The following is a 115,343-nucleotide window of genomic DNA, read 5'->3' as shown; positions in this document are numbered from 1 at the left end:
ATTCGTTCACCTCGCAACGTCTTACACCACAGCTCATCACGCTCCTCACACTTCACCTGGTCTTTCCCCATACTGACTAGGGGTTATGACGCTGTTCCACGCGATATGTGGCACACGGGGTAGACTAGAAATTATGAATTTTAATCCCGGTGACTCAGTAGGTTTTGTAGGTTGGCGCGGCATGGTTGGTTCCGTGTTGATGAAGCGCATGCTTGAAGAGAGCGATTTCAACGATATTCCTCCCGTTTTTTTCACAACCTCCAATGTGGGCGGTGAAGCCCCCACCTTCGACGGCACGCTTGAACCTTCTACGCTGAAGGATGCGTACGATCTGAATGAGCTTCGCCAGCATAAGATTATTGTGACCGCACAGGGCGGTGACTACACGAAAGAGGTTCACCCGAAGCTGCGCGAGTCCGGCTGGGAGGGCCTGTGGATTGATGCCGCTTCTGCCCTGCGCATGAACGATGATGCCATTATCGTGCTTGACCCAATTAACCGTGATGTGATTGACCGCGGGCTCGAATCCGGTGTGAAAGATTTTATTGGTGGCAACTGCACCGTCTCATGCCTCCTCATGGGGCTGGGCGGCCTCTTCAAACAGGGTCTGGTGGAATGGACCACCTCGATGACCTATCAGGCGGCTTCGGGAGGCGGCGCCCGTCATATGCGCGAGGTTCTGGGGCAGTTCCGCGACCTCGGTAATGAGGTGTCTGCCGAGCTTAACGATCCGGCAGCGGCGATCCTGGAGATTGACCGTAAGGTGCTCGCTAAGCAGCGTTCGGGTGAGCTGGATACCGCGCAGTTCGGGGTTCCGCTTTCCGGCTCGCTGATCCCGTGGATTGACTCTGACCTGGGCAATGGGCAGTCCCGCGAGGAATGGAAGTCTGATGCCGAGACCAATAAAATTTTGGGTCTTGAGGGCGATAACCGTGTGATAATGGACGGCTTGTGTGTGCGTATCGCGGCCATGCGTTCGCATTCTCAGGCGCTCACCATGAAGCTGACCGAAGACCTGCCGGTTGCCGAGATTGAGCGCATTATCGCTGAAGATAACCAGTGGGCCCAGGTGGTGCCGAATACTAAGGATGCCACGATGGAGGGGCTGACTCCGGTCGCCGCTTCCGGCTCGCTGAATATTCCGGTGGGGCGCATCCGCAAGTTGGCGATGGGTCCGCAGTACATTAGTGCTTTCACGGTGGGCGACCAGCTGCTGTGGGGTGCCGCCGAGCCGGTGCGCCGCATGCTCAAGATCGCGGTTGGAAAGCTCTAAAGTAGCCTTCTCAAAGTATTCGTGGGCGCGGTGCCGTGTAAACGGTACCGCGCCCACTCATATTGAGTTTGCCCCCCAGATCGCAGGCAATGAAACGTTATGTACTGTGCCGCGCACACCAGCTGCGCTCTTCCCTACCGGGTACAAGAGCATGCTCACTAGTTTTCCCGCCACACAGCAAAGGCACGTTAGTGGTTAGGTAACGTGCCTTCGGGTTGGTTAGGGTTATGCTTGCCTGCGGGCCTCTGTTTTGCGGGCTTTACGTTCGGCGTGCCGTTCTTTGAACCAGTGCCAGATACGCAGCACCAGCCGTTTAAGCCGTTGGTTCAGGTGATGCGCCCACGCGAACTCGGTTCCCCAGATTCCCAGGCCAATAAAGATAAACAGCCAGCCGGGGCCGGGGGTCACCAGCATGATCAGCCCTGCGATGAGGCAGAAGCCGCCCACGCCGATCACAAGCGGCTTGTACAGGTGGCGCATTACCGGGTGGGCGTGCATGCGGGCTTTTTTCTTCTCTAACCAGCGGTGGAACCGGCTGGTTTCGCTTTCTTTGACTTCGTCCTCGATGGTTTTCACGGTGCGTCACCTTCTTTCCAGCAGTGAGGGAGTATGCCGGGCGGCGCACACGGCATTGAAGTAAGACTATCATCGGCGCCTGTGAGTACGCTAGGAAAGGGGCGCAGCAGCCGTGCTCCAGGATAGACGACGAGCGGTGCCCGGAATAGGGGTGTTGTTTCTTCACTCGCTTTTTTACGGCCTGGTTTCCTTTTCGCTGTCTGAGAGTGTGCGGGCTGCTAAACCTATGAACAAATGGTGATATGCAATACAAGTTACCCTTTCTGGGCGCACCAACACCCGCAAGGTAGTAGTATACAAACCATCTAAAATAAGGCGCATCCGCTGGTTTTACCACTTCCGGGGTAAAAACTGCCCCGTTACGCGCCGCGCATCTTCCGGGAAGGAACCACGCAATGAGCGTCTACAGATCCGTGAGTATCACCCTCGCTGATGATATAAACCGCACGGGCGTGTTCCGCCCATATCCTGCCGTGTTCAGCACCCGGTAAAACCCGACCCCGTTATCAGCATATTCAGCGCAGAAAACCAAAAATCACGCAGCGCACAGGCACGCAGCTAGAAGGAAAACTATGGACACAGCCGATTACGACACCGGTTTCACCACAGAATTCACCGCGTGGACGGTACCCCCTGAACTGGCCGTATACCCGTGGGATGATGCGCATCCTGCAGACCGGCTTAAGCCCGGGGTGATCAGTGTTCATACGCCCGGGCGGGGCTGTTATGAGCTGTACCTTGACCCCATGCCCCGCCCCGACAGGCCGGGAGTGTGCCGTACCCATGCCAGAAGTGGGAAGCTGTACCCGTTGGGCGAAGGCGAACGGTGGGCGCATGATGTGAGTATCGAATGGCACAGCCCCACCGACGACGATATGGCCATCATAGCGTTAGGTGACACCGTTTTCTGGGACGAGCACCGCAACGGGGTGTACACCATCGCCTATATTGGGCGGGATATGAACCTGTGGTGGGACGTGCGTGACGAAAACCCGCGCAGGATGGCGTTTATACAAGCCATAGTGGAGGCGCTACACCGCAGCATGCAAGCCAGCCCCACACTGAGTGTCCCACCTAAGAGCAAAAGCTAGCTGCCAGCCGTGCCGAAGGTGCTCCGCCCGGGGTAATCTACCGCTCCTATCTTTACTGAGCACGCCTTACTGCTGATTGCGTTGCGTGCGGAGCACCCAAGGGTTTTCCCAGTCGCAAAGGGTATCCTAAGAGGCGTGGGACGCCAGGGTGGCACGCCCCGCAATAATGCGTTTTCTTCCACTGCCGGGCGAGAGCACAAACCCCTAAGCCCCCTAACCAACCGCACAGCCCCACGAATCTTTCGCGGGCACAGCACGACCCGAGGGAACTATGACCGACCGCACCTATACTGTGACTTTTACGCCTTGGCCTATCACGGTGTATCACGCCGAACGGATCCGCGCCTCTCAGAGGCCGTGGGAACGCATCATACCGGGCGAATTCCACATTAGCTGTTCCAATGGTGAACAGTCATGGCTTTTTCTGAACTGGGATAACCAAGTTGAGCCGACCCAATACAGCGACTATCGAGTGGATTTCACCACCGATCCCACCACGGCCCGTATCACCAGCAGCTTCACTATCATGTTCGATATGCGCCGTGAGGGGATGCGCCTTCAGGCGGTGAGTAACCTCATGTGGGAGCCATATGCTTACGATGAGGAGGGCGTGATCGCTGAGGCCGCTATCGGCCCCGACCTTGAGTTCACCTGGACGGTACGTGATAGGCTGCCCGAACGCGCCCGACTGATTGAGGCAATTTTCGAGAGCGTGTATTCCAGCTTCCACGTGACCCCGGTGGTGCTCGCCGAAGGCCACCATTTCTATAAGGAGCAGACCCTCAGCACGGGTGAGCAAGCGCTGGAAGAGATCCACCTGTGTGTGAACAGCAGCATTACGCGCCTGTTCATTACCGACAGCTGGGATGTTGAAGAACCCGAGGGCAAACGCGTCACCGGCGGGTACGCAGCCACCATTATGAACCACGGCGGGTATGACGGTGTGCTCACCTGGAGCACCCCCGAGGATGCACGCTACACGTTCGCACCCGATATTGTGCCGTATGAAGCTCCGCTCAGCGGCGATGCGCTGCCCCAGAAGATACAGGCGATTCTGCCGTACCTGCCAGCCGCCCCGGGTGCGTCCCTCACCGAGCATGGAACGGGTGAACAGTAACCGTGGCCTCTTCTCCTTCCGTGCACTTCATCCCTTGGCCTGTGGCTGGCCCGCAAAGAATTAGTGAGGGCACGCCGTTGGGGGCGCATCCAGCTCTGCACCTGAAGCCCGGGCTACTCACCCTCACAGCAGGCGGCAGCGCGCACAGTTTATTCCTGGTGCCGCCCGCGTTTACCCCGGAGCACCCGTATGGTTTCAGCGCTGAGGCCACACCAATCATCCTGCCGGATGAGCCCGAGCCGCAGGGCATGTGCTTCCATTTCACGGCCGATGAGAGCCAGCTGCTGGTTCGTGTGTGTGGTTCCTCCCTGTGGGAGCAAGAAACGCATTATGCAACCGCCGCCATAGACCGCGCCCTGAAGCTCATATGGGCTAAACGCGACACGAATACAGAGCGCATGGCCTGTATTGAGGCAGCCGTGACAGCGATACATCAGGGGATGCTCACCGACCCGCACCTTCTTGGCCCCGGTGAGTACGCTAGGGTGGGCTCCCCCGACGGGTTCATTTCATACCACTTGCATTCGGCTGCTGCGCCCGGGCGGATTACCCGTGTTCTTGAGGTGGACCAGCGCTACGGCAACCCCGAGCGTCGCACGGTGACGGAGTACTGCGCGCACGTACTGCCCGATCATGGGTGCCTGGTGTGGCAGGTGGCGGCTGAGGATGCCCGCTACTGGTCAGATGCCATGAGCCCTCTCTTTGATGCTCCGCTGACTGGGGAGCAGATTCCCGAGTTTGTGCGGGAAATCCTGCCGTATCTGCCGTCTGCACCGATCGCTTGCGAATATCCGCAGCCGCCGCAGGTCACCGACTACAGGGTGACGTTCACGCCGTGGCCGGTGGCTGCTGCGCAGGCGGAGCGCATGAGCGCGGCACCGGATCTGTGGGGACACCTGGTGCCGGGCGAGCTGAGCGTGGAACGTGCAGACGGTAAACCTGAAAACCTGAGCCTGTATATGGCCGTTGATGATGCCCACACCCTGGTGCCTGGCTGTTTCTTCCAGGTCCCGCCCGAGCTTCCTGAGGACCCCGCAGGAGGTCTCGCCTTCTCTTTTCGCCGTACCGCGCAGCATGGGGAACTATTACTGGTGGCAAGCGCCGCTGAGACCGTATGGTCCCCCAACGGGGTGGGAGAGATCGCGGTGGCACGCCTTGATTCGTCACTGAACCTCACCTGGGAGGTGCGGGATACGGTTCCGGGCCGAGCCGAACTGATTGAGGCCGTGTTTGAGGTGATGCACACCATCCCCGGCACGGTGCCGCCAATAGTCCCTGAGGGAGAGTGCCTGCACCTGCCTCATAGGTTCGATGTGGCTGAGGAGTTCGGCACCTACCATTATTGCCATGACGGGGTGATGGTGCGCGCATTTATGGTGGGGGCTGGCTGGGTGGACGGTGATGTGCAGCTATACCAGGCGCAGGTACAAACCACCGACGGGACGGGTGTGCTCGTGTGGGGCACCGGTTCCTATGGTGCCCGGTACTGGAAGGCGCCGGGGCATCAGGCGTATTTCCCGCCGCTGACCGGCGATGAGATTCCTGCCCCCGTGCGGGCACTGAGTGCGCACCTACCGCCAGCGGGCAGCGAGTAGCCGCCTAAGGATTCTGCGCATTAGCGGAATTCTGCACCCTGAGAACATATACAATACAGCCAGCTAATCATGCGTTATAACGCTATATGAAAGGAATAAGCAGAGCATGACCGACGACCTTTTTCTGACCGAGTTCATCCCCTGGCCCGTGCCCGCCGGGTGGGTTCAGCGGCAGCAGCAGTTTAAGCATCCGGCGGCGCGCCTTATCCCCGGGGAGCTGCACATTCCCTTTGCCTGGGAGGAAGGGGTGGAAAGCGGCGAGAAGGGTTGCATCTTGCGGTACCAGGTGGTTTGGGAAGGGCTCACCCCGGACATGTTTGAGAATGGCAACCGGTGGGGCTTCCCGTACCGTGCGGGGTACCTGTCGGTATTTCCGTTCTCACAGGCCGCCGACGATGGGCTCATTTTCGGGATGGATATTACCGAAACTGAGCTGCATCTGACCGCTGAACAGGATAATTATTTCTGGTCCCCGCAAGAGGGCCCCGACTATGAAGAATGGGCTAAAACCAGCCTTCTTGCCCGGGTGCGTATCGGTGAGGATATGACCCCGGTGTGGGAGGTGCATGATACGAACCCGTATCGCCGCCGCTACCTTGAGAACGTGCTGGGTGCACTGGTGGAGAGCCTGTCGCTGACCCCGGTTGAGCTTGCTGAGGGTGAGGCACACCTGGTGGAGGATTCTGAGTACGACTGGGGTGGTCCCGTAGGCTCTCTGCATTACGCCACTACCCTGGTGGCCGATAGGTTCAGCGAAGGCGGCTGCACGCGTGTTGAGAAGCCGCAGATGCTTCGGCTTGTGGCCTGTATGCACCCGATTGGTATTGGTGCACCGGACCCAGTGTATGTGGCACAGTTTTTTAACACTGCGGAACCGGAGTATCTGGCGTGGAGCACTGGCGAGGATGCCCGCTACTGGCCGAAGGAATTGAGCCCGGCGGCTTTTCCTCCGCTGACGGGTGAGGACCTTCCGGAGCATATTCGGCAGCTCATTGCGCATCTGCCGCTAGTACAAGACGCATAAACCACTGCGTTGAGCCGTGTGCTGCGGGCCGTAATGCACGGCCAGCAACACACATTCCTATACACAATTTGTATTTTTATACTTTAAGGGAGCGATATATACCGTAGAGGATTAATGATTACTCTCAAATAATTCGACAGGTTTAAAGATATATACGTAAAAATACTCTAAAATTATTCAGGAATATGGCAGAAAAACGGGCCGCTCTAAGCTATCATATATGCATAACTATTTAGGGCATGACACCAATCACCACACCGATAAATAACCCGTTATAGGAACACATGTGAATAGCTTCCCGTACACCATACAATTCACACCCTGGCCAGTCACCGACGAATATAAAGTCTTCTACACCGCCCCCGAACCCGGGGCGCATCCGGCGGAGTACCTGCAGCCTGGCGTGCTGCGCATCGCACACACAAGAATCAGCGACCCCACCCACGAACTGTACCTGGTGCCGCCCATATTCACGCCCAATCACGATGCTGACTTCGTGGGGTACCTGCACAGCCCCGACGCTGACCAGTGGGCACCCGACATTGAGTTCAAATACTTTGCAAGAGGCGGCGAACTGATGATTCGTGCCCGAAGCCGCCTGCACTGGGACGACCCGGCCGTGAGCCGCTTCGCCCTAGCCAGTATTGATGCGCAGCTTAACCTGCATTGGGAGCAGCGGGATGAGAACCCGCGCCGCCGGGACTACACCGAGGCCGTCATCGGCGCCCTGCATAAGAGTATGCGCCACCCCGCCCGCACCATAGCCGACGGGCAGTGCGTGGCTGTGCGCTCCCCCGACGGTGAGGCGTCCTCGTATCATCTGCGGGAAGGTAACGATATTATTCGGGTCATTAACATTACCGAATACTCCAACAGCCAGACCCGCAACGCGAAAGCCGGGTACTATGGGCGGGTGCTGAGCTACTTTGAGGAGGACACGGCCCTGGCATGGCACGCCGCCGAGCAGGATGCACGGTGCTGGCCGTACGGCATGAACCCGCTGTTTGATACTCCGCTCACCGGCAGCGATATTCCGGAGTGGCATGTGCAGCCCATTCTGCGGCATCTGCCTGATTCGTCGATCCGCAGGCAGCGCGTGGGGTAGCTGCGCCTATAGCGCCAGCAGAGGGTATCGGTTCGGGCAGAGGATATTTTCTCCTCCGGTGAGACAAATATCCTCTGCTCGCGTATATAGTATAGGGTTACTATAGATGCTAAAGTCAGCGGCACAGGGTGCCGCGGCACACCAACCACCTGCCCAAGACGCCAGTTACAAATACAGTGTCTGTCACCTCGTAAAGGATCACCCGTGAGCGAGTATTCCTACACCATAACGTACGTTCCGTGGCCCCTAGCCGCTTCCTCAAACGCCGGTGTACATCCGGCCTCGCGACTGTTCCCCGGAATTTTCACGATTGACCGGGCGCTAACCGATGAAGGCCCCCATAAGGGCGGCGGCACCGTCGAGGTGGATTATGAATTCGTAGACTATTTCTTCTTTAACCCTCCCGCGTATAACCCGCTGAACCCCAAGAATTTTCGGGGGTTCTCAAATGAGGGCGCCTACGATTTTGAGGACCAGGAACTATTCTTTGAGTACTCTGCCGACTCCGAGAACCTGTATATTGCGGCTGTCAGCGACACCGGCGACGACCGGGTGTGCTACGTGCGGGGCCGAATCGAGCCCACCCTCAAAGTGGTGTGGGAAATCCGCAGCGACGACCCGGAGTTTATGGAATTCATGGCCGCCATACTGGATGCGGTGCGCACCAGCCTGGGGGTGACCCCGCCGCATCTGAGCGAGGGCGAAATGATGGAGGTGACGGGCACCATTGAGCGCGTTGAACCTATTGTTGGAGCCTCATACCATACGGTAGCCGGGGGCGTGGTGGTGCGTTTTGTGAATGTGGAATTCGTGCCGCACCACCCCCTCACGCAGGCCGCATCGTATTTTGCCAAGGTGGTGGGGCGCGGGGTGCCCAGTGGGAGCGTAGTGTGGAGCGGCCCACGTCGTGTAGTGTTCTGGGAAGGTGCCGACGATGACGGTGATAACCCTCTGCACGGCAAGAGTATTCCTGCCCCGGTGAATTATGCGGTAAAACGCCTGCCCGTTGTGGAGGGCGCTTAAACGCGCGGTTTTCCAGTCTGGGCTGGGCGTAATATTTCTTCACTATTGACGGTTTTTACCCGCAAATTGGGAGGGTGCTTACCTTCACACACTATGTTTGAGTCATAAACACCCTAACCTGGTGTATGCTGAGATACGAAGAAAATATCGCACCAAAGGTATCCACCATGAAAACCGCTGCAACAGCAGAATCCCCCGCCACACGTAACCTCTCACAACGTCTCGAATCCCTGCCCTTCACCCGCAAACATACCAAGCTCCTGGGCGTCACCGGTATCGGCTGGGCGCTCGACGCCATGGATGTTGGGCTGATCTCCTTCATCATGGCGGCACTGACCAAACAGTGGTCGCTCTCCCCCACCGAAACAAGCTGGTTAGGCTCCATTGGCTTTTTGGGTATGGCTCTGGGCGCCACCGTCGGCGGGCTTCTCGCCGACCGTTTTGGACGACGCTACATTTTCGCCGCAACGCTGCTCATCTACGGTTTGGCGACGGGCGCATCCGCACTCGCCGGTTCACTGGCCGTTTTGATGGTTTTCCGGTTTATTGTGGGGCTGGGGCTCGGGGCTGAGCTGCCGGTCGCATCCACGTTGATGTCGGAATTTTCGCCGCGCGCTATTCGTGGGCGTGTGGTCGTTATTTTGGAGGCGTTTTGGGCGCTCGGATGGATTCTTGCGGCGCTTATCGGCACCTTTGTTGTGCCGAACCCAAACGGCTGGCGGTGGGCGCTTGCCATCGGCGTGATCCCGGCACTGTATTCGCTGATTATTCGCTGGGGAACACCCGAATCCGTGCGGTTCTTAGAGTCGAAAGGGCGCACTGACGAGGCAGAACGAGTGGTTGCCGAGTTTGAGAGCTCTGCGGCCCTCAGCACATGTGCTCACGCGGATGAAACCAACCGTGACAATGCACCTGAGACCCCTGCCAACGATGCCCAGGAGGCAACCTCCATCTGGTCGGCTCCGCTGCGTAAACGCACGCTGGCGCTGTGTACCGTATGGTTCTGCATTAACCTCTCGTACTACGGGGCGTTTATCTGGATACCCTCGCTGCTGAGCGCACAGGGTTTCAGCCTAGTGAAGTCCTTCGCGTTTACCCTGATTATGACCTTGGCGCAGCTGCCCGGCTATGCAGTGGCCGCCTACCTGATTGAGAAGTGGGGGCGCCGAGCCACCCTCGCCGTATTTTTAGCTGGTTCAGCAGGCGCGGCGGTATGCTACGGCCTCTCACATTCGGATTTCTACATTATCCTCAGCGGGTGCTTCCTCTCGTTCTTCAACCTGGGCGCATGGGGCGCACTCTACGCCATCAGCCCGGAAGTATTCCCCACCCGACTGCGCGGCACCGGCACCGGCACGGCGGCCGGACTGGGGCGCATCGCCTCGATTCTGGCGCCGCTTATCGTTCCGCCGCTCATCTCTTTCGGCGGCACCGGAGTACTGTTCGCTGTTTTCGCGGCGGCATTCCTTCTGGCGGCGGTTACTACCTTCGCGCTGCCCGAAAAGCGCGGGAAATCGCTCTAGCTGCTAAAACCTTCAACACAGGAATGATGTGAAGCATAGTGTGCCGAGAAGGTGGGAATCTCTCACCTTCTCGGCTTTTTTCTTTGTTTATCAGGTGCTCGTGGAGTCGCAGAAGACATAGGGTGCATAATCTGCGGGGCACGCCGCAGGCACACACTATGAGGTGCTGACGTATTTCCAGGTGCCGATACGTTATGATGGCTAAACATCGCGTGTTACCGCCTCATTAATGTGTACAGGGTGGGGCTCAGTGCGTATCTCAGGTGAGATAGAACGGTCTAGACATCAACCTCAAGGAGCGCGGCATGGCAGAAACCCCCGCAGTCACCTATATTCCCTGGCCAATTGCCCACACGCCCGCGCCGCTTGAGAACGGTGAACCGGTCGCAGGCAGGCATCCTGCTGAGTATCTGGGACCCGGGGTGCTGCACTATATCGGTTCGGAATTTCACCTGATGGCGGAGCTGAACCCCCAACCTTTCGACCCCGAAAACCCGCATCGGTTTAGGGGTGAACTGGTGCATCGGTACACGTATTTCTCAGGCAATATCACGTTTAGTTTCAAAGCTGATGAGGATTATCTTTACTTCACGGCGCACGTTTTTCTGGCCTGGCAAGAGCCCTCTGACCGCACGTACGCGCGCGCCCGGGTGGATCGTAATTTCGCTTTTCACTGGGAGCAGCACGATGATGACCCGCAGCGTTCGGTCTATATTGAGGCGGTCTTCATGGCACTGTACCGCAGCCTCAGCGTTGAGCATACGGCGCTTGAGGACGGTGAGTTCCTAGACCTGAACGAAGACACGTGTTACTCATACCATATGCGCCAGGGTGACAATATTACTCGGCTGGCGTACGTTACCGACTACAGTTCTCGAACATACCTTGACGTGACGACCGACTACCGGGCAACGGTTTTGAGCTACTGCCACCCTCCGGCTCAGCTGGCGTGGAGCGTTCCAACCGAAGATGCGCGCTACACATTCGAACATACCGATCCCCTCATCTATCCTCCGGACACGGGCGAGGATATTCCCGAGTATGTGCGCCGCATACTCCCCCATCTGCCGACAGCGCCCTACCGGCAAGCCGCCCGTTCCTACCCGCCCGCCTCAGAGTATGGTGCGGTCTTTACGCACTGGCCTATGACGGTTCAGCAGGGTGAGGGTATTCGTGGCACCCAGTATCCGTGGCAGAAGCTCGTTTCCGGGGAGTTTTTAATTCAAAGCCCGCAAAGCGTCCCCTTCAGAATGTATCTGGACGCCTGCGAACCCGATTGGGATTCCATGAAGGGCGACCGCCAAGTCTACGCCGAGCTAATGCCCATCTCGGGGATTATGCCTAACTTGAATCATGCGCGGCCCTGGTTTGGCGTAGATTTTACGCTCGTCATGCGCCGCTGGAATAACCGTTTGGTGTTTGTGGCGGAGCATCTGACCCCGTGGCGTGCCACCGATTGGGAGGTGTGCGCCGTCGCGATCCTAGATGCGGAAGGAAACCTGGTCTGGGAGCTTCGCGATGATGTTGCTGGGCGCGGCTCCTATATCGAGGCACTGGTGGGGCATATTGTGGATTCTCTGGGAACCGAGCCGCCCGTGCTCGCCCCGGGCGAAGGCAAGGTTCTCTACGACCAGGACGGCCAGGTCTCTTCCGTGCACGTCAATACGGGTGAAGCCATGCTGCGGGCGCTCATCACGCGTATCTGGTACGGGGTAAACCCGACGACCGGTGAGAGGGCACCGTACCTGTATGAGGCGCGGGTCAAAGATCAGTTTGATGAGGATTCCAGGGGCGGGTTCAGCACGATCGCCTGGAGCTCACCCGAGAAGTTCTACTACTGGAGCTGGGATCGGGTGCCCGGGTTCGTGCCTGCGGTAACCGACCCCGAGATTCTGCGCCGCGACGAGGTGGATCTGCTGATTCCGCATCTTCCGGGTGCCCCCGGCGTACCCTCACAGGAGAATGAAGGCGATGCAGCGGTGCCGTGGTTTTACGAGGCTTCAGGTGCTGTTTCTGACAATCCTGAGCCGTAAACGCGGGCAACAAAAGCTACGCCGAGAACTCGACCCAGATTTTTACCATTCATCGTTAGAAAGGGTTTAAGCCTATGCAGTACATTCTTTTGCTCAGGAGCGTTAACCTGGGGAAGCTGCGCAAGGTGTCGATGCCTGAGCTGAAGAAGCGGCTGGCTGCACTGGGGTACGAGAACGTCACAAGCTATATCAACTCGGGGAACCTGCTATTTGTGAGTTCGCGGGATAAAACCACCGTGGCGCAGGAGATCACCGAGCTGCTGGCGGAGCATTACGATTTTGAGATTCCATTCTCGCTTCTCACCGCTGACGAATACCGCAAGGATGCGCACAACCTGCCCGAGTGGTGGAACGAGGACATGCCACGCCTAGACGCCATGTTTTTCACCATTGATGCTGATCGCGATGCGCTCGCCGCTGAGCTCGAAACGTTGGATGTTCCCGACGAGGTGCTTCACGTAGGAACCTGCGCCGTCTACTTCGGCAACTACAGCACGCCCGACTACAAGAAAGCGCAGTACGGCAAGTTTATGTCGAAGAAAGCCTTCGCAAACCAGTTGACCCTGCGTAACGCCAAAACCTGCAACAAGATTCTAGACCTGTTGGATTAACAACGCCACCCCACCCACATCACAGTTTGAGTTTCGTATGGGGTGGGTGATCCGTTTAATCCGCCAACTAATCCTCAAAATCCACAGGACGGCGTTGGGCACGGCTGCGCGGCTGTAGTTCTAATTCAATATCGGCGGCGTCGAGTGGCATCAAAGCGTCTAAACCACTCCGAACGGATTTAGACTGCAAAGTCTTCTCATACTCGGTATAGGTCATGAGCACGTATGCGGGTTCGCCCCGATTGGTAATAATGACTGGTTCGGTTTGTGCCGTTTTCTGTGCTTGGCTGACGTTCTGCTTGAACTCTTGATTGGTCATCACGGTCATTACGATAGCTCCTTACACAGCGATATATCTGCAAGAATAGGATGCGCCCCTGAGAATGGCAAGAAAACTCCTAAACTTACAGACCCCACAAACCGCGAGCAGATAGTATTTTGACGAGCAGATAACAATCCGCTATCTGCTCGTCAAAATACTTATCTGTCCGCGGAAATCGCAGGGAATAAGAAGCTGAAGAGTCCTAAATCTTCCCGTTCACCACAACCGGCTCGGGCACCAGCTCAACCCCGAATTTCTCGGCAACACCGGCACGCACGGCACGGGCGATCGCGAAAATATCCTCAGCGGTGGCATCCCCACGGTTCGTAATCGCCAGCGTATGCTTAGTCGAGAGCGAGGCGCGGCCGCCCGCGATCTCGCGCGCATCGCCTTCGAGCCCGAAGCCTTTCTCGAACCCGGCGTGCTGAATCAGCCAGGCGGCGGAGAGCTTCACGTACTCCTCGTTCTCCTGCTGCTCGGTTCCGAACACTCCGGTGCGCGTTACCACCGGGAAATGCGGCGCATCCTCAGGCAAAGAGTCCAGTGCAGACACCGGCACAATCGGGTTCGTGAAGAACGAACCGGTCGAGAAGGTATCGCGGTCGGAGGCATCCAGCACCATCCCCTTGGAGGCACGCAGCGCCAGCACCTTATCCCGCACCAGCGCGGATTCGGCGCGCTCCCCCACCTGCACACCCAGGCTCTTCGCCAGTTCCCCATACTTGATGGGTGAAGACAGGCTGCCGAGCGTGAACTGGAAATCCACGGTCAGCACTACGTAGCGCGGCGAGCCGTTCACCATGTTTTGCTTCAGGATTGAATCGCGGTAGCCGAAACGCAGATCGGCGTTTGCGAAGGTCTTAAACTGGTTAATCTGGCGGTCCCAGGTGCGTACGGACGCGATGAACTCGCCGACCTCCACCCCGTAGGCGCCCACATTCTGCACGGGGGTTGCGCCCACAGTCCCGGGAATGCCCGACAGCGCCGCCGGGCCGGACCATTCTTTTTCAATGCTCAGCTGCACGAAATCATCCCACACGGTACCCGCCTGCACGCGCACATTCGCGCCACCACATGCGGGAATGGGCAGCTCCTCAACCCCGGTGGATGCAATATGCACAACGGTACCGTCAAACCCAGCATCGGAAACCAGCAGGTTTGAGCCGCCGCCCACAATCAGCACGGGTTCGTTGGCGGCATCGGCGGAGGAAACGGCCTCGACGATCTCGGTTTCAGTCGTGGCGCGGATGTATGTGCGGGCAGGGCCGCCAACTTGGGCGGTGGTGATCTCACTCAGCAGCTTTTCAGTCATGTCTTTAAGAATACCGGTCTGTCACGTTTTATTCCGTTAGGGTCAGCTAAACCTTATGGCAGGCCCGCCCCATATTCGGAGCGGGCCTGCCATAACTCAACAACGCACAATCACACAGAGTATCGACTGCAAGCGCGGGCTATGCAAATTTCACCACGGCCTGAGTCTTCATCAGAACCTTCTGCTGGGTGCCTTCACCGTCGTCAGCGGTAACGGTGAGGTCGATGCGAGCCGTGCGCGCATCCTCATCCACGGCGCCTACCTTGCCGGTGATAGTCAGCGCATTCGTGGGGGTGTCCGGGTTGTCGCCACCGGGCGCATCCGGCACCGGCACAGGTTTGGTGAAGCGGGTCTGGTAGTCCACGATTGCACCCGGATCGCCCGCCCAGTCGCTCACCAGCTGCACGGCGGTGCCCATCGTGAGCATGCCGTGCGCAATCACGCCGGAAAGCCCCACGGACTGGGCAAAACGCTCGTTCCAGTGAATTGGGTTGAGGTCGCCGGATGCGCCCGCATACCGCACCAGCGATGCACGCGAAATATCGACGGTTCGGGAGCCGATCTCCTGCCCTTTTTCGAGTTCTGCAAAGTTTACGGACATTATTCGCCCTCCTCGTCGGCACGTACCAGCAGGGATGAGATACAGGTGGTGACGGGTTTACCGTCAGCATCAGTAATTTCCTCGCGGGTGGTGAGCATGGCGCCCGCACCCATCACACGCACGGAATCCACATGAACTTCAGTGCGCAGTTCGTCCCCCGCCACGATGGGACGGTGATGCGTAAAGCGCTGATCGGCATGCACCACGCGAGAGAAATCGATGCCCGCAGATTTATCACCAATCAGAGCGGCATCGGCTGCTTGGGACAGGATGATAGCGAAGGTGGGCGGGGCGATCAGGTCTGCGTATCCTGCGGCGCGTGCCGCCTCAACGTCATGATGCAGAGGGTTTTCGGCGTGTACGGCGCGGGCGAATTCGCGGATCTTCTCGCGGCCAACGGCGTAGGTGCCCTCGGCGGGGTACACGCGACCCACAATGTCAGGGTTAATACTCATACCCACCAGTCTATCGGGTTGGCCGCAACGTGGGGGCGCAAGTGCGGCGGGGGCACCCGTCATTTTCACGGCCGTAGAAACCGCCCACGGCGAACCTCCTGTTGCCGCGCGCGAAGCGGGAGTAGCCTAAGAAGGTACATTAACCGTCACAGTGAAGGAGTGACACAATGACTAACCAGCAGATTCCGTTCTCGGTGCTGGATCTTATGCCCACCCGCAAAGACCGCACCCACCACCAGACCATGCGCTACACTCTTGAGGCGGCGCAGGCGGTGGAACGGTTCGGGTTCAACCGGTACTGGGTGGCCGAGCACCATAATGCTGGTTCGCTGCTTTCTTCGGCGACGGTGGTGGTGATGGCTGAGATTGCCGCCGCAACCGAGCGTATCCGGGTGGGGTCGGGCGGTATTATGCTCCCCAACCACGCCCCGTATGTGGTAGCAGAACAGTTTGGTACCCTTGAGGCGTTCCACCCCGGGCGCATTGATTTGGGGTTGGGCCGCGCACCCGGCACCGACCCAATGACCGCCCAGGCGCTGCGGCGGGATGATTCAGCGGCCATGAATTTCCCCGCCGAGGTAGAAGAGATTCAGCGCTATCTGGGTGAGCCCTCCCCCATGCGGCGGGTGCACGCTATCCCCGGGCAGGGCTCGAACGTGCCCCTGTATATTCTGGGCTCGTCCACGTTTGGGGCGTCGTTGGCGGCGCAGCTGGGGCTGCCGTTTGCGTTTGCCTCCCATTTTGCGCCCGCAGCGCTGACTGAGGCTATTAACCTGTACCGCACCAATTTCACGCCGTCGCGTGTGCTGTCTGAACCGTATGTGATAGTGGGTGCGGCCGCGATGCTCGCCGATACCGATGAGCAGGCCCGGCGGCTTTTCACCACCATGCAGCAGCATTTTTTGGGTGTTATTCGCGGCCGCACGCTCTACGCCCCGCCGGTTGAGACTATGGATAAGCTGTGGAGCCCTATTGAGAAGCAGCGCGTCGATTCTATGCTCGCCGAGGCGATCGTTGGGTCCGCTGATACTGCGCAGCGGCAGCTCACTAACTTGGTGGAGCGCACCGGCGCGAATGAGGCGATCGTGATGAGCGCACCGTGGGAGTTTGAGGACCGTATCCGAAACTACGAGCTGCTTTCACAGCTGCCGATTTTCCAGAAAACCAACTAGATTAACGAGGATTTATCTACCTATTCTGAGCGATTTACCCCGTACTTCTGGTATGTCTTGGCATAAGGTCTATGAGGCTTTACCCTAGATATATAAAATAACTTTTATATATTATTGGTAAGCCCCTTCCCCACGCCAAGACATGCCAGAACAACAAAAGGTACGCTCATGAGCTCGGAAGATCAGTATTCTTCTGCCCGCACCCGTTCCCAGAACCCAGACCTGCGTCCGCGAATTGCACTCGCCTTTGGGCTTGCTGCAGCGATTGTCGTAATCCAGTTCGTCGGATCTCTTATGACGGGCAGTCTCGCCCTTCTTACCGATACGGCGCACGCGCTCACCGATGCCTCCGGACTGCTAGTCGCTTTGATAGCGGCGACTCTCGCACTGAAGCCCGCCACGGCACAACGAACCTGGGGATTCCGACGCATCGAAGTTCTTGCGGCACTCGCCCAAGCCACCTTACTGATGGCGGTCGGTCTTTATGCGGCCTTTGAAGGGATTCATCGTCTCTTCGTGCCTCCAGAGGTACCGGCTTCCGAACTTTTACTCTTCGGTGTCATCGGTTTGGCGGCAAATATTGCCGGAATCATGGTGCTTTCTGGGCGCCGTGATGCGAACTTTAATATGCGCGCCGCGTTCCTTGAAGTCCTCAACGATGCACTTGGTTCCGTGGGCGTCATCGTCTCTTCACTCGTTATAGTCTTCACCGGCTTCATGCAGGCCGATGCCATTGCGGGCTTATTCATTGCGGCGCTAATTGTTCCTCGCGCGGCAAAGCTCATGCGTGAGACCACCGGTGTACTGATGGAGTTCTCTCCCCAAGGGCTGGATCTTGAAGAAGTGCGTCGCCATATATTGACCGTGCCGGGTGTACATGAGGTTCACGATATACATGCCTCAACCATAGCAACGGGTCTGCCCGTACTGACCGCTCATATCGTTATCGCCGATAAATGCTTCACGAATGGTGAGGCCCTGGAAATCTTACGGCAAGCCCGAACCTGCGTATCCGAGCATTTCGAGGTATCTATTAGCCACTCGACCTTCCAGCTTGAGAATGCGCTTTTCGGGCAGACAGAACCCGAAGAGACCCAACACCCTTAGATACGTGTGACCCATTTAGCCACCCAAAAGGCACAAACAAAAAAGCCTGCCTCCGAAGAGACAGGCTTAGCTGAGCCCCGACCGGGAATCGATCCCGGGACCTCCATCTTACCAAGATGGCGCTCTACCACTGAGCTATCGGGGCGTAGCGGTGGACGGGCTCGATCCGTCGACCTCACGATTATGAGTCGTGCGCTCTAACCAGCTGAGCTACACCGCCAGAACATTAACCTTGCAGGTCAATGCGAGAGCCCCGACCGGGAATCGATCCCGGGACCTCCATCTTACCAAGATGGCGCTCTACCACTGAGCTATCGGGGCAACAGATAAAAGTTTACGGCACGGTTCATCTTTTTGACAAATGCAGGGTGAGTGTTCTGCACCACGTATGCGGGGGTTCGGATACCCCACCCCGGCGCGTGCTCCCGCCTCCCCGCTGAAGGAGGCGGGCCGCCGCCGAGCCGCTGCACTGAGCCGCTACGCCGGGTGGGGCATCAGCAGCAGGCTAGTAGCGTTTACCGCCGTGCCCACCGCCCTTGTACCCGCCGCGGCCGCCACGACGGTCATCCCGGCTGTTGCGGCCCTCACGGTAACCACCGCCGCGGCGCTCATACCCGCCACGGTCATTGCGGAAACCGCCGCGCCCGCCACGGGAGCCGCCTCCCCTGGGGCCGTTATCCTTGCGGATATTAATGAACTCACCGGCGATTTTGGTGTCGCGCAGACGCTCAAAGAAATCACGCGGCAGATCCTGCGGCAGCCCCACAATTGTGAAGTGCTGGCGAATATCAATCGAACCGATCTGTGAGCCCTTAATGCCGCCCTCGTTTGCGAGCGCACCCACAATCGCGGAGGCGCTCACCCGTGCGGAGCGGCCCACATTCAGCTTGTAGTCGACCATGCCCTCGTTATTGAACTGTTTCTTGCCCTTGTTCTTGCGGGGGCGGTCTCCGTCGTCGGCGAAGGGGCGGGAGGCGTGCGCAATATCCTCGTCTTCGTCGAGGAAGAAGGCCCGCCCCTGCTGTGCGATAACAGCCAGTGCCGCCGCAATGTCTTCGGCGGTAATGTCGTGCTCGTTCTCGTAGTCTTGAATGATCTGGCGGAAGAAGTCCAAATCTTCGGTTTCGATGGTGGTGGTGATCTGCTCGGCGAAGCGCTGTTTGCGGTTCGCGTTCACGTCTTGGGCGGTGGGCATGCGCATCGGCTCAACCTTTTGGCGGGTTGCTTTTTCAATCTGCCGCAGCATGTACCTCTCGCGCGGGGTGACGAAGAGGATCGCTTCGCCGTCACGCCCGGCGCGGCCGGTACGCCCGATGCGGTGCACGTAGGATTCGGTGTCGTGCGGAATATCGTAGTTCACCACGAGGGAGATACGTTCAACATCCAGCCCGCGGGCGGCAACGTCGGTCGCTACGAGAATGTCGATGCGCCCGTCGCGCAGCGCATCAACGGTGCGTTCACGCAGCTGCTGGGGGATGTCGCCGTTAATGGCTGCGGCTTGGAAGCCGCGTGCCTTGAGCTTGTCGGCGACTTCTTCGGTTTCTTTTTTGGTGCGTACGAAGACGATAATGCCGTCGTAGTTTTCGACTTCGAGCACGCGGGTCATGGCGTCAAGTTTGTGGGAGTGGGTGACCTGCATGTAGCGCTGGCGGATGTTCGCCCCGGTGGTGGTCTTGGTTTTGACGCGCACCTCGGTGGGGTCGTTGAGGTATTGCTGGGCGATTTTGCGGATCGAGGTGGGCATGGTGGCTGAGAAGAGCGCCACCTGTTTGGCGTCCGGGGTGCCTTCGAGAATGGTTTCTACGTCTTCGGCGAAGCCCATGCGCAGCATTTCGTCGGCCTCATCCAGTACCAGGTACTGCAGGTTTGAGAGGTCGAGCGAGCCTTTGTTGAGGTGGTCGATCACGCGCCCTGGGGTGCCGACGACTACCTGTGCGCCGCGGCGCAGCCCGGCAAGCTGGGGCCCGTAGGGTGAGCCGCCGTAGATGGGAAGCACGGTGAAGTCTTCCATGTGGGTTGCGTAGGAGGAGAAGGCCTCAGCAACCTGCAGAGCGAGCTCGCGGGTGGGGGCGAGTACGAGCACCTGGGTGTCTCGGGAGACGCCGTTAATGTCGGCGAGTTCTGCCATGCGGGAGAGCGCGGGCAGTGCGAAGGCTGCGGTTTTGCCGGTACCGGTCTGTGCCAGACCCACCACATCGTTGCCGTCCAGCAGCAGCGGGATGGTCTGTTCCTGGATGGGGGAAGGTTTCTCGTAGCCGACTTCTTCGAGTGCAGAGAGCACTCGGGGGTCTAGCCCCAGGTCGGTGAATTTAATGCCGTTCTCCTCGCCTTTTTCTGCGGCGGTTTCGGGGGCTGTAGCTGCCGCGGCGACGTGGGTTTCTTCAACGGTTCCCTGTTCGGGGTGCGCGGCGTCGTTCTGCTTTGTGGCGGCCTGTGTAGTCTCAGTATGCGCCGCAGTTTCCTGTTCAGCGGCGGAGGTATTGGCAGTATACGTTGCGTTGTCTGCCTGATCGGCAGAGATATTCTCAGTCAATTTTTCCTCAATTGTTTTAGGGGTTCGTACGGTGCGCGCTTTTCGGCACCGGGCGGGGTTCCCCTGTTCCACGTGTCCCTGCGGAAAACGTACTCCCATCTTGCACAGCCCGACGGGGCCGTGGCGCGCAGAGCGGATTGCCTATGCGGTGGTGCGATGGGATGGTTGCTGCTGGGATTTTCAGGCCTTGAATTTCTCGTAAACACGCAACATCGCCACGCACGGTGAAAACGTGGCGTCCGCCGGTGGGCGGTGAAGAATTGATTCGGAGTGCGGCGCCCTCCCGTGCGAGCTGGCGAACCGGCTCTTTTTGGGCGCACAAGACCTCTTGGGGTACCCGTACGTCATCTAGTGTACCGCACCCGGGAACCGGTTGGGGTTAGCCTGCACATTACTTTCGCTTACTCCGCCTCATGCCGCCTCACGCTGGCCCGCACCGCAGCGGCAGGCATGGGGGGCAAGTGTTAGCTGATACAGGTGCACCCCACCAGCTGCCGAAGCAGGCGGTGGGGCGCATCAGAGGCAGGGCTCATGGATTTTACGGAGGCTATTTGTCGGTGCGGCGCACAATATCGATGGTGCCCACACGTTCAGCTACCTCATAGGGGTGCCCGTACCGGTCGGCGGCGTACTGCGCCGCATTGGTCGGGGGCTTACCGCCCCAGGCGGTACCGGCGCGGTCAATCACCACATAGTCGGGGGCCGGTTCGCCGTGATGCCCAATCCAGTAGACAGTGCGTCCGGGAATCAGCTCGGTAATAATCGACAGGTCGGTGGCCACGCTCGCACCGATGGGCACCGCATCAACGGCACGGCGCTTGTTCACCTCGGTACTGGTTTGATCGGTGGTGGTGAACACCGGGTCGGTCAGCTGCGCCAGCGGCTGGGTGGGCTGGGCGGTAAGAATCGGTGCGACAGTGAACACCAGAGCCAGAAGAGGCACCAGCCACAGCGGGGTTTTGAGGATAATTGCCTGCGTGGCGTTTCGGTATGGTTTCGCCCAGTCGCTCCCCGCCGTGTTCTGCTGCTCAGGCTTCTGGTAGGCGGTGTTCTGATCCGCAGCGGCTTTATCGTGTGCTGAGGCGGCAACCCGGCGACGGTGCTCGTGCACCCGCACCAGCACGTCCAGTAGCGCCATGAACACGATCGGCATGAGTACCAGCGAGTAGTGCCAGGTGCTCAGCCAGTACGACGAGTTACTTGAAAGCATCCGCCAGGCGATGGTGGGCAGCGCCACGGCCGCCAGGGGGCTGACCACCCACAGGAAGGCGCCCACCATGAGCAGAAGCCAGAGGCTTTGGGCTTTTTCATCGGGGGTGAACAGCAGTTGAAGCGCGTTCAGCGGGTTCTTGAGGGCACCGAAAAGGTCCACTTTGTCGGCGTAGTCGAACTGGTGGTTGACGTTAAAAATCGGCAGTATCAGGTTCATTGAGGTGTACGACCAGAAAAGGCCCCACACCATCAGCAAGGTGGCTTCGGCTGCCCCACGCGATTTTGTCCACCCGGAAAAAACCTCACGCAGGCGCGGCCAAAATGCGGGTACATCCTTGCTGGCGTGCGGGAACAGTGTGTTCGCCGCTTCACGCAGCCAGCCGGAGCGGATGAGCGCGATTGCACCGATCATGGCTGCGGTAACGCCCATATCTTCTTTAACGAACGCCAACGGGGCCGCCCACCAGCAGGCGTGTGTAATATGTGATGCGCGCTGCGGGTTCTGCTGCGTGCCAGCAAGTACCAGGTGTCCCAGCGAGAGGCTTAGGAACGGCAGGGCGAACGCCACCTCGTGAAACTGGGCGGCGACCGCCTGCTGCACCCCGTAGCTCAGCCCGAATGCTGCGCCCAGGAGCACTCCCACAACGTGCCCGTTGAGCCCGCCAAGCGCGCGCTGAGCAAACCGCACCGTCAGGTACACGCTAAGGGCCACCATACCGTTCTGCACCACCAGCAGGGTCATGGGTGAGGGGAAGAAGGCGTACACCGGCCCCAGGAGCATGAGAATGGGGTGAAAATGGTCACCCCACAGGTTAAAGTCGGGGCCTTTAATGGGCACGATCGGCATTTCAAACCGCGAGTACGCCTGGGCCATTTGGGTAAAAATCGCTAAATCCCAGGAGGGGGTGATCCAGTGCAGCAGCTGCTGTGAGGAGTAGTAGTTGTACAGCATGAAAATGCACACCGCAAGCAGCCCCGCCAGCAGGGTACCCTGTTTTTCACGCAGGCGCGTACCGATGTTTTTTCTTGGTTCTGTCTCGGCGGAGTGTGCGGGCGCGCCGGTTTCGGGCGCAGTATTTTCGGTGGTGGTGTCGGGTGCTTTACCAGTATTGGATTGAGTGTTCGGCGTATCCTCTGTACCGGATGCCCCTGCGGCCATGTTGTTCCCCTGTCAGCCTGTTTGTCTACGGTGTCCTGTAGCGGCGCATTGATAAGGATGCACCCGCACCGTGCACGGGGCATCCGCATCATGAATATCTACCTCATAAGGGTATCTTATCCCCCGGTGTAACAGCTGATACGGTGGTGCACATTTCCTATGGTCAGCACCACGGCGACAAGCTCAGGCGGCGGTATGTGGGGCACGAGGCTGCGGTAGCATGTGTGTATGCCCCCGAATCTTCCGACACCGCTCATGGCGCTACCAGAGGTTGAGCTGACGCCGCTGCCCACTCGCACCAGCGCAATCACGCAGGAGGCGACGATCGGGGTGCAGGCGATGATCCGCCCGCAGGTTCCGGTGCATATGGGCCAGACACTGGGGGTATTGCAGCGGGGTGCCGCAGATGCCGCATATCGGATAACCGCCCGGGAGCCGGGGGCCGAAATGGTGTGGGTTACCGCCCGCACCCCGCAGCTGATGCTCCCGGTCACCCTACGTTTTTCTCGGGCGGCAGATGACACCCCCGAGCCCGCCCTGCCAGCCCTTCACCGCCTGCTGATGCGTCCCATCCTAGTGCGGGCGTGGGCGCGGCTATCGCCCGAAATGTTTCTTGAAGAGCCGCAGGCGCGGGCCGATGTGGAGGCGCTGGTGCGAAGCTGCCCAGCGTGGCTGGGTTTGGGTGATTCTTGGGAGTCGTTTACCGCTTCGGCAGGGTACGCGAGCCTGCCGCGCAGCTTACGCAGGGCGCATCGGGAACATCCGGGGCTGCGGCTTAGCGCCTCGGACCAGCTGGACCGTCACGTTTTTGCAGCCATTATTGAGCAGCGCGTCACCCTGAAGGAGGCGTTCCAGACGCAGCGTGACGTGCTCATACGCTATGGGGAACCCGCCGTGGAGTCGGGGTACCGTGATCAGCCTGCGGGGATGCGTGTGCACCCAACGGCCCGCACACTTGGGGCGATCCCGGATTGGGGGTGGCACCGGGTGGGGGTTGATGCGGCACGTTATAACGCGGTGCGCGCCTACGCCCGCGCCGCCGATTCTCTGCACCGTCTTGCCGCTGCGGGCCCGGTGGCTCATTTTGCCTCCGCCTTGGGGTCGCTGCACGGGGTGGGCCCGTGGACCGTAACCCAGGTGCTTCAGATTCAGGTGGGCCACCCGGATGCGGTGAGCGTAGGCGACTACCATTTGGCGCACCATGTGGGGTATGCCCTGCGTGGGAAGCGGGGTGATGATGCTGATATGCTCAGGCTTTTAGCCCCGTACGCGGGGCACCGCCAGCGGGTGGTGCGGCTGATTCTGGCTGCGGGCGCTACCGAGCCGAGACACGGCCCGCGCACGCCGGTGCGGGATTACCGCGACCTATAAGACCGTATACGTACCGGGTTCGGCGGGGTTCCTCAGGGCGGAGGTGCACGTATAGGGCCGGCACCTGTACGGTACCGGCCCCTGCATCATATGCGCACGTTTGCGCTAAGCTTAGGATTCTGCCTTTTCTGCGGCGGCTACCTCTGCGTGAACCTTATCCATGTCGAGCTCTCGGATGGATGAGATCACCTGCTCGAACTGTGACTCGTTGAGCGCACCCGGCTGTGAGTATACGAGGATGCCCTCACGGAACCCCATAATAGTGGGGATGGAGGTAATACCAGCGTCCTGCGCGAGCTGACCCTGGTCTTCGGTGTCTACCTTACCGAAGGTAATGTCGCTGTATTTCTCGGAGGCAGCCTCGTAGACAGGCGAGAACTGCTTGCAAGGACCGCACCAGTCAGCCCAGAAGTCGAGGAAGACGATGTCGTTCTCCTGGACGGTGGGCAGGAGGTTCTGCTGGGTAATTTCGATAGTTGCCATGCAGATAACGCTACACCTTACGGGCGCTTAGCGCGAATATTTCACTCACAGACTAAAGAATGTGTTGGTTTCATGTCGTATTGTCGTCATATTTTATGCGGTTAACAACATGAAAACGGGTTTGGGGGTGCTGAACGCAACCCGCACCATGCTTATTGGCGGTATCGCCCTGCTGTTTCGGGCAGGTAGTGAACGGGTACAAAAAAACCCGGCTACCGCAGTAACCGGGTTATTTGTGGCAGATGAGGGATTCGAACCCCCGTAGGCTGTGCCAGCTGATTTACAGTCAGCCCCCTTTGGCCGCTCGGGTAATCTGCCAAGCTAACCATCATATTTATGATTGTTAGACGTTCGTCAGGCGAACAGATAAAAGTCTACAGCATGTATAGCAACTGTGTGAAATCAACACCCTTATTTGTGAGGAACGCTACTTTTTCTATTCGCCGTCTTGTTCAAGCAGCAGCGTGATTTCGAGGTGCTCAAGGTACCGCTGAGCCTGTTCGACGGTGCACATCCCGCCCCGAATCTCCCGCAGCAGATCGCGGCGGACGCCGTTGAACCGAGCCACAATGTTCGGGTCAGTGAGCGTCACCCCAATGCCCTCAAATGGGGAGAAGTCCTCATCGGTTTCCTGCTCGTCACCAGCTTCAACAGCCGTTGTGGCCTCGACCTTCTCGGCATCGGGAATATCGGCCGGGTCAAGGTCAAGAGAACTATAAATGTCCAAGAAAAGCAGGGTTTCCAGGTCATTTGGATTGTTATTAGTAATATCGTGTGTCTGGTAGTAGTTAGTCGTCATATCTCCATTCTGAGCGGCCAATGTTGGAACAAGCTGAGAAATATTCGAGCGAACCTGATAGTTCGCTGTGAACGGCGCCTCAGAGCGGGTAGGCTAGATGTGTACCAGGTGCGCGCTGGCGCGCCGCACCCCGTTACCAACCGAAAGGAACAGAAAACCAATGGCAAGCGAGTCTTCATTCGACATCGTCTCAAAGGTTGATAAGCAGGAGGTTGCTAACGCCCTGCACCAGGCGCAGAAAGAGGTCTCACAGCGCTACGATTTTCGCAATGTGGGCGCAGAGATCGACTTTTCGGGCGAGAAAATCCTGATTAAAGCCAATACCGAGGAGCGGGCACTGGCAGTTCTAGACGTCTTCCAGTCGAAGCTCGTCAAGCGCGGCATCTCGCTCAAGTCTTTGGACGATGGCAAGCCTTATGCTTCGGGTAAGGAGACCCGCATTGAGTGCGCCATTAAGGAAGGTATTGCCCAGGATCAGGCAAAGAAGATTTCCAAGCTTATCCGCGACGAAGGCCCCAAGGGTGTTAAAGCAACGATTCAGGGGGACGAACTGCGTGTTTCGTCCAAATCACGTGATGATCTGCAGGATGTTATTGCGATGCTCAAGGCGGCAGACCTTGAGGTGGATCTGCAGTTCGTAAACTACCGCTAAGACACGCACACACAACACACGCACGGCGGGGTGGGTACCGGAACATTTCGGTACCCACCCCGCCGCGTATACTGCCCTAAACCTGAGCCAGTTGGTCACTCCAACCGGGCACTGGGGCGGCAGGTCTAGTTGTACTGCCCGTTATCGCGCGCCATCTGCTGCAAACGAGCGATACGCTGATCCATCGGCGGGTGGGTTGAGAAGAACTTCCCAATATTTAGGTTGCCGAAGGGGTTGGCGATCATCATGGAGGAGGTGGTGGCGGTACGCGGGTTATCGGGATCCATAGGGTACAGCGACACCCCGGATTCAAGCTTATTGAGCGCCGAGGCGAGCGCCAGCGGGTCGTTGGTGAGCGCGGCGCCGTCTTCATCAGCGTCATACTCGCGGGTGCGGCTAATAGCCATTTGAATAACGGCGGAGGCCAGCGGCGCGAGCACAGCGATCGCAAGAGCCCCGAGCGGGTTACCGCGTTCGTGACGGTTACCGCCGCCAAACATAGCCCCGAAACTTACCACGTTAGCGATGGTGCCGATAATAGTAGAAATACCCGCGGCGATAGAGCTGGTGAGGATGTCCCGGTTATACACGTGCATCAGCTCATGTCCCAAAACCCCGCGCATCTCTCGCTCATCAAGCAGCTGCAGGATACCTTCGGTGCAGCATACGGCGGCGTTTTGCGGGTTACGGCCGGTAGCAAACGCATTAGGGGTTTGGGTGGGTGCCACGTACAGGCGGGGCATAGGCTGGTTCGCGCGGGAGGAGAGCTCTTCCACAATGTCGTAGAGTACAGGCACTTCCTCTCGACTGACCGGGTAGGCGTTCATGGAACGCAGGGCAAGTTTATCGGAGTTCCAGTAGGTGTAGGCTACCGAGCCGAGCCCGATGAGCCCGAAAAGCCAGATGAAGAGCATGCTGCGGGTGTACGCCGAGATAACCGCGCCAATAAGCATAAGGAGCCCCACCATAGTCCCCATGAGCAGGGCGGTTTTGAGGCCGTTGTAGTGTTTGTGCATTTTTCCTTCCCCGTTTCAACTTCCCATGCTGGTGTGTGCAGCGGGGTGTTAGGGTGAACGTGTTTTTTCTTAGGATACGGGGTGCGCGGCTGGCGCGTGGGAGACTTCGCCCAGAGCGGGGTGTTTTGCATGCACACATCCACCGCTGCATGAGAGATAAATCACCGGTCATGGAACTACATACCCCTCTTAAGGCGCCATGACACGGTTTTTAGCGACAGCGCATTACGCATTTTCATCAATTTATTATGAAAAATTCAGATTACCAATTGTGAAATACTCAGATTAAATGTAAAGTGGTGGTCATGACCGAAACCGTAGCCACGAACGGGGCCCCTAGAGCCGAGCGTGCACCCCGAGGATGCGCCCACACCGGCCCGCTCCCGGCAGACGCAGATACTACGCCGCAGCTTCTAGAGGAAGTCTGGTCGGCTAGTCTGCGTTCCAAAGGACGTAGGGTGACTAAGCAGCGCCTCGCTGTACTCCGCGCGGTTCAGTCACATCCGCACTCCAACGCGGAAGAAATTGTCACCGCTGTACGGCAGGAGCTCCCCTCCATTACCGTACAGTCGGTGTACGTCATCCTCACAGACCTCACTGACATAGACCTGCTGCGCAAGTTCGAACCGCCCGGGACCCCCGGACTGTACGAAACCCGCACGGGTGATAACCACCATCACGCTTTCTGCATTCGCTGCGGAAAAGTTCAGGACGTAGACTGCGCCATCGGCTCAGCACCTTGCCTGACACCCAGCGACTTCCACGGCATGGCGCTCATTAGCGCAGATGTGCTCTACCAGGGCATCTGCGCCGACTGCCAAACCGAAGAAGAAACATACCTTGCTGCGGCACAGAAACAAGCAGCAGAGAGCATCAGCCGCTAAAGGTGCCGTGGCGGCCCACCCGCTCAGTCCTCACACGGCTGCAGCGGCGCACCGGCAACACCTTCTAAAGTGCCGATACCCACTGGCTCATGCGGCACCGCATCACCAAACAGCGCACGGTTGCGTGCACCACACCGCGCGATACGTCAGAGTTAGGGAAGAGACATGACGAATAACCCCATTCACCCCGGATCTTTTACGACCACAAGCACCGGCACGCCGGTGGCTTCAGATGACCATTCCCTCACCATTGGGGCTGATGGTCCCATCGTTCTGCACGATGCTTATGCCGTTGAAAAGCTCGCCCAGTTCAACCGTGAGCGTGTGCCCGAGCGTGTGGTGCACGCGAAGGGAACCGGCGCATACGGCTACTTTGAAACCACTGAAGACGTTTCGCAGTACACCCGTGCGGCACTCTTTCAGCCGGGCGTTAAAACCGAGCTGCTGATTCGTTTCTCGACCGTGGCGGGCGAGTCCGGCTCCCCCGATACTTGGCGTGACCCCCGCGGTTTCGCGGTGAAATTCTACACCACCGAAGGCAACTACGACCTGGTAGGCAACAACACCCCTATCTTCTTCATTCGTGATGCCATTAAGTTCCCCGACTTTATCCACTCGCAGAAACGTATGCCCGGTTCGGGTCTGCGCGATCACGATATGCAGTGGGATTTCTGGAGCCTGAACCCCGCAACGGCGCACCAGGTCACCTGGCTGATGGGCGACCGCGGCCTGCCCCGCACCCTGCGCCACATGGACGGCTTCGGCTCTCACACCTACCAGTGGATTAACGCCGAAGGCGAACGCTTCTGGGTCAAGTACCATTTCAAGACCGAGCAGGGCAACGAGTTCTTCACTCAGGCTCAGGCCGATGAGATGGCGGGTAAGGATGCTGACTTCCACCGCCGCGACCTGCGCGAGGCTATCGAGCGTGGCGACTACCCCGCCTGGACGCTCTATGTGCAGATTATGCCCTACGAGGAGGCGAAGACCTACCGTATTAACCCCTTCGATCTGACGAAGGTGTGGCCGCACTCGGATTACCCGCTGATCAAGGTGGGCCGCATGGTGCTGGATCGTAACCCGCAGAATTTCTTCGCCGAAATCGAGCAGGCAGCCTTCTCCCCCTCGAATTTTGTGCCCGGTATCGCGGCTTCGCCCGATAAGATGCTGCTCGGACGTATCTTCTCCTACCCGGATGCGCATCGCTACCGCATCGGCACTAACTTCGCGCAGCTGCCGGTGAACGCACCCCACGCAGCGCCGGTGAACAACTACTCACACGACGGGTCGATGCGCTATAACTTTAACGACCCGTCCGTTCCGACTTACGCACCGAACAGCCTGGGCGGCCCGCATGCCGATGCGGCGCGCGCTGGCGAAGGTAACTGGGAGTCTGATGGCTCCCTGGTGCGCACTGCTTACACCCTGCGGGCTGAAGATGATGACTTCAGCCAGGCACGCACCCTGTACGAGGTGACCATGGATGATGCTCAGCGTGAGCGTCTGGTCAGCAATATCGCTGGCCATGTGGGCGCCGTTCGCTCCGATGAGATTCGTGAGCGCGCCTTCACGTACTGGGATAACGTGCACCCTGAACTCGGTTCTCGCGTACGCGAGGCCGTGGCGGCCGCCGCTGCGCCTAGTTCGTGCGGCGCGGCAGCGTAACCTCCTGTAGGTTACGTGTGGCCGTAGCTCGGGGCCGGTGACTTTCTGTGAGGTGGGGTCACCGGCCCTGAGCCTTTTAAAACCAGCAAAACCTACATATGAAAAAGTTCTGAACTTTTCATGAAAAGATTCTGTTGTTCTGCTACGGTTGGTATATGACGACGAAGAACCACATCCACTCTCTGATGTCTTATCAGGAAGTTACCTCCTCTGACTTGAGCCGTAATTCCAAAGCTGCATTTATGTTGGCGTCGCAGCATCCGGTTCGTGTCGTGCGTCGTGATGGGGAGAATTATGTACTCATGACGGAGCAAGAAGAGCATAAACGGCACATACTTTCCGAGTACGCCGCGCAAATTCTTGCTGCCACTACCCGTTCTGCGGGGTCGCTGGAAGATAATTTGGTTGATGTTTTTCCGTGGATATATTTTCTTGCCGCTGAAGACAAGGCCCAGTGCGCCCAAGACATCGTTAATAGCGCACGAGACGCGCTAACCGGCGGGTCTATCGATTTCTTCCTGACTGAAATTGAGAGCTGGAAAGAAAGTGCCTACGCACGCAAACATGGCTTGTTCCAGGACCCCATTGACTGGCTTAATGAGCCTATCCGGGTGGAGCGCCCCTAATGGCTAAGAAATCCAGAGTCCCACGGCCTACAAAGAAATATGAGTATGAGCTCTTTTTCGGGACTCATGATGCCTCCAAAAAATGGCGTGACCTCGTTGCCACCTTGCGAAACCCTATGGTTGATGCGTGGGATTTTCTCACTCAAACGCCACTGAAACATACTCAACGAAGCTACCCTTTGAAAGGTAAGGAAGCCACTATTGTGCATCAAGGTGCTGCTCACACCTTATGGCAATATAAGCCAACCTTGGGCGGCAGCGCCAGAATATGGTACTACGTTGAGGATCAATCGGTCTATATAGTCGCGGTACACACGCACCATCCCAACGAAACCAAATAGGAGTAAAGATTCGTGCCCGCCACCGGAGTTCGGTAGCGGGCACGCTTATATTTTGCAGAGGCAAATATTTGGCTATATGTTTACCGCTGCCTCGCTCATTGCCTCTTTCTGCATGTTCTCCTGTTCCTGGGTGATGTCCAGGAGCTCACGGATCTGTTTCAGGCTCAGCGTGGTGCTGGGGTTAAACAGGTTGATCTGCACGCTCTTCGCACCGTCCGAGATGGCGAACTTGAGCACTTCCAGGGCGTGGGCTGCGCGCACCGTAATCTTCGGGTCGATTGCGGCCACCTCAATGGGCGAGGTGAACACCAGCATACTCTTTGGTTTGCCGTTCTCGTCCGGGGCGTAGAAGGGCCGGCTCATCGGGTCGTTCGGGTCAACAGCCACCAGAAGCATTGAGTTCGGGGCCACCAGGGAGCCGAGAAGCTGCTGCATATTATCGTTCATCAGCGCCATCTTCGCCCCGTCGTTACGGGGAGCGCCCACAACCCACTCCACCTGGGCGCGCTCAATGTAGCACTCGTGGTCGCTGCCGGGGTCGATCACGATCAGGTCCAGGTCCTCGTTACTGAGGAAGTCCATGAGGATCTTCATTGCGGGCTCACGCAGGATCAGCTCATCGCCTTCACGGGATTTATCGTAGCCGGGGCTGCCCAGAATGTACTCCGAGGATGAGAAGACGCTCAGCGCCTGAGTATTCTGGTCGTGGCGAATCACCTGGTAACGCAGCTGGGATTCGGGGCCGATTTCAAGCTGCCCCTGGGGCACAACGGTGGAGCCGGTAGCATCGACCAGCACGTCCCCGCCCACAAGGGTTCGCACCACGTTAATGAGTGTCTCTTCGCGAACATCATTCTTGAAAACGTCAAGGGCGTGCACAAGGTAACTGTTTGGCACCTCGTGCTCTTCTTTGCCTTCCCGCGTGAACTCTTCAAGGTCTTTGCGGTCGGCGCGGCCACCCAGACGCTCGTAGGCCCATTCGGGCACGAACTTGCGGGCGCGCGGGAATTGGCGCAGGTGCTCACGCACGTCTACCGCCGTCAGCCCGCCTTCACCTTTCCAGCTTTCGGGCTCAATATCGCGTTTGTAGGATGCCCCAACGCTGAACTGCGGGTTGGGCCAGTTCATGGCGGCAACCACGATTGAGGCGGTGAAGAAAGTACCGCGCACATCGTCGTAGGCTGCCTGCTGCAGCTTACGGATCTCCTCAATGACGGGAGAGTCTTCCTTAAGAGGCCCGATCGTTCCGATGAACTCTTGGTCGTCACGGAACTCGCGCACACGCACGAACGTCTGTTCGGCGAGCGGTTTAATGTCCAGAATCAGCTCGTTCCAGCCGGGTTCTGCACGCACCACATCAAGCAGCCAGCTGCCGATGTTGTTCAGGGCCTCCTGCACTCTGACTGCTCGGCGTGCAGGTTGAGTTGATTGAATCTGTAGCATACGTTCGTTTTCTTTGTTCCTCTTAGGCGGTGGTGAGCTAGTGCCGAGTGTATGAGTTGAGCGCGGCGTCCTATCTCCACCCATTTTAGCGAAAATAACAACCGGATATGCGACGATTTCGCTCTCAAGGTGCACAGATGCGGGTAAAAACGCTGGGTTATCAAGAATATTTCTAAATTCACGAAGCGAAATAACGGTTTTGAGGTGCTTATTTAGTGCGAAAGGTTGCTAACCTTAAGTACATGACAAATTCTCTGCAGGAACTGATCGACGCGTCAATCTTTATCTCGACCGAGTACCAGGCTCGTGTGGCCGAACTGGTGGGAGCGGCGCAATGGGATGTTGATTTTACGGCTCAGTCGTTAAGTTTTGAGACCACTCCCCCGGTCTCACTTCGACCTTACCTGCTGGGTACCGAATCTGAAAACCGGGGAACCTGGGTGTGGTCGTGGCAGCAGTTGGGGTATTTCCCGGACGCTGTGGTCTCTGCTGCGGTGCAGGCACGAGAAGCCGGCGAGAAAAAGTCCCTGACAGAGCTAAGCACCGACGAAATTCCGCTTTCTGATTCGCTGGCGCGACGCCTGACCCTAGCGTCAAAGACTGTGACCGGCCTCTACGCGCACTACCCCCTACCCGCTGGTGCCGGGGTGCGCGCCTGGACCCTGCTTGACGGGGATGAGCTGGTGCTGCCGGAGCCAACCATGAAACGTGTGGGCCGCGTTATCGCTCAAACCCTGCAGGGTGAGAATATTGTTAATCAGGTTCTTGCAGTCGATTCATACGCGAAACAGCGCGGTTTCCACATCGCTTGGGATACCGAGGCAACCGCTGTACTGACTCTCACCGACGGGGCATTGCGCCTATGGTTTGATGAGGGCCGCATGAGCGGCATTGAAGAAGCCAAACCCCAGGTGGGCCCGGAGGTGCTGGCGAAATGTTTGTCCCAGGCGGCTGAGCATCGCGCTGCGCTGGCACAAGCACGCGAAAGCCTTGAGAAAGTGGCTGCCGCCGAGGCCCAGCAGCAAAACGCTGAACGTGAGCAGCAGGCCGCGCAGAAGGCTGCTGCCCGTGCTGAGGCTGAACGGGCCGAACAGCAGGAGCGGGCCGAAGCTGAACGCGCGGCAGAACGCGCCAAGGTAGAACGTGAACAGGCTGAACGCGCAGAACGCGAGAAGATGGCAGCCCAGAAAGCCGAACGTGAAGCGGCTCAGAAAGCCAAGGCTGAGCGGGAGAAAGCTGAGCGTGAACAGGCCAAGGCTGAGCGTGAGAAGGTTACGGGCGTCTCGACCACCGAGCACCTGTACCCGGATACCGAGGCACCCTTCGATCAGGACCCGCGCGAAGATTCCGAGCACGGCACCGTGACCACCTCCACCCTACCCGCAGGGGCGTACCGCGATGGGGAGGCCGAGGATGCTTACGAGGCTGAGACCGTGGATCTTCAGGTGCACGAAGACGAGGTTCACACCGGCGTCACCGAGGTTGTTGAGGTGCAAGAGGAGCATACCGAAATCAGCATTGATGAAGAGCTGATCCACGTACCGGAGGAAGAGCTGGAGCACCCCGAGCAGGAGCCGGAGGAGCTGCCCGAGCCTCTAGAACCTGAACATACCGAGCCTGAACACGTCGAGCCGGAGGAGCACGAACCGGAGTACCCCGAGCCGGTACAGCAGGAGCACAAAACCGACGAAGAGGGCAAGAAGAAGGGCTTCTTCTCGCGGTTCTTCGGGCTCTAAATTCCGTAACCGCCGGTTATTGCGGCGCGGAAACAATACGCGGTACGCCGCCTTGCACACCCGCAAGGCGGCGTATTTTTTGCTGCGAACCCGCTGGCGTCTATCCCCCTGCCACCTTGACGCCGCCAGCGGACCCGCAGTTTACGGCCCAGCGGCTGCCACATATCTGGGGAGGGGCGCTCACGATACAGAGCCACGCCGCATAATATGCTCACAGCAGGCGTGGTACGGGTACCCGGTGATAGGTATAGTGGAAAACGTGTCCCGCGGGCCGCATCATGCTTCACCGCAGGGCTGTAACCGCACAACCACCCCACTGTCCCACTGTAGATAAGGAGCCGCATTGGCAGCAGATAACCGCGCCCCATCACATATGCGCACCGGACTTTTCTACGCGATCATTACCTACCTGATGTGGGGTATGCTGCCGCTGTATTTCAATCTCATGGCGGATGCCTCCCCCGTTGAAATTGTGGCCTCACGCGTGGTTTTCTCCCTGATTTTCTGCGCGGCACTGCTACCGATGCTGAAGCTGACCGGCGGGTTCGTTGAGGTGCTGAGGAATAGGCGGGCCACGCTCGTGCTGTTTGCAGCGTCCCTGCTGATTGGGGTGAACTGGTTTATTTACGTGCTTGCCACCACCACGGGGCGCACGATTGATGCCTCCCTGGGGTATTTCATTAACCCGCTGGTGTCGGTGAGTTTGGGCGTGATTTTCCTGAAGGAGCGGCTGCGGGTGGCGCAGTGGGTGGCTGTGGGACTCTCGGCGGTGGCCGTGCTGATCATGAGCGTCGTGTATGGGCAGGTGCCGTTCATCGGGTTGGGCCTGGCGTTTAGTTTCGGCATTTATGGGCTTCTTAAAAGCCGGGTTGGCGGCACGGTTGCGCCGGTGGTTTCGTTGTCCCTGGAGACGCTGCTGCTCATTCCTGTTGCCCTGCTGGCGCTGGTGTGGGTGCAGGGTACGGGGCAGTCCACAATGTTCACCACGCCGGGGCGGTTTTTGCTGTTGGCCTCCACGGGGGTGGTGACGGCGGTGCCGCTCATAGCGTTTGCGGCGGCGGCTAAACGCTTGCCGCTGACGGTGATCGGGATGGTGCAGTATGTGGGGCCGAGCATCCAGTTTTTCTTGGCGGTGTTCGTGCTGAAAGACCATATTGGCGCCGAGAAATGGCTGGGGCTGAGCATCATTTGGGTGGCGCTGGTGATTTTCACGGCCGATGCGGTGCGGGCTTCACGTACCTCGCGTCTTTCGCGCACGGCAGACCCCGAGACCGGTATGGTACCTATTGTGCAGCGCGAGGAATAAAAGCTCACCGAACTATTGCATCAATGAATAAATCCTGGGCGCACCGAATATGGTGAAAAATTATTGGTAAATTTATTGATTAGCGCATAAATGACGACAGAAGATTATGGCCTGTGAATGTAGTTTATAATGCCCATTTTATGCGAAGCTTTCAATATTTTACGGACTATAAAATTATGCACGCCACCCATTGTTTTATGAGTGGCGTGCACAATTTATGTATTTATATTCTTTTAGTTTTACATCCTAGCAAGGTGCGGAGCACCCGTTACGATGCGGCGGATGTTCCCTCGGTACCCGAACGTGCGGGGACCTCATCAGAGTCGCCGGTATCGGTTTCGGGGTGCTTGTACAGGTTCAGCAGCGCGAACCCCAGACCGCCCCAGATAATGAGGATTGCCACGATCATCATAGCGATAGCTGCACCGCTCATTATGCCTCCTCGCCCTGTGCTTTTGCGTGTGCTTTCCGCGCGGCGTCGTCCACATGCGTGTGGGCGAGTTTACCGCCGATAATGGGCGGTGCCGGGGGTTCTTCGGCGGCGCGTGACTTATGCGACCATGGCAGGAATGAAATCACGACGGAGCCGATGAGGAGGAATGCCACCATGCCCCAGCCGAAGATCAGAAGCAGTTCCGCCGGGTACCCCTCATAAGGTTTAAAAAGGGACGTGAAGAACGTGGATATTAGGCTGTAACCCAGGATCAGCGGGGTAACTACCGCCAGAAGAATCATCCAGAGCCATCCCACCTTGAAGGAGGAGACGGAGTTCAGGTGATCCCGCAGGGTCGGCAGGGCCCGCACACAGTAGACGACCACAACAATGGAGGTCAGACCGGCAGCCAGAATACCGAAGTTATTCACGAAGTTATCGAGAATATCCAGCACGTACAGGCCGGATGAGGTGGGCATCAGCAGGGTCGAGATAATCGCCAACGGGATAATCACGATCATGGTCGAGATCAGGCGTGACGTACCGGCTTTATCCTGCACACCGGCGATAATGACCTCAAGAATCGAGATGAACGAGGTGAACCCGGCGAACAGCAGGGAGCCGAAGAACAGGAACCCGATGAGCGCCCCCGCCGGCGCCTGGGAAATAATGGTGGGGAAGGCGATGAAAGCCAAGCCGGTGCCTTCTTCGACAACTTTGCCTACGGCGACGCCCTGTGCCTGTGCCATGAAGCCCAGCGCAGCGAACACACCGATACCCGCCAGCAGCTCAAACCCGGAGTTGGCGAAGCCCACGACGGTGCCCGAGCCGGTTAGGTCGGTCTTGGGCTTCAGGTAGGAGGCGTAGGTGACCATAATGCCGAAGCCGATGGAGAGCGAGAAGAAGATCTGCCCGTAGGCTGCAACCCAGACCTGGCCGTTAGCCAGTGCTCCCCAGTCGGGGCTGAACAGGGTGTTCAGACCGGTCATCGCCCCGGGCAGGGTGAGTGAGTACGCCACCAGCCCCACGAACATCAGGATCAGCAGGGGCATAAACACCACGTTGGCGGCGCCCACACCTTTTTGCACGCCCAGCGCCATAATGACGATCAGGGAAAGCCACACCAACACGAGCGGAATGAGAATGCCGGGGTTAAAGTCGAGCGAAAGCTGCGGCTTCCCCACTTTCAGGAAGTCCTTCATGAAGAAGGTTTTCGCGTCGTCGCCCCATTCTTGGTTGAACGAGAAAATCATGTACCGCACCGACCAGGCGATAATCGCGGCATAGTAGATGGCGATCACCGAGTTAATGCCCATATGCCACCAGCCGATGAACTCGGTTTTGCGGTTGAGACGGCGGAACGCCAGCGGGGACGATGCGCGCCCGCGGTGGCCGATTGCGTAGTCGAAGAAGAGGAAGGTGACCCCGGCCGTCAGCAGCGCCACAATGTAGGGGATCATAAAGGCGCCACCGCCGTTTTTATAGGCTGCAGCAGGGAAACGCCAGATATTGCCCAGCCCCACAGCTGAGCCGATGGCGGCGAACAGGAAGACTCTGCGGCTTGAGAATCCTTCACGTTTCGCCGGGGTTTTAGCAGGAGTTGCTCCCATGGTTTGGTATACCTCGGTCTAGATGTTCACGTGTGCACATTTGCACGGCAAAAGGCGCCCCTCGCGCCGGTAAGGTGCGGGGTGCGGTGCCGATATCGGGATGCACGCTGGTTGCGGCGTGTCTCCTTCGTCGATGCCGCCGGTACCGGGTATGACCGGGAGCATAACTCTAAAAGGTTTACAGTATTTAATGCGTGCGGTCAATGTGCTTGGGCCTGCATGCCTCGCTTTAAGGTTGTGAGCTTAACCCTATAGTTACCCTTCACGATGCACCACGGCGTGGGCGAATGAGGTGAGGGCAGCTTTCGCGGTGCTTTCAGGCAGGGGCGCGAGCGCCGCAATCGCACGGTCAGCCCATTCGTAGGCGATCCGCCACGCTTGCTCTGTGACCGGGTGCGCGGCGAGCGCGGACACGGCGGCCCCCAACGCCTCATCAGTACTGAGGTCGGTGTCAATGAGGGCACGCACTTCACGGGCGGATTCGTCCCCGGCTGCGGCGGCCCGGTCAAGCAGGATGGTGGGCAGGGTGGGCACGCCTTCGCGCAGGTCGGTGCCGCGTGTTTTGCCGGAGGAGGCGCCGTCGCTGACAATATCGATCACATCATCGGCGAGCTGGAAGGCCACGCCCACGAGTTCACCGTAGCGGGCCATGATCTGCACGGTCTCTTCGCTTGCCCCCGACAGCAGGGAGCCGTACTCCCCCGCCGCGGCGATGAGCGAGCCTGTTTTGCCTTCAATGACGGCAATGTAGTGGTCAAGAATGTCTTGGTGTTCGCGTGGGCCGGTTGTTTCGTACAGCTGCCCCAGCACGAGGCGTTCAAAGGTTTGCGCCTGAATTTTCATGGGGCGGGTGCCCAGCTCTGAGACGAGCAGTGAGGCGCGGGAGAAGATAAGATCGCCGGTGAGGATGGCGACGGAGTTGCCCCAGATGGTTTGTGCGGTGTCTACTCCGCGGCGTTTGGGGGCTTCGTCCATCACGTCGTCATGGTAGAGGGTTGCCAGATGGGTGAGCTCGACAACCACCGCAGCCTCAGTCACCTCGTCGTTAATCTGTCCGTCCACGGCGGCAGCGAGCAGGGTCAGCAGCGGGCGCACGCGTTTACCTCCGGCGAGTAACAGGTGGCGTGAGGCAACATCCGCAAGCTTATCGGTTTGGGCGATGGCTTCTCCCAGGCGCTCTTCGATACGCGCTAAGGAGGTGAGAATACGCGGCCCAAGCTCGGGGTCTGCCGCGATGAGTTCGAACCCGGCGGGCAGAGTAAAGTCATCTGCCGCCATGAATTCGGTTGCCGCGATGGGCTGTTCTGTGTTGCTTGCGCTCACTGTGCCTTCTCTTATTGATGCTGTGCGTTTGGTGCCGGGTGAGTGGGTGCGCCAAGGTGCAGTGGTCTGCTGACTTGGCCGTAGTATACATTTTGGACTATTTAGTTAGGCTCTGCGAGTTTGAAGCCGCGGTGGATGGCAACGATTCCGCCGGAGAGGTTGCGGTATTTGACGTCTCGCCAGCCTGCGCGCGCGAATTCTTGGGCAAGGTCACGCTGGTTAGGCCAGGCGATAATCGACTCCGCAAGGTATTCGTAGGATTCAGGGTTTGAGGAGATAGCGCGCGCTACTGGCGGTATTGCCTGCATAATGTACTTTTTATATACCTTACCGAATGGGGCGAAGGTGGGGGTGGAAAATTCGAGGACGACGATGCGCCCGCCGGGTTTGGTGACTCGGTACAGTTCGCGCAAGGCCTTTGGGTAGTCAGCCACGTTGCGCAGCCCGTAGGACATGGTGACCGCGTCGAAGGTGCTGTCGCTGAAGGGGAGGTTGGTGACGTCAGCCTGCACGAACGTCATATCGGGGCGGCGTTTGCGTCCGACCTCCAGCATCCCTTCGGAGAGATCTGCGGCGATAACATCTACCCCGGCGTCGGCGAAAGGCTCGGAGGATGTGCCGGTTCCGGCGGCAACGTCGAGTATTTTCTGGCCGGGGTGCGCCTCGACGGCGGCGACGGTGTGTTTGCGCCAGCGCAGGTGTTGCCCCAGTGACAGGATGCCGTTCATGAGGTCGTAGCGGTGCGCGACGGTGTCGAACATGGCGGCGATGTCGCCGGTTTTTTTATCGAGGCTCGCGCGGCTTCTGGCGGAGTTGCGGGGCATGGGGTTCTTTTCTGTGGTGCTCACGCCTTCAATTGTGGCATGTTCTACCGCCGGTGGATAGTTGGACACTTTCTGTAAGGAGGCGGGGTGCGTGGGGTGCGGGGGTGTTTTCACCCTTTGACGGCGCGAAACTCATGAATATTCACTGCCTTCGGAGGCACTTGTTCCCCGCCATTTCGGGCGTGTATGCGCATTCAGAATATTCATATCCTGTATTTTCAGTAATTTTATGAATATTTATTATATTACTTGCATTCTTTATCGTTTGGGTGCAGACTAGAGAAAGCCCGATAAACGTCATACACCTACGGAGAGACCATGACCACCGCTACCAAGAAAACCCTCGCGCTTTTCGCTCTCGCCCCCCTGCTGTTGAGCGGATGCGTCTCAACCGAAAGCTCCGGCTCCGGCGGAGGCAGCGTTAACCTCATCAAATCCGACACCCTCAGCGTGTGCACCAACACCCCCTACAAGCCTTTCGAATACGAAGAAAACGGCAAAGTGATCGGGCTGGATGCAGACATTGCCGAAGCTATCGCCAAGGATCTTGGCGTCAAGGCGCAGCTGACCTCCATTAGTTTCGAGGGCCTTGACTCCGGTACCGGCCTCACCAGCGGCCAGTGCGATATTGCCCTAGCAGGTATTAGCGTCACCGACGCCCGGAAATCCAAGATGGCCTTCAGCAACGTCTACTTTGAAGACAAACAGGCAATCCTGGTTCCCAAAGACTCAAAGATCAGCTCTGCCGCTGACCTCAAAGGCGCTAAAGTAGGGGCCCAGCAGGCCACCAGCGGTGAAGAATACGCCAAGAACCAGGGCGCAGACGTCACCCAGTATGAGGACACCTCCCTCATGATCTCAGCCCTTGAAACCGGTAAGGTGCAGGCCGTATCAGCAAACCTCTCCGTTATCTCTGAGGCCCTCAAGGCCAACCCCTCACTGAAGATCGCCTACGAAACCTCCGAAGGGGCCGACGAAATCGCCGCAGCCGTATCCCCCACCAACACCGCCCTGCTGGAGAAAGCCAACCAGAGCATCGACAAGCTCAAGAACAGCGGCGAACTCAATAAGCTCAAAGAAAAGTGGGTGGGGACTTCTTCCACCTCAAGCACCGCCGCCACGGCCCCCAAGAGCTAAAGCTCCCAGCACAAGCGTCACAACAACGCACAGCCCCACACGATACGAACAGATAGATGGCACAGACAAAGCTCTCACCCCGCAAAAAACAGGCGATATTTCGGTACACCCAGTACGCGCTGCTCGCAGTCATTGCGATTATTGCGCTCGTCATGGCCGACTGGAATACGCTCACCAAACAGGTTTTTAACCTTGATATTGCCGCCAAACAGTTCCCCGGCATCATTACCGTCGCGCTGAAAAATACGCTCATTTACACGGCGCTCGGCTTCGCTGTGGGCCTCTCAGGCGGGCTGCTGCTGGCGCTCATGCGTATCTCGTCCATCGCACCCTATCGGTGGCTCGCCACCCTGTACGTCGAGATCTTCCGGGGTATTCCCGCCCTGCTGGTCTTCTTCGCATTCGGTTACGGCATTCCTCTGGCGTTTAAAATCCGGTTTGTGGATAACCTCATCCCGGTTACGCTTTCTTTGGGCGTGGTCTCAGCCGCGTACATTAGCGAGGTGCTGCGGGCCGGTCTTCAAGCGGTGCCGAAAGGCCAGTATGAGGCAGCCCGGTCGCTGGGCATGTCCCACACCCGGGCGATGGTCTCCATCACCGTGCCGCAGGCATTCCGCATTGTGCTGCCGCCGCTGACGAACGAGGTTATTCTGCTCACCAAGGATTCCTCACTCGTGTACCTGCTGGGCGTGACAGTCTCCCAGTATGAGCTGGCGAAATTCGGGCGTGAAGGCATCACCGCTGGGGGTGCCGGGCTCACCCCGCTGGTGGTCGCGGGCCTATGCTACCTCATTATTACGGTGCCGCTGGGGCAGCTTTCGGCCTACTTTGAGAAGCGCACCCAGGCACGTTCACGCAAGTAACCGGTGAAGGAGAACATTACGATGACTGAGACGATGAAGCCGGCACCGGCATCCGTGAGCATTAAGGGCCTCAATAAGTCCTACGGCAAACTACAGGTACTCAAAGGTATTGATATTGAGGTGGAACCGGGTGAGGTGGTGTGCCTGATCGGCCCTTCCGGTTCAGGCAAATCAACTCTGCTGCGGTGCGTGAACCTGCTTGAAGAGCCTCAGGGCGGAACCATCACCGTAGGTCACACCGAAGTCACCGACCCGGATGTGGATATTAACGCGGTGCGCACCCGCATGGGCATGGTGTTCCAGCAGTTCAACCTGTTCGGGCACCTGAGCGTACTCGATAACTGCACCATTGCCCAGGTAAAAGTACTGGGGCGCAGCAAGGCAACCGCTGAGCAGGTGGCGCGCGAGCAGCTGGCGAAGGTGGGGCTTGCCGGTAAGGAAAACAGCCTGCCGAGCCAGCTCTCAGGCGGGCAGCAGCAGCGTGTGGCTATCGCCCGGGCGCTCTCCATGAATCCCGAGCTGATGCTGTTTGATGAGCCCACTAGTGCCCTCGACCCCGAAATGGTCGGCGATGTGCTCGGCATTATGCGTGAGCTGGCCGATGAGGGGATGACCATGCTCGTGGTCACCCACGAGATGGCGTTCGCCCGGGACGTGGCCGACCGTGTGGTTTTCATGGCTGACGGCGTGGTGGTAGAGGAAGGCCCCGCCGAGCAGGTGATTGGCAACCCGCAGCATGAGCGTACCAAGACTTTCTTAGCGCGTGTGCTGGATCCCACCCACGTTGCTCAAGCGCAGCAGGACACTGCCAAGGATGCGTCCACCGCACAAGCCAAGGGGTAAATACTCCCCCCCCCCCCAGGCAGCCGGTACGCACCCGCCAGGTATGACGTTAAAGAGTGAGGCGGCAAACAGGTAAAACCCGTTTGCCGTCCCACTTTGCTATGAACCGTTCACCGTGTTTGTGGTATTTTCCTGGGACGACAGCTGATCGCGGTACTGACCCGGGGTGAGACCCGTCCATTTTTTAAATGCCCTCGTGAACGAACTAACCTCCGTATATCCAGAGAGCAGCGCCACATCCTGCAGGCCCGCCGCCGGGTTTTTCAGATAGGAGCACGCCAGTTCGCTTTGCGCCTGAGAGCATTCATGCTGGTAGCTGGTTCCGGCCTGTTGAAGCTCACGCTGTAAGGTTCGTCCGCTCACGCCCAGATGGGATGAGAGCTTCTCCAGACTGTACGAGCCGCTGGGTATCATCCGTAAAAGTTCAGCGCGCACACTTTGTACTACCCCGTAGTGACGCTCAGAAGCAGCGATTTTTTCGTCAAGTACCGGTTCTAGGTACTCCCACATGACGTTATTCGCTTTCCGAAAGGGCAGCAGCAGATCGGCAGCTGCGAATACCAGTGAGTTGCAGCTGGCCGCACGCGGGGCAACACCAAAAAATTCGGTGTATTCTGCGGAGTACTCAAACGGTGCCTCCACGAACAGGGGCACAATATACCGCCCCGTCCCAGTACGCATAAGGGTCAGCAGAATAACTTGCTCTAAAAGGACCCCGCTGCGGGGAAGCGCCCGTTCAGCACCCGCAAACGCAAATTCGACACGGCACCGGTTCTTCTCATGCGTGGTGTGCATGTCGATAGGGGCCGTGAGTTTTTTGTACCGCTCAAACCGGGCTAGCCCCTCCCACCCGTTATCGGCTGCGAGCGCCCCAAAAATCGCTGGAACCCACTGTTTGAGACTGCTCTGAGTGCCCAGCTTCAGTAATTCCTTATCGGGAATTGTTGTATCTATGGTACGCAGAAAATCGAGGTACTGGCTGGGGTTTAGGGTGATGTCTTCGCCGGTGGCCAGTGCCCTGCGGCAGGAGGCGGGAAGGAAATCTTCGGGTTCTATGCCGTAGCTTTTCAGGTAGGGCATGATGCTTCCCGGCAAGGTTATGTGTTCCACGGCGGGCACCTAGATGAAGCGGCGAACGATCGTATCGAAGGTGCGAGCGGGCAGAACTGTGTGCATCAGAACTGCGGGTTTTGCCATGAAACCGATGAGGTAACGGGTCTTGGGCTTTTTTGCTTCGATGGCGTGGGTGATCGCCTTGGAAATAATAGCGGGGTCAGACAGCGACTTTGAGGAATAGAGGCGGCGCATATTCTCGGCGGTCTTACGGGCGATACTCTCGTAGGCGCCGCCCTTGGCCGATTCTTCCAGTTTGTCGGCAGCGATCATACCCCAGTCAGTTTTGATACCACCGGGCTCGATAATGGAGACCTGAATGCCGAAGTCGGAGGTTTCCATGCGCAGCGCATCGCTGAAGGCTTCGAAGGCGTACTTGGTGGCGTGGTACCAGGCGCCCATGAAGGTGGTGAGGCGCCCACCCATTGAAGAGACGTTAATAATGCGCCCGGAGCACTGCGCGCGCATATGCGGCAGGACAAGCTGCGTGAGTCGTGCCAGCCCAAAGAGATTTACCTCGAACTGGTTGCGTGCCTCGTCAAGGGTAACATCCTCGATCGCACCGTAGGAGCCGTACCCCGCGTTATTAACAAGAGCGTCGATGCGCCCCTGCTTGGTAATAATGGTCTCTACAGCCTTCTTGATGGAGTCTTCGTCAGTAATGTCCAGCTGAAGCGGAATGATACCGAAGGGCCGAAGTTCTTCAAGCTTCTCCACGCGGCGTGCGGCACCGTAGACTGTGTGCCCTGCGGCTGCAAGATCTTTAGCGGTGTCGTAGCCGATACCTGAACTTGCGCCGGTGAGCAGAATAACCTGGGACATTTTTCTCCTTGTATGGGTTGTCTTATGCGTTTTTTATCCGGTTGTATTACCAGCATAGAAAAAACATCATTAGCAATTCGCGCCATACGGTTAGCAGTTTACGCCAGATTATGTATCGCTCCCCTACACACCGCAGATGGTCATACCCCCAGTTAAACAGTGGCGCCCCGGTTTCCAGCAACCGGGGCGCCTCCGCGCTTAAAGGAGTGAATCGAAGAGAGTGAATACTGTTGAGTGAAAGCCTGCGGGCGGGGTGGGTCCGCTAAATTTCATCGAATTCAACAGTGGGTTTCGCATCAGGATGCGACTCACCGGTGAGCATAGTAACCATGAGCGTGGAATCCTCCAGCGCCGTGAGCGAATGCAGCAGGTCCGCCGTCACGTGAATCGGCTTACCGGGCACCAGAATCACGCTCTGGCCTTTCACCCGGAAATCAATCTTGCCTTTCAGGGCCTGCACAACCACCGGGTGCACACTGTGGTGCTCATGCCACGACTGCCCGGCGGCAAGCTCCATGAGGATAAGGTTCCCCCCATCAGCGTCAATAAGCTTCTTAGCCTGCGGCTTATCCTCAAAGGGGGTAAGCTGCTCGGTGAGCTGCGGGAAGATGATGACGCGACCTTCGTGGGTGCCTGCCATGGGTTTACCTTTCGTCGTGTGCGACGGTATTTCTTACGGGGATAGGCTTTGAGCCCGCCCTCTAAAACACCAATATCGCATGTACAGTGCCAATATTACGCCTCGGTTTTCCACCCCGCAAAATGCTTTCCATCACAAGTATTATGCCCTGTGGAGGCGTGAAAAACCGCAGAAAACTAGTACGACCACACCTTGGTGTACGCCGGACGCGGCCGGTTACGCGGGCGCAGCAACCCAATCAGTGCAGCCGCGCACCCGGTGCCAACAGCCAACACCATACTGGTGGATGCCACAAACACCCCGCCCGGCAAAGACGACACCGAAACAATCAGGTACAGCACCACCGAGCAGAACCCCAAGAACAGGGTCGCAATCGTCAGAAGCGGCACAATCACCGAGCCAATTGTTCGTTTACCGCCCCTGAACTCTGAGCGGCGGAAATACCGCAGCACCATCAGCCCGATCACCGTCCAAAACGCGGTCACAAAGATAGCGCTCACCACATCCCCCGGGCGGTGCCAGTTATTAATCATGGTCGCCATACCCGTCAGGCAGGTCGCCAACGACCCCAACACCGCAACCGCCGGGCGGAGCGAACGCGGGGCCGCCAAGAAAATAGCCGCACCTGCGGCCGCCGCCAAAGTGGTATGTCCGCTAGGGGCCGAGTTCAGCACCGCCTCCTGAACACCGTAGTTGGGTTTCACCAAAGTATTCTTCAGCAACTGCGTACTCACAGTTGCCGCAGCAGCCGTGAACACGCCCACCACCGCCGACACGAAATGATGCTTCCATATCAGCACCAGCACCAGCCCCACCACGGCCAACGCCACCACCACATACGGCAGGTTATCGAGAGCCTTTAAGGTGGGGCCCTCATAGCCACTGAACTGCTTACCGTATTCGTTCAGGGCGTCCTCATCAAGCTGCTGCCCACGGTAGGTGCCCACAAAAAAATAAAGGCTGGCAACAGCACCCACCGCAAACACGAACAATGCAAAAAGATGCTGCAGAATAATGCGTGTACCAGGCCGCCCGGTATCGGCGTACCCCTCAGGGGCGGCACCGGGCGCCTGCGGCGGAGCCCCATAAGCCACATACCCGGCCGGACCACCGTACTGCGCATTCGGAGGGTACTGCTGGGGGGCCTGAGCATACTGAGGACTTGAAGAAAACTGGGGATCCGCACTATAGGGAAGATGCTCCGTAGGGTCAGCATCATAGGCGCCAGCCGAACGAGACGCCGCAGGGTACCCCTGAGCGGGTGTAGGCGGCGAGTGCGGATCAGGCACATGCGGCATCTGCGCCGTACCGGAGGCGCTGCTACGCCGCTGGTACGGATTACGGGTTGCGCCTATCGTCTCTTCTTCAGCACCTAAAACTTCGGTAGCCTCGGGCACCTCGCCCAAGGGAATCGTTGAATCATCAGGCGCGGTGGAGTCATGAGCCGAGGCGGTATGTGCCGTACTGCGTTTTGCCATGGTGTCCTCCCGGATCAATCGTCAGTACCGCCGCATCTGGGCATTATCAGTCCTAACTATCTCAGGTTAAGCTATGAAAAAGAATAAAATTCTCAACCCAAAGCTGGGAGTTTGCAGGGAATACCCACCCGTGCTAGAGGAGGTCACTGTGCCGTTTTCCCGCGCCGCATCAACACACCACGACGGTTCCAACAGCCCCGGTATCACCCCTTACGGGTTCGTCTCTGAGGGAACACCGCTGCCCCCACTCGAAAAAATCCTTAACACCGCACACATTATGAGCGTGGGGATGCGCGTCAAATTCCGAGGGGTCACCACCCGGCACAGCGCCCTCATCCACGGCCCCTACGGCTGGGGCGAATTCGCCCCCTTCCCAGAATACGACGACGCCGAAGCCGCGCACTGGTTATCCAGCGCCCTAGAGGCAGCCTACCTGCCACCCACCGTAACAGTACGCGAACAGGTGCCGGTCAACGCCACCCTCCCCGCCGTACCCGCCCACCGCGTGCCCGACGTGCTTACCAACTACAACGGCGACATACAGGAACTAAAAATTAAAGTCGCCGAACGCGGACAGACCCTTGACGACGACATCGCCAGGGTCGCCGCCGCCCGCACCGCCCTGCCCAACGCCCGCCTCAAAATAGACGCAAACGCCGGGTGGACACTACCGCAGGCCTTCACAGCACTCACAGCCCTGAGCGACTACAACCTGCTGTACGCCGAACAGCCTGTAGGGAGCATTAACGACATGAAGCAGCTGCGCACCCAGCTCGACAATGCGCAGGTTCCGGTTCTCATCGCCGCAGACGAACTCGTACGCAAAGCTGATGACCCGCTCACCGTGGCGCGGGCGCACGCCGCCGACCTGATCGTTGTCAAAGCGGCACCGTTGGGCGGGGTGCGGCGCGCATCCGCTGTCATCGCACAGTCCGGGCTGCCAGCCGTCATCTCCTCCGCACTCGAAACCTCGGTGGGTATCGCAACGGGTGTGCACCTGGCCGCGTCCCTGCCCGAACTGCCCTACGGGTGCGGGCTGGGAACGGTCTCACTCCTGAACACCGATGTGAGCAGCACCCCCCTTGTGGCCGAAAACGGCCGCATACCGGTGCGGCCCGCAGCCCCCGAGGAGGCACGGCTGAAGGCGCTCGCCGCAGACCACTCCACACGCGCATGGTGGCTAGAACGCATCGAACGGTGCTGGCGGCTGCTGCACCGCGGATATGCCACAGCCGATGCCCGGCACGGCCAAGAGACTATGGGCGACTAAGGGCACACACAGTCCCACCGTCAGCGAGGCAGCATTAGAATAGTCTGGTGACTGAAAACCGCACACCACTCTCTATGCTCAGCGCCATCTCTGTACTTGATTCGCTCATCCGCGCCGGGATGCGCCACATCGTTCTCTCCCCCGGTTCACGCAGCGCGCCGCTGGCGTATGCGGTGGCTGCCGCCGAAACTGCGGGCGCGATCGTGGCGCACGTGCGGGTTGATGAACGCACCGCAGGGTTCACCGCGCTTGGTATTGCGAAAGCATCCGGGCGGCCGGTGGGGCTGGTATGCACCTCGGGCACGGCACTGGGTGAGTATGTTCCGGCGGTCATGGAGGCGTACCATACGGGGGTTCCGTTGGCCATTATCAGCGCCGACAGGCCCGAAAAGCTGCGGGGTACAGGGGCCAACCAGACCACTTTTCAGCACAACTTGTATGGGCGTTTTGTGCGCGCATCCGCAGATCTGACCCGCTACCCCGAACAGTCCGAAGGGGAACAAACTCAGGCGTTTAAACGGTGCCTGGCGGCTCTGACCGGCAGGGATGCGCACAACTGGTCACGGGCCAGCGACGAGCCGCTGGGCCCCGCCCATATTAACCTGTGCCTCGACTCGCCGCTGGTGCCGGACGAGCAGACCGCGCGCATCCTGCCGCAGTGGGCGGCTTCACTGACCGAACACACTGACTACGCCGCCGAGGCTCGGCAGCTGGCGGAGCACTTAGGGACAGCCCCCCATGAGGGCCCTGGCACTCTCACAGCGCTGAGCCCCATTGAGGCCGGGTGGCTGGTGCAACACAAAACAGCCCAAGCCGAGGCCGCCTGCGGCGCCCCGCTGCTTGATGCCCCGCAAGCCCCCAAAACGGTGGTGGTCGCGGGGGACGGGGCCGGCCCGTTCGCCGCAGAGTTCGCATCTGCTTTGAACCTGCCGCTTTTTGCGGAGCCCTCTTCCGGTGCGCGCGGTGGGCGCACCTCCATCCCCCACTATGTTGAGCTACTCGGCATGGACGCACGCAGTGAGTTAGGGGCGCAGATTGAACGGGTGGTACTTTTTGGGCATCCCACGCTCTCACGGCCAATCAGTGCCCTGCTGGGGCGGGAAAGCATCCCGCAGGCGTACTACGCGCCGCGTAAAGCCAGCTGGTATGAGCCGGGAGCACGCGCCGCGCAAGAAATAGATTTTCCTGCCGATGCAGCTATTTTTGCGCTTAAAGGCGCTGCCGCCAGCAGCGCCGAATGGCTAGAGCAGTGGACCGACGCAGGCACCGCACAATATGCCGAAAACCAGCGCAGAATAGCGCAGTACCGTTCACAGAGCGCACCCCACCAGGCAGAACATGCCGACCCTGCGGATCGTACCGCCGGGCAGGCCCTAGCGCACCGCCTCTGGGTACAATGCGCCTCCGATCATCATGCTCTCGTTGTGGGGTCGTCGAATCTGGTGCGGGACCTTGATAGGGCCGCGCCAGCACTGGGTGAGGCGGGCCCTGCACGCGTGTATGCAAACCGTGGGCTGGCCGGTATTGACGGTACGGTTGCTACCGCTATCGGCATTTCCTTAGCCGGCTACTACCCCACCGGCACCGGCACGGTGGGGGGTGCCGCATCACCGGTACGGTTATTGTGCGGCGACCTGACCTTTCAGCACGACGTGGCGGCGCTTAACCTGCCCGTCACCGAGCTGCTGCCGAACCTTGAGGTGCATGTTTTTGATGATTCGGGTGGCAGTATCTTCAGCACCCTAGAGCACGGCGAACTCGCCCGGCAGGAACAATTTGCCCGCACAGTAGACCGGTTCTTTACGGTGCGCGCCGCCGAGAACACCGATTTAGAGGCCATGGCCGCCGGGTTCGGCACCGCCTCCGGGGTGCGCGTGAGCATTCACCGCCCCTAACCGGCCCACCCTGGGGCGGGCCGCAGCGGGCGGGCTGCCAGAGTATACTACCGCTGCCCCGAATGCGCCTTACCGATCGTAATCGGCCCGGTAAAGCCGCTCGCATCCGGCTGGGCTGCGGCATCGCTACCGCCGTCAAGGAATGCCAGCCGGTCCAGCAGAATGCGGGTGGTACCCGGCGAGTAGGGCAGCTGGAACATTGAGGCCGTGGTGGAGGGGTTGCTCTGGTCAATCGCGGAGGTGCGAATCGCTTCAATAGCGGCCTCCATAGTGTCTCGGGCACGCACCACAAAATCCCGGTCAACCGGCTCGCCACGGCCGGGAACGTAGATGCTGTACCTGTCAAGCTCAGTCAGCGCCCCGATAGTCTCTACCCAGCGGTCGGGGTACGAATCGTCAAAGGAGGGGTCGGTGCCCTGTTCCAGCAGGCCGCCCGCGAATAGCACATCTTCAACACCCACCAGCAGGTCGCCTTTGGTGTGTCCCTGACCCAGGTAGATGAGGGTTGCAGAGCGCTCCCCCAACTCAACGGGGGTGAACGTAATGCCTTCACCGTTATGGGCGGTGAGTTTATTCGGCACGATAATATCGGTAGCCGGGCCTTGGTGGTGCGCCATTTCAGGTTCTAAGGTCTCAACATAGGGCCGCTGCGATTCGCCGTATTTTTCGATAGCCCGCACGGTACGCGGGTGCGCCCAGAAATCCTCCACACCCATGGCCACGAAAACATCGTTGCCGAAGAAACGCTCGTAGTGGGCGTGAGTGTTAACCACGGTAATAGGCAGTCGGGTTAGGCGGCGCACTTCATCATATATTTCGGTGCCTTGACGGGGGCCAGCGCCGGTATCGATCACCAGGGCGGCCTCAAGGCCGAGGATAAGTCCTGTATTTAGACGATAGTTATCCGTTGCAATACGGTACACGCCGTCAGCTAGTTCGATAGTTTGTGCCATAGTTAAACGGTACTTGACCGGGCTAGTTTTTGCGCGAATATGCTGTATTAAGGTTTCGTAACATTTTCTAATGTTCCATTGTGTGCTCCGGTTTTTGTGCCGTTAACCTCACGTTTCTTTTTCTCTGAACTACCGTCGAGCCCACACATGTCGCAGTCTTTTTATATTGCGCTAGATCACATATTTATCCCTATTGAAAGTGTTCACCACAGCATATATTCGGTACTGTAAATATCGTTGCATTCCTTTTATTTACGGGCCGTAAAGGGCTGTTTTAGGGTACATACTGGGCACAGTGTGAAAGAAATAGAGCACACGGTTTATGCGCATCATTATAAATACCGGAAGGCTCCGGCAGCAGACATATTGATATGCAGTATATGCTTCGAGGAAAAACGCATATCAAGTTTATCTTGAATGAAACTTCAACTAGGGAGCGTAAAGCGTGCTATTGAAAATTCCCAAAAGTACCGACGCCGCCCCTTCACACCGGCGGAGCATATTAACAACACAGCGGGAAAGTACCATAGTGCTATGACCCGTGAACCGCACCTTAACGCCGCACCCGTCACCGTTTCACCGAGCCCCAGCGTACACCCTGGGGCTGGCCGGTACGCCCCTTCTCCTTCGGGAGACCTGCACTTAGGGAACCTGCGCACCGCGCTTCTGGCATGGATGCTGGCTCGGCAAGGAAACCTGCGGTTTGTGATGCGTGTCGAAGACCTCGATAGGGTGAAGGAGGGCGCGGCACAGCAGCAGCTGGCGGATTTAGCGTCGCTGGGGCTCGATTGGGAGCAGCCGGTGCTGTACCAGAGCACCCGCCGGAAAGCGTACCAGCGTGAGTTTGAACGTTTGCAGGAGGCTGGGATGGTGTACGAGTGCTACTGCACGCGGCGTGAGATTCAGCAGGCCGCCACCGCGCCGCATGGGGCCCCGGGCGCATACCCGGGCACCTGCCGGGAGTTATCAGATCAGCAGCGCGCCGAACGCCGCGCACACCGGGCACCCGCCTACCGTCTGCGCGCCGAGGTGAGCGAGTATACGGTGCACGATATGTTCCGCGGCGACTACACGGCGGCAGTGGATGATGTTGTACTGGTGCGTAATGACGGCACATTCGCATATAACCTGGCGGTGGTGGTGGACGATTATTTTCAGGGGGTGACCCAGGTGGTGCGCGGGGATGACCTGCTGTCTTCGGCGCCGCGCCAAGCGTATGTGGCGCATCTTCTGGGGTACCCGCCGGTAACGTATGCGCATGTTCCTCTAGCCCTGAATGAGGAGGGCAAGCGCTTGGCTAAACGCGACGGCGCGGTGACCCTGCCGCAGCTGCGCCAGGCCGGGTTTACTGAGGCGGATGTGCTGAGCTGGATTGCCGCTTCCATCCCCGTCGCCGATCCTAAGAAAACGGGCGGGGCGCAGGTGTTTGAAAGCGCGATGCATATTTTACGGTTTTTTGACCCGCAACGGATGAGTTTGGAGCCTTGGACGGTGCGGGACCCGCTTAAAATTTCATGATGCGAAACGATTTATCCCCAAGGCTTTGAAATTTTTTCAGACCCCCACATGTGTTTGTGCGGGTTTTACCCTATCTCGGGAACGCGTAAAACTTTCCTCCCCGTCATAGCGGGGATGCACACGGCAGATAAACCCACATATTCTCACATGAACCGGACAGTTAATCTACGAGTGTGGGCATATATATACCCAGAGTTCGGCTCACCAAACCCCATTTCAACTTTGTTTTTTTGAGATATGAAAGCTAGACTGTATCCCGGGCCACTCATAAAGACGTATATTTGTGCATAAATATTCAATTGCTTGAAAGAATGACCTGCCACCGAAATAGGGAGAAAAATGTCCGATAGTACTTTCCAAATCATCGCATTGGCGATCTATTTCATCGCCATGATCGTGATCGGGCTGTGGGCAAACAGCAAAAACAACGACCTTGACGATTACGTGCTGGGTGGGCGGCAGCTCTCCCCCACCGTCGCGGCTCTCTCGGCAGGCGCCGCCGATATGTCCGGCTGGCTCCTAATGGGGTTGCCCGGCGCTGTCTATTTAGCTGGTCTTTCCAAATCATGGATTGCTATCGGTCTGACAATCGGCGCATGGGTCAACTGGAAATATATTGCACCCCGCCTGCGTACCTACACCGAAGTCGCTGGCGATGCCGTGACCGTCCCGGTGTTCCTCAGCAACCGACTGCACGATAAATACAATATTCTGCGTATTTTTGCAGGCATTATTATCCTCGTCTTCTTCACCTTCTACGTCTCCTCCGGCATGGTTGCTGGCGGTAAATTCTTCGAGTCTTCCTTCCACCAGGATTACCTCACCGGTATGCTTCTCGTCGCCGGTATCACCATGTTCTACACTTTCTTCGGCGGCTTTATGGGTGCTTCCTACACCGATATGGTGCAGGGTCTTCTGATGCTCGCCGCATTGGTTGCCGTGCCGATCGTGGCTATTACCAATATGGGCGGACTCGACCACGTCACGGATGCCGTCGCCAACGTTCGCCCCGACGCCCTGGGACTTTTCGCGGGAACTACGTTTATCGGCATCGCTTCGGCGCTCGCCTGGGGCCTGGGCTATTTCGGACAGCCGCATATTATCGTGCGTTTCATGGCGCTGCGCACTCCCGAGGATGCGAAAGCCGGGCGTCGCATCGGTATGAGCTGGATGCTCCTGACCGTGGTAGGCTCCATCAGCACGGCGTTCGTGGGCGTAGCCTACTTTGCAACCCACCCCGAAGTTTCTCTCACCGATAAGGAAAGTGCAGAGACAGTCTTCCTGGATCTCGCGCAGATTCTCTTCCACCCCTTTATCGCCGGTATGATCCTGGCTGCCGTACTCGCGGCTATTATGTCTACGCTATCCTCGCAGCTAGTGGTCTGCTCCTCGGCTCTCGTGGAAGATCTTTACGGTGTCTTTGTGAAGAAGAAGCTCAGCTCAAACCAGTCACTCTGGCTTGGACGTGCGGGCGTAGCGATTGTGGCGGTCATCGCGACTCTCATGGCACTCGATAAGAACAACTCGATTCTCTCGCTCGTGGAGTTCGCATGGGCGGGCTTTGGTTCGGCTTTCGGCCCAATCGTGATCCTCTCACTGTACTGGCGCAAGCTCACCCTACCGGGTGCGGTCTCGGGCATGATTGTGGGTGCTGTCGTCACCTTCTTCTGGCGCCAGATCTTCAACCTCACCGAAACGATCGAGGTTTACGAGATGATCCCCGGGTTCTTCCTAGCCTTCCTGGTGACCGTCGTGGTCTCTCTGTCTACCTACCAGAAGAACGACAAGATTGAGCAAGAGTTTGAAGAGGCCGCAAACCTCGCAAAGCTCACCACCGCTGATCTTCCCGCCAAGGAAGAAGAACAGGCGGCCAAGGCATAAGCCACAGGGCGCACTGCGCAGCTAACACCAGATAAGAAGCGATTCTCTCGCCCAGCCCTTAGCGGGCGGGTGAGAGAATCGCTTCTTAAAGTTTTAACTCACTGACCCTGTGCCCACAACGTGTGCGTACAGTTCCTCACACAGCGCCATACTGTGCTGTATCTTGTACAAGCCATCCAGCAGGTAGGAGGTATGGCTATCCTGCTGCCATTCGGGGGTCGTACCATCTAAAAATTCGAACCACAACAGGAAATCCATATACGCTGCGATTGCTTCTTCCTGCTTCTGTGCATAGGGCTTTTTCATCAGCTCTAACCGGCGCCGCTCCAGGTCAGCGGCATCAATGCTCCCGCAACGGTACGCCCGGGTGTACCCCACACACTCCCGCAGCACCTCAGGCTGCTCGCTTAACGGGATAACGCTACGCTCCGTGAACTCAATCACTCGGTCGATATACTCGCTGTAGCGCGTGAAAATATCGGACTCCTCAATAGTGTCCTCCAGCTCAATAATTCGCCCAAATTCATCTGGCTCCATATATACTCCTTTGCGATGCACCAACAGTGCGCTAATTCAAGGTGTTCCTGCCGGTGCGCGGCAGCGGGTCTGTGCAGCAGAAGTAGTCGAACCAGGCACGCACCTGCTCTTCAGCGTCCCGCACCGGTTCAAAAGCAGCATGATCGTGCGGGACACAGGGCTGAGGCAAGGCGGCTGCCGCCTCGATGAGGGCCCGGGCACATGGGGTGACCTCGCGGGTTTCTTCTTCGGTGAGCAGACGCGCCCCGCCCGGGGTTTCCTCGGTTGGCCCGCAGCCCGCAGCATCGGGGAAAACACTCACGACGCTCTGCTCAAACACCGGGCTGCCCGCCGCGAGCTGCGCCTCAGCGAACGACACAGGCCCCAGAAACAGCGAACGCCCCAAAAGCGCCTGGCCCTGGAACTCGCAAGAATCCCAGCGGCCGCCCTCACAGTAGATGGAGCCGCCGAAATCCGCCTCGGCCCGGAACGTGCCCCTAAAATAGGCGGGCCCGTAATAGGCGCAGCCACTAAAATCTGCGCATCCAGCGGCCTCACCGCCGAATGATACAGAAGAATAAAACGTGCTGTCGGCTGCAGTAACACACCCGCCGTAGGTGCCGGTGCGGGCGACGGGCCCGTAGTGGGTGCACCCGCTGAATATGGAGTCGGCCATGTAGGTGCAGTCCTGGGCGTTGGCCCCCGCGCAGTACACGCTCCCGCTAAAGCAGGCGTCTGCCTCGTAGGTTGAACCGGCAAAACTCACGAACCCGCCATAATACGAGCCGCTAAAATCTGCTCCCACGGGCGCTGTCGCCTCGGGACAGGTGCCTGCACGGTAAGTGCACTCTTCAAACGACACACCCGTCTGCCCGCGGTACACCGAGTTACTGAAGGATGCCGCACCGCAGAACGTGGAACCCGCGAATGTAAGCCGCCCGTCCCAGCAGCACCCGCTAAAATCCACCGTGTCAAAAAACTCTGCCCCCGAAAAGTCGAAGTCAAACCCCGACCAGGGCCCTGGGGTTGCCTCCCCACCGGCGGCCGCGTCCTCCAGCGGCTGAGGCTGGCGCACCCGCCCGCGAATCTCAGCCAGGATACGCGAACGCACCTGCGCCTCCGCCAGGTATTCGGCCTCATCAATGCGGTGTTGCCGTGCCATACCTGTATCCGATAACCGTTCGGGGGTGCTGGCGGGGGCTTGGGGGCAGTTTCGGGCCAGTGGGAAAGGCAGCCGCACATAGGCGCAGAGCATATCCACGATCGTTTGTGCCTGTTCCCGACCCACCGGCGCGGGTATGCTGGCGTCGGCTAACCATTCGTCGGCCAGCTGGGCAAGCACCCTCACCCCGCCAAGGCGCGTTATTGCTGATGCGTTCCCCAGCAGCTCCAGGGCCTTGAGGTAGTGGGTGCGGCGCCTATCGTGTGCTGGGCCCCACCCGTGCGCGGTTGTTTCGGTGAGGTGCCCCTCCCCCTGTGTGCCCGTCATGTATGTCTCCCAGGTTTATTGTTGCGGTATGCTCTTGCCCCGTGCCATGTGCTGACGCGTGTGGGTTTCTGCCCAGCTCTAGCGGGCGTTATGCACCTGCCGGATGCTGCTGACTTCCTCAATGAGCTCTCTCTGCTGCTGCCACTGAGTGTATTCTTCGCCGCTCACCCAGCGGGCCCCATCTGGCGGGGTGTTCGGGGCGGAGTCCAGGAACCTGTTTACGGTGCCATCGGCGAACACAGTCCCCTCGAAGTAGGGTTTGGTGCTGAACCGGGTGCCGCTAAAATCCGCACCACCCAGGTAGATGGAGCCGCCGAAATTCGTGGCTTCCCCACACACGCTCTTCGTGAAGGTGACTGGCCCGCCGTGCAGGCACTCGTAGAAGTCCGCACAGTCGTTGTAGGTGCACCCGCTGAAATCCACGGCTTGTGAATAATAATTCATCTCAAGCTGAGCTGGCCCGTCATAAACACATTCGCTCAGGTTCACCTGCCCGAAGAAGAAACAGCCCTGAAAGAACACTCCCACGTAGGTGCACCCGCTCAGGTGGGCATCGCCTGCGAAGATAGCGCCGCTGAAGAAGGCCAGTTCGTTGTAGGTTGATTGTGTAAAACGCGCGGTGCCTAAGAATTTACACTCCGAAAAGTCTGCTTCTTTCTGGTAGGTGGAGCCTGAAAAGTCGGCGTCGGTGCAGTACACGGACCCATCGGTGCGCGCCTTATCACGGTAGGTACACCCGGTGAAGGTGGCCCCCGCGCCCCAGTACGATTCGCTCAGGTATGCCGGGTAGAAAAAGTCGGCACCCGTAAAGTCAAAGGTAAGGTGCGACCACCGGCCGGGTCGTAGTGCCTCCAGGGCCTCTTGCGGTGTATCACTTTCTGCTCTGCGCAGGTACTGCACACGCTCGTGGATACTGCCCAGAATATGCCCGCGCACCTGGGCCTCCTGCGCCAGGGCGTCCCTATCGGCACGGTACCGGGTGGGTTCTTGCTCGGCGGGCAGTTCGCGTACAGGGGTGCGGGTGAGCACATCGTACTCACCAGCAAGAGCATACGGGGAACGAATATATTCACACAATCGGTTAATAATGTGTTGAGCGTTGGTGTTACGGGTGTTTTCGTCCAGGGAGGTATCCGCTAGGTACCCGTCGGCGAGCCCCACCAGCGTATCTACCGCAGCCCGCCGCTCAGCGAGGGCACCGTGGGCCAGCTGCTCCACAGCCAGAACGTAATCGGCATTATCTTTAACGGGTGAAGCTGGTGAACTTGGTGAGGCCATTCTCTAATCCTATGCGGTTAATACGGTGAACATTTGCCCCCTCAGCATACCCCAACCGGCCTCGCACCACACCGGGCTCGGTCACCGTATAAACCGCGTGAGGACGGGACATTGAAGGTTCTGTGCGTACCGGAACTATGCGCCCGCAGCGTTCATACGAGAGGCACCTGCCATGAGTGGCGTGCTGCCCGCAGCTGACGGTGCTGTTTATTCCCCGTCTCTGACCTGCTGCGACCATTCCCACAGGCTTTCAGTCGCCGCGCGCAGTTCATTACCGGCGGTCAGGAAGTTCATGTTCTCGCCCTCCCTGCCCTGCACTGTAGCGATCTGGTGGGGGATGGTGCTCAGCAGCGTGTGCGCCTGCGCCGTCCCATCAGCGGGAAGCAGACGCGCACCCGCCGGGGCCTGCGTCAGCTCTATTGCCGGGGCAGTATCCGGGTGCTGGTGCCCATCACTCGGCTGATTCTTGTGCGGTAGTCGGGTGAGCACTCCGGGGGCGAACACCGCCTCTTCAAACGACGGCGCATCGCCTGTGAACCGTGCCCCCGCGAAATCGACGTCCCCCAGGAACAGGGCGTTAGTGAAGCCAACGGCCCCTTCATACTCGCTCTCATCGCTGCGGTAGTTGCTGTAGAAGGAGCACGAATCGAAGTCGGCATCCGCCTCGCAGGTGATGTTTGAGAAGTTAGCGTCCGCCAAGAATACGGACTCGGCGAAGACTGCTTCCCCGGTGAACGAGCTGCCCCGCATGGCGGTGCCATCGTAAAAGATGCAATACTCGAAGAACGCCGTGTCCATCCATTGCACCGTTGAGAAATCGGTGTATGCGCAGAAGCAGCTTTTGGAGAAGTCGGCGGCTTCAGCAAAGACGCAGCAGCTGAAATTTACGGGGTGCTGCGGCCCGCCGCAGAAGACAGACACCCCAAAATCGGTGGGGCCGTAGAAGAGTGCCCGTGAGAAGTCGGCCGCGCCCCGGTAGGTGCTGGCCCCGAACTCTGCACCAGTCCGGTAGACGCTGCCGGTGTGGCGCACATCCTGGTGGTACACGCACTGCACGAACCCGGCCCCCGAACGGTAGGTGGCGCCCTCAAAAGTGGCTTCCCCCTCGTAGAAGGATGAGGAGAAGTCAGCGGTCTCAGTAAAGGTGCACCCCGCGAAGCTCACTGTACGGCCCCAGTGTGAACCGGTGAAATCCACCGGGTGGCAGAAAGTAGCGCCCGTGAAATCAAAGACCAGGTGTGACCACGGGCCGGGGGTTGTCTGCGCCTGCAGCGGGGTTTCGTACTCCCCCACCAGCTCCCCCGGGTTCAGGCGCCACCGCACCCGCTGATGAATAGCCTCAAGGATATGCTGGCGCAGGGTACCCTCAGCACCCTCATTCACCTGCCCTTCACCGTGAGAGAATGACCGTTCTTTTTCGGGCGGGTTCTCCCCCGTGTTTCTTGGGTTTTCCGTCTCTTGTTCAGACGGTAATGGGGTGCGAATATACGCGCATAATGCGTCAGCCGCCCCCTGGGCGGCGGCATCCCGCTCCGCCGCGCTGATTGTGGCATTAGACAGCCAGTCGTCGGCGAGCCCCACCAGCGTATCCGCCGCAGCCCGCCGCTCAGCGAAGGCGCCGTGGGCCAGCTGCTCTACAGCCAGAATGTAGTCGGTATTGTCTTTCATGGGTGACGTTGGTGCACTCGGTGAGGCCATTCTCGCTCCTGCACGGTGATGGGACGGGTAATGTGCCCCCTTAGCATACCCTACCCGCCCCCGTACCACGTCTGGGCCGGTCACCGCACAAACCGTGAGACAGAACAGCAGAGCCACCGGCCGCAGCCCACCATGAACACGCTCATGCACCCACACCATGGGTGAACAGGTACACCACACGGCAGAACATGCACCCAACGGGACAAAAAACACCCCCGAGACTCGCACCTAAGCTTATGAGCCGTTCAACCAGCAGGCATACCAATATGCCGGGGTGAAATACTTTTCTGGGCACAAAACCCGCATAATCAGCAGCACCCCAAAACACCCACTAGCAAACAATCACATGAAAAGCACCAGGAAAATAGGTTAGTATTATTTTAGCGTCTAAATTGCAGAATTCACTATTTCCCTCGCCACTGGCAGTGGGGCATTTCCGGTGGTTTCATATTCAATACGTTGAGGGAGCTAACAAGTGCAGTATCTAGGCAGAGCACGGAAAAACACTACCGCTGCTGACAATACTGGCACCCAAGACACGGTGAAGAAAGAAGAAGGCAGTGTTGTTCCCCTAATTGCCGGGCTATGCGCGCTGCTTCTGCTCATTGGGTCAGTGACGCTAGCGATCACCGGCGCGCACGTACAGACCCAGCGGCTCACTGATTTCGCAGACGCCCAAGCCTCAGCAGTAGCGCGGCGGTTACAACAGGAACAGAGAATGGTGGGTGTAGGAAACGGCGTTTCTGGTGCTCGTGGGTATGAGTATGCTGCCGAGTATTTAGCTGCCAGTGGGGCGAGCCGGGAGTTTGAGAATCTCAGGATTGATTCGGTCGAAGTTGCTGATGGAGATACGGTACGTGTTCGGTTAAGCGGACGGATTCACCCACCGCTAGTGAGTATTGTGGTGCCTGATGGTATTGAGGTGAGCGCGTATTCAAGCGCCCGATTGAATACGTTACAGCCAGCCTCTTAGATCAGTTAGGTAGTTTTGGTTTTGTTGTAAGAATAGCTTGATGGGTAGACAGTGCCTAGTAGGCTAACAAATGTAAAAAGGAGGTGCCCCACAAAGTAGGGTACCTCCTTTTTATGGTGTTCTTTTTTCTTAGCTATGTGTGCTACCAGGTATATTTTTAGCTTTTAGCCGCGTTCTCGGCTGCGGGGTTTTTTACCACGTTCAGTATCACCCACGCCAGCATTATCTTTATGCCATTGCTGCCCAGTAAACGGATCAGGATGAGCAAGCTTCGGATTCGGATTATTATAATCCGGATGATTCTTATTCATCGGACACGCCCAAGCATACGGATCTTCACGGCAGTCTTTCGCGACATTATGCACATCAATTTCCCACACTCGAAGCAACATCGCTTCACTACGCATCTCGGTAGTACCAGCCACCATCCACGGGCCGTTGTCACCTATCCGATACCGGGCCTGATACACCACAGTCACGTACGAGTGGAAGTTGCCCGCTTTTTCAAACTGGTACGAGGTAGAGGTCTTGGTATAGTTCTTCTCGCTCTCATCCCACCGAGTTCCAGGGGCACCAGCAGAAGAAGTAGTACGTACGGCCCCATTACCATAAGTGTACTGATAGCTAACGGGTATTACCTGGATCGTAACTTTTTCATCAAGAATTGTTGTTTCTTTGGTCTGCACCCCTGCCTGAGTAACATAATAATTAATATTCAGATCGGTATAAGCATGCAACCCGAAATCATTATGCAGAACGGGTTTAGAAATATCTAACGAGTCCAGACCGTCTCGTACCCGGGCCGCGATTTGTTGCTGACGACTAATCGCATTACCAGTATCTGAAGCGGCAGGTTTCTCGGTGCACCCATAATCCGGTGTTACATTTTCACCCGCCATCTCTAAAGCTGGCTGTAAGGAACAACGTAGGATACCTGCTATTGCTCCCCCTTCGGCTTCTTCTGGTGCAGCTTGCTGTCCATTGTCTGGAGCGTTCTGCCTACCCGGAACACCCTGTCCAGCAGGAACAGCACCTTGACCTTGAGTAGGCGCAACAATTACAACATTATAGTTATGTTCTTGGCCAGCCTTGATTTTGCTAGAAGTTACGGTAAATTTACCATTACCAACAGTTCCAGAGCTACTAGCCTCATCAGCTACTGCTCCTACGCCTTGTAAGTTTAACGCAAGGGAGATAGCAGCTATTATCGCCAAATTTTTACGATATCTTAACATTGGCAAACCTCTTCCCAACCACCAGCCAACCATCCTGAGGATGAAAAATCACACTTACCTCAATCATTTTCCGATTATCATCAGAATGGTCAGTGTTGCTTATTTTATGATTATAAGGATCATAAACCACAGTGTTCCGGGTTTCTATATGGGTTAATATTTTATACTCTTTTTCTTTATCGCTTTTATGAAATGTCTCTTCGTGAATAGTGATATTACGTAGCCCACCAGCAATCCACCCCTCATTATTATGATACAAATCGTGAACCCATTGTATTGATTTTGTATCGTGTTCATCTGCTTTTGAGGTTGTATTAGCCCATGGCACCGCATCACCGGTCTGAATGGAATAATTATGCGCCGCCACCCAATAATTAAGGAACTTCACCACACCCTCCACCGTCTCCACATTCATCCCCGCCGGCTCCTTAGGCTTCGGAACATTCTGCGCAGGACCATGCTCATCCGCAGCACGGTACTCACCCTCAGGGGCCTTCGACCCACCCGAATACCCCTTCACAATAGTCTCCCCACCAGATGACGGAGCCGCAGAAGGACCCTCCGACACCGACGACGAAGGCGAATCACTAACACTGGCCTCAGCCTCACTACCCGAAACACCACCATCAGAAGAAACCGACGACGAAGACCCCGACTGCCCCTCAGCATTACCAGCACCACCACACGCCGCAAGACCCAGTGACCCTAACCCCACACCAGCGAGCAACAGCGCACGACGACGCGGAACAATACGGCCAGTGTTTGGTTCTACCATCACGAGAGTTCTCTCCTTCATCAACACTAGAAGGCCCCGTGCACAACAGGCGGCAGAAAATACACCCACATCATCTGGCCCGGAAGCGCCTCAATCTTATTGGTTCAATGTGAATACGTACCCTTAGACTACGGGCTGAGACTCAACAAATCAAGGCTCAGTGGATGTAACACGCCCAAAAAGTATATTTATTGTGGTAGCTGCTGTTAGTGTGTTTTTCTTTCCTCCCGTATAGCAGCCTGCTAAGGCAAGGGAGTAACGGTTTCAATATTTTCAGGGGTATTCGGGGAGGAAAATCTTCTGTTCCCTCACCAGCAGATATGCCAGGGAGGCGTTCTATGGTGAATAGTCTGCTATTTGCTTTATAGCCCCTGTTTGTGCTCAGATAAATACAGCAAATCACCTTAGGCCCGCCCGGCTTCGCCCCTAACGGGCACTGACCGAAAGACACAACCACACATGAGCAGCAACCTCCCAGACGGTACCTTGAAACCAGCGTTCGCTGAGCAGCCCGAGACCTCAGCCCGCCTTCGACGCCCAGGTTTGAAAGATCCCAAATTTATTGTTGGTATCCTGCTGGTTCTGGTTTCTCTTGTTGGTACTATTGCGGTTATCCAGCTGAATAACCGCAGCACCCAGTACTATATAGCGAAGAATGACATCCCGATTGGGGAGAAAATCTCGACCGATAAGCTCACTCCTGTTGAGGCTAACCTGGGGTCTGCCTCCCAAAACTATCTCACTGCTGAAGAAGTGCAAAAAGGTGATTTAACGGCTGTTCGGCTTATCCCTGCGGGCGAGGTGGTCAGCAAAAACTCTGCCAGCAATAATGTGCGGGAAAACCGTCGGCTTGTGACCGTTAAGGTAGACCGGGGTCTAGCTACTAACCTCAAAGCGGGTGACCATGTAGATATATGGGCTTCAAACAGCACCCTCTCTGTAGGTTCACAGCCCTCCTCTGCACAGAAAAAGCCGCAAGACGACAAAAATAATGGTGGGTCTCAGGGGTCGTCTTCTGCGGACGGCAGGGGAAACAGCGAAATCTCCGACGACTCAACCCCCATTGCGAAAGACGCTGAGATCTCGAATATCTCGGTCGAAGAAAACGTGCTCGGTTCCAACGGCAAAGCCACCGTGCAGCTATGGGTAGCGTCCAATTCTCTCTACCCCGTCATACAGGCGGACTCGACCAACGCAAAAATCTCTCTCGTGCCCATAGCACTCGGCGAGAAAAAGTAACTGTCTGTTTGTGAGGCGCCCGCACCGGAAAGTGCGGGCGTTTTCCTTTCGCCTATTCATCTTACGGGGATGCTCAGCGCGCTTGTGCATTTAGGTGCGGCCGTGTTCCACGTCCCGCCAGTCGGTTAGACGCCTGGCACCGGGCGGCAGCTCCCCCTCCCCCATGGTGAGGGGTGCCCCGGCGGATAGCGCCTCCACGCTTGTCATGGCGGCATCGGGCGTGAAGCGTGCGCGGGTGAAGACCGGGGCGGTCGCAAAAACGGTGCGGTCAAAATGCGCGTTGTCCCAGTAGATGGTGCCGCTAAAATTGGCACTGGTGGTGCAGGTGCAGTCGGTGAAGTCGGCGTCCCCCATAAAACGGCAGCTGGTGAACACGGCAGGGCCTGCAAATGTCGAGCCGGTGAGGGTGATACCGTCATCGTATGCCGCCGTGGAGAAGTCGGCACCTTCCGTGAAGCTGCTTCCCGAGAAGTCCGCGCGGCCCCTGTAGAGGCACCCGGTGGCAAGCACCGGAGCGTTGTAGGTGCTGTTTGCCGCGTGCACATGCGACTGGTAGAGGCTGTTCGTAAAGTTGGTTTCCCCGCCGTAGGCGCTCATATGGTAGGTGACCGTGCCGTGGTGTGTGCAGCCGCTGAAGTCTGCCCCCGCGTTGTAGATGCTGCACCCGTAGTCGGCTGCTGCACGGTAGTGGGAGCCGGTAAAAACCGCGCACCCCTCATACACTGAATCGGAAAAATATACAATATTGTGGTAGGTCGATTCTGCAAAAGACGCCGCACCACAGTAGGTAGAGTTTGAGAACAGGACATATCCGCGGTATTCACAACGGCTAAACACCACGTCCTCACCGTACAGCGAGTTGCAAAAATATGCGTCATGCGTGAAAACTGCACCGTCGAAAGTGACCGGCCCAGCCCAGTACGCCTCACCCAGATCAACGACATCGTAAAACACCGCATTCGAAAAGTTAAAGGCCAGATGCGACCACGGCCCCGGCAGGACCGCTCCCGGTTTCGGCGGCTGATTAAGCTCCGCCGCTAAGGGATGCGCGCCTTCCCTTGTACTCAACTCAGCGTGCATGGGCTCCGCCGGGTGAGGGTTTTCTCGCCAGCGCACGTGCTGCCGGATCGTATCAAGGGTGTGCGTGTGAATGCGCCCTGCGGCGCTGAGGTGCGCAGCGTCAGCCGGTGCCGTATCGCAGTCATTAGCAGGAGAACGCAGGTAGTCACAGAGCGCAGTAATAACGCTCTGGGCGCGGCGGTTACGCTCCTGCTCCTCCACAGACGTATCGGCCAGCCACTCATCGGCCAGTGCCGCCAGTTCATCCACCGCGTTCAGGCGTGCAGCAACACTTGGGGTGGAGCCGCCACCAGCGGGAACCACCCCATTAAGCCGCCCAAGCGCGCTCTTGAGGCGCCGCAGCCGCTTGGCCTCATCCACGCTTTTGCCGTGTGCTTCACTCACCGCAGGCACCGTTCACCAATCGCTATAGGCTGCGCGGTTCGTTAACGCGTATGCCCACTGGTCGATGGCGTTATCCAGGTTGCGCACACGGGCGGCGAGCGCCTCTTTGTTCGGCCCTTCAGCCGCATCATGATACGTTTGTACCGCACTCGTGTACGCTGCCAGTCGGTTGGCTAAATCCTCCGTTTCTTCAGGGGTGAGGTAGCGTGAACCGGCAGGTAAGCCGCTGCCGGTAAACACAGGATGAGCGAAATAGTTTTCATGATGTGGGTTAAGGAAGCAATCGGTGAAAGACACCTGCGGCTCACCCGCAGCTCTCTCCTGTGCAGTGCTGGTAGCCTGCGCGGCCCCCGTAAAATCTATGCCGCCTGCGTACACTGAACGGTCAAACACGCAGCGTCCGCCCGAAAACTGGGTGCCCCGGAATGTTATTGACCGCAGGTGGGAGGATCCCTCGAAAGAAACGTGGTGCAGTGTGCAGCCGCTCAGGTCTGCGCGGCCGCGCCAACGGCACCCCACAAACTCCGTATCGTGGCGGAACACGCTGCCGCTGAAATCGGTATCACCCCGGAACTCGCTGTACGAAAAATAGGCCCCCGCCCGGTAGGTGCAGCCCTCCATGTGGGCGGTACCGTGAAATGCGGTGCTCATAAATACCGCATCCTTTTCATAGGTGCACCCTGCAAGGATAACGTCGCAGCCCCAGGTGCACTCCGCAAAATTCGCACCCCGCCCATAGGTGCACCCGCTGGCGTTAAGATGCCCCCGCCACGTGGAGCGGATACAGTCGGCGCCTTCCCGGTAGGTGTTTTCCGACAGGTTGGCCTCAGCCTCATACACCGTGGCTTGGGCGTGCACCTGCCCCCGGTAGTCGCATCCGCTCATATGCACGGCAGCACGGTACACGCTATTGCGGAAGATCGCCTTGCCGTAGTAGGTGGATGCCGTAAAATGTGCTGCCGCGGCGTATACGCTGGCGCTCAGGTTGGCTGTCTCACGGTAGCTGCACCCCGAAAAATTCGTGCCCGCACCCCAGTACGATTCGCTCAGGTTAACGGTGTGGCGGAACTCGGCGCCAGAAAAATCAAAGACCAGGTGTGACCACGGGCCGGGCGTCACCGCGCCCCGCTCAAGGTGACGCGCAGCGTTCTTGCGCGCACCGCCAGAGGCCGGTTCCCACCGCACCCTCTGGTGGATGGTGCCCAGAATATGCTGCCGCAGGGGCGTCTCGGTGGTGCTGTTCGGGGGTGTTTCACCCTCACCCGTATAGAACGATGGTTCTTTTTCTGTGGTTTCACCCTCGCTGCTGCGGTGCTGCGGTTCTCTCCCCTGCCCCTGCGGCTCAGACGGGTATGGGGTGCGCAGGTAGTCACAGAGTGCAGTAATAATACCCTGGGTGCGGCGATTACGTTCCTGCTCCTTCACGGATGTATCAGCCAGCCACTTATCGGCCAGTGCCGCCAGCTCATCCACTGCACGCATTCTAGATACAGCAGGCAGGGCGGTGTCCCCCATGCGGGCGAGCGCCTCAGCAACCCTATCAGCGCAGCAGCCATCGCGCAGGTTCACCGCATCCACCATATGCTCCTTCTGTCGCCAGCGCCTAGCGGCCCTGCCTAGGCGCGCTTAAACTCGCGGCGTGCGGGCTTTTTACCCACCGCAAAAACGCATTTTTTAAACGACGGTGATGACCCCGCCAGCACAATATTACTGAAGTCTGTTGCGGCAGAAAATACGGAGTAGCTGAAAACGGTTTTGGTGCTGTACACCGAGTCGGCGAATACCGCTTCTTTGCCGAAGGTTGAGCTGGAGAAATCGGCGCGTTCCCCGTACTGGTTCTCGTTAAAGTTCGCCTCGCCCCGGTAGATGCACTCGCTGAACGTGACGGGAGACATGTACCGGGTGACCCCGAAGTCGGCGTTGGCGGCGTAGGTGCAGCCGCTGAAGTCTGCGATGCCCTGACAGTGGGTGCCGATGAATGAGACGTTCCCACCGTAGAACGAGTTGCTGAACGTGACGGACTGCGCAAAGAACGCACCGGGGCAGTACAGCCCCTCCCCCCAGTATGAGCCGGAGAAATCGACCGGGAAGAAGAACTCGGCAGACGAAAACGAGGCAGAGTCGAAAAACTCGAAGTAGAACCCCGACCAGGGCCCGGGGGTGATTTCCCCCGCCGCCACCTGCTGCGATTCTTTCTTCTTGGTGGCCCCGCCCGCCGGTTTCCAGCGCACACGGGTGTGGATTTCCTCCAGGATACGCACCCGCACCCGCGATTCTTCGGTGAGCGCCTTCTTATCCCGGTGGAATTGCAGCGTTTCCTGCTGGTCCAGGTTCGGGGGCACCTCACCGTACAGTTCCGCGCGGGATGCCAGCGGGAACGGGGTGCTCACGTAGGCGCACAGGGCGCTGACAATGTCCTGCGCCTCACGGTGGCAGGCGCCTTCAGACACGGAGACATCGGCCAGCCACTCGTCGGCCAGCCGAACCAGCTCACCCACGGCACCTAGGCGCGCCTCAACGCTCAGGCCGCTCTCATAGCTCAGCTCACCAACCGCCGCCGAGAACCTGGCGTGACGGCCGGTGAGGGCAACATCCGCTGAAAAATAACCGCTCATAGTGACCGCACCCTCCGCGCAAAAACGGTGCACGCCTCAAGCACCCGCTGATGCACACCACGGTGCGCATCCGTGCCGGGCGGCACATCGTACAGGGACGCCACAAGCGCTTCGATGGCGCGCAGGTGCACGCCCATCTGCGCAGCCTGCGACAAGCTGAGTGCCCGCGCGCCCGCGGGGAAGCCGCCCACCAGCCGAATATCGTACCGGCCGCCGGGGCCGTTACCGAAATAGTTATTGACGGTGGGGTCAAAAATACACCCGTCGAAGGAGGGGGCGCCCGCCATGAATTTTGACTCGCCAATATCGGCGGTACCGCAGTAGATGGACTGCCCAAAATTGGCGGCGCCGCCGTACGAGGACCCGGCCATCCCGGCGGGTTCACGGCTGGGGCCGCCCAGGTAGAGGGAGCCGCTGAAGTCAACGCCAGCCTCGTACCGGCACTGACCCATCGCCACATCCCCCAGGTAGGTGGAGCCGCTGAAGCTGACCGTGCCCTCATAGGAGGACGCCCCGAAATTGGCGTTCCCGTAGTAGACGCAGTGGGTGAAGTCGGTGTACCCGCGGTACTGCGAGTCGTACATGTCCATGTCACTGAAATAGACGCAGTGGCTAAAGTCGGCATGCTCCCGGCAGCGGCTGCTTAACGAGGCGTACCCGTAGTACACAGAACTTTGAAATGCGGCGTCTCTCATGTAGGTGGACCCGGCCAGTACCGCCTCCCCGAAATAGGTGCAGCGGCTCAGGTTCGCGTCCCCATAGTAGTTGCAGCCGTGCAGGTAGGCGTCATCCCGGTAGACGGACCCCGAGAAATCAGCGTCGCTATTGTACAGGTTGGTGCGCGCATCCAACCCTTGATGATAGTGGGACACCCCAAAAAATACGGGGCCGTTGAAGGTGCACCCGTGCACCTTAGCGGCCTGCCGGTACACGGAGTACCCGAAACTGGTGGGCCCGCCGAACACGGAGTCGCTGAAATCCACATCCCCGTAGTAGACGGAGCGGCTGAAATCTGCGGAGGCGTGGTAGGTGCACCCGCGCAGCGACAGCGGCCGCCCCCAGCAGGACCCGGTGAACGTGACCGGGTAGAAAAATACGCTGCCCGTAAAGTCGAATTGGAACCCGGACCAGGCGCCGGGCTTGCCGTCCACCACAATCGTGCGGGAATGGATGGCCTCAACAATACCCGCCCGCACCTGCGCCTCCGCCTCAAACAGCGCCTTATCAACCGTGAAAAGTTGTTTCTCTTGTTCGTTAATGAACGGGGCAGGTTCTAAAGACGAAAAACGCGCATACTCCGACGCCAACGAAAACGGGGACCGCACATACGCGCACAGGCTGCTGATGGCCGCCTGCGCCTCCTGCCTGCACTGGGCCGCCGGGGCGTCGTCAGTGTTCATCCACTCATCCACCAGCCACACCAATGCGTACACGCCGCTCATGCGCACAGTCGGGTCGCTACTGCCCAGCTGCTCAAGCGCCACAATATAGCGGGCGCGGCGATTCAGCATCGTGAGATTACTCGTTGAGGCGGACGGGGTCATTGCGGCATCCTCGCAATATGTTGTGGTTGGTACTGTTACCCTAGCATACGCTACTGGGGGCCAATGCGCGCATCCGCTACTATCGTGCCGTGTCAGGGGCCGTTAACGAACGCACCCATGAGGCCAACGCCTCACTGGCTGCGTGCAGCTCCGGGCGGGCTTCCAGAACCTCCGGGGAGTCCTGCCCGGTGCGGCGCGTCATAACCTCCAGGGCCTTTGCCGCCCGGTTAATGCTCTGCCGGTAGCTGCTCAAGCGGATAAGCCCCTGCTCGGTGAGGGTACGTGAGCCTATAGGGAACGACGGGCACCCCGCCGCCATGGGGATGCAGTGCTCACTGCCCATCGCCACATTAAACAAGTACCCAGCCATCGGGTTAAACAGGCACCTATCGAAGGCCGGTTCGTTCGCAACAAACCGGACACCGGCAAATGATGCCCCGCCCATGAACGCCGCCTCCCGGAAATTCGCGGCGCGTTCGTGGCACACCGAGTTGCTGCAGTCCACCCCCTCAAGGAACACCGCCTCCCGAACAGAGAGGTTCATGCCGTACACATTCCCCGTGAAATTGACCTCCTCATGGAAGATACTGCCCGCGAACGCCACATAGCCGGTGCTGCGGCACCTGTTGAAAGCAACACGGCCGTAGTATGCCGAATCACTGCCGGTGAAATAGTGCCCGAAGGTGCTGCCGACGAAAGAAGCATCCTGCAGGTAGGTGCAGCGGTCAAAAGAGACGGGGTTGGTGTAAGTGCATCCGCTCGCGTTGAACGTGCCGCAGTAGGTGTTATCGTGCAGGAACGCGTCTCCCTTATAGGTGCAGGAGTCAAACCGGGCGGCACGCGAATAGTGGCTGTGGTTCAGGCGCGTATCCGAGTTGTAGGTGCTGCCGGTAAATATTGCCCGGCCGTGGTAGGCGCACTGTGAGGCCGACATATACCCCGTATAGGTGCAGCCCGAAAAGTCCGCGTCGGAGCGGTAGACGGAACTAATGAACCCCGCGTAGGGGCCGAACGTTGAACCGCTGAAATTCACGAACTCACGGTACAGGCTCCCGCCGAACCGGGTGTACCCGCCGTAGGCGCACCCCGAAAAGTCCGTTGCACCGGCATACACCGACCCGAAAAAGTCGGCATCATCCGCGTAGGTCGATCCGCTAAAATCTGCGGGCCCGCCATAATAGGAGCCGGTGAGGTTCGCATCTTCCCGGTGCGTGCACCCGCTCAGGTTCAGCCCCTGACCCCAGCAGGAGCCCCTGAAATCCACCGGGTAGAAGAACAGGGTGCCGCTGAAATCGTAGGCAAACCCAGACCATGTTCCGGGGCTGAAATCCCCGGTTTTAAGCGGCGCGTAAGGGTTTTGACTAACAGTTTTGGTGGTCATCCAGCGCACCCGTTCGTGGATCTCTGTCAGGATGCTGCGCCGCACCTTCGCCTCAGCCACCAGTTCAGCCCGCTCAGCGTAGAACCGGGACTGCTCCTGCAGGTCGCCGGTCGGCTCATCGGCCCACAGTTCAGCCCGGTAGGCGAGGGAGAACGGGGAGCGGATGCTCTCACACAGGGCGTCAATAATGGTCTGCACCTGGTGGTGGCGTTCGTGTTCCGTCACGGCTGTATCAGCCAGCCACTCATCGGCGAGTATGACAAGGGTGCGTGCCGCACCCATCCGAGCCTCAACCGTACCGCCACCGAGCTGCCTGACTGCCTCTTCAAAACGTGCTGTGCGTTCTGTGCGCATTGTCTACCCCTTCATTGCGTTGTTGAGGGCCTGCACAAGGGCGGGAAAGTTAAGCAGGTCGTTATCAAACATAAAATGGCACCATGTGTGGAACAGAACCTGATGCTGAGCAGCCTGGTAAGCGGGCGAACCAAACGGTATGGTGCGCAGGTAGGATCCGAAGGCGGCCCGGGCACGCAGGCACCGGCTCAGGGCCACCGACTCTTTGAAGCTCAGCGAACGGGAGGCGGCCGGGAGCGCACCGCTCATAGGCACCGCGTGCTCGCTATAAGGGAGAGGGCCAAAATCGTTCACGCAGGAGTCATTGAAAACACATTCGTCAAAGGCGGGTGGCTTCCCGGCGCTGTGCGCACCCATGAAGGACACCCCGCCGGCGAACACCGACCCTCGGAAGCTGCTGGACGCCTGCGGGTTTGCGGTGTGGCCAAACTGGACGCCGTCAAAATTGGCGGAGCCGATGAACTGCTCAGAAGCGTGGTAAACGCCGCCACGGTACTGGGATTCCGCAAAGGTGGCATTTCCCAGATAACGGCTCCCGTAGAACGAGACATCTGCTTCATACACGCTGCAGCTGTAGTCGGCATCCCCCATATGTGCGGATTCCCCAATCTGCGCCGAGGCACCGTATGTGCACCCGCGCATTGTCAGGTTCGCCCCGTACCGGTTTTTGCTGTAGTTAACCTTGCCGCGGTACGTGCACCCCGATAAATCGGCGGGACCGTAGTAGGTATTGCCATGGCTGCACACGCCCCGGTCGTAGGTGCTGTTACTGAGATCAGCCGCACCCCGGTACACAGAACCGGCAGCAGTAAAATCGTGGGTATACCCGTGATAGTTGCCCTCCACAGCCCCGTAGGTGCAGTGGCTGCGGTCCAGGTTACGACGGTAGATGCACCCAAACACGTAAATCGTTTTTCCCAGGTAGGTGCCGCCCGAAAACGACGCATCACCGTTAAAAACGCTGGTCTCCATGAACACATCATCCCGCCAGGTGGCGTTCCGGGCGGTCACCCTCCCGCCCCAGAAAGCCCCCGCAAGGTGAACAGGGTAAAAGAAGTCCGCGCCCGAGAAATCATAGTCAAACCCGGACCACGGCCCGCCGATGACGGTTTCCTCGTCGGCAGTACCAAAACTCATGGAATATGTGTACCGCTGCGGAACATACCCCACCCAACGCACCCGCTCTATAATGGCCGCAAGGATGCTCTGCCGCACCTGCCCCTCCTGGACCAGGTGCGCCTGATCCGCATAGAACTGGCGTTTCTCTCGGGTACTCAGGGCCTCATCCGGTTCTTCCTGGGTGAGCTGCAGGTACCTGTCGGTACCCGCATAGGGTGAGCGAATATACTCGCACAGCGTGTTAATAATGCCCTGCACGCGTGTTCCAGCCTGCTCGGCGGGAACATGCTCATCAGCAAGCCAGTCGTCGGCGAGCGTCACGAGGGTTTTCACGGCTGCTGTGCGCACGGGGGCGGCTGGGCTGTACAGCTGTTCGGCGGCAGCGGATTCTTGGGCATGCCGCTGGGTGTGGTTGGGCTGGCTCGGGTTCACGGTGGTGTACTCCCCTGGTTTTATCGGTGGTATGTGGTGATGCGGTGGGCAGCGGGTGTGGTTTTAGAGAGCGTACGCCCACTGTTTCAGCTCGTTGCACACGGCGAGTATCTGCTGGTGGATGGCCCACCGCTCTTCAGAGTCTGCCGGTGCCTGCAGCAGGGTCTCCGCCAGTTCCCTCACGTGCTGGGAGCGTTCATTCATGTGGGCCACCTGCGAGCCGTTGAGCAGCCGGGAACCGACCGGGTACTCGGCGCGTATTTCTGCCTCATAGTCGCTGTCGTAGTCCACACTGAAAGTGTTGCGCACGGCCGGGTTGAAGATGCACCCGGCGAACGAATTATCGGGGGTGCTGTACTGCACCTCGTCAAGGCTGACGCTCTGGCAGAAGAGGGCGGGGCCATAGGTGACGGGCCCTTCATAGCAGCTTCCGGAGAACACCCCGGAGGTATCGCCGTAGCCTTCACCATCTTGTGGGGGCACACACTGCAGGTAGAGGCAGTCGCCGAAGTCTGCCTTCGCCTCATAGGTGTTGTAGGACAGCTCGGTATCCTGCCCAAGGTAGATGCTCTCACGCATGGTGACATCGCCCTCGTAGGTGTTGATATTGATATCAGTGAGCCCGTAGTAGACATTGTGACTGTAGTCGATAGGCCCGGCAAACGTGGTTTCTTCGTGTTCAAGGTCTGCGAAGAAGACGCTGCGGCTGTAGTCTGCGAGGCGTTCCCCATCGCCGTAGCCCAACCTGGTTTTTCCGTGGTAGATACAGTTATTGGCGGTAACCCCCTGAAGGTAGCTGGAGGATAAGTCAATATGCTCCCCGTAGTAGAGGCACCGGCTCAGGTTGGCGTGGCCGTGGTGGGTGATGTCGATCCAGGTGTTGCCGTGGTAGAGGCACCCGCTCAGATCGGCTTCCTGGAGGCATACACCCTGTATGCTCACGCCCTGCTCGTAGATGGTCGAAGATGCGTTTAACACCCCGTTAAAGTGGACTTTATTGAAATGGACATCGGCACCGTAGATGCTGTGGGAGAAGTCGACGTCGCCATTAAAGACGGTGTCGTTAAAGATGGCGTCCGCGAGGTAGGTTGAGCTGGAGAAGTCAGCATCCGCACAGAATGTTGCCTCAGCCATATTGAGCGGCACGCTCCAGTAGGAGCCGGAAAGGTTCACCGGGTAGAAGAACACACTGCCGGAGAAATCATAGGCGAAACCGGACCAGGGCCCGGGGCTCTCACGGGTACCGATCACGCGCGTGTGCACCGCCAGCAGCAGGGTGAGGCGCACGGTGACTTCAGCATCGAATTCGGCCTTGTCGTGCGGGAAGTTCCGTTTGTCTTCCTCACTCAGCGCCGGGTCTGGCTCGTCACGGCTGAGTATCTTGTATTCGGGGGCCATAGGGTACGGGGAGCGAATGTAGGCGCACAGGCTGTCAATGAGCGCGGTGGCCTCGGCGTGGCGGGTGGGGCCGGGCAGGGTCTCGTCGGCCAACCATTCGTCAATGAGCCATATGAGGGACTGGGCTCCGCTAAGGCGCGTGACGGGGGCAGGGTCAGCGAGCTGTTCCAGTGCGGAGATGTAACGGGCTTGGCGGTCGAAACGAGGGTCGGGGGCTGGTGAGTCGGTTGTGGGCATGGTGTACCTCATCAGGTATGTGCGGCTGGTGTTGTCCCCTCAGCTTACGGGAGTGCTCGCCGGTCCGCACTTAATTTTGTCGGTTATACATTGATTATGCATAAAAGTCTCAGGTTCAGGTTGCAGGTGACCTACATTTTTTCAGATGTTGCGCACACAACAATAAGGTTTTCTGCTTGAAGTTTCTAAGGGCCACACCCCACAGGACGCAACGTGAGGCACCACCGCAAGAACACGCCAGCTACGGGAAAACTATGCACCGACTAGGGAAAATACTGCATACCCGGAACAGGCGTCAGGTGCCCAGCGGCGGCACCTGGCACGCACAGGATGCACCACGGTGCCCACGGAAGCGGTAGACGGGCATGTGCGGAAAATAACGGATATTCAGGGTGCATCACCCGCTACCAAGCAGTGGACTATTTGCTAGAAGCTAGGGTGTCACGAGTTGTTTGGATACCCTTAAGGACCTCTACCAGTCTGGTGGAACTAACTTCCCATATGATGCCCATATCAAGTTGCCGGTATCCGTGAGAAATGATGTGTCGCATTGCAATCAGATATTGCCATTCAGGCGCATGATGCATTTCGCAGAATTCGGGAAATTTCCGACGAATAGTTGCCAGGTTTTCACCAAGCTCATGCAGTCTCATGCAAACCGCGCTCTGAATTAGATCTGAATCCATGAATTCGTCATAGCTGGGCGGTAAAAACCCGAGCAGACGATGCCCAGAATCCAGCGCATTTTCAAGATAAGGTAACGGGGTTTTCATAGGGGAAGCTCAATAAGGTCCGGCTCTATATACTGCCACATGCGTGGATCAATTGATAACGCAAGATCCACTGGACGGTGCAGTTCTTGTTCCAGCTCAACCGCAGCATCCACACTCTTGCAGAAAGCTTGGTAACCGGAATCATTTCCGAACTCTACAAGTATGTCAATATCACTAGTGGGGGTGAGCTCGTTACGTGCCGCACTCCCAAAAAGGCGAGCGCGGGTAGCACCGTAAGCACGCAAAATGTTAAGTACGCGCTCCTCATGTGGAAGAGCGTACATACGTTGAATACCGGCTACGCCACTCATGCCCTGATTGTAGCATTTGACGGGCTGTTCCCTTGAGGGTGCAGCACCGTTTCGCCCTTGGGACACGGGCGGGTGAACCCCGCGTAAAATAGGGGGCATGACTGTTACGTTCCCTCCCCAGGTTTCCGATATTTTCAACCCGCAGCACTGGCGCATCGTTGACGGGTTTGAGGATTTTACCGACATCACCTACCACCGCCAGGTGCAGCGCGACGAGACGGGCGAAATCTTGCGCGACTTGCCGACCGTGCGCATTGCTTTTAACCGGCCCGAGGTGCGTAACGCCTTCCGCCCGCATACTGTGGACGAACTCTACCGGGCGCTCGATCATGCCCGCATGACCTCTGATGTAGGCGCTGTGCTTCTGACAGGGAACGGCCCCTCCCCCAAAGATGGCGGGTGGGCGTTCTGCTCGGGCGGTGACCAGCGCATCCGTGGGCGCGACGGCTACCACTACGCCAGCGGCGACACCGCCGAATCTATTGACCCTGCACGTGCTGGGCGGCTGCATATTCTGGAGGTGCAGCGCCTGATTCGTACCATGCCCAAGGTTGTGATCGCTCTGGTCTCTGGGTGGGCTGCGGGTGGCGGGCATTCCCTGCACGTGGTTGCGGATTTGACCATAGCCTCCGAAGAGTACGGCAAGTTTAAGCAGACCGACGCGACTGTTGGCTCTTTCGACGCGGGCTACGGTTCGGCGCTTTTGGCGCGGCAGGTTGGGCAGAAGTTTGCGCGCGAAATCTTTTTCCTCGCCAAAGAGTACGATGCGCAGCGCATGTACGAGATGGGTGCCGTTAATGATGTGGTGCCCCACGCAGAGCTGGAAAATAAGGGTCTGGAATATGCGGCTCATATTGCCCGGCAGTCTCCGCAGGCTATCCGTATGCTCAAGTACGCCTTCAACCTGCCCGATGACGGTATGCTCGGGCAGCAGGTTTTCGCGGGAGAGGCAACCCGCATGGCGTATATGACCGACGAGGCTGTGGAGGGGCGCGATGCGTTTCTACAAAAGCGTGACCCCGACTGGTCGAACTATCCCTACTATTTCTAGGGTTTTACGCGTTGCAGAATAACCGTTCTGTTGTGCCGGGAGGCCACTGCGATCCCCGTAAGTCCCGGGTGGATAGCGGCGAAGCAGGCGCTATGACGGGTGCATTCCCCGGTTCACTCACGCCGCTTCCTGCTCCACGCCAGGATGCGCTGCATCCGCACGCGGTCATCCTCAGCGCCGATGAGCCCGCCAATCCGCAAGAGATTCTGCGCGCCTTCGAGCGCTCTCTTACCGGGGACTTGCCGAACAGTGCTCGGAATGGTCAAGACCCGCTCGGGCAAACAGAAGACCCGGAGTCTATTGCGCTCGTGGTGGGCACCTCCGGGTCCACGGGTGCACCCAAACAGACGGCGTTAAGCGTACGGGCGTTGCGGGCATCCGCTCGGGCGACCGAGAGGTTTTTTGCGGACTACCCTTCGGCCGGTTCAGCTAAACCGCAGAGGGCTACTTCTGAGGTTCCTGCGCAATGGCTTCTCGCCCTGCCCGCGCACTATGTGGCGGGGGCTCAGGTTCTCGCCCGGTCGGTGCTCGCCGGAACGACGCCGGTAGTTGCCGCATCGATCACCGACGGGGTTAGTTTTACACCCGAAGTATTTCTGAACGCCGCCGAACGGCTCAGCTGCGCCCGCCGGTTCGTCTCTCTTGTGCCCACGCAGGTGCATAAGCTCCTAGAAGCCGCCGAAGCCAGCCCCGCACTGGGGTCAGAAATTTACGATGCGCTCGGCCAGTTCACCGGAATCCTGCTTGGCGGCGCCCCGGCAAGCGCTTCCCTGCTGGCAGCCGCGCGCGAGCTTGGGCTGAACGTGGTCACCACCTATGGCAGCGCAGAAACCGCCGGTGGGTGCGTCTATTCGGGGGTAGCCCTGCCCGGGGTGCGGCTGCGTGTGGTTCCCGAGGACGCAGGTTTAGCAGACAGCCCGGTTGTGGCCGGGGCTGAAGCGGCCGGGCGTATCTGGCTCGGTGGTGAGCACCTTGCCAGCGGGTACTTGGGCGATAGCGCGCGCACCGCATCGCATTTCTTCGTTGATGCCCACGGGTGCCGGTGGTACCGCACCGACGATTACGGCTCACTCGTGCCCCCCGCCCCAAACACTCCCGAGGACGGTGGTGCTCCGGCGCTGAGTGTTCTGGGGCGCTCCGATGATGTGATTATTACCGGCGGGGTGAAAGTCTCTTCTCACGCAGTCGCCGCCGTCCTTGAAAGCCACCCGGCGGTGCGTGAGGCTGCGGTGGCCGGTGTTCCCGACGCGCGGTGGGGGGCCGCCGTCATTGCCGCCGTCACCCTGCGGAACCTGCCCGGGCATTATGGTGCGGACGCTGCCGAAACAGCAAGGCAGCTGCAGCAGCTGTGCGGCGCACGGCTGGGTGCGGCGGGCGTGCCGAAGGTGGTGCGTATTGTGCCTGATTTTCCGGCCACAAGCACGGGCAAACCTGACCGGCTGGCAATATACAGTATGCTGTGTAAGGCGCACGCCGAGCAGCAAACCAACCGTGTGTGAAGGAGGGCATAGCCGTGGCATCACCGGCAGAATGGATTGAGGGGGCGCGTCTGCGCACCCTACCGCTTGCTTTGGCGCCGATCGTGGCGGGGTCTGTGGCGGCGGCCGAGCTGCATTCGTTCCGTCCCCTACGAGCTGTGCTTGCTCTTCTGGTGGCGTTCTTCCTGCAGGTGGGCGTGAACTACGCGAATGACTACTCTGACGGTGTCAAAGGCACCGATGAGGGCAGGGTCGGCCCGATGCGCCTTGTCGGTTCAGGTGCGGCAAGCCCGAAAGCGGTTAAGTTCGCCGCGTTTTTGTGTTTCGGTCTCGCCGTGTGTTCCGGTGTGTTGCTGGTGGCGTTAGCGAACCAGTGGTGGTTCCTGGCGGTTGGCGCATCCGCGCTTTTTGCGGCGTGGGGGTACACCGGCGGGAAACGGCCCTACGGGTATATGGGTTTGGGTGACGTGTTCGTGTTCATCTATTTTGGGCTGGTTGCCACTTTAGGCACGTTATTCACGCAAACTAATCAGCTGACGCTCACCGGGTGGGTGGGGGCCGGAGCGGTGGGCCTGATCTCGTGTGCGCTGCTCATGGCGAATAATGTGCGCGACATCCCCACCGATAGTGAATCGGGTAAGCTCACCCTGGCGGTGCGGCTGGGTGATAGGGCCGCACGCATCACCTACGCGGTTGAGATGATCCTGGCGATTCTGCTGTGTACCGTGCTGGTGCCGCAGAACCCGTGGTTTGCGCTGATTTTTGTGCTGGTAGGGCCGACCGTTTACTCATGCGTGACGGTGCTTTCTGGGCGCACCGGCAAAGACCTCATCCCCGTGCTGAAACAGGCCGGTATTGTGGCGCTGGCGTACAGCCTGCTCATGGGGCTGGCGGTATTCTTGGGGAACTTCAACTCGCTCTCCTAACCCCCTGCCCCATAAGCTTTTGCGGGTTTTCCCGGCCCGCGCAGGCCGCACAGGCTGTTGCTAGGCGTAGTAGGTGTTCAGGTGCGCCAGGTAATCACCCGCACTGTCTGCCACCAGCTGGGCGGCGGCTTCATCGTAGCTCTCATAGGTGTCGATGGTGTGGAACGTGAAGAGAGGCTGATAATTGGCGCTAATATAGTTAGCCGTCAGCTCGAAGGGGCGCAGGGTTTCAGCAACAGTGTACCCAACGGAGCCTTCCGCACTGTACTCTGAGGCGGGAGCGCCCAGCGAGACGGCAATACCGAGTTTCTTATTCTCGAATGCCTTACCCTTTGATCCGTAGGCCCACCCGTACGTCAGCACCTCGTCGCACCACTGTTTCAGAAGCGGAGGGCAGTTAAACCAGTACACCGGAAACTGAAGCACAATGTTCTGGTGCTCTTCCACGAGAGCCTGCTCGCGCTCTACATCAATCACACCGTCGGGGTACTCGCTGTACAGCTCATGCACGGTAAACCGGTCCGGATGCTGGCGCAGCATCTGCACCCAGGTTTTGTTGACCGTAGACTCGTGGATATTCGGGTGAGTAACAATTACAAGGGTTTTCATGGTATTTCCTTCCGTTCGACGTTAGAAAATACCCATAGTATCTATGCCGTTTGGCTCTGACAATACCCCAGGGCACCCGTTCGGCTAACGGCTACACAGCGATCTCCCGCAGGGAGGTGCGCTGCTGACCGTGCGCATCGAAATTCTTCGGATCCAGCCATTGCAGCAACCGGTGTTTACGCTGCTCCCATTCGGTATCCAGCATTGAATACCACGCCGTATCGCGGTTGCGGCCTTTATATACGACGGCTTGGCGGAACGTTCCCTCATAGGTGAAGCCTAGGCGCTCGGCTGCGCGGCGTGAAGGCTCATTCAGTGCATCGCATTTCCACTCGTAGCGGCGATAGTGCAGCGTCTCAAACACGTACTGCGCCAGCAGGTACTGCACTTCCGTGGCGGCGCGCGTGCGTTTTAGACGTTCGCCATAGGTCACGCTGCCCACCTCGATAACACGGTGGGCGGGGTTAATGCGCATGAGCGCTAAAGTGCCAATCGCACGCCCATCCTGATCTATCACAGTCAGATAGTACGGGTCGGTGGATTCCTCCATGCGCTTGAGGAGGGTCTCTAACTCTGCTCGGTCAGCAACAGGGTTCAGGGACAAATAGGTGAAACTTGGTTTGGGCGCTTCAGGGCCGTAGACCTCGTACAGGTCGTCGCCGTGGCGTTCTGCATCAAGTTTTTCGAGGCGGCAGTAGCGCCCCTGTAAACAATCAACACTGGGGGCCTCACCCGCGCGGTAGTCGGGCAGGGCATCGCCGATAGGCTGCTGGTAGTCGTTATATCGCATGGGTTTTCTCAAATTTTTCGGTTGCGGCAGGTGCTTCTTTATCGTACCTGCAGAAGCACCAGCCCTCAGCGATTTCCTCTGTTTATAGTCCGTACATTGTTTTCATGGCAGCCCATATGATGCCGGGCTGCTCACTGATAGCCTCATGGCTGGCGAACGGCACATTCATCAGGTGCGCCTCGGGCAGGTGCTCACGCAGTTCCGCCAGCTCTTGTAGAGAAAACAGAAAATCGTTCTCCCCACGCGCGGCCAGCACAGGCACCTTAATCGCGGAAACATGCTCGTTCAGGTATCCTGTCTCCGTGGTGTCCAGCCACCGGTGACGCAGATCGTCTACAAGTGTCTCAAGGTGAGGGCGCGGATTCAGCCTCTCGTAGGATGCGACCCTGTCAGCCATGCGCTCACGGAAAAGTGCGGGCGACAGGTTCTCAAACATCTCCCGTACGGAGGCATCCTGTACACCACTCCACGACGAACCAACAGTCACTACCGAAAGCACTCGTGTATCCTCAGCCGCTAGCCGGTAAGCCGCCGTGCCGCCATCGCTGAAACCAAAGACATGGTATTCCCGCAGCCCGGTAACCTGCACAATATGACGCGCGTCTTCGGCAAGCTGCGCGTAGGTGAGTTCAGCCGTGCCGCGGGTGGAACGCCCGTGACCGCGTGCGTCGGTTTCAACCACAAAAAAGTGCTGCTGCAGCTCAGGCAGGATAGCAGCGAAATCCTCTGCTGACCCGAACCCACCGTGCAGAAGCAGCATGGCCGGGTTTTCAGGCTCACCGCTTAGACGGTAGAACAAATCAGCGTCTTGATAGTGCGTGGTGGGCATGTGCTTCTCCTCAAGTTATAAGACGTCTGCCCAGTCCACCTGGGACAGGGCCTCGTGACGTTTGCGGAACGTGTACTTCAGAATGGGCACACCAATGAGCCTGTCGATTAGGGCACCTAACCCTGTTGTGAATTCGATGGTGTCTGTCATGCAGGTGCCGCCTGCTGAAGGCTCAAAGCGGTGTGTGTGACGGAATGTCCGGTAGGGGCCTTTACGCATAGTATCGGTGAACAGTGCTCCCCACTCATGCTTTTCCACCTCTGCACGGTGCCGCAGCCACAGGCCGCACACCCGGTACCTGAAATCTAGAATGTCGCCCAGCTGCCAGTGGTCAGTGCCGGTAAGCCAGCGGACGGGGAAGGGGAACTGCTGGCAGAACCCGGTTTGTGAGGTGCAGTACCGGAACACCTGATTGGGTGGAGCGTTCACCAGCACCTGGCGCGTGTACACCGCCATACTAATAGCCCTTCTACGACTGGTTGTATGCACAAGGTTAAGACGGCGGCGGCAGGCATCAGATGCTTTACCCGCACCAGCTTTTCGAGTCTTAACACCAGTGTTCTCAACCTACCACGGTGTCCCCGGTTTCTCTACTGTTCTCCTGTGCCAAAACCAGCCCACATGTGCCGCAGTACAACCGTGCAGAAGACGCCCCGGGCGTTTAGGTGGTCAACCAGACGGGGTGGGCTTCCGCCCGCGTGCTCATGGCTTGTCATATTTCTTCTGAGCCGGAAATATCCTCAAAACCAATAATTTTGCTATCACAAAAGTTAATGAGTATGCCGTACGGCTCGGCAATAGGTAGCGGGCTTTCCCTAAAAACAATAGACCAGCTGCTGCCCTCATAGAACATAAATTCCGGCAGCGAAAGAAGCGGCCCGTCGGGTGCACGATCACCCTCAGAGACCCCTAATGCGCCCGGGTTTTCAGCCAGGATGTTCTGTAGCAATAGTTCGGCGTCCTGCCGGTACGCAGATGCACGGTTCATTCTGTGGGCAACAAACACAAAATCAGCATCGTGATAGTCGGCAGGGTCACTTAGCTGAATGGAGAACGGCATATGTTTAAAGATGCCGTGCAGAAAATACTCCCCTGTCTCACCGGCAGCTGTCACCTGCATACCCGTAAAGCCAGCAGCATACACATCCATGCGGTGACCCGCCCTCCAATCACCAGGTGTACTCAATGCCCGCTACCCCCACAGGAACTGCAGGGCGCCCAGCCACCACGACACCCCATACGCGAGCGCAACAATCACCACTGAGGCCACCACCAGGTACGCATCCCGACGCGAATAGGCGGGCACACGCGCCCACGACCGCGCCCCCGCACCGAACCCGCGCGCCTCCATGGTGACCGCCAGGCGTGAGCCGCGCCTAATAGCCTGCACCATCAGCGCGAACATCTGCCCCGCACCGGTGCGCAGCCGCCCCCACGGGCCCTGCCCCGCGCCCAGCCCGCGGGCACGCCGCGCCTGCCCCAGCGTATTCCACTCCCCAAATAGGATTCCCACCAGGCGCAGCGCCGCCAGCGCGGCCAGCACAAACCGTGCCGGGAGCCGGAAGGTCTGCGCCAGCGAATCCCCCAGGTCTGTGGGGTCGGTTGAGAGCACGAACGCGAACGTGGGCAGCACCATCGCCAGGGAGCGGAGCATCATTGAGACGGCGGCAGCCAACGAACCCTGCGTAATACTATTCACCCCGAAGTCGAGGATCACGGGGCCGGTCTTATTCACCAGGATCGCCACACTCCAGCCGGTGCTGGCCACCGCCACCAGGATGGGCCAGGCGCGGGCCAGCAGGTTGACCGGGCGGAAACCCACCACCGTGAACCCCACCAGTTCGAGGACGAGCATGACGGTGGCGCTCACCGGGTCTTTAATGAGGATCGCCGCCAGGATAAGCACCACGGTGACCACGCATTTCACCCCCGCGTTCAGCCCGCCAAACCAGCTGTTCCGTTCGGCGCTTGGCCCGAAAAAATCCGTGTTCATGCGCGGTTTCCTTCCTGAGCATCCCGGGCGGGCGCATCAAGGGTGATGCTCCGCCCACCCAGGGCCGCCGTGAACTCCATATCGTGGGTGATAGACAGCACCGCCGTCCCTTCGGCCAGCAGCCCGCGAATAATGCGCACCAGCTCACCCCAAGTGTGGGCGTCCTGCCCGAACGTGGGCTCATCCAGGATGAGCACGCGGGGCGCGGTCGCCAGCGCCGAGGCCACCGACAGGCGGCGTTTCTCCCCACCGGAAAGAGTGAACGGGTTAGCACCCAGCAGCCCGCTAAGGCGCAGCCGCTCAGCCAGGGACTCGGTGGCGGCAGCAAGCGCGCCCTCATCCACGGGCTCACGGCGTAAAGCGGCTAGGCGGCGCGGGCCCAGCTGCAGCTCCTCACGCACGGTGCCGCGCACGAACTGGTACTCGGGTTCCTGAAACACGTACCCGATTCGCCCAAGCAGCTGCGCCGGGTTCCATGAGGGCACATCCCAGCTGGCGGGGTGCGCCTCGTGGGCGAGGTTTTGCAGCGCCGGATGCGCACACAGGGTGCCGTCGGCGGCGTAGAGCAGCCCGGCCAGGGTGAGGGCAAGCGTTGATTTTCCTACACCGTTTGGGCCCAGGATACTCAGGTGCTCCCCCTGCCTGATGCTCAGGTTCACCCCGCCGCGCAGGGTGGGCATGCTGATGCGCACGGGTGCGGCATCCGGCATGGTTTTGAGCTGTTTACGGCGGGCACGCAGCTGTTTTTTGGTGGGGTATTCCCGCGTGATAGCAAGGTTTTCGGCGGAGAGCAGCTCGGCTTTTGGCGCCGTTGGGGTGCCGGGTGTTTCGGGTACGTAGCCGGGCACCCACACGCCGTCGGCGATGAGGGTTTCGCGGGCCTCATCAAGCACCTGCTCGGGCGGGCCGTCGTGGGTGATGCCTCCGCCGGAGCCGAGCACGATCACGCGGTCCATGTGCTGCGCCCACACGCTCACCCGGTGCTCCACCACGATGAGGGTGGCCCCGGTGTGCGCGGCCGCCCGCACCACGGCCTCACGCACCTGCTGCACCCCCTGCGGGTCGAGGTTGGCGGTGGGTTCATCCAGCAGGATGGCGCGCGGGTGCATCGCCAGGATCCCGGCAAGCCCCAGGCGCTGTTTCTGCCCGCCGGAGAGGGCGCTGGTGGGGTGGTCCAGGCTCAGGTGCTCCAGGTTCACGGCGCTCAGGGCTTGGCTGACGCGCTCCCAGATTTCTTCGCGCGGAATGCACAGGTTTTCGGGGCCGAAGGCCACATCGTCGCCCACGCGGGCCAGCACCACCGACGACTCCGGGTCTTGCTGCATGAGCCCCACTATTCCGCGCGCATCGGCGGGTGTGTGCCCGTCGATGCGTGCGGTACCGAGCTGGCTGTGCCCGTCATCATCGTGAATAACCCCCGCTAGGGCGTGCAGCAGGGTGGATTTCCCGGCGCCGGAGGGCCCCAGCAGCAGCACTTTCTGGCCGGGTTCGATGCTCAGGGTAATCCCCGAAAACGCGGGTTTTTCACGGCCGGGGTGGTGCCACCCGAACCCGTCCAGTTCGATGCGTGCCCCCGCTGAGCCTGCTGGTTCTGCGGTGCGGTGCTGCCCCACGGTGGTGGTGTTCACGGTGTGCCTTTCTCCTGCGATAGTGAGGTGTTACGCCTGCACGGTGCGGGCTTGCGCCCCCGAGGCGAGGGAGGCGAGCACACCGGTTTTCGCGAGCGCCTTAGTGAGCGCCCACGAGCCGATACCGGACATTACCAGCCCCGAGAGCACGGAGCACACGATGTAGATTGCGGCTTTGATGGGGTCCATATCCGGGTAGTAGATGAGGATTTCGTTGCCGCCCATGAACAGCCCCGCAAGCGCACCGGCGAATACCGCCACCGGCAGGTTCCAGCGCCGGTATGCGAACACGGCAAAGGCGATTTCGGCGCCCACACCCTGGATGAGGCCCGCCAGCAGAATCTCACCGCTGAAAGCGCCCCCGGTCAGGAGCACTGAGATAATGGCGGCCACCACCTCACAGTACAGTGCGGCGCCGGGTTTGCGGATCAGGTACCCACCGAGCACCCCGGCGAGCAGCCAGGCACCGCCAATGAGGGGCTGGTATTCGGGGACGGCCGCGAAAATGGTTTTAGCGGCCGGGCTCACCCCAATATCCCACACCCAGAACACTACGGCGCAGGCTACCGCCACGACCGATACGATCACGATTTCGTTCACACGCCATGTGAGGCGAGATTTATGTGACATTTTTCCTCCCGTCGTTGGAAGGGGGACAGCCTCGCCCCGTGTATGTGGGCGGGGTTATCGAGAATAGTCGACTCCCTACACCGGTACTAACCGGATCAGGTTCGAGGGTCTGCGTAGCACTCTCAGCGCCGTAGGGCGCTCCCCTGTCGTTAATGCCCGGGTACCGCCCGGGGTCCATACATATTCTACATACAGGTGAAGGCTTTGGTGAATCCCGCTCAAAGACCGTGTTCTGCCCAAAGAATAGCGGGTAATAGGCGTGAAGCTGCCCGAAAGTGGCTTTTGATGTGGCGGGGCGGGTATCACACCCTGAAAAATCCGCGCCGGGTGCGCGTAACCTCGTAAAAGCATATACGCTAGAGGGTAGGGTATTTCTATCGAATGGAGAAACTATATGAACCCCGTCGCCAAAATCGCCATCACCGGTGTGAACCTCGCCGCGTCCGCTCTCGTAGGCAAGGGCCTGAGCTATGTGTGGAAGGGTGTTACTGGCAATGAACCGCCGACTATCGCCCCCGAATCTGAAGACACCGTGCGCAACGTTATTATTTGGGCGGTGCTCACCTCGGTGGTGGGTACGCTGGTGAGCATTGGTATTGCCCGCGCCCAGCGTCGCTTCCTGCCCACCCGGTAGCGCGTACCGTACCGCACACCACCCGCTGATGCGGGTATTTTGAGGGGATGCGCGGGTTCGCCGCACCGGCCCGCGTGTCCTTCACTTTTTCACACAAAACATCCCCGCGGAATGCGCACGGTCGCGCCCGCCTGACAGCTTTTCAAAGAACATGGCTACTACACCTGACCACAGCACCAGCCGCCGTTCGGTGGCCTCATGGGTGCTTTGGGACGTCGGATCGTCAAGTTTCGACACCATCATGACCACCTTCATTTTCACGGTCTACCTCACCAGCGCATACTTCGGGTCTAAGGAGGGCACCTCTGCGGCGCTGTCGCTGGGGCTGACCATTGCGGGGTTTTTCATCGCCCTGTTGGCGCCAGTCACCGGCCAGCGTGCCGATAAAACGGGTAAGGGCATCTTCTGGCTGGGTGTGAACACGCTGTCGCTGGTGACGTTGACGGCGCTGTGCTTTTTCGTTGCGCCCTCCCCAGCGTACCTGTGGCTGGGGGTGAGCCTGGTGTCGGCGGCAAGCGTGTTCAGTGAGTTCGCGTTCGTGAACTACAACGCTGTGCTTCCACGGGTTTCAACCCCGAATAATATCGGCAAAATCTCGGGTCTTGGCTGGTCGGCCGGATACCTGGGCGGGGTGCTGGCGCTGGGTGTGGTGCTGTGGGGGTTCGTGCTTGAACCGAATGGGCTGCGGCTCAGCACCGACGATGCGTTCAATATCCGTGCTGTCGCCCTGTTCTCGGCGTTCTGGTGCCTGGTGTTCTGCCTTCCACTGCTGGTACGGATGCGGCGCCGGGAGCGGTTCCTGCCGGAGGTGCTGCCCGTGCGTGAGCTGAAGTTCTTAGAACGCGGTTTTACACGGCTTTCCCCGGCCCGCCAGGGCGGGCTGTTCGCCTCGTACCGGGAGCTGTGGCGCACCATTGTGCGGCTGCAGAAAAGCGCCCCGCAGACCCTGTACTTTCTGCTGGCAAGCGCGGTGTTTCGTGACGGGCTGACCGGCATTTTCACGTTCGGCGGTATCCTGGCGGCGGGCACGTTCGGTTTCACCACATCTGATGTGATTATTTTCGGTATTGCCGGTAACGCCGTGGCCGCTATTGGCGCGGTCCTTGGCGGGTACCTGGACGACTACCTGGGGCCGAAGAAAATTATTGTGTTCTCGCTGGTGGGTATTCTGCTGGCCGCCACCCCGCTGCTGCTGTTCCCGTACCCGGGCACGTTCTGGGTGTGCGCACTGGTGCTGTGCCTGTTTGTGGGCCCGGCGCAGTCGGCGTCCCGCACGTTCCTGGCGCGTATTGCCGACCCGGGCACGGAGGGTGAACTGTTCGGCTTGTACTCCACAACCGGGCGGGCCACAAGCTTCTTAGCCCCCATGCTGTTCGGTGTTTTCGTGGTGATTTTCAACGCCCAGGTGTGGGGCATCTTGGGGATTATGATCGTGATTCTGGCCGGGCTGCTCATGCTCCTGCCGCTGGAATCGCCGGAGGCGCTGCGGCAGCGTAAAGCCCGCCGGCTGGAGAAGAAACAGGTGAAGCGGGAGAGGAAAGAGCACAAGGCCGCCCACCGGCGGTAAGGGGCAGCATACCGCAACGCACCGGCCGCATCACAAAATAACTCTGTGATGCGGCCGGTGCGTTTGTGCCTAGTCAGTCTGCGGACCAGCCTACTCGGTGGCCTCCGCGTTTTGAGTGGTACCCCCTGCGGGAGTCCCATCGGCGTCTTCTGCGGTATCTTCTGCGGCGGTTTCGCTACCGGGAGCGCCCTCTTCAGAGGCGGCCGCATCCGGGTCGGCGGCATCCGGCTCAGCCGGTTCAGGGTCTGTGTACAGCGGGTCATCCACCGTGCGCACCGTCAAAATACCCGCCTCAGAAAGCTGCGTAATCACCGTATCGTACGCATCCCGCGGCAGACCCTCAAACAGTTCGCACAGCAGCTCATAGTGCTTCTCTGAAGAGATCTGCTGCTCAGCAGCGATCCAGCATTCGGCTGCGAACCCCGACAGCTCGTTCAGGGCCTCACCGCGGTGCAGCAGGAACGTCTCCTCCCCCACCAGGTACCCCTCACTACCGGGCGCACGGGCCACCGTCACAGTACCGTTAGCGAACACGTTCGGCAGGGCGTCTGCAGGCTCAAACGTCTGGTACCCTTCAGCCTCACGCTCCGGCAGCCCCTCACCACTAAGCAACTGATACACCAGCGGCTCAGCCTGCTGCACCTCCGAATACACCAGACGCCACACACCGCCGCTTTCAATAATCACATCGGCGATGCTGCGCAGCCCCTCACGGGTGAACATCAGCCCCGAGGTCTGCTCACAGATCGTCATAAGCGCCTGCGCCAGCGGCACCGGCTCAATACGCGGGGAGGTCGGCTCATCACGGCGGTCAATGATCACCACACGCTCAAGACGGTAACTGTGATCATCCGCAGCAACCACGTTCAGCCCCAGCTCGGCGGGGTTCTGCTGCTCCTTCGGCTCGTCGGGGGCAACAATGACCGACAGCGGCTTCGGGTACGGCACCACGGCACCAGTGGTGCGCTCAATAATGGTGGTCTCATCCGTCAGGTACGCCAAACGCTGCCCCAAGTAGCGGGAGGCAGTGGTTTTACCGCTGCCGGATGCCCCCACCAAAGTAACGGCACGCTTCGTGGCGGGGTCACCAATGGCGGCAGCATGCAGCAGCACCTTAGAACCACCCACCAGCTGCTGAATCATAGCGACCGTGAGCATGGACGTCATGGACTGCAGCGCCTCAGCCTCACGGGTGACGTTCACCATCTGCATGGTCTCGAAACCGTTCATCAGCTGCGGGACCTCATCAAACAGGTTTCTGCTGCCATCATGCGCCACGAGCATATGCGCCACGGAGCGGGTCGCCTCAACAGCCGCCTCAACGCTCTCATACAGCACCGGGTCGAGGGTAGCCCAAATCTGCTCCACCTTGCTCACGAACTGCTCGTCAGCGCCGGGACCAAACACCACCTTCAGTTGGGCGCCAGCGGGCCGCACAACCATTGTAGGGAACAACAGTATTCTCTTTTCTCTTAGCCATCAGGACAATAAACCCCGGCTAATCTGCGGGATTCTCAGTAACGGGAATCTCGGTACGGTGAAAGTTCAAGTAGCTGCGCGAAGCCGTGGGCCCGCGCTGACCCTGGTAGCGGTTGCCGTAAGCGCCCGAACCGTAAGGGTGCTCAGTCTCGCTCGTGAGCCTGAAGAAGCACAACTGGCCCACTTTAGAACCCGGCCACAGCATGACCGGCAGGGTCGCCATATTCGACAGTTCCAGGGTCACATGCCCCGAAAAGCCGGGGTCAATAAACCCGGCCGTGGAATGCGTCATCAAACCCAAACGCCCCAGCGACGACTTCCCCTCAAGACGCGCCGCCACATCCGACGGCAAAGTCACCTTCTCATAGGTTGAGCCGAGAACGAACTCACCCGGGTGCAGAATAAAAGGCTCATCGGGGGCAACCTCAACCAGGCGGGTGAGGTCTTCCTGCGGCTGCGACGGGTCAATGTACGGGTACTTATGGTTATCGAACAGCCTGAAAAAACGGTCGATGCGCACATCAACACTGGCTGGCTGAATCATCGAGTCGTCGAACGGGTTGAGCACGATGCGCCCGTCAGCAATTTCCTGTCGTATATCGCGGTCTGAGATAAGCACTCTCTAAGGATACCTAGTGTATCCCCTCCCGTGCGCACCGAAGCGCCGCAAATTTTAGGGCGTGCCGCACAATTGCACCCGCATCGGTTCTGAACGACGCGGCGGCGGGGCACTACCGGGCGGGGTGATGAGGCACGCACCCGGCCGGTATGCGAAAAACCCAAACACACGCTACACTAGATATGTCCATTACGGATACGCGGCTGTAGCTCAATGGTAGAGCGCACGCTTCCCAAGCCTGATACGCGGGTTCGATTCCCGTCAGCCGCTCTCATAAACCCCTAGCTTCTGTTAGGGGTTTTCGCATACCCAGCCTTGGACGGGAATCGCTTCCAGGCGCGGATTTGGTACCTCGCTCACTCGGAATCCGCACCCTCCAGCCCGTCAGCCGCTCCACTTAGGTCTCCAACCGTTAGGCTGGAGACCTCTTTTTTAGGCTTTGGGGAATCGCTTACGCTAAAAAATCGCCCCATAAAGGACGATTTTTTACCTCCAGCCCGTCAGCCGCTCTCAAAAGTTCTGGTGTTTACCAGGGCTTTTTTATTTTCCTCAGCTAGCCCCGCGAGCAGGTGGTTTTTGGAAGCGTATGTTCAAATAATGAGTACATTTAGCTGTACAAATTTGGTCGGACGAAAAACTACATCTTGAAGAGGTCAGCATGACTTCCCGTCCTGGAAGCAGTCAGAATCAATCGTCCCTTGTCGATAGCATAGATAAGCAACCAATCAGGCTGAATGTGGCATTCCCTTAATCCACGATAGTTACCTGTCAAAGCATGATCTCGATGCCTTGTTTCTAACGGCTCCTCACGTATGAGTTTGTCGAGGACATCTTCTAAGAGACGAAGATTTAATCCTCTCTTCTTCATGAGCTTGTAGTCTTTACGAAACTGGGATGTTGTTTCAAGGTGAAGCACTAATCATCGCCTTCAGCATCAAGCTCAGCGAAGAGCTCTCGGGGCGAACTGTACTGTTTACTTTTACGGGTGCCCTCCATCATAGCTTTCGTTTCTGCGATAGCTTGCTCAGTTGTAGCATTGTATTGAGGTTGCTTGAGTTCAAAGGGCAATCCACCTTGCATGATGGAAACGTTTAAAAACATCGTGATGGCATCACTTACGGAAATTCCGAAAATTCCAAAAAGCTCCTCAGCTTCCCTCTTAACTTCTGGTTCTATGCGCAGATTGATGTTCGCCGTCTTTGCCACAGTAAATACACCTCTCTATCGTGAAACATTGTATATCTAAAGTATAACAAAAGTGTGTATTTATTGTGGAAATTATCAAGATCCTTCTACTCTTAGCTTTATATAAACCATCAGAGCAACAAAACCGCAGCCAGGAAGCACAACGAAGGTTGTGTGCTAGCCTGAATGAGAAATATCTGCGTGTGCCGCATCGTCGCAAAATCACCGCAACGCCCGCGCAAGCACGCAGGAAACACTACTTTCACAGTCGAATCGTGATCCCATGACAACCAACAGCACCGCCGAAACCGCCATACCATTAGACCTTTCACTGTATCTGGTCACCGGCGAAAACCCCGTCGAAACGGTGCGGCGGGCACGGCATGCCACCTGCATACAGGTGCGTTCCAAGCCCATCAGCGCCCGCGACCTGCATGCCCTTGCCGAAGAGATTGCGCGCATCGCGCTCCCCCACCAGAAGATACTGATTGATGATCGGGTGGATGTTGCCCTTGCCCTGCGTGCTCGCGGGGTGCGCATCGACGGGGTACATATCGGCCAAGACGATCTGCCCGTCGCCGATGCCCGCCGTCTGCTGGGTGAGCACGCCATTATTGGTCTCACCACCGGCACCCGCGAGCTTGTTGAGCGCGCCAACACCGTTGCGCACCTGATCGACTACATTGGTGCCGGGCCGTTCCGCCCCTCCCCGACCAAAGCCTCAAACCGCCCGCCGCTGGGTATTGAAGGGCTGCATGAACTTGCCGAGCTTTCGAAGATTCCGGTGGTCGCCATCGGCGATATTTGGCCGCAAGACTGCCCGAGCATCCGCGAAACAGGGGTTGCCGGGGTTGCAATGGCACGTGCCTTCGTGGAAAACCCGGAATTGCAGGCATAATCATGGCAGAGGTTATTACCGTGGTGGGCGGTGGAATTATTGGGCTGACCACTGCCTTTGAGCTTACCGAACGCGGCCAGCGGGTGCGCGTCTATGACCCAACCCCCGGCGAGCGCGGCACGGGTGCCAGCTATTTTGCGGGCGGAATGCTCGCGCCTATTGCCGAAGTGCAGTTTCAGCAGGATGCGCTTTTCCCGCTCATGGTTTCCAGCGCGAATGCGTACCCTTCGCTCATGCGCAGGCTCGCCGCAGTGACGGATGCGCCCACCGGCTACGATACGACCGGCACGTTGGTGGTGGCGGGTGACCGTGCGGATGCGGCGCATCTGCGCGATGTTTCTGAGTATTACCGTTCGATCAACCGCAGTGCTGAGGCGATTCCCGTGAGCCGGGCTCGTGCCCTGGAACCTGCGCTTGCCCCGGATTTGGCGGGTGCGGCGTTGATTGAGGGCGATCATCAGGTGGCGCCTCGGCTGTTTTTGCAGGCTCTCGTGAAGGCGTTGAGGGCGCGCGGGGTCGAGTTTGTGCGTGAGCGTGTGACTGACTCGGATTTTGGGGATATTGTGTGCACCGGTTTGGGTGCGGCGGGGCAGTACCCCTTGCGCCCGGTCTACGGTGATATTCTGCGTTTGCAGGCGCCGCATCCGCTGGTGGAGCATGTGGTGCGCGGGTTCGTGAACGGGCGGCCCGTTTATGTGATTCCACGGCCAGGCGGTGAGGTGTGCATTGGTGCAACAAGCCGCGAGGACACGCGCACCCGCCCCGGTGTGGACGGCGTGTATCAGCTGCTCAAAGATGCGATTCGGGTGGTTCCTGCGGTAGAAGAATGCGAGCTTATCGAGTCGAATGTGGGGGTGCGCCCCGGAACCCCGGATGATCTGCCGATCTTTGGCGACCGCACCACGGCGACCGGGCGGCGGCAGCTGATCTCAAACGGGTATTTTCGGCACGGAATTTTACTGGCGGCACTCGCGGGGAAAGCCGGTGCGGAGGTGTTTTTGGGCGGGGATATTCCGCCGGAGTTCGCGCCCTGCTCGCCGAAGAGGTTTGAGCACTGATACGCGGTTTTGCTACAACATACCACCAGTTTGTGCACCAGAAACGAGAGGAATAATCCATGAAAATAACCTATAACGGCGAATTATTAGACATTTCGGCCACGAATCTTGAGGCGTTGATTCTTCAGCAGGCGGGCACCGATCAGGGGGTCGCTGTCGCACTCGATGGTGCTGTGGTGCCGCGTTCACGGTGGGCGAGTACCGAAGTGCCCGAGGGCGCTAGGGTCGATGCGCTGACCGCAGTTCAGGGCGGGTAGTGGCCATGATTATTGCTGAGAAAGAGTTCTCATCCCGGCTCATTATGGGTTCCGGAGGCACCACCAGCATGGATCTGCTCGAAAAAGCGCTGGTCGCATCCGGTACCGAGATGACCACGGTCGCCATGCGCAGGCACGCCTCGGGTACCCCTATTTTTCCGCTTCTGACCAGGCTAAATATTGCGCCTCTACCCAATACGGCGGGGTGCCGTACCGCACGCGACACCGTTATCACCGCCCGGCTCGCGCGCGAAGCCCTGGGCACGAACTGGGTTAAGGTTGAGGTGATTAGCGATGAAGACACCCTGCTGCCGGATGTGTGCGAGACTGTGACCGCCTGCGAAACGCTGGTGGCAGAAGGGTTCACGGTCATGGCGTACACCTCTGATGACCCGGTGATCGCCAAACGTCTAGAGGATGTGGGCGTCGCGGCGGTCATGCCGCTCGGCTCCCCCATCGGCACGGGGCTGGGCATTTTGAACCCGCACAATATTGAGCTGATTTGCTCCCGCGCCACGGTTCCGGTGCTGCTGGATGCGGGGGTTGGCACCGCCTCGGATGCCGCGTTTGCGATGGAACTTGGCTGCTCGGGTGTGCTACTGGCCTCGGCGGTCAACCGTGCGCAGGATCCGGTGGCGATGGCGCGAGCCATGAAAGCCGCCGTTGAGGCAGGCTATCTGGCGCGAAGCGCAGGCAGGATTCCCCAGCGCGAGCACGCGAAGGCTTCTTCCCCGGCGGAGGGTCTGGTGTCATGGATGTGACCTCGCATGATCGCTCTTCGGCGCCTGACGCACCGCAGATTCTAGCGCCACAGGACCCCGCGCAGGCGCAGGCTCTCGAAGCTGAGCGCGTATTGCGGCAGGATCGTCTGCCCGGTTTCGACCAACAGGCGGTCGCCAATGCGCATGTGCTCGTTATCGGTGCGGGCGGTCTGGGGTGCCCGGTGGTGCAGGCGCTCGCCGCCGCCGGGGTCGGGTCGATTGCGCTCGTCGATCACGATGTGATTGAGCTGTCGAATCTGCAGCGCCAGCCGTTGTTCGGGATCGCCGATTGCGGCCGGGCGAAGGCTGAGGTTGCCGCGCATCGTGCCCGCGAGATTGCCCCGGCGCTGAGGGTGACAGTGTATCGAAGGTACCTGGAGGCATCCTGGATTCTTGACCTGCTCGCCGAGGAGAACCCGGCGGTGATCGTCGATTGTACCGATACCTTTGAGACTAAATATTTGATTGCCGATGCCGCCGAGATAACCGGTATTCCGCTGGTGTGGGGGTCGGTGCTGCGGTATCAGGGCAGCGTGAGCGTCTTCCGCACGGGGTCGGTGCATCTGCGCGATCTGTTCCCTACAACTCCGGAAACGCTGGAATCCTGCGCCGAGGCGGGGGTGCTGGGCGCTACCACGGCGGTGATTGGTTCGCTCATGGCGACCGAAACGCTCAAGTTCCTGGCGGGGCTGCCCACACTTGAGGGTCGGCTGCTCACCTACGAGGCGCTGAGCGGCACATTCCAGAATTTTGCGCTCTCCCCAGACCCGGAACGTGCGCCCGTGACGGATTTGAGCGCCTACGAACTGCCGAAAATTCTGCTGGATGTACGCGAGCAGAACGAACGCGAAACCCAGGTGAAGTACCCGGATTCCCTGCACCTTCCGCTCTCCGCAGCTACCGAGGATGCAGTGCGCTCTATGTTGAAGCCGCTCGCCGGGGAGCGCGTGGGCGTGTTTTGTAAGTCCGGGGCACGCGCAGCGAAGTTTATACAGGAATGGGATGCGGTTGCAGCAGATTATGGGGTGAGGCTCACTGGGGTGTAGCCCACCATCGTGCGGCTTCTTCACGCTGTGAAGGGGCGCCCCACAGGCGTTATAAACCTGAAAACAGGAAAATAACGTTTACATTAAACTTTAAGGTTTGCTGAGTAAATGCTTGAGATTTATAGCACGGGTCTTCTAGGGTAGATGGGGAGACATCCCCTACCGAAAGGGCCTACCATGACCGCCGATAATAAAGGCCTCTCCCGCCGTAAGCTCCTCAAGGCAGGCGCTATAGGTGTGCCCGCAGCAGGTGTACTCGCCTTCGGCTCGACCCTGGTCACCGCAACCTCCGCCAACGCTATCTCCACCGACGGCTGGTGGGGCTCCGAAACCTCAGCAGGGTTCCAGCGGTTTATGAATGCGGCTTTAGGCGCAAATCTAGTTGTCGACGGATGGATCAGTTCCCAACCTGCAGCAATGGCACCCTATTGCCCGGGAATTGTGGGTGGCTGGGAGTGGGCCATACAGATAGATCAAGGCTCCCCTACAATTTCTAAGATGTCAGAGTGGCTGGGAATGCAATGGAAAGGTGCTGACGGTAGTTCGTATTCATACCCTTACCCTCATTTCTCCTCGACACACGTTAATAAGCTACAAAGCCACTACGGTATCGCGCAGGATGGTCGTCTCGACGGGCCCTCCAAGACTATTCAGGCTCTCCAGAACGAAATCAACCAGTACGTCTAAAGTTCTTGCGAATTTCAGTATTCGCATGGATGTAGTCAGTACGTTATGTGTAAGGAGTTTTCGTTATGACGAATGAACACACCGGATTTTCCCGCCGTAAGCTTCTCAAGGCAGGTGCTATAGGTGTGCCCGCAGCAGGTGTACTCGCCTTCGGCTCGACCCTGGTCACCGCAACCTCCGCAAACGCTATCTCCACCGACGGCTGGTGGGGATCCGAAACCTCAGCAGGGCTGCAGCGGTTCTTAAATACTGTGGTCACGAATAAGGGCTGGCTCACAAGCGAGGAGTTTAGCAAGGGTCTGGTTGTCGACGGGATCATCAGCTCACAAGATTCAGGAATGGTACGCCAGTGCCCCGCAATTGTTGGCGGCTGGGAATGGGTAGAATCCGGCAAAGCGGAAGGCTCTCCCACCATCAAATGGTTACAGTCATGGTTAGATCTGAATCCTCCAACCCCTATCTTCGGCACTGGAGATATTTTTTATCTGCAGCGCCACTATGGAATCCCTCAAGACGGTCGCCTTGATGGTCCTTCCCGGACTGTCCAGGCTCTCCAGAACGAAATCAACCAGTGGGTTTAGAGGTTTCTTCTTCATACCTTCCACCCATACCCTGCCTAGCTGGGGCGCGTTTTTCTCCTTATGGGATGCGCCCCAGTTTAGGCGTCAATATCCGCTTTATAGGCCTCAACATATGAAAAGGAAGAAATTATGACTTTTGAGAACACCAGGCTTTCCCGCCGCAAGCTCCTCAAGGCAGGCGCTATAGGCGTGCCCGCCGCAGGCCTGGCAGCCTTCGGCTCCACCCTCGTCACCGCAACCTCCGCCAACGCCATCTCCACCGACGGCTGGTGGGGATCCGAAACCTCAGCAGGGCTGCAGCGGTTCATGAATGCCATAGCAGGCAAAGCCATTCTTACAGTCGACGGAGTCATTAGCTCCCAACCTTCAAATATGGCACCTTCATGTCCAGGAATTGTCGGCGGCTGGGAATGGGTATCAGGTCGGGCAGACGGCTCACCCACCATCGCGAGTATGCAGAGTTGGTTAAAGTTCTATGAGTGGGAAGATGGTCTCATTAGTGCTAGCACTATCAACCTCCTACAACGCCATTACGGCGTCTCGCCGGACGGCCGTCTCGACGCTCCATCCCGGACTATTCAGGCTCTCCAGAACGAAATCAACCAGTACGTCTAAATTCTTGCGAATTTCAGTATTCGCATGGATGTACCCAGTGCTTTATGTGTAAGGAGTTTTTATCATGACCGCAGAAAACAAAAACCTCTCCCGTCGCAAGCTCCTCAAGGCAGGCGCTATAGGCGTTCCTGCGGCAGGGCTGGTAGCCTTCGGGTCCACCCTCGTAACCGCAACCTCCGCCAACGCTATCTCCGCCGACGGCTGGTGGGGATCTGAAACTAGCGCGGGGCTGCAGCGGTTCATGAACACTGTCAGGGGTGCTGGTCTTGTCGTTGATGGAGTGATTAGTTCGCAGCCTTCGCACATGGCACCTGCATGCCCTGGAATCGTCGGTGGCTGGGAATGGGTAGAACCTAGGCAGGCAGAAGGTTCCCCCACCATCCTCCATATGTCATTGTGGCTAGGGCTCAAGAACATCGAGTACCCGGTTCCCAGTATGATCAATAATACTGTCATCGAAAACTTACAGAAGCACTATGGTATCTCCCAGGATCGCCGTCTCGACGGTCCATCCCAGACCATCAAGGCTTTGCAGAACGAAATCAACCAGTGGGTTGGGTAAATTAACTAATCCCCAAGCTGCGCCAGGTATCGGCTGTTAGGTTCGGTACCTAAAAAGGCTCTTTATTTCAATAAAGCGGGTTCTCTAATGCTTTATTGAAATAAAGAGCCTTTTTGGGCGAAAAATTAGGGGACTATTTATCGATACTCAGCATCACCTTGGGGCGTTCCCGCTCCCCCGCTTCCAGCCGTTCGAAGGCGGCCTGCGCATCGTTGAGGCTGTAGCTGCTGTCGATGAGCGCGCCCAGCTTGTCCCGGTGCTCCCGCACGAACTGCGCGGCAGCCGCATAGTGGTCGATGCCGTGGCGCACACCCACCAGGTGCTGCCCCCGCAGGGCAAGCTCTGAGGCGTCAAGGCCGGTCTGCGCTGGCGGGAAGCCGATCAGCACCGCCGCGCCCCCGTTCCTCAGCAGAGACGGCGTAGCCTGTAGCGCCGTACCGGAGCCGGAGCACTCCCACACAGCATCCCAGTCCCCAGAGGGGAGAGAGTCCACCGTTTTATAGGCCCTAATCCCAAGCTCGGCAAGGTGCACGGGCTGTGAGGGGTCAACCACCGCAACCTCAACGGGGTACTGCTTCAGCACCAGTGCCGCGAGGGTGCCGATCGTGCCGCCGCCCAGCACCAGTACCCTGTCACCGGGTTCTGGGGTGGCTTTCGCCAGGCCTTCCAGAACCGTCACGAGGGGTTCGATCAGAATGTATTCGGGGTGTGGTTCTGCGCCCGGGCCGTCGTCAATAACGGTCAGCACGTGCGCTGGCATTACAAGCTTTTGCGCCGCCGCCCCGCCGTGCTCATAGAGACCAACTTCGCGCAGGTTTGTGCAGAGGTTCCGACGCCCGCGCTGACAGAAATCGCATATCAGGCAGGGAATCATGGTGCTTCCGGTGACCACCGCACCGGGTTTCAGCTGAGTGCCGTGAACAGTCTGCGGCGGGGTTTCGATCACGCCCACCCACTCATGCCCGTAATGGTGCGGGTACTCGGTCAGACCGCGCCGCAGGTAGTTTGAGGTGCCGTCGTACAGCTCAAGGTCGGTTCCACAGATGCCCGCATGGGCAACTCGAATGAGGGCCTCATCTGGTTGTTGGGGGTGCGCATCTTCAATCTCACGCGCTTCGGCGCTTCGGATTCCGGTGATAAAACTGGCTTTCATCGTTTTTCTTCCCCTTCTTATAAGCCTGGTTGCTGAAGCTGCACCTATTCGACTTCCACGTGCCCGCCGGAGCAGGTGATGTACACGCTCGGCTGATTCTCGGCATCGTACGAGTCGCCGGTGCGGCACTGTTTTCCGAATATTTCCACGCTGCCGGTTGCCTCCCGCACCCGGTAGCCGGGCATCTCATCAAACGTGCCCACCGTGAGCACCGCCCCGCCAGCCACTTTAAGGCTTGCATCCTCATCAACGGTACAGTTCGCTAGCAGGACCGACGCCGATGACGCCCGCGCCTGAACGTGTGAAAAGTCAGAGTTCCTGCACCGGATGGTGCCTTCGGCGGCGGTCAGGTCGGCGTAGCTGGCGCGCATCCCGCCGATAGTGCAGTACGAGCTGGTGCGCACCCGTAACGCGTCAAGGAACGTCCCGGTGGGGACGGTGATTTTTACCCTGGGGCGTGTCAGAAAGTGCAGCAGTGACGGGCGGGTTGCGAAGGGTGACTGCCAGTAGTGTTCTGTCTGGGTGAGCTGTATGGCGCCTTCGTCGGTGCGCACGGTGAAAAGCTCTGCATGGGGCACCTCAATAGTTGCATTTTTGTCGGTTGTTGCGAATATGTCGGTCTCAAGATCAAGTATTTCAAGGGCCAGGGATTTAGGTTCAGTGACGACTATGGACATGGGAAACCTCCACTGCAACGGTAGCGACGGGCGCTGATGCGCCTCACCGCAGGGTTCAGGCGGTACGCACGAACCTGTACAGGTGTACGTTGGGTGGTGCCGCATCCGGCGCCCCGTTTACCCGTATTTTACCCCTGTCACTTGAAACTTTTCTAAAGCACCAGTGTAACGGTGTGTGTGACAAATCTCCCTATTTATATGCATGGTGGGGCCTAACATATCCGCTCGGGGGCTTAAAAATATTCGTCTTTGCACACTTGAAATTCATGCGCTCACACGTTTTTTCGCACTTCGGGACGCTATTTTTTAAAAATGATGTGCACAGCCTTGCAATTAAAGCGCATCTTTATACGTAACGAGAGTAGTATGGGAAGGACAACAATTTTCTGGCCCCAATTTTTCAAGGACTCATGACTCCCCTTCTGCTTTGCACTTCTATCCTTGTTGTTACTCTCACGGCCAGCGGTATCGCTAAGGCTAAAGACCCTTCTAGCACCGTTGAAGGTATTCTGAACTTAGGTTTAGACTCGGTTGCGCCACTGAAGCTCACCCCCGCTGTACTGCCGTGGGCTGAGCTGGTGCTCGCCGCCGGGCTTCTGTTCGCCCCCGGCCCGCTGTTCCCGGTGTTCGCCATAGCCTCCTGTGCGCTTATGGTGTTCTACCTGGTGGTGATTGCTCGGGCGTTGGCTACCGGCCGCACCGAAGGCTGTAACTGCTTCGGGAAGAAATCAGCGGCACCGGTGAGCCGTTACACGCTGATCCGTAATATTGCGCTGACCATTGCGGGTATTCTCACCGTGGTGGCTTCCTTCGTTGGCGGGAAGGCACTGGTGTATGAGCTGGTGGGCCTTAACGGTTCCGGGTGGCTGTGGGCTGTTGGCGCGGGCCTGATCGCGCTGACCCTGTGGGCTATTCAGCGGGGCGAGTCCCTGGCCGAGCCCGCCCCGGATATTCCCGAGGTGGTGCTGCCCTCCGCAGCTGATGAGTCCGAGGATTATGTGCGGGTTCCCATCCCTTACGCCTCTATTTACACGACCGATGGGCGTGTGACCACCCTGCGCGATATGTCTCGTGTGCAGGCGCGTGTACTGTTTTTTGCTTCTCCCACGTGCGGTTCTTGCACCCCTATTTTGAAGACTATTCCCCGGTGGCAGAAGCTGCTGCCGCAGCTGGGTTTGCACCCCGTGTTCAGCAGTGAAGAGAAGATTCGTCAGGCCCATAAGCTGGAGAAACTGGATGAGGGCGTTGAGGCGCTGGTGGATCCCAAGCATGCGGCAATGCACAACTTTGGCCGCGGCACCCCAATGGCCGTGATCCTGGGTTCCGACGGGATGCTGGCGGGCGGCCCCGTAGCGGGAACGAGCGACGTGAAGCAGCTTATGGATGATCTGCTGGTTGAATTCGGCGCCATTAAAGACCCGAACGCCCCCAAGGAGGCGCAGCCCGCTCAGGCCGCCGCTTCGGCAGCAGGAGCCTCAGAGCAGCGCGCACCAGTGCAGGGCAGCTCGGCGACTCAGGCCCCGGCCCGGCCCGCCGCTGTGGACAATGTCTCTCACGGTCAGGTGGGCCGCACCGCACCAGCGCAGCAGAAGGCGCCTGCTTCCGAACAGCCGACCCAGCCTCAGGCTGCCGTATCGAAATCCCAGAATGCGCAGCAGCCCGCACCCGTGAAACAGGGTAGGCAGCCCGCGCAGGGCCAGGGTGCTTCCACGCAGCAAAACGTCGCAGCTCAGCGGCAGAGTGCATCCCAGCAGCAGCCCGCAGCGCCCCAACAGGGTACGGCCGCTGGGGTCGCCCCCGCGCAGAGTTCGGTTCAGCCCCAAAAAACCGCGAAGAATACGGCAGCGCAGCAGCCTGCCGCGGCTTCTCCAACGGCATCGAAAGAGGCCGCTGCACAGCAGCCAAAGCAGCAGAAGGCTCAGGACGCCTCCTCTCCCGCTCAGAAAGCTCAAACGTCAGCCCCGGCAGCTTCTGCCGCTCAGGCGTCTGAGGACTTGGCGCAGGCCACTGCTCCGGTGCCGACGCAGAAGCCCAACGATGCCACCGAGCCCCTGACTCAGGTGGGGCAGCAGAAAGCCTCCCAGCCACAGCAGGGCGGCACCGGCTCGGGCCAAACCGCACAGCAGATCCAGCCTGCACGTGTACAGCCCACACAACCCGCGAATAAGCCGCAGCCTGCAGGCGGCGGTGCGGAGGCGGCCAAGACCACCAGCGCCGCGAAAGCGTACCGGCTGGGGATGCGGCAGCAGGCGGTGCGCGCTAAATCGGCAGGTGCTCAGCCAGTACCGGCTGGCTCTTCCACCGGCGTGGTGACTTCTCCTTCTGCTAGTTTCAACGGGCCGCGTAAGCGGTACACACCGGGGGCCAGCATGCTCAAGTCGCGGCGTTCCCCCGCTGAGCTGTCGGTGCCTCAGGCTGCTACGCGCCCGCCTCTGAAGCCCAGCTCACGTGCCGCTTCTGCCTCTATGGCGAAGCTGCGCAGCCAGCAGATTATTCAGAAGGCGGCGGCAAAGAAGTAGACTGTTAGAGGGCGCCCGCAAAGCAGATACACCGGGTCGCATAAAGAGCGCAATGATGCTCTTTATGCGGCCCGTGTTCGCTCCCACGCGGCCCCGCCCGCAACGAAGACGTGCACACACTTCCACCCTATAGAAAGGCAACTGATGGCTGAGATACAGTTCAATGCCCCCGGCGAGCGCGAAAAGTCGCTGTGGCTCATTAAGAAGGAAAACGACCCGGGCCACTCGCAGTGGTATATTGAGCGTTTTAAGCAGATGGAGGCTGAGGGTAACGACCTGGGCGGTGAGTCACGTGTTCTGGATGCGATGGCTTCCCGAGGGGCAAAAATCCTGGATGCCGGGTGCGGCCCGGGCCGGGTGGGTAAGCAGCTGCACGCGCTGGGGCACCGCGTCACCGGTGTGGATATTGACCCTGAGCTGATTGATGAGGCGACCCGTGTGTGCCCCGAGGCTTCCTGGGTCACCGCTGATTTGGCGGATTTGCCGCAGGCTCTTGGGTTCAACGGTGAAGCCGATCAGGACGGTTTTGAGCTGCTGGTGTGTTCGGGGAATGTGATGGGCTTTTTGGCGCGTTCTACCCGGTACCCTGTGGTTGAGAATTTTTATCGGGTGCTGGCCCCGGGCGGCCGGGCCGTAGTGGGGTATGGTTCCGGCCCTGGACGGGATTATTCGTTTGAGCAGTTCCTTGCGGATGCGCGCCAGGCCGGTTTTACTGTGGATGCCACTTACAGCACCTGGGATTTGCGTCCTTTCACCGAGGATTCGGAGTATTTGGTGGCGGTTCTTTCGCGGGCTAAGTAGGGTGCGTCTAGGCTTCGGGGGCGGTATGTTGTCGAACATACCGCCCCCGTTGTGTTGTGTAGGTGGCTTCTATGAGGAAATCAGGTGGATGGCGCGTGCTGTTTCTTCGGGCAGTAGCGCCCCGGCTCCCAACAGCAGGATGACGAGCGCGGCGACCACGGCGATGGTGGCTGAGCGCCAGCCGGGGTGCAGCTCGTTAAAGGTGATCAGGTGCGGGTGCAGTTTATCAATATCGAGCACGTTCGCTTTCTGGTAGACAGTGGTCTGCTCCGAGAGTTTTGAGGAGACGGTGCGCATTGTTTTTGCATCCCAGACGCGCCCGTCCAGGCGCATGAGCGGTTTCTTGTTTTTGCCGATGGCCCACATGGCGGGGGCAGGACGGTACCGCAGCCGCCCCATGCCGGTGGTTTTTTTGCCGTGCGCCTGCTTGGGGTAGAGCTTTTCAACAAGGATGGTGTGGTCTATGTTTTTGAGCGGCACGGCTTTCCAGCCGATGAGGCGGGCACGCAGCACGTGGGTGTCGGTCAGGGCCACAATGGTGGGTTTGAGCACCGAGTAGAGGCTGATACCGGCGCAGAACGCGATGAGCAGTGTCACTATGGTGTAGGGCAGGGCGGGCCGTTTGTAGCCGAGGAAGGCGAGCGCGGCGATGAGTGTGAGGGTGCCCGGTAGTGCCGCTTCGACGCGCCTGCCGTAGGAGCGGATGCGCGGGTGGTAGATGTGTTCGGCGGTGCCGTGTTTGCTGCTGATTTCGTGTGCGCGTTCTGCCATACTCTCCACTTTAGTGGTATGAGCGCTCATAGCCTAGTGGGGCGCGCGGTTTCTACTGCCCTATTCCTGCCGTTCGGGCGCGTGGTTTTCTGGGGTGCAGCCGGTCTTAGCGTGGGTGCTGCGGATACGGGGCGTTTACCTGCTGGCGGGAACGGGGGGATAATACTGGCGCAGTGTTTCAGAAGGAGACGCGCACGGATTTCGCGTCTACCTCGGCCATGCCTTTGAGTGTGAACGGGATTTCTTTTGTTATTTCTTTATGGGTTCCCGTGTATAAATCTAGCTGCTCGAACGAGATTTTTACTTTGCCTTCTGCGGGTGAGAGTCTCCACATTTTGTCTGATTCTGCGGTTACTTTCGGCTGCGGGTATTCAATAACTGACCATTTCACTGCCCCATCTACTCGCCCACCGAAGGAGTACTCAAATGGGCATCCGGACGGGTATAGGGTATTTTGTGCCGCGCATTTATCAACGTAGGAACGCACCTGGGTTTGTACGGATTCCAGCGCCTTTTCGCTTGGTTCCAGGGCTATATCGGCCTGGGAGGATGCATCTGCTGTGAGCACCTGCTGCACGCTTTTTGAGGCGGTGTACACTGCGGAGTCGTAGGCGACCGTGTACACCCCGGGGTAGAATACCGGGAATGATGCCTCGCCCTGATCGACGGCGACTTTACGGTTATTCACGGTGGCTGCCTCAACCCCCGCGATTTTCACTGTGAGGGTGGGCAGCTCCCCCGACTCAATATCCCAACGGTCGAAGACTCCCCAGTGGGTGCCCGCCTGGTGGAGCCGGAAATCGGTGTGTTCGCTTTTGCCGTCAATGGTGTAGGAGGCGCGCACTGTTGCTTCATTTCCGTTGGGGTCTTTCTCTATGACGTCAATCTGCACATCTTTGAGGGTTGAGGCTGCACGCCGCAGCGTGTCGCCGTCGAGCATAGCGGGGTCTCCGTCGGGGATTCTGGCCCCGAGCAGCCCCAGCGCGTATGATCCGTTACCCGTTTGGAGTGCGTGGAAATATTCGCGTACTTTCCCCTCCGGTCCGTACACCAGTTTATTGGTGGCGAAAAGCGCGCCAGCGGCCGCCACGAGGGACACGATAACGCCAATAACCCAGGCAGTCAGGAGCTTCTCGACGGGAGAGTGAATACGCATAGATAAAGAATAGCTCACAGTGAGTGCACTATTAGTACGTATGTAATTCCCGTCATACCGTTCTTGTTTTATGTATGCGCCTTTGGTTACTTTTTGGCTAAAAGTTATTTTCTGCAATATCGCAGACGTTTATAGGCTCACAGGGCGGGCTCTAGTTAATCCCCCGCAAATCCAACACGAGTTCGCTCTCATCCGCGGCATCACCGGTGACGATGACCGGAATACCCCAGTCCTGCTGGTATAGGTGGCATGCGGCGTGCTCGGGAATATCGCCGTCGGGGGTGCCGTCGCAGGCGGCAGCGCGGGCGGTAATGTGCAGCACCGCCTCCTGAATTTCGGGGTTGAGCACGAGGGTACGGCTGAGCCCTTGGGAGGTACCGGCACCGTCCAGCAGGAAGTTTTCGGGGGTGGATGAGATTTTCAGCTGGGTCGGGTCTCCCCAGCGGGTATCGAGTTTCTGCCCGGTCGGCACGGTAAACCGCGAGGTGAATTTGAGGGTTCCGCCGGTGAGCTTCGTGGCGGGTCGGGCGGTTGTAATCGCCCCTTCGTCCACTTTCTGCGCCTGCGCCGGAATGGCGGCACGCACCAGCTGGTGCGCATTGGTTTCCACGATTATCAGGCGGGGCTCCTCACCCGGACTATGCTCCACCAGGAGGTCGGCGGGTTCGGCGAGTCCGCGCTGCAAGGTGCTCAGTTCCTTCGCGGCAGGATCCCAGCGGCGAATCGCACCGTTATAGGTGTCTGCCACTGCGATAGAGCCGTCGGGAAGCTCCGCGAGTCCCAGAGGATGCTGCATACGTGAGGTCTGCGAGTCGCCGTCCACAAACCCGAAATCGAACAGACCCAACCCTACAGCAGAGGTCACCTGTACGCTCTGGTGTCCGTGTTCGTCCCGCGTAAAGGTTATGTGGCGCAGCCCGCTAGTTTCCGAGCAGACTACCCACAGACTGCCGTCACGCGCCTCGATAATGCCGGAGGGTTGGGCAAACCATGCGTCCTCGGCGGTACCGTCCTGCAGCCCTTCAACCCCGGCGCCCGCGAAAATACTGACGGTTTCAGAGACGGGGTCGTAGCCGAAGAGCTGGTGGGTGCCAGCCATCGCGATCACGAACTGCCCGGCTTCACGCGAGTAGACCGCATCCCACGGGGATGAGAGGGCTACAGCGGTGGCGGGCACATCCTCAGGGATATGGTTTGCGTTGCCCGTGACGGCGTTGTCTCCATCAATCACGCGCTGCACGCCATTGCCCGCAAGGGTACGAACCTCACCCGTGCGCAGGTTCAGCGAGCGCAGCCGGTGATTCACGGTGTCGGTGATCAGCACATCGTACCCGAGTTTTTCACGCAGTTCGGCGGGTACCAAAGCAAGCCCTTGCGGTTCGTTAAAGCGTGCAGTGGTTCCGGTTCCGTCGGCGTAGCCTTTTTCGCCGTCCTCTCCCCCACCGTAGGTTGCCAGCACAGTGTTGAGGTCTTCGGCAACCTGCAGGATGCGGTGCCTAGCGGTGTCGGACACCAGGTAGGTGCGTGCGCCGGTGCCGAACAGGTTTTTGGGTCCGAACTCTGTGGGGAGTTCGATAGCTTTCCCCGGGAAAGCGAATGTTCCCTCGGTTTTGGGTCGGGGCACATAGGGGCCGTCGCCTCGGTGCAGGGTACCTTTTGCTTCGTGTTCGGCAACGAGCTCACGCACGAGTGAGGTAAGCCCCTGCACGTGCCCCTCCCCAGAAAGATGCGCCACAATATACCCTTCGGGGTCGATAACCACGAGCGTGGGCCAGGCGCGGGCGGTATAAGCCTGCCAGGTGGTGAGTTCGGGGTCGTCGAGTACGGGATGTTTGATGTCGTAGCGGTCTACGGCTGCGGCGAGCGCTACCGGGTCTGCCTCATGCTCAAATTTGGGGCTGTGCACGCCCACAGTGACGAGCACATCCGAGAATTCTTCTTCGAGGGGGCGCAGCTCGTCGAGCACGTGCAGGCAGTTAATGCAGCACAGGGTCCAGAAGTCGAGGATCACGATTTTGCCGCGAAGAGCCTGCAGGTCTAGGTTCTTCTCGCCGGTGTTGAGCCAGGATCGTCCGATGAGTTCGCTGGCGCGCACGCGCACGGTTTTCTGCCCGGTATGATCTTGCCCGGAATGCTGGTTGCTGGTTTCGCTCACGATTCTCTCCCCTATGGTTTCGCGCCCAGACCCCGCTGAGCAGCAGGGTGCGCTCGTTTCACCCTATTATGCCAGCGGTGCGGGCGTGTTCACCGGGCGGTCAAAGTTTATGAACTCGCCCCGCAATACGCCGTCATATTCTGTCATAGATTCATGGTCTAAACGTCACGTTGTCTGGCAATACTACTCGTCAGCAAGATGAGAAAACATACAAATTCTGCTTTCTAACTTTCTTGGATACGAATCCGTAAAAGTTGTGGTCCTAAAATGATTAGCACCACAAGTTCCCCCAGGCCTGCAACCCACAGAGCAGTTGAGATTGATACTGCTTCTGCAAGTGAAGAAATCATGAGAGCGCCTATCGGTAGGCTACTCATGATGCAGACACGGGCACTAGCATTTACACGTCCAAGCGCTTCAGCGGGAGTGATCTTTTGCCGTAAAGTTACGAGAGCTATATTCATGATTGGACTTCCGTACCCAATACAAAATTGTCCCGATAACAGACAGATCCATGACCATCCAGGAAAAATAGCGGCGGCTGTAAGAATCGATCCCACTGCCATCCACGCTACGCCAATACCTACACAGGCTCCCTCTTGAACTTTCTCCGACCATATACGGTAGCTAAGTGCACCGCATAAAGCACCTATCCCTGCTACCGCTATAGCAATACCATATGCAGACGAATCTAATCCAAGGGTTCGCGTCACATATAGAACAAATAAGGCGCTTATTCCTGCCTCAAAAATATTAATGAAGGCACCAGATAGTACGACCAAACGAATAACAGGCGTGCGCCAGACAAGTTTAAGCCCAGCCAACATATCAGAGATAATACTGGGTGTATTCAGCGAACTTCTCTGTGAAATTGCCGATGGAACCCTGAAACGACCTGGTAACAGTAGCAACACGATAAATGCGATGAGAAAAGTTACTGCATCCAAAGTAATTAGGTACTCTGGGCGGTAATGTGCTGCTAAAAATCCTCCCATAAGTGGTCCTATAAGCTGAGCCATTGAACGAATAAGCTCAAACCTGTTATTTGCTCTGTCAAGCATATTCGGGGGCACAATGTCGGGGACATAGGTTTGATAAGCGATATCGAAGAATACGTTACAGACCCCCATGCAGAATGAGATAACTACGAGAACTGTCACTGTGAGGTTCTGCGTAAGCGCAAGAATTGGGATCAACCCAATTAATCCGGCACGTGTGATATTACATACCACCATCATGGCCCAGCGACTATGCCTATCAACAATGGCACCGGCGATAAGTCCTATCAAGATAATGGGCAGCCACCCTACAGCGCTGACAACGCCCAGAGTTATTTCTCCTGCGCTAAGCGTTATCGCAACGATAAGAGGAATCATCACAGAAGAAATCTGAGTGCCGAAAAGTGAGAAGGACTCTCCAATAAGCACGGTAGTAAAGGAAGCAGGTAGCCTCGTACGTGTAATATCCGCTGTAAAACCAGCATGAGGTTCTGGCACTGATTCAGAGGCTGCCATGAAGATACTCCTGAAGTTCAGATAATTGAGGAAATCAATTATAGATCCTCCGCATTAGTGCTCCGCCGAGTGAACATGGAAAAATAATTACCTCATTATGACAAAGAGTACGTAGCCCTGCATCATATATTCATCTACAGGAAGCAACCTACATGCTAAAAAGGCTCTCGGTGTGAACAAGGAGGAGTTTCTAACGCTTTGTTCACACCGAGAGCTTTTATCCTCCCCTAGCGAAAGGGAGGTTATGTAGGTTTAGAGCTTACGCCTTCGGAATCGGCTGCAGGCGGCGCAGCTGGGTTACGTGTTTGGGCTCCAGCTCAGCCACGTTCTGCACCTGCAGCAGCTTCATGGTGCGGCGCACCTCTTCGGAGAGAATTTCGATGGTGCGGTCCACGCCGCGGCGGCCACCTGCCATCAGCCCGTACAGGTAGGCGCGCCCAATCAGGGTGAACTTCGCACCCAGTGCCAGGCAGGCCACCACGTCGGCGCCGTTCATAATCCCGGTATCAACCATCACCTCGGTGTCCATACCGACTTCACGCACTACTTCTGGGAGCAGGTGGAACGGTACAGGTGCGCGGTCCAGCTGGCGTCCGCCGTGGTTCGACAGCAGAATACCGTCCACACCCAAATCGGCAAGTTTCTTGGAGTCCTCAACATTCTGCACGCCCTTAATGACGATCTTGCCGGGCCAGATGCTGCGGATTTCTTTCAGGTCCTCATAGTTAATGGAGGGGTCCATCGCCGCGTTCAGCAGCTCGCCCACGGTACCGCCGGTTGAGGAGAGCGAGGCGAATTCCAGCTTGGGGGTGGTCAGGAAGTCGTACCACCACCAGGGGCGCGGGATAGCGTTCGCTACGGTTTTGAGCGACAGCTGCGGCGGGATGGAGAAACCGTTGCGCTTATCGCGCAGGCGTGCACCGGCCACCGGGGTGTCCACGGTAAAGAAGAGCGTGTCGAACCCGGCCTTGGCGGCGCGTTCAACCAGTCCGTAGGAGATTTCACGCTCACGCATCACGTACAGCTGGAACCAGAGGCGCCCGTCGGGGTTTACCTTGCGCACATCCTCAATGCTGGTGGTGCCTAGGGTTGAGAGGCAGAACGGGATGCCTGCCGCACCGGCGGCTCCAGATCCCGCGATCTCGCCTTCGGTTTGCATCAGGCGGGTGAAGCCGGTGGGGGCAATACCGAACGGCATGGCGGAGGTGCCGCCCAGTACCTCGGTGGTGGTGTCTACGGTCGAAACATCAGTGAGCACGCCGGGGTGAAACTCGATGTCTTCGAATGCCTGGCGAGCACGGTTCATGGAGAATTCGCCTTCGGCGGCTCCGTCGGTGTAGTCGAAGGCAGCGGCGGGGGTGCGGCGCTTAGCGATTTTGCGCAGGTCGTAGATGGTCAGCGCTTTTTCCAGGCGGTTTCCGGTGAAGTCCAGGCTAGGCTTTTTGAACTGCATGAATTCCATGAGTTCGCTCGGTTTGGGAAACTGACGCTGTACCATTGATGCGCCTTCTTTCTGCGGTGTCACCGCGTCATTGCTGTACCTTCGTGTCGGCGAGGGGCGGGGGTGGGCCACCTCTCATATGCGGTTAGACCACACACCCTTAAAAGTAAGCTTAAGCTAACGTAAAGTCAATTATTAGGGTAGGCTGTACTTATTAAAATCTGTGTGGTGATGCGGTATTCCGCAGGCACAAACCCACACCGGGAGCGCACATCCCCGCACAGCATGTTCTCCGCACGGGAAGCCCCGCAAAGGTATTCCACAAGCCAGAACACACCGATGACTGATAAAACTCTGCCCAGTAGCGTAGTATCGAAAGTAGACGGTGAAAAACAAACAACCACACAGCGCACACAAGGACTTCACCATGGATCAGACCCAATCACGACGCGGACGCCCGCCCCGCATCACCCATGACCAGATAGCGCAGGCAGTCATTGACGTTGGTTTCCCAAACCTCACCTTCGCGGCGGTACGCGAAAAACTGGGGGTGGGTGAAAGCACCCTCTACCGGTACGCCCCCGACCGCGACGAGCTTGTACGAATGGGCCTGAACTACGCGTTCTCCCAAGTTGAAATGCCCCCGCTTGAAGGGCACTGGCGGGACATCCTCCATTCCCAGGCGGTGCACCTGTGGCGCAGTTTTGAGAAATACCCCGGCTCCGCCACCGAAGCCGCACGCGGGGTGGTTCCCGCCGTGGCAATGTACTTCCTGGAAGAGCTATGCGCCGCCCTAATTCGCCGCGGGTTCACCCCCGAAAACGCTGTTATTGCCTGCGACACCCTGTTCGATATGGTGATCGACAACAGGCGCGGAGTCGAGCATATTGATGCCCTCATCCCCGATGGCGGCCCGGGGCGGGAGAACATCCTGGAGCAGGTGGGGCAAGACCAGCCCGCACCGCACCAGCAGGATCAGGACCAGGATACTGACCCCTACCGAGAGCAGGCCCAACAGGCAATACTGGATGTTTTTACGCGTGACCCGTATGACTGGCTCATCTGCAAGATCACCATCATCCTTGACGGTATCGCGCAATCACTCGCGCCGCAGCAGCCCCCGGATGCCTCCGCCCTCCCCGATGACTCACCGGCAGAACACTCCGACGATACCCCCACATAAAAGCTCCCACCCCAACCAGCTACAGGCCGGTTGGGGCGGAAGACTATGTTGGTTTCTAGACCCTGCACACTGTACGTTCACGCACGGAGGCTAAAGGCACAGGTTCGGCGGTTTCCCCGCCGGATAAGCGTCCTAGTAGTACATGCCGTGGCGGTAGTCCCAGCTGGGGAACGAGTCGGAGAGGTGACGCATAATTGCCTCATAATCCAGGCCCTTACGGATCAGCACCGGTGCGGGGGTTACCCCACGCTCGCCGTGCTGTTCGGGGACAATCTTGCCCTCATCATCAACCATGGACACCATCACGCCCTGCTCGTGGCGGGTCTCCTCAGACTTATCGGGCTGGATGGACTTCACGTACTCGTCGGAGCGGATAATCAAATCCACGCTGCTTTCAATGCGTTCACCAATGCCGCTGGCACGGCCCTTATTGCCAATACCGGAGGGGTTTGCTGAGCTTGCGAAGGTCAGGCGCCCGCCTTCCCACAGCTTACGCACGATCTGCTCACCGGGCACACCAAAACGGATCACGAAGCAGCTGGTCGCGCGGGTGTCTCGGGCCAGTTCCTTGGTGGTCTCATCCGGCAGGTACTTCTCGGCGTCCTCACGCCACGGCAGGATGCACCCCAGCAGGATGTCCTCGTCCCAGTGTTTCTGGTAGAAGTCGCGGATTTCCGGGGTCAGCTGGGCGAGAGCCTCAAGCTGCTCCATGGAACCGCACAGCACAACGCCAGGCTTCTGGCGCTTGCGCTGTTTCGCGTCAAACTTACGTTCTAGTCCTTCGCCGTCGGTTGCCATGAGAATGTAACCGACCTTTGTGGGGGATACAATAAGGCCGCCTTTACCAGAGAGAATAGATACGGCCTGCGGGGATGCTTCCCCGGTCCATTCTTCGAAGGTGGGGGCTGATGCTGCGTTGTTAGTCATGGGGTTTATTATATTCCGCAGGCTTTTGTTGGCGCGACGGTCAGGGCAGACATCCACATAATGAGAAGAGCCTCCGGAAGAAGCCACCGCCAGCACGTCACGCTCACGGGACGAAAAACCCGCCAAGGGGGCATCATTATAGAACCCGGGCGGGGCTTTCTGGCACACGGTTATAGGCCGCGGCGCGTGTCCTCCTCGTGCAGACGCTCAAACATTTCGTTGTAGGCATTCAGTTCGGCGTCCCCGTCACGGTCGGCCTGCCGGTCAATGCGTGCAGCGAGTTTTTTGTCGGCCTTTGCCCACTGGAAGCCCACCGCAACCGCCACGATCATGGTCGGGATTTCGCCGATACCCCACATGAGCGCACCGCCCATCTTCTGGTCGTCCAGCGCCGACAGGCCCCAGGTGCGCCCCAAGTTACCGAACCAGGAGGCGGCCAGCAGGGCCTTCGAGTTCATGATCGAAATACCCACGAAGGCGTGGTACCCCAGGGTTGCGATCAGCATAATCAGACGCATAGGGTACTGAGGGCGGTGTGGAATCGGGTCAATACCAATAAGCACCAGCATGAAGATATAGCCCGTGAGCGTAAAGTGAATCATCATGAATTCGTGCCCGATATGGTACCGCAGCATCACCCCGAAAAGTGGCGTGAAATAAACAACAACGATTGAGCCAGCAAAATTGACGGCGGCAAAAATGGGGTGCGTAACAACTTTCGACCATCCCGAATGCACAATGCGCACAATCCACTCGCGCGGGCCTCGCGTGCCGTCCTGGCGCGGCTCCAGCGCCTTAAGCAGCAGCGTCACGGGCGCACCTAATACCAGCAGAATCGGTACGACCATCGTGAGCACCATATGCTCAAACATGTGCACCGAAAACAGCACGCGCGAATACACGGCGGGCGGGCCGGAGGTGATGTAGTTCAGCACGAGCAGCCCCAACATCCAGGAGACGGCACGCATCACAGGCCAAGAGTCACCCGCATGGCGTACTTTCACGAACGCCCACAGGTATACAATCGCCAGATACCCCAGCGCAGCAACCCAGAACCAGTCCCAACGCCACTCGGTGAACCAGCGCTGAAAATGCGGCTCGGGCGGCATGTCGTACCAGGTGATAATGCGCACCGGCGTGGCATCCGGCGCGAGAGTTTCCGGAACCGGCGGCGGCGTGCGTGAGAGCGAAGCCCCCAGCCCGGAGGCCGCCCCCATAATCACAAGCTCAGCAGCTATGGCGCTCCACAGGGCGCGTGTGCCGCTCATCTTACCGGCGGCGAGCGCGGGAATGAGCCTGAGGCGATGCGCCGCACCAATAGTTCCCAGAATCAGGGTCAGCCCTAGTTTTAGGAGCACAATCTTGCCGTAGTCGGTGCCTAAGTCCCGCCACGACGACATGCGCACCCCCGCGTTCGTAATGCCCGAGAGCAGCACGAGAATGAACCCGATGAGGGCAAGCAGCGAGTAGCGGCGCAGTACCGCATGGGCCATCGGCACGCGACGAGATGCCGCAGTGTGTTCGCCGCGGCGCTCCTCAACGACGGTGCCGGTGCCCGCATCCTTACCCGAAATACCGCGCGAGATAAACGCCAGCGCGATCAGCCCGCCGCACCAGATGCTCACCCCCAGCAGGTGCAGCCCCAGGGAGTTAACGGCGCCCATATGGTCCTGCCCGCCCGAGGAGTGCCCCGAAAGCGCCATATCCGCGATACCAACCAGCGAGATCATGAAGATGAAAAACAGCCCCATGAGTGAGCGCACCCCGAAACAGGCGGTGGCGACCACGGCGGCAACCACGACGGTCATACCTTTTTCTTTGCCCGCATCTAACGTGGTGACGTAGCTGATCAGCTCACTGGCGTACTCGGCACCGGAGCCAATGGGCCGCCCCGAAATATCGGCGTAGGAAAGAATCAGCACAGCCAGCGCCGCTAGAGTCCACAGCACGGCGGAGGCGGCGGCAAGGTTCAGCACATCGGCGAATGGCTTGTACTCTTTCTCAGCGGTATTGTGTGCGGAGCGTGTGCCGTGGCGTGTTCCGGCGGCATCGGCGGCGTAGCGGGGAATAATGCCCATCGCGAAGATTAGCGCGCCCATAGTCGTCGCCATTGCAAAGTTATGCACAACCTCGGTGATGGGCAGCCCCCAACGCACGAGCGCACCGGCATCCGCTAAGTCCGTTGCGGCGTTAGCGGCGGTAATACGCAGTGAAATAATCAGCACCAGCAGCCCCACCCCCGCGTAGGCGGCAATCCAGGGTGCGCTCAGCCCGGGGCGCACGGCGGCGCTCTTGGGGCCTGCCTCGGTTTTCTGCGGTTGTGAAGACATAGTAGCCATAGTTCTTTTTATCTGTGGTGTGTGCGATGGTGCGTGTTAGGTATGCGCGTACATTCTGGGTGGCTAGGTGAAGAGGCTTTCGCCGATATACCCGCCCTCCTCACGTACCCCCGCGGGGATAGCGAAAACCGCCGACCCGATGGGAATCGTCCACGTGTTGAGCATATCGAGTTTTTCGAGCCGTTTCTGAATGGGCACAAATTGTTGCACCGGGTCGGTCTGGTATGCCACGAAAATCAGGCCCGCGTTGGAGATACCGCCGGAGACCTCCCCGTGCCGGGACAGCCCGCCCGCGTTCGCCACGGGTTCGTCGTAGTTATAGGCGCGGCGCAGGATGCGCTCCCACGGTTTTTTATCGAGTTCTTCCCCGCGGGCCCGGCGAATATGCGCGTAGGGGGCGATCATTTCAAACCCCAGGTTGTTGGTTTTGGCGAAGTCGGGGTCGTCGAATTCTTTTGTCCCGGTCAGTGGTGCCCCGTTGGAAAGTTTACGGCCGATCGCGTCCTCACGGGCGGGGGTGTCTACCTCATCCCAGGTGTCCAGGTTCATGTGGATGCGCCGAATCACCACGGAGGTGCCGCCGGGTTCCCACGCCTGCGGGTAACCAGCGCTGGCGCTGCCTTTGCCCCACACGATGTCGTCGAGGCTGGCGCCGCCGCGTCCTGGGGTTGCGGCGGGGTCGGCGGTGGGGTTCACGGTGCCGTCTACCTGCCCGAACAGGTTACGCGGTGTGCCGGTGCCAGCCCCGAAAGCACGCAGGAACCCGTTCTGTACCCACCTAATACGCCCGAAGGAGCGGGTGTCTTTGGTGAGCATCCGCTGGGCGTGGGAGAGTACCGTGAGGTCGTCACAGCACAGCTGCAGCAGCAGGTCGCCGCCGGTGTAGGCGTCCTGCAGCTTGTCGATGGCGGGGAACGCCGGCAGGGGCGCGAGCCAGCCGGGTTTTTTCTCGGGTGCGGCGATATCGAAGATGCGGGAGCCGAACCCAATAGTGACGGTCAGGTTCGCGCTGACCTGGGCAAGTTCAGGTTCTTGGTCGGTGAGCGGGGCGGTTCCTCTCGTCAATGCCGCAGCATCGTTGGTAAGGATACGCAGGAGCCGCTGGATTGCCTCGGCGTGGAGGTTTTCGTTCAGATCAATGGCGATGAACCGGGCGTGCGCTTGGGATTCTGTGGCGATCCCCTGCTGGTGTTCACCGTAGAATCCTGCCGTGGCGTCGGTGAGGGCAATGTCGGCGGGTTTCCGCCCGGGGACCGACATGTCCGAGCGGGGCGGTGACAGCAGCGCGTGGGCGCTGGCCCCGGCAACAGCGCCGACCCCTACCCCGGCGGCGCCGGTAATGACGGTGCGGCGGCGCATCGCGCCTAGGGGCGTTTGCCCCGCAGTATCTGTGGTTTTATGTGGGTTTTCGGGTGGCATGTTTTATCCTGCGCTACTCGTGGTGGTTGTAAGGTGGTGTGCGCATTCTGGATGCTACGGTGGTAGCATCCTGCTGCACCGGTTACGGGCTTTCCTACAGTAGGTACGATAGGGCCGGTTACCGCCCGATCCGGTGCGGCTTAAGTCCATTTATTTTACCAAACAGTTTTTCGGTTCTGAGTGGTTTACCGTTGTTTTTTCTGGGTTTCGCGGCGGGGCCGGTGCCTTGCGGTGCAGGGCTCAAAAGTCCTGCACCGCAAGGCACCGTGTGATGACCTGACGCCATCGGTTTACCCGCCTCCCATAGAGCGATTTACGGTATTAGCGCGGTGCTGCGGCTACTTGCACTCGGGCAGCGGCGATTCGGAGGCCCCTGCCGCACCGTGCGAATGCTCGTGGGATCCTTCGCCGTGGTCATGGTCAGCGTGTTCACCGGCTGAGGCCGACCCGGAGGCTGAGGACCCGCCGTGCTCATGGTCATGTCCCTCATGCGAGTGGTCGTGCCCATCGTGGCTGTGTGAGTGGTCGTGCCCGCCGTGTTCATGGTCATGTCCCTCATGCGAGTGGTCATGCCCGCTTGCCGAGGCATCGGCGGTGGCTGACGCTGAACCTTCACCCTTGTACTCTTCCTTCGCGCCCTGGTAGTCGCGGGCCACCGGCTTAAATTCAAGGGAAGCGCCGTCTTCGGTCTTGACCGTCACAGTGGTCGCCCCGCCTGCGGCGAGCGAGCAGCCCATATCCATGAGCATAATGTGGTCACCACCGGGCTTGAGTTCCAGGGTGGCACCGGGCTCAATGGTGAACT

The 115,343-nt window shown here is 58.7% G+C and carries 105 protein-coding genes, 5 tRNA genes and 1 riboswitch (1 of these 111 running past the window's edge); of the genes, 48 read left to right on the top strand and 62 right to left on the bottom strand.

The window, feature by feature from the left end; all coding sequences use genetic code 11:
• The first annotated feature begins 133 nt into the window (after nt 1-133).
• Nucleotides 134-1,273 (top strand): aspartate-semialdehyde dehydrogenase, encoded by a 1,140-nt coding sequence (asd, locus tag I6I94_RS08810; protein ID WP_201620624.1) that lies wholly within the window; start codon nt 134-136, stop codon nt 1,271-1,273.
• 225 nt (nt 1,274-1,498) lie between these two features.
• Here the strand turns inward: asd and I6I94_RS08805 are convergent, their stop codons facing one another.
• On the bottom strand, nt 1,499-1,849 hold the full coding sequence (locus tag I6I94_RS08805; RefSeq protein WP_006887688.1) for a TIGR02611 family protein: 351 nt from the start codon (nt 1,847-1,849) through the stop codon (nt 1,499-1,501).
• A 572-nt stretch (nt 1,850-2,421) separates the two neighbouring features.
• Between I6I94_RS08805 and I6I94_RS08800 the strand changes: the two genes are divergently transcribed.
• The 9 genes from I6I94_RS08800 to I6I94_RS08760 all read left to right on the top strand — a co-directional run bounded on the left by I6I94_RS08800 (nt 2,422) and on the right by I6I94_RS08760 (nt 12,971).
• Nucleotides 2,422-2,940: a hypothetical protein gene (locus tag I6I94_RS08800; RefSeq protein WP_128088073.1), complete on the top strand. Its 519-nt coding sequence runs from the start codon at nt 2,422-2,424 to the stop codon at nt 2,938-2,940.
• A gap of 271 nt (nt 2,941-3,211) precedes the next feature.
• Nucleotides 3,212-4,057 (top strand): hypothetical protein, encoded by an 846-nt coding sequence (locus tag I6I94_RS08795; protein WP_128088074.1) that lies wholly within the window; start codon nt 3,212-3,214, stop codon nt 4,055-4,057.
• Nucleotides 4,058-4,059: 2 nt separating this feature from the next.
• Nucleotides 4,060-5,652 carry a hypothetical protein gene (locus I6I94_RS08790; protein ID WP_128088075.1) on the top strand — a complete coding sequence of 531 codons (1,593 nt, stop codon included), beginning with the start codon at nt 4,060-4,062 and terminating at the stop codon, nt 5,650-5,652.
• Between the two features lie 106 nt (nt 5,653-5,758).
• Complete coding sequence (locus I6I94_RS08785; protein ID WP_128088076.1) at nt 5,759-6,676, top strand: hypothetical protein; 918 nt, start codon at nt 5,759-5,761, stop codon at nt 6,674-6,676.
• A 286-nt stretch (nt 6,677-6,962) separates the two neighbouring features.
• Complete coding sequence (locus I6I94_RS08780; protein WP_094757522.1) at nt 6,963-7,781, top strand: hypothetical protein; 819 nt, start codon at nt 6,963-6,965, stop codon at nt 7,779-7,781.
• A gap of 204 nt (nt 7,782-7,985) precedes the next feature.
• Nucleotides 7,986-8,804: a hypothetical protein gene (locus I6I94_RS08775; protein ID WP_201620623.1), complete on the top strand. Its 819-nt coding sequence runs from the start codon at nt 7,986-7,988 to the stop codon at nt 8,802-8,804.
• A gap of 167 nt (nt 8,805-8,971) precedes the next feature.
• Nucleotides 8,972-10,327 (top strand): MFS transporter, encoded by a 1,356-nt coding sequence (locus I6I94_RS08770; protein ID WP_201620622.1) that lies wholly within the window; start codon nt 8,972-8,974, stop codon nt 10,325-10,327.
• 305 nt (nt 10,328-10,632) lie between these two features.
• Entirely contained in the window at nt 10,633-12,360 is a 1,728-nt protein-coding gene (locus I6I94_RS08765) for a hypothetical protein (RefSeq protein ID WP_128088079.1), read from the top strand.
• A gap of 74 nt (nt 12,361-12,434) precedes the next feature.
• Nucleotides 12,435-12,971 (top strand): DUF1697 domain-containing protein, encoded by a 537-nt coding sequence (locus tag I6I94_RS08760; RefSeq protein ID WP_128088080.1) that lies wholly within the window; start codon nt 12,435-12,437, stop codon nt 12,969-12,971.
• A gap of 67 nt (nt 12,972-13,038) precedes the next feature.
• Here the strand turns inward: I6I94_RS08760 and I6I94_RS08755 are convergent, their stop codons facing one another.
• From I6I94_RS08755 to I6I94_RS08740, 4 genes are all read right to left on the bottom strand, one after another.
• Nucleotides 13,039-13,299 carry a type II toxin-antitoxin system Phd/YefM family antitoxin gene (locus I6I94_RS08755; RefSeq protein WP_023133167.1) on the bottom strand — a complete coding sequence of 87 codons (261 nt, stop codon included), beginning with the start codon at nt 13,297-13,299 and terminating at the stop codon, nt 13,039-13,041.
• A 196-nt stretch (nt 13,300-13,495) separates the two neighbouring features.
• Nucleotides 13,496-14,605, bottom strand: a complete 1,110-nt coding sequence (locus tag I6I94_RS08750; protein WP_128088081.1) for a UDP-N-acetylmuramate dehydrogenase — start codon at nt 14,603-14,605, stop codon at nt 13,496-13,498.
• 139 nt (nt 14,606-14,744) lie between these two features.
• Nucleotides 14,745-15,206 carry a MaoC family dehydratase gene (locus tag I6I94_RS08745; RefSeq protein WP_128088082.1) on the bottom strand — a complete coding sequence of 154 codons (462 nt, stop codon included), beginning with the start codon at nt 15,204-15,206 and terminating at the stop codon, nt 14,745-14,747.
• Nucleotides 15,206-15,661: a MaoC family dehydratase N-terminal domain-containing protein gene (locus I6I94_RS08740; RefSeq protein ID WP_037231169.1), complete on the bottom strand. Its 456-nt coding sequence runs from the start codon at nt 15,659-15,661 to the stop codon at nt 15,206-15,208. The genes I6I94_RS08745 and I6I94_RS08740 overlap by 1 nt, the downstream gene beginning before the upstream one ends.
• Nucleotides 15,662-15,828: 167 nt before the next feature.
• Between I6I94_RS08740 and I6I94_RS08735 the strand changes: the two genes are divergently transcribed.
• Nucleotides 15,829-16,833, top strand: coding sequence for an LLM class flavin-dependent oxidoreductase (locus tag I6I94_RS08735; RefSeq protein WP_201620621.1), 1,005 nt, complete (start codon nt 15,829-15,831; stop codon nt 16,831-16,833).
• A 168-nt stretch (nt 16,834-17,001) separates the two neighbouring features.
• Nucleotides 17,002-17,940 carry a cation diffusion facilitator family transporter gene (locus I6I94_RS08730; protein ID WP_128088083.1) on the top strand — a complete coding sequence of 313 codons (939 nt, stop codon included), beginning with the start codon at nt 17,002-17,004 and terminating at the stop codon, nt 17,938-17,940.
• 73 nt (nt 17,941-18,013) lie between these two features.
• Here the strand turns inward: I6I94_RS08730 and I6I94_RS08725 are convergent.
• From I6I94_RS08725 to I6I94_RS08705, 5 genes are all read right to left on the bottom strand, one after another.
• Nucleotides 18,014-18,085: transfer RNA gene (locus I6I94_RS08725), tRNA-Thr, on the bottom strand.
• 1 nt (nt 18,086) lies between these two features.
• Nucleotides 18,087-18,160: transfer RNA gene (locus tag I6I94_RS08720), tRNA-Met, on the bottom strand.
• Nucleotides 18,161-18,189: 29 nt separating this feature from the next.
• Nucleotides 18,190-18,261: transfer RNA gene (locus I6I94_RS08715), tRNA-Thr, on the bottom strand.
• 184 nt (nt 18,262-18,445) lie between these two features.
• Nucleotides 18,446-20,572: a DEAD/DEAH box helicase gene (locus tag I6I94_RS08710; RefSeq protein ID WP_236588852.1), complete on the bottom strand. Its 2,127-nt coding sequence runs from the start codon at nt 20,570-20,572 to the stop codon at nt 18,446-18,448.
• 448 nt (nt 20,573-21,020) lie between these two features.
• Nucleotides 21,021-22,844 carry a DUF2079 domain-containing protein gene (locus I6I94_RS08705; RefSeq protein WP_201620620.1) on the bottom strand — a complete coding sequence of 608 codons (1,824 nt, stop codon included), beginning with the start codon at nt 22,842-22,844 and terminating at the stop codon, nt 21,021-21,023.
• A 228-nt stretch (nt 22,845-23,072) separates the two neighbouring features.
• On the opposite strand from I6I94_RS08705, the gene I6I94_RS08700 reads away from it, so the two are divergent.
• Nucleotides 23,073-24,215 carry a DNA-3-methyladenine glycosylase family protein gene (locus I6I94_RS08700; protein ID WP_236588850.1) on the top strand — a complete coding sequence of 381 codons (1,143 nt, stop codon included), beginning with the start codon at nt 23,073-23,075 and terminating at the stop codon, nt 24,213-24,215.
• Between the two features lie 111 nt (nt 24,216-24,326).
• Here I6I94_RS08700 and I6I94_RS08695 read toward each other — a convergent pair whose 3' ends face one another.
• Entirely contained in the window at nt 24,327-24,698 is a 372-nt protein-coding gene (locus I6I94_RS08695; protein WP_006887715.1) for a thioredoxin family protein, read from the bottom strand.
• 109 nt (nt 24,699-24,807) lie between these two features.
• Here I6I94_RS08695 and I6I94_RS08690 point away from each other — a divergent pair, with 109 nt between their 5' ends.
• A complete protein-coding gene (locus I6I94_RS08690; RefSeq protein ID WP_172425700.1) occupies nt 24,808-24,963 on the top strand; it encodes a hypothetical protein in 156 nt (51 codons plus the stop codon).
• Here I6I94_RS08690 and I6I94_RS08685 read toward each other — a convergent pair.
• Both I6I94_RS08685 and I6I94_RS08680 read right to left on the bottom strand, forming a co-directional pair.
• A tRNA-Tyr gene (locus tag I6I94_RS08685) sits at nt 24,935-25,016 on the bottom strand. The two genes, I6I94_RS08690 and I6I94_RS08685, sit on opposite strands and share 29 nt — an antisense overlap.
• Nucleotides 25,017-25,134: 118 nt before the next feature.
• Nucleotides 25,135-25,497 (bottom strand): hypothetical protein, encoded by a 363-nt coding sequence (locus I6I94_RS08680; protein ID WP_128088085.1) that lies wholly within the window; start codon nt 25,495-25,497, stop codon nt 25,135-25,137.
• Nucleotides 25,498-25,657: 160 nt separating this feature from the next.
• On the opposite strand from I6I94_RS08680, the gene I6I94_RS08675 reads away from it, so the two are divergent.
• The gene (locus I6I94_RS08675; RefSeq protein WP_023133155.1) at nt 25,658-26,149 is read left to right on the top strand and encodes a YajQ family cyclic di-GMP-binding protein; all 492 of its coding nucleotides are present in this window, start codon (nt 25,658-25,660) and stop codon (nt 26,147-26,149) included.
• 125 nt (nt 26,150-26,274) lie between these two features.
• On the opposite strand, the gene htpX is transcribed toward I6I94_RS08675, so the two are convergent.
• On the bottom strand, nt 26,275-27,165 hold the full coding sequence (htpX, locus tag I6I94_RS08670) for a zinc metalloprotease HtpX (protein WP_023133154.1): 891 nt from the start codon (nt 27,163-27,165) through the stop codon (nt 26,275-26,277).
• Nucleotides 27,166-27,470: 305 nt separating this feature from the next.
• On the opposite strand from htpX, the gene I6I94_RS08665 reads away from it, so the two are divergent.
• The 4 genes from I6I94_RS08665 to I6I94_RS08650 all read left to right on the top strand — a co-directional run bounded on the left by I6I94_RS08665 (nt 27,471) and on the right by I6I94_RS08650 (nt 30,681).
• Entirely contained in the window at nt 27,471-28,049 is a 579-nt protein-coding gene (locus I6I94_RS08665; protein ID WP_128088086.1) for a Fur family transcriptional regulator, read from the top strand.
• A 165-nt stretch (nt 28,050-28,214) separates the two neighbouring features.
• Nucleotides 28,215-29,714, top strand: a complete 1,500-nt coding sequence (locus I6I94_RS08660) for a catalase (protein WP_006887753.1) — start codon at nt 28,215-28,217, stop codon at nt 29,712-29,714.
• 155 nt (nt 29,715-29,869) lie between these two features.
• Nucleotides 29,870-30,340, top strand: a complete 471-nt coding sequence (locus tag I6I94_RS08655) for a prevent-host-death protein (protein ID WP_201620619.1) — start codon at nt 29,870-29,872, stop codon at nt 30,338-30,340.
• Nucleotides 30,340-30,681 carry a hypothetical protein gene (locus I6I94_RS08650; protein WP_126854763.1) on the top strand — a complete coding sequence of 114 codons (342 nt, stop codon included), beginning with the start codon at nt 30,340-30,342 and terminating at the stop codon, nt 30,679-30,681. The genes I6I94_RS08655 and I6I94_RS08650 overlap by 1 nt, the downstream gene beginning before the upstream one ends.
• 72 nt (nt 30,682-30,753) lie before the next feature.
• On the opposite strand, the gene I6I94_RS08645 is transcribed toward I6I94_RS08650, so the two are convergent.
• The gene (locus I6I94_RS08645; protein ID WP_023133151.1) at nt 30,754-32,124 is read right to left on the bottom strand and encodes an SseB family protein; all 1,371 of its coding nucleotides are present in this window, start codon (nt 32,122-32,124) and stop codon (nt 30,754-30,756) included.
• 242 nt (nt 32,125-32,366) lie between these two features.
• Between I6I94_RS08645 and I6I94_RS08640 the strand changes: the two genes are divergently transcribed.
• Both I6I94_RS08640 and rarD read left to right on the top strand, forming a co-directional pair.
• On the top strand, nt 32,367-33,860 hold the full coding sequence (locus I6I94_RS08640; protein ID WP_128088088.1) for a DUF6882 domain-containing protein: 1,494 nt from the start codon (nt 32,367-32,369) through the stop codon (nt 33,858-33,860).
• 343 nt (nt 33,861-34,203) lie between these two features.
• Nucleotides 34,204-35,166 carry an EamA family transporter RarD gene (gene rarD, locus I6I94_RS08635; RefSeq protein WP_236588848.1) on the top strand — a complete coding sequence of 321 codons (963 nt, stop codon included), beginning with the start codon at nt 34,204-34,206 and terminating at the stop codon, nt 35,164-35,166.
• A gap of 268 nt (nt 35,167-35,434) precedes the next feature.
• Here the strand turns inward: rarD and I6I94_RS08630 are convergent, their stop codons facing one another.
• The 4 genes from I6I94_RS08630 to I6I94_RS08615 form a co-directional block, all read right to left on the bottom strand.
• Complete coding sequence (locus I6I94_RS08630) at nt 35,435-35,599, bottom strand: methionine/alanine import family NSS transporter small subunit (RefSeq protein ID WP_128088089.1); 165 nt, start codon at nt 35,597-35,599, stop codon at nt 35,435-35,437.
• Nucleotides 35,599-37,209, bottom strand: coding sequence for a sodium-dependent transporter (locus tag I6I94_RS08625; protein WP_128088090.1), 1,611 nt, complete (start codon nt 37,207-37,209; stop codon nt 35,599-35,601). Before I6I94_RS08625 ends, I6I94_RS08630 begins: the two co-directional genes overlap by 1 nt.
• 255 nt (nt 37,210-37,464) lie before the next feature.
• Nucleotides 37,465-38,487 carry a polyprenyl synthetase family protein gene (locus I6I94_RS08620; protein WP_051122011.1) on the bottom strand — a complete coding sequence of 341 codons (1,023 nt, stop codon included), beginning with the start codon at nt 38,485-38,487 and terminating at the stop codon, nt 37,465-37,467.
• A gap of 146 nt (nt 38,488-38,633) precedes the next feature.
• Nucleotides 38,634-39,356, bottom strand: coding sequence for a demethylmenaquinone methyltransferase (locus I6I94_RS08615; protein WP_037236810.1), 723 nt, complete (start codon nt 39,354-39,356; stop codon nt 38,634-38,636).
• Between the two features lie 318 nt (nt 39,357-39,674).
• Between I6I94_RS08615 and I6I94_RS08610 the strand changes: the two genes are divergently transcribed.
• Genes I6I94_RS08610 through I6I94_RS08600 form a run of 3 tightly spaced genes read left to right on the top strand, consistent with a single transcriptional unit; the run spans nt 39,675 to nt 42,199 of the window.
• On the top strand, nt 39,675-40,493 hold the full coding sequence (locus I6I94_RS08610) for an ABC transporter substrate-binding protein (RefSeq protein ID WP_201620618.1): 819 nt from the start codon (nt 39,675-39,677) through the stop codon (nt 40,491-40,493).
• A gap of 56 nt (nt 40,494-40,549) precedes the next feature.
• Nucleotides 40,550-41,356, top strand: a complete 807-nt coding sequence (locus I6I94_RS08605) for an amino acid ABC transporter permease (RefSeq protein WP_128088091.1) — start codon at nt 40,550-40,552, stop codon at nt 41,354-41,356.
• A gap of 21 nt (nt 41,357-41,377) precedes the next feature.
• Entirely contained in the window at nt 41,378-42,199 is an 822-nt protein-coding gene (locus I6I94_RS08600; protein ID WP_128088092.1) for an amino acid ABC transporter ATP-binding protein, read from the top strand.
• Nucleotides 42,200-42,298: 99 nt separating this feature from the next.
• Here I6I94_RS08600 and I6I94_RS08595 read toward each other — a convergent pair whose 3' ends face one another.
• The 4 genes from I6I94_RS08595 to I6I94_RS08580 form a co-directional block, all read right to left on the bottom strand.
• Entirely contained in the window at nt 42,299-43,279 is a 981-nt protein-coding gene (locus I6I94_RS08595) for a helix-turn-helix domain-containing protein (RefSeq protein ID WP_201620617.1), read from the bottom strand.
• A 39-nt stretch (nt 43,280-43,318) separates the two neighbouring features.
• On the bottom strand, nt 43,319-44,134 hold the full coding sequence (locus I6I94_RS08590; protein WP_201620616.1) for an oxidoreductase: 816 nt from the start codon (nt 44,132-44,134) through the stop codon (nt 43,319-43,321).
• Nucleotides 44,135-44,396: 262 nt separating this feature from the next.
• The gene (locus I6I94_RS08585; RefSeq protein ID WP_006887793.1) at nt 44,397-44,774 is read right to left on the bottom strand and encodes a cupin domain-containing protein; all 378 of its coding nucleotides are present in this window, start codon (nt 44,772-44,774) and stop codon (nt 44,397-44,399) included.
• Nucleotides 44,775-44,950: 176 nt separating this feature from the next.
• Nucleotides 44,951-46,252 carry a phosphatase PAP2 family protein gene (locus tag I6I94_RS08580; RefSeq protein ID WP_201620615.1) on the bottom strand — a complete coding sequence of 434 codons (1,302 nt, stop codon included), beginning with the start codon at nt 46,250-46,252 and terminating at the stop codon, nt 44,951-44,953.
• Between the two features lie 148 nt (nt 46,253-46,400).
• Between I6I94_RS08580 and I6I94_RS08575 the strand changes: the two genes are divergently transcribed.
• Complete coding sequence (locus I6I94_RS08575) at nt 46,401-47,522, top strand: o-succinylbenzoate synthase (RefSeq protein ID WP_236588846.1); 1,122 nt, start codon at nt 46,401-46,403, stop codon at nt 47,520-47,522.
• 47 nt (nt 47,523-47,569) lie between these two features.
• A complete protein-coding gene (gene menD / locus I6I94_RS08570; protein ID WP_201620614.1) occupies nt 47,570-49,417 on the top strand; it encodes a 2-succinyl-5-enolpyruvyl-6-hydroxy-3-cyclohexene-1-carboxylic-acid synthase in 1,848 nt (615 codons plus the stop codon).
• A 47-nt stretch (nt 49,418-49,464) separates the two neighbouring features.
• Here menD and I6I94_RS08565 read toward each other — a convergent pair whose 3' ends face one another.
• Nucleotides 49,465-50,370 (bottom strand): MBL fold metallo-hydrolase, encoded by a 906-nt coding sequence (locus I6I94_RS08565; RefSeq protein ID WP_201620613.1) that lies wholly within the window; start codon nt 50,368-50,370, stop codon nt 49,465-49,467.
• Nucleotides 50,371-50,904: 534 nt separating this feature from the next.
• Here I6I94_RS08565 and gluQRS point away from each other — a divergent pair.
• Nucleotides 50,905-51,888 carry a tRNA glutamyl-Q(34) synthetase GluQRS gene (gene gluQRS, locus I6I94_RS08560; RefSeq protein WP_128088101.1) on the top strand — a complete coding sequence of 328 codons (984 nt, stop codon included), beginning with the start codon at nt 50,905-50,907 and terminating at the stop codon, nt 51,886-51,888.
• A 339-nt stretch (nt 51,889-52,227) separates the two neighbouring features.
• Nucleotides 52,228-53,769 (top strand): sodium/proline symporter PutP, encoded by a 1,542-nt coding sequence (gene putP / locus I6I94_RS08555; RefSeq protein WP_128088102.1) that lies wholly within the window; start codon nt 52,228-52,230, stop codon nt 53,767-53,769.
• 93 nt (nt 53,770-53,862) lie between these two features.
• On the opposite strand, the gene I6I94_RS08550 is transcribed toward putP, so the two are convergent.
• The 4 genes from I6I94_RS08550 to I6I94_RS08535 all read right to left on the bottom strand — a co-directional run bounded on the left by I6I94_RS08550 (nt 53,863) and on the right by I6I94_RS08535 (nt 58,750).
• The gene (locus I6I94_RS08550; protein WP_201620612.1) at nt 53,863-54,306 is read right to left on the bottom strand and encodes a hypothetical protein; all 444 of its coding nucleotides are present in this window, start codon (nt 54,304-54,306) and stop codon (nt 53,863-53,865) included.
• A gap of 31 nt (nt 54,307-54,337) precedes the next feature.
• Nucleotides 54,338-55,774 (bottom strand): pentapeptide repeat-containing protein, encoded by a 1,437-nt coding sequence (locus I6I94_RS08545; protein WP_128088104.1) that lies wholly within the window; start codon nt 55,772-55,774, stop codon nt 54,338-54,340.
• Between the two features lie 78 nt (nt 55,775-55,852).
• On the bottom strand, nt 55,853-57,052 hold the full coding sequence (locus tag I6I94_RS08540) for a pentapeptide repeat-containing protein (RefSeq protein WP_128088105.1): 1,200 nt from the start codon (nt 57,050-57,052) through the stop codon (nt 55,853-55,855).
• Nucleotides 57,053-57,259: 207 nt separating this feature from the next.
• A complete protein-coding gene (locus I6I94_RS08535) occupies nt 57,260-58,750 on the bottom strand; it encodes a pentapeptide repeat-containing protein (RefSeq protein WP_201620611.1) in 1,491 nt (496 codons plus the stop codon).
• A gap of 541 nt (nt 58,751-59,291) precedes the next feature.
• Here I6I94_RS08535 and I6I94_RS08530 point away from each other — a divergent pair.
• On the top strand, nt 59,292-59,723 hold the full coding sequence (locus I6I94_RS08530; protein WP_128088230.1) for a hypothetical protein: 432 nt from the start codon (nt 59,292-59,294) through the stop codon (nt 59,721-59,723).
• Nucleotides 59,724-59,887: 164 nt separating this feature from the next.
• Here I6I94_RS08530 and I6I94_RS08525 read toward each other — a convergent pair whose 3' ends face one another.
• Both I6I94_RS08525 and I6I94_RS08520 read right to left on the bottom strand, forming a co-directional pair.
• Nucleotides 59,888-60,958 carry a hypothetical protein gene (locus tag I6I94_RS08525; RefSeq protein ID WP_201620610.1) on the bottom strand — a complete coding sequence of 357 codons (1,071 nt, stop codon included), beginning with the start codon at nt 60,956-60,958 and terminating at the stop codon, nt 59,888-59,890.
• Nucleotides 60,942-61,733 (bottom strand): DUF6318 family protein, encoded by a 792-nt coding sequence (locus tag I6I94_RS08520; RefSeq protein ID WP_236588973.1) that lies wholly within the window; start codon nt 61,731-61,733, stop codon nt 60,942-60,944. The genes I6I94_RS08525 and I6I94_RS08520 overlap by 17 nt, the downstream gene beginning before the upstream one ends.
• Nucleotides 61,734-62,192: 459 nt before the next feature.
• On the opposite strand from I6I94_RS08520, the gene I6I94_RS08515 reads away from it, so the two are divergent.
• Entirely contained in the window at nt 62,193-62,972 is a 780-nt protein-coding gene (locus I6I94_RS08515; protein ID WP_128088110.1) for a CpaB family protein, read from the top strand.
• A 90-nt stretch (nt 62,973-63,062) separates the two neighbouring features.
• Here I6I94_RS08515 and I6I94_RS08510 read toward each other — a convergent pair whose 3' ends face one another.
• From I6I94_RS08510 to I6I94_RS08470, 9 genes are all read right to left on the bottom strand, one after another.
• Complete coding sequence (locus I6I94_RS08510; RefSeq protein ID WP_201620608.1) at nt 63,063-64,436, bottom strand: pentapeptide repeat-containing protein; 1,374 nt, start codon at nt 64,434-64,436, stop codon at nt 63,063-63,065.
• 12 nt (nt 64,437-64,448) lie between these two features.
• Entirely contained in the window at nt 64,449-66,017 is a 1,569-nt protein-coding gene (locus tag I6I94_RS08505) for a pentapeptide repeat-containing protein (RefSeq protein WP_128088112.1), read from the bottom strand.
• A gap of 35 nt (nt 66,018-66,052) precedes the next feature.
• Entirely contained in the window at nt 66,053-67,051 is a 999-nt protein-coding gene (locus I6I94_RS08500) for a hypothetical protein (RefSeq protein ID WP_201620607.1), read from the bottom strand.
• Nucleotides 67,048-68,595: a pentapeptide repeat-containing protein gene (locus tag I6I94_RS08495; RefSeq protein ID WP_037287375.1), complete on the bottom strand. Its 1,548-nt coding sequence runs from the start codon at nt 68,593-68,595 to the stop codon at nt 67,048-67,050. Before I6I94_RS08495 ends, I6I94_RS08500 begins: the two co-directional genes overlap by 4 nt.
• A 79-nt stretch (nt 68,596-68,674) precedes the next feature.
• On the bottom strand, nt 68,675-70,330 hold the full coding sequence (locus tag I6I94_RS08490; protein WP_128088115.1) for a hypothetical protein: 1,656 nt from the start codon (nt 70,328-70,330) through the stop codon (nt 68,675-68,677).
• Nucleotides 70,331-70,333: 3 nt separating this feature from the next.
• Entirely contained in the window at nt 70,334-71,881 is a 1,548-nt protein-coding gene (locus I6I94_RS08485) for a hypothetical protein (protein WP_128088116.1), read from the bottom strand.
• A gap of 63 nt (nt 71,882-71,944) precedes the next feature.
• Entirely contained in the window at nt 71,945-73,516 is a 1,572-nt protein-coding gene (locus tag I6I94_RS08480; RefSeq protein WP_128088117.1) for a pentapeptide repeat-containing protein, read from the bottom strand.
• 419 nt (nt 73,517-73,935) lie between these two features.
• Entirely contained in the window at nt 73,936-74,202 is a 267-nt protein-coding gene (locus I6I94_RS11610; RefSeq protein WP_408015307.1) for a HepT-like ribonuclease domain-containing protein, read from the bottom strand.
• An 83-nt stretch (nt 74,203-74,285) separates the two neighbouring features.
• The gene (locus tag I6I94_RS08470) at nt 74,286-74,600 is read right to left on the bottom strand and encodes a nucleotidyltransferase family protein (protein ID WP_081481278.1); all 315 of its coding nucleotides are present in this window, start codon (nt 74,598-74,600) and stop codon (nt 74,286-74,288) included.
• A gap of 97 nt (nt 74,601-74,697) precedes the next feature.
• Here I6I94_RS08470 and I6I94_RS08465 point away from each other — a divergent pair, with 97 nt between their 5' ends.
• The 3 genes from I6I94_RS08465 to I6I94_RS08455 all read left to right on the top strand — a co-directional run bounded on the left by I6I94_RS08465 (nt 74,698) and on the right by I6I94_RS08455 (nt 78,055).
• Complete coding sequence (locus I6I94_RS08465) at nt 74,698-75,651, top strand: 1,4-dihydroxy-2-naphthoyl-CoA synthase (protein WP_006888801.1); 954 nt, start codon at nt 74,698-74,700, stop codon at nt 75,649-75,651.
• A 68-nt stretch (nt 75,652-75,719) separates the two neighbouring features.
• On the top strand, nt 75,720-77,150 hold the full coding sequence (locus tag I6I94_RS08460) for an AMP-binding protein (RefSeq protein WP_201620606.1): 1,431 nt from the start codon (nt 75,720-75,722) through the stop codon (nt 77,148-77,150).
• 14 nt (nt 77,151-77,164) lie between these two features.
• Nucleotides 77,165-78,055 carry a 1,4-dihydroxy-2-naphthoate polyprenyltransferase gene (locus tag I6I94_RS08455; RefSeq protein WP_037287372.1) on the top strand — a complete coding sequence of 297 codons (891 nt, stop codon included), beginning with the start codon at nt 77,165-77,167 and terminating at the stop codon, nt 78,053-78,055.
• Nucleotides 78,056-78,115: 60 nt separating this feature from the next.
• Here I6I94_RS08455 and I6I94_RS08450 read toward each other — a convergent pair whose 3' ends face one another.
• The 8 genes from I6I94_RS08450 to I6I94_RS08415 form a co-directional block, all read right to left on the bottom strand.
• On the bottom strand, nt 78,116-78,664 hold the full coding sequence (locus tag I6I94_RS08450; RefSeq protein ID WP_128088119.1) for an NAD(P)H-dependent oxidoreductase: 549 nt from the start codon (nt 78,662-78,664) through the stop codon (nt 78,116-78,118).
• A 91-nt stretch (nt 78,665-78,755) separates the two neighbouring features.
• Nucleotides 78,756-79,454, bottom strand: a complete 699-nt coding sequence (locus I6I94_RS08445; protein WP_126926204.1) for a GNAT family N-acetyltransferase — start codon at nt 79,452-79,454, stop codon at nt 78,756-78,758.
• 82 nt (nt 79,455-79,536) lie between these two features.
• Nucleotides 79,537-80,283, bottom strand: coding sequence for an alpha/beta fold hydrolase (locus I6I94_RS08440; protein WP_128088120.1), 747 nt, complete (start codon nt 80,281-80,283; stop codon nt 79,537-79,539).
• Between the two features lie 15 nt (nt 80,284-80,298).
• Nucleotides 80,299-80,739 carry an SRPBCC family protein gene (locus I6I94_RS08435; RefSeq protein WP_128088121.1) on the bottom strand — a complete coding sequence of 147 codons (441 nt, stop codon included), beginning with the start codon at nt 80,737-80,739 and terminating at the stop codon, nt 80,299-80,301.
• 256 nt (nt 80,740-80,995) lie between these two features.
• Nucleotides 80,996-81,433: a hypothetical protein gene (locus tag I6I94_RS08430; RefSeq protein ID WP_201620605.1), complete on the bottom strand. Its 438-nt coding sequence runs from the start codon at nt 81,431-81,433 to the stop codon at nt 80,996-80,998.
• Nucleotides 81,434-81,475: 42 nt separating this feature from the next.
• Complete coding sequence (locus I6I94_RS08425) at nt 81,476-82,276, bottom strand: energy-coupling factor transporter transmembrane component T family protein (protein WP_006888825.1); 801 nt, start codon at nt 82,274-82,276, stop codon at nt 81,476-81,478.
• Entirely contained in the window at nt 82,273-83,904 is a 1,632-nt protein-coding gene (locus I6I94_RS08420) for an ABC transporter ATP-binding protein (protein ID WP_126926201.1), read from the bottom strand. The genes I6I94_RS08425 and I6I94_RS08420 overlap by 4 nt, the downstream gene beginning before the upstream one ends.
• Before the next feature lie 30 nt (nt 83,905-83,934).
• Nucleotides 83,935-84,534, bottom strand: a complete 600-nt coding sequence (locus I6I94_RS08415) for an ECF transporter S component (protein WP_128088123.1) — start codon at nt 84,532-84,534, stop codon at nt 83,935-83,937.
• A 55-nt stretch (nt 84,535-84,589) separates the two neighbouring features.
• A riboswitch (TPP riboswitch) is annotated at nt 84,590-84,689 on the bottom strand.
• A 239-nt stretch (nt 84,690-84,928) separates the two neighbouring features.
• On the opposite strand from I6I94_RS08415, the gene I6I94_RS08410 reads away from it, so the two are divergent.
• The gene (locus tag I6I94_RS08410; RefSeq protein ID WP_006888809.1) at nt 84,929-85,168 is read left to right on the top strand and encodes a DUF4235 domain-containing protein; all 240 of its coding nucleotides are present in this window, start codon (nt 84,929-84,931) and stop codon (nt 85,166-85,168) included.
• A 151-nt stretch (nt 85,169-85,319) separates the two neighbouring features.
• Complete coding sequence (locus I6I94_RS08405; protein WP_128088124.1) at nt 85,320-86,735, top strand: MFS transporter; 1,416 nt, start codon at nt 85,320-85,322, stop codon at nt 86,733-86,735.
• Nucleotides 86,736-86,825: 90 nt separating this feature from the next.
• On the opposite strand, the gene I6I94_RS08400 is transcribed toward I6I94_RS08405, so the two are convergent.
• Both I6I94_RS08400 and dcd read right to left on the bottom strand, forming a co-directional pair.
• The gene (locus tag I6I94_RS08400; RefSeq protein WP_236588845.1) at nt 86,826-88,190 is read right to left on the bottom strand and encodes a nucleoside/nucleotide kinase family protein; all 1,365 of its coding nucleotides are present in this window, start codon (nt 88,188-88,190) and stop codon (nt 86,826-86,828) included.
• A gap of 43 nt (nt 88,191-88,233) precedes the next feature.
• Complete coding sequence (dcd, locus tag I6I94_RS08395) at nt 88,234-88,833, bottom strand: dCTP deaminase (RefSeq protein WP_126500490.1); 600 nt, start codon at nt 88,831-88,833, stop codon at nt 88,234-88,236.
• 199 nt (nt 88,834-89,032) lie between these two features.
• On the opposite strand from dcd, the gene I6I94_RS08390 reads away from it, so the two are divergent.
• A tRNA-Gly gene (locus tag I6I94_RS08390) sits at nt 89,033-89,103 on the top strand.
• Between the two features lie 367 nt (nt 89,104-89,470).
• Here I6I94_RS08390 and I6I94_RS08385 read toward each other — a convergent pair.
• Complete coding sequence (locus I6I94_RS08385) at nt 89,471-89,701, bottom strand: type II toxin-antitoxin system YafQ family toxin (protein ID WP_236588972.1); 231 nt, start codon at nt 89,699-89,701, stop codon at nt 89,471-89,473.
• Nucleotides 89,702-89,748: 47 nt separating this feature from the next.
• Nucleotides 89,749-90,039 (bottom strand): type II toxin-antitoxin system RelB/DinJ family antitoxin, encoded by a 291-nt coding sequence (locus I6I94_RS08380; protein ID WP_128088126.1) that lies wholly within the window; start codon nt 90,037-90,039, stop codon nt 89,749-89,751.
• Nucleotides 90,040-90,301: 262 nt separating this feature from the next.
• Here I6I94_RS08380 and I6I94_RS08375 point away from each other — a divergent pair, with 262 nt between their 5' ends.
• From I6I94_RS08375 to I6I94_RS08335, 9 genes are all read left to right on the top strand, one after another.
• A complete protein-coding gene (locus I6I94_RS08375) occupies nt 90,302-90,916 on the top strand; it encodes a thiamine phosphate synthase (protein ID WP_128088127.1) in 615 nt (204 codons plus the stop codon).
• Nucleotides 90,917-90,918: 2 nt separating this feature from the next.
• Complete coding sequence (gene thiO / locus I6I94_RS08370) at nt 90,919-91,974, top strand: glycine oxidase ThiO (RefSeq protein ID WP_128088128.1); 1,056 nt, start codon at nt 90,919-90,921, stop codon at nt 91,972-91,974.
• Between the two features lie 59 nt (nt 91,975-92,033).
• Entirely contained in the window at nt 92,034-92,231 is a 198-nt protein-coding gene (gene thiS, locus I6I94_RS08365) for a sulfur carrier protein ThiS (RefSeq protein WP_023133218.1), read from the top strand.
• A 5-nt stretch (nt 92,232-92,236) separates the two neighbouring features.
• The gene (locus I6I94_RS08360; protein ID WP_128088129.1) at nt 92,237-92,992 is read left to right on the top strand and encodes a thiazole synthase; all 756 of its coding nucleotides are present in this window, start codon (nt 92,237-92,239) and stop codon (nt 92,990-92,992) included.
• Entirely contained in the window at nt 92,983-94,038 is a 1,056-nt protein-coding gene (locus I6I94_RS08355) for a ThiF family adenylyltransferase (protein ID WP_201620604.1), read from the top strand. The genes I6I94_RS08360 and I6I94_RS08355 overlap by 10 nt, the downstream gene beginning before the upstream one ends.
• A gap of 177 nt (nt 94,039-94,215) precedes the next feature.
• Entirely contained in the window at nt 94,216-94,725 is a 510-nt protein-coding gene (locus I6I94_RS08350; protein ID WP_128088130.1) for a peptidoglycan-binding protein, read from the top strand.
• Between the two features lie 65 nt (nt 94,726-94,790).
• The gene (locus I6I94_RS08345; protein WP_128088131.1) at nt 94,791-95,306 is read left to right on the top strand and encodes a peptidoglycan-binding protein; all 516 of its coding nucleotides are present in this window, start codon (nt 94,791-94,793) and stop codon (nt 95,304-95,306) included.
• Nucleotides 95,307-95,435: 129 nt separating this feature from the next.
• Complete coding sequence (locus I6I94_RS08340) at nt 95,436-95,921, top strand: peptidoglycan-binding protein (protein ID WP_128088132.1); 486 nt, start codon at nt 95,436-95,438, stop codon at nt 95,919-95,921.
• 64 nt (nt 95,922-95,985) lie between these two features.
• Entirely contained in the window at nt 95,986-96,483 is a 498-nt protein-coding gene (locus I6I94_RS08335) for a peptidoglycan-binding protein (RefSeq protein WP_201620603.1), read from the top strand.
• Between the two features lie 133 nt (nt 96,484-96,616).
• On the opposite strand, the gene I6I94_RS08330 is transcribed toward I6I94_RS08335, so the two are convergent.
• Together I6I94_RS08330 and I6I94_RS08325 are read right to left on the bottom strand one after the other, a co-directional pair.
• Complete coding sequence (locus I6I94_RS08330; RefSeq protein WP_128088133.1) at nt 96,617-97,636, bottom strand: zinc-dependent alcohol dehydrogenase; 1,020 nt, start codon at nt 97,634-97,636, stop codon at nt 96,617-96,619.
• Between the two features lie 44 nt (nt 97,637-97,680).
• Complete coding sequence (locus I6I94_RS08325) at nt 97,681-98,313, bottom strand: DUF4097 family beta strand repeat-containing protein (RefSeq protein WP_128088134.1); 633 nt, start codon at nt 98,311-98,313, stop codon at nt 97,681-97,683.
• Nucleotides 98,314-98,723: 410 nt separating this feature from the next.
• On the opposite strand from I6I94_RS08325, the gene I6I94_RS08320 reads away from it, so the two are divergent.
• Nucleotides 98,724-100,832, top strand: a complete 2,109-nt coding sequence (locus I6I94_RS08320; protein WP_128088135.1) for a MauE/DoxX family redox-associated membrane protein — start codon at nt 98,724-98,726, stop codon at nt 100,830-100,832.
• Between the two features lie 144 nt (nt 100,833-100,976).
• A complete protein-coding gene (locus tag I6I94_RS08315; RefSeq protein ID WP_128088136.1) occupies nt 100,977-101,633 on the top strand; it encodes a class I SAM-dependent methyltransferase in 657 nt (218 codons plus the stop codon).
• 69 nt (nt 101,634-101,702) lie between these two features.
• Here the strand turns inward: I6I94_RS08315 and I6I94_RS08310 are convergent, their stop codons facing one another.
• The 5 genes from I6I94_RS08310 to I6I94_RS08290 all read right to left on the bottom strand — a co-directional run bounded on the left by I6I94_RS08310 (nt 101,703) and on the right by I6I94_RS08290 (nt 108,727).
• Nucleotides 101,703-102,404, bottom strand: coding sequence for a hypothetical protein (locus tag I6I94_RS08310; protein ID WP_128088137.1), 702 nt, complete (start codon nt 102,402-102,404; stop codon nt 101,703-101,705).
• A 178-nt stretch (nt 102,405-102,582) separates the two neighbouring features.
• Complete coding sequence (locus I6I94_RS08305) at nt 102,583-103,560, bottom strand: zinc ribbon domain-containing protein (RefSeq protein ID WP_128088138.1); 978 nt, start codon at nt 103,558-103,560, stop codon at nt 102,583-102,585.
• Between the two features lie 151 nt (nt 103,561-103,711).
• Nucleotides 103,712-105,715 carry an NHL domain-containing thioredoxin family protein gene (locus tag I6I94_RS08300; protein ID WP_201620602.1) on the bottom strand — a complete coding sequence of 668 codons (2,004 nt, stop codon included), beginning with the start codon at nt 105,713-105,715 and terminating at the stop codon, nt 103,712-103,714.
• Nucleotides 105,716-105,939: 224 nt separating this feature from the next.
• Complete coding sequence (locus I6I94_RS08295; RefSeq protein WP_037237528.1) at nt 105,940-107,229, bottom strand: MFS transporter; 1,290 nt, start codon at nt 107,227-107,229, stop codon at nt 105,940-105,942.
• Between the two features lie 259 nt (nt 107,230-107,488).
• Nucleotides 107,489-108,727, bottom strand: coding sequence for an alpha-hydroxy acid oxidase (locus tag I6I94_RS08290; protein ID WP_037237529.1), 1,239 nt, complete (start codon nt 108,725-108,727; stop codon nt 107,489-107,491).
• A 370-nt stretch (nt 108,728-109,097) separates the two neighbouring features.
• Between I6I94_RS08290 and I6I94_RS08285 the strand changes: the two genes are divergently transcribed.
• Nucleotides 109,098-109,853 (top strand): TetR/AcrR family transcriptional regulator, encoded by a 756-nt coding sequence (locus I6I94_RS08285; protein WP_023134282.1) that lies wholly within the window; start codon nt 109,098-109,100, stop codon nt 109,851-109,853.
• A 132-nt stretch (nt 109,854-109,985) separates the two neighbouring features.
• Here the strand turns inward: I6I94_RS08285 and I6I94_RS08280 are convergent, their stop codons facing one another.
• The 4 genes from I6I94_RS08280 to I6I94_RS08265 form a co-directional block, all read right to left on the bottom strand.
• The gene (locus I6I94_RS08280) at nt 109,986-110,780 is read right to left on the bottom strand and encodes an L-threonylcarbamoyladenylate synthase (RefSeq protein ID WP_023134283.1); all 795 of its coding nucleotides are present in this window, start codon (nt 110,778-110,780) and stop codon (nt 109,986-109,988) included.
• Nucleotides 110,781-110,950: 170 nt separating this feature from the next.
• A complete protein-coding gene (locus tag I6I94_RS08275) occupies nt 110,951-113,119 on the bottom strand; it encodes a cytochrome c oxidase assembly protein (protein ID WP_094757469.1) in 2,169 nt (722 codons plus the stop codon).
• A gap of 63 nt (nt 113,120-113,182) precedes the next feature.
• Nucleotides 113,183-114,538, bottom strand: coding sequence for a Dyp-type peroxidase (locus tag I6I94_RS08270; protein WP_197702311.1), 1,356 nt, complete (start codon nt 114,536-114,538; stop codon nt 113,183-113,185).
• A 338-nt stretch (nt 114,539-114,876) separates the two neighbouring features.
• Nucleotides 114,877-115,343 carry the 3' portion of a copper chaperone PCu(A)C gene (locus tag I6I94_RS08265; RefSeq protein WP_201620601.1) on the bottom strand. 385 nt of this gene lie beyond the right edge of the window, so the window shows 467 of its 852 coding nt (coding positions 386-852); its start codon lies beyond the right edge, outside the window; its stop codon occupies nt 114,877-114,879.

The organism is Rothia aeria (genome assembly GCF_016726365.1).
Classification (GTDB): Bacteria; Actinomycetota; Actinomycetes; order Actinomycetales; family Micrococcaceae; genus Rothia; species Rothia aeria.
Note: the sequence above shows the minus strand (reverse complement) of the source record. Positions and strands in the feature narration are given on the sequence as shown.

Coding starts and splice junctions, on each gene's coding strand:
- gluQRS (WP_128088101.1), top strand. CDS start 50,905: ATGACCCGTGAACCGCACCTTAACGCCGCACCCGTCACCGTTTCACCG.
- I6I94_RS08640 (WP_128088088.1), top strand. CDS start 32,367: ATGACAAATTCTCTGCAGGAACTGATCGACGCGTCAATCTTTATCTCG.
- I6I94_RS08525 (WP_201620610.1), bottom strand. CDS start 60,958: ATGTTAAGATATCGTAAAAATTTGGCGATAATAGCTGCTATCTCCCTT.
- I6I94_RS08600 (WP_128088092.1), top strand. CDS start 41,378: ATGACTGAGACGATGAAGCCGGCACCGGCATCCGTGAGCATTAAGGGC.
- I6I94_RS08285 (WP_023134282.1), top strand. CDS start 109,098: ATGGATCAGACCCAATCACGACGCGGACGCCCGCCCCGCATCACCCAT.
- I6I94_RS08490 (WP_128088115.1), bottom strand. CDS start 70,330: ATGCGCACAGAACGCACAGCACGTTTTGAAGAGGCAGTCAGGCAGCTC.
- I6I94_RS08760 (WP_128088080.1), top strand. CDS start 12,435: ATGCAGTACATTCTTTTGCTCAGGAGCGTTAACCTGGGGAAGCTGCGC.
- I6I94_RS08450 (WP_128088119.1), bottom strand. CDS start 78,664: ATGAAAACCCTTGTAATTGTTACTCACCCGAATATCCACGAGTCTACG.
- I6I94_RS08730 (WP_128088083.1), top strand. CDS start 17,002: ATGAGCTCGGAAGATCAGTATTCTTCTGCCCGCACCCGTTCCCAGAAC.
- I6I94_RS08280 (WP_023134283.1), bottom strand. CDS start 110,780: ATGACTAACAACGCAGCATCAGCCCCCACCTTCGAAGAATGGACCGGG.
- I6I94_RS08405 (WP_128088124.1), top strand. CDS start 85,320: ATGGCTACTACACCTGACCACAGCACCAGCCGCCGTTCGGTGGCCTCA.
- I6I94_RS08710 (WP_236588852.1), bottom strand. CDS start 20,572: ATGGGAGTACGTTTTCCGCAGGGACACGTGGAACAGGGGAACCCCGCC.
- I6I94_RS08595 (WP_201620617.1), bottom strand. CDS start 43,279: ATGCCCTACCTGAAAAGCTACGGCATAGAACCCGAAGATTTCCTTCCC.
- I6I94_RS08680 (WP_128088085.1), bottom strand. CDS start 25,497: ATGACGACTAACTACTACCAGACACACGATATTACTAATAACAATCCA.
- I6I94_RS08360 (WP_128088129.1), top strand. CDS start 92,237: ATGATTATTGCTGAGAAAGAGTTCTCATCCCGGCTCATTATGGGTTCC.
- I6I94_RS08345 (WP_128088131.1), top strand. CDS start 94,791: ATGACGAATGAACACACCGGATTTTCCCGCCGTAAGCTTCTCAAGGCA.
- I6I94_RS08650 (WP_126854763.1), top strand. CDS start 30,340: ATGGCTAAGAAATCCAGAGTCCCACGGCCTACAAAGAAATATGAGTAT.
- I6I94_RS08470 (WP_081481278.1), bottom strand. CDS start 74,600: ATGAGTGGCGTAGCCGGTATTCAACGTATGTACGCTCTTCCACATGAG.
- I6I94_RS08765 (WP_128088079.1), top strand. CDS start 10,633: ATGGCAGAAACCCCCGCAGTCACCTATATTCCCTGGCCAATTGCCCAC.
- asd (WP_201620624.1), top strand. CDS start 134: ATGAATTTTAATCCCGGTGACTCAGTAGGTTTTGTAGGTTGGCGCGGC.
- I6I94_RS08270 (WP_197702311.1), bottom strand. CDS start 114,538: ATGCCACCCGAAAACCCACATAAAACCACAGATACTGCGGGGCAAACG.
- I6I94_RS08785 (WP_128088076.1), top strand. CDS start 5,759: ATGACCGACGACCTTTTTCTGACCGAGTTCATCCCCTGGCCCGTGCCC.
- I6I94_RS08745 (WP_128088082.1), bottom strand. CDS start 15,206: ATGTCCGTAAACTTTGCAGAACTCGAAAAAGGGCAGGAGATCGGCTCC.
- I6I94_RS08550 (WP_201620612.1), bottom strand. CDS start 54,306: ATGGAGCCAGATGAATTTGGGCGAATTATTGAGCTGGAGGACACTATT.
- I6I94_RS08535 (WP_201620611.1), bottom strand. CDS start 58,750: ATGGCCTCACCGAGTGCACCAACGTCACCCATGAAAGACAATACCGAC.
- I6I94_RS08500 (WP_201620607.1), bottom strand. CDS start 67,051: ATGAGCGGTTATTTTTCAGCGGATGTTGCCCTCACCGGCCGTCACGCC.
- I6I94_RS08340 (WP_128088132.1), top strand. CDS start 95,436: ATGACTTTTGAGAACACCAGGCTTTCCCGCCGCAAGCTCCTCAAGGCA.
- I6I94_RS08495 (WP_037287375.1), bottom strand. CDS start 68,595: ATGACCCCGTCCGCCTCAACGAGTAATCTCACGATGCTGAATCGCCGC.
- I6I94_RS08705 (WP_201620620.1), bottom strand. CDS start 22,844: ATGGCCGCAGGGGCATCCGGTACAGAGGATACGCCGAACACTCAATCC.
- I6I94_RS08700 (WP_236588850.1), top strand. CDS start 23,073: ATGCCCCCGAATCTTCCGACACCGCTCATGGCGCTACCAGAGGTTGAG.
- I6I94_RS08440 (WP_128088120.1), bottom strand. CDS start 80,283: ATGCCCACCACGCACTATCAAGACGCTGATTTGTTCTACCGTCTAAGC.
- I6I94_RS08580 (WP_201620615.1), bottom strand. CDS start 46,252: ATGGCAAAACGCAGTACGGCACATACCGCCTCGGCTCATGACTCCACC.
- I6I94_RS08655 (WP_201620619.1), top strand. CDS start 29,870: ATGACGACGAAGAACCACATCCACTCTCTGATGTCTTATCAGGAAGTT.
- I6I94_RS08590 (WP_201620616.1), bottom strand. CDS start 44,134: ATGTCCCAGGTTATTCTGCTCACCGGCGCAAGTTCAGGTATCGGCTAC.
- I6I94_RS08415 (WP_128088123.1), bottom strand. CDS start 84,534: ATGTCACATAAATCTCGCCTCACATGGCGTGTGAACGAAATCGTGATC.
- I6I94_RS08520 (WP_236588973.1), bottom strand. CDS start 61,733: ATGGTAGAACCAAACACTGGCCGTATTGTTCCGCGTCGTCGTGCGCTG.
- I6I94_RS08540 (WP_128088105.1), bottom strand. CDS start 57,052: ATGGCCTCACCAAGTTCACCAGCTTCACCCGTTAAAGATAATGCCGAT.
- I6I94_RS08620 (WP_051122011.1), bottom strand. CDS start 38,487: ATGGCGGCAGATGACTTTACTCTGCCCGCCGGGTTCGAACTCATCGCG.
- I6I94_RS08295 (WP_037237528.1), bottom strand. CDS start 107,229: ATGGCAGCCTCTGAATCAGTGCCAGAACCTCATGCTGGTTTTACAGCG.
- I6I94_RS08660 (WP_006887753.1), top strand. CDS start 28,215: ATGACGAATAACCCCATTCACCCCGGATCTTTTACGACCACAAGCACC.
- I6I94_RS08615 (WP_037236810.1), bottom strand. CDS start 39,356: ATGCCCCGCAACTCCGCCAGAAGCCGCGCGAGCCTCGATAAAAAAACC.
- I6I94_RS08740 (WP_037231169.1), bottom strand. CDS start 15,661: ATGAGTATTAACCCTGACATTGTGGGTCGCGTGTACCCCGCCGAGGGC.
- I6I94_RS08695 (WP_006887715.1), bottom strand. CDS start 24,698: ATGGCAACTATCGAAATTACCCAGCAGAACCTCCTGCCCACCGTCCAG.
- I6I94_RS08410 (WP_006888809.1), top strand. CDS start 84,929: ATGAACCCCGTCGCCAAAATCGCCATCACCGGTGTGAACCTCGCCGCG.
- I6I94_RS08330 (WP_128088133.1), bottom strand. CDS start 97,636: ATGAAAGCCAGTTTTATCACCGGAATCCGAAGCGCCGAAGCGCGTGAG.
- I6I94_RS08605 (WP_128088091.1), top strand. CDS start 40,550: ATGGCACAGACAAAGCTCTCACCCCGCAAAAAACAGGCGATATTTCGG.
- I6I94_RS08515 (WP_128088110.1), top strand. CDS start 62,193: ATGAGCAGCAACCTCCCAGACGGTACCTTGAAACCAGCGTTCGCTGAG.
- I6I94_RS08690 (WP_172425700.1), top strand. CDS start 24,808: ATGAAAACGGGTTTGGGGGTGCTGAACGCAACCCGCACCATGCTTATT.
- I6I94_RS08355 (WP_201620604.1), top strand. CDS start 92,983: ATGGATGTGACCTCGCATGATCGCTCTTCGGCGCCTGACGCACCGCAG.
- I6I94_RS08585 (WP_006887793.1), bottom strand. CDS start 44,774: ATGGCAGGCACCCACGAAGGTCGCGTCATCATCTTCCCGCAGCTCACC.
- I6I94_RS08480 (WP_128088117.1), bottom strand. CDS start 73,516: ATGCCCACAACCGACTCACCAGCCCCCGACCCTCGTTTCGACCGCCAA.
- I6I94_RS08350 (WP_128088130.1), top strand. CDS start 94,216: ATGACCGCCGATAATAAAGGCCTCTCCCGCCGTAAGCTCCTCAAGGCA.
- I6I94_RS08630 (WP_128088089.1), bottom strand. CDS start 35,599: ATGAGCGGTGCAGCTATCGCTATGATGATCGTGGCAATCCTCATTATC.
- I6I94_RS08465 (WP_006888801.1), top strand. CDS start 74,698: ATGACTGTTACGTTCCCTCCCCAGGTTTCCGATATTTTCAACCCGCAG.
- I6I94_RS08795 (WP_128088074.1), top strand. CDS start 3,212: ATGACCGACCGCACCTATACTGTGACTTTTACGCCTTGGCCTATCACG.
- I6I94_RS08750 (WP_128088081.1), bottom strand. CDS start 14,605: ATGACTGAAAAGCTGCTGAGTGAGATCACCACCGCCCAAGTTGGCGGC.
- I6I94_RS08665 (WP_128088086.1), top strand. CDS start 27,471: ATGACCGAAACCGTAGCCACGAACGGGGCCCCTAGAGCCGAGCGTGCA.
- I6I94_RS11610 (WP_408015307.1), bottom strand. CDS start 74,202: ATGGATTCAGATCTAATTCAGAGCGCGGTTTGCATGAGACTGCATGAG.
- I6I94_RS08305 (WP_128088138.1), bottom strand. CDS start 103,560: ATGCGTATTCACTCTCCCGTCGAGAAGCTCCTGACTGCCTGGGTTATT.
- I6I94_RS08315 (WP_128088136.1), top strand. CDS start 100,977: ATGGCTGAGATACAGTTCAATGCCCCCGGCGAGCGCGAAAAGTCGCTG.
- I6I94_RS08505 (WP_128088112.1), bottom strand. CDS start 66,017: ATGGTGGATGCGGTGAACCTGCGCGATGGCTGCTGCGCTGATAGGGTT.
- I6I94_RS08445 (WP_126926204.1), bottom strand. CDS start 79,454: ATGCGATATAACGACTACCAGCAGCCTATCGGCGATGCCCTGCCCGAC.
- I6I94_RS08755 (WP_023133167.1), bottom strand. CDS start 13,299: ATGACCGTGATGACCAATCAAGAGTTCAAGCAGAACGTCAGCCAAGCA.
- thiO (WP_128088128.1), top strand. CDS start 90,919: ATGGCAGAGGTTATTACCGTGGTGGGCGGTGGAATTATTGGGCTGACC.
- I6I94_RS08735 (WP_201620621.1), top strand. CDS start 15,829: ATGACTAACCAGCAGATTCCGTTCTCGGTGCTGGATCTTATGCCCACC.
- I6I94_RS08290 (WP_037237529.1), bottom strand. CDS start 108,727: ATGGTACAGCGTCAGTTTCCCAAACCGAGCGAACTCATGGAATTCATG.
- I6I94_RS08770 (WP_201620622.1), top strand. CDS start 8,972: ATGAAAACCGCTGCAACAGCAGAATCCCCCGCCACACGTAACCTCTCA.
- I6I94_RS08435 (WP_128088121.1), bottom strand. CDS start 80,739: ATGGCGGTGTACACGCGCCAGGTGCTGGTGAACGCTCCACCCAATCAG.
- I6I94_RS08610 (WP_201620618.1), top strand. CDS start 39,675: ATGACCACCGCTACCAAGAAAACCCTCGCGCTTTTCGCTCTCGCCCCC.
- I6I94_RS08425 (WP_006888825.1), bottom strand. CDS start 82,276: ATGAACACGGATTTTTTCGGGCCAAGCGCCGAACGGAACAGCTGGTTT.
- I6I94_RS08645 (WP_023133151.1), bottom strand. CDS start 32,124: ATGCTACAGATTCAATCAACTCAACCTGCACGCCGAGCAGTCAGAGTG.
- I6I94_RS08675 (WP_023133155.1), top strand. CDS start 25,658: ATGGCAAGCGAGTCTTCATTCGACATCGTCTCAAAGGTTGATAAGCAG.
- I6I94_RS08800 (WP_128088073.1), top strand. CDS start 2,422: ATGGACACAGCCGATTACGACACCGGTTTCACCACAGAATTCACCGCG.
- thiS (WP_023133218.1), top strand. CDS start 92,034: ATGAAAATAACCTATAACGGCGAATTATTAGACATTTCGGCCACGAAT.
- htpX (WP_023133154.1), bottom strand. CDS start 27,165: ATGCACAAACACTACAACGGCCTCAAAACCGCCCTGCTCATGGGGACT.
- I6I94_RS08335 (WP_201620603.1), top strand. CDS start 95,986: ATGACCGCAGAAAACAAAAACCTCTCCCGTCGCAAGCTCCTCAAGGCA.
- I6I94_RS08320 (WP_128088135.1), top strand. CDS start 98,724: ATGACTCCCCTTCTGCTTTGCACTTCTATCCTTGTTGTTACTCTCACG.
- I6I94_RS08275 (WP_094757469.1), bottom strand. CDS start 113,119: ATGGCTACTATGTCTTCACAACCGCAGAAAACCGAGGCAGGCCCCAAG.
- I6I94_RS08430 (WP_201620605.1), bottom strand. CDS start 81,433: ATGGATGTGTATGCTGCTGGCTTTACGGGTATGCAGGTGACAGCTGCC.
- I6I94_RS08385 (WP_236588972.1), bottom strand. CDS start 89,701: ATGAAGAAGAGAGGATTAAATCTTCGTCTCTTAGAAGATGTCCTCGAC.
- I6I94_RS08325 (WP_128088134.1), bottom strand. CDS start 98,313: ATGTCCATAGTCGTCACTGAACCTAAATCCCTGGCCCTTGAAATACTT.
- I6I94_RS08545 (WP_128088104.1), bottom strand. CDS start 55,774: ATGACGGGCACACAGGGGGAGGGGCACCTCACCGAAACAACCGCGCAC.
- putP (WP_128088102.1), top strand. CDS start 52,228: ATGTCCGATAGTACTTTCCAAATCATCGCATTGGCGATCTATTTCATC.
- I6I94_RS08310 (WP_128088137.1), bottom strand. CDS start 102,404: ATGGCAGAACGCGCACACGAAATCAGCAGCAAACACGGCACCGCCGAA.
- I6I94_RS08375 (WP_128088127.1), top strand. CDS start 90,302: ATGACAACCAACAGCACCGCCGAAACCGCCATACCATTAGACCTTTCA.
- I6I94_RS08565 (WP_201620613.1), bottom strand. CDS start 50,370: ATGGCACAAACTATCGAACTAGCTGACGGCGTGTACCGTATTGCAACG.
- I6I94_RS08625 (WP_128088090.1), bottom strand. CDS start 37,209: ATGGGAGCAACTCCTGCTAAAACCCCGGCGAAACGTGAAGGATTCTCA.